The 96,740-nt window shown below is 52.1% G+C and carries 91 protein-coding genes, 1 rRNA gene and 1 other annotated feature (1 of these 93 only partly in view); of the genes, 36 read left to right on the forward strand and 56 right to left on the reverse strand.

Annotation, left to right across the window (positions count from 1 at the left end):
• Both dagR and OGV89_RS02790 read right to left on the reverse strand, forming a co-directional pair.
• Positions 1 to 1,349, reverse strand: partial view of a transcriptional regulator DagR gene (gene dagR, locus OGV89_RS02785; RefSeq protein WP_171862786.1) — the beginning only. Its footprint begins 1,450 nt before the window's first position; the window shows 1,349 of its 2,799 coding nt (coding positions 1-1,349); the start codon lies at positions 1,347 to 1,349; the stop codon falls past the left edge of the window.
• A 90-nt stretch (positions 1,350 to 1,439) separates the two neighbouring features.
• Positions 1,440 to 1,856 carry a GNAT family N-acetyltransferase gene (locus OGV89_RS02790; protein ID WP_003023951.1) on the reverse strand — a complete coding sequence of 139 codons (417 nt, stop codon included), beginning with the start codon at positions 1,854 to 1,856 and terminating at the stop codon, positions 1,440 to 1,442.
• 130 nt (positions 1,857 to 1,986) lie between these two features.
• On the opposite strand from OGV89_RS02790, the gene OGV89_RS02795 reads away from it, so the two are divergent.
• Both OGV89_RS02795 and gmuD read left to right on the forward strand, forming a co-directional pair.
• Positions 1,987 to 2,280 (forward strand): YicS family protein, encoded by a 294-nt coding sequence (locus OGV89_RS02795; RefSeq protein ID WP_008323809.1) that lies wholly within the window; start codon positions 1,987 to 1,989, stop codon positions 2,278 to 2,280.
• A 94-nt stretch (positions 2,281 to 2,374) separates the two neighbouring features.
• Positions 2,375 to 3,757, forward strand: coding sequence for a 6-phospho-beta-glucosidase GmuD (gene gmuD, locus OGV89_RS02800; protein ID WP_286558118.1), 1,383 nt, complete (start codon positions 2,375 to 2,377; stop codon positions 3,755 to 3,757).
• Between the two features lie 49 nt (positions 3,758 to 3,806).
• Here gmuD and nepI read toward each other — a convergent pair whose 3' ends face one another.
• Positions 3,807 to 5,000 (reverse strand): purine ribonucleoside efflux pump NepI, encoded by a 1,194-nt coding sequence (gene nepI, locus OGV89_RS02805; RefSeq protein WP_003840662.1) that lies wholly within the window; start codon positions 4,998 to 5,000, stop codon positions 3,807 to 3,809.
• A gap of 214 nt (positions 5,001 to 5,214) precedes the next feature.
• On the opposite strand from nepI, the gene OGV89_RS02810 reads away from it, so the two are divergent.
• Positions 5,215 to 5,574 carry a type II toxin-antitoxin system RelE/ParE family toxin gene (locus OGV89_RS02810; RefSeq protein WP_032937135.1) on the forward strand — a complete coding sequence of 120 codons (360 nt, stop codon included), beginning with the start codon at positions 5,215 to 5,217 and terminating at the stop codon, positions 5,572 to 5,574.
• Positions 5,558 to 5,881: a helix-turn-helix domain-containing protein gene (locus tag OGV89_RS02815; protein ID WP_003023937.1), complete on the forward strand. Its 324-nt coding sequence runs from the start codon at positions 5,558 to 5,560 to the stop codon at positions 5,879 to 5,881. Before OGV89_RS02810 ends, OGV89_RS02815 begins: the two co-directional genes overlap by 17 nt.
• 66 nt (positions 5,882 to 5,947) lie before the next feature.
• On the opposite strand, the gene OGV89_RS02820 is transcribed toward OGV89_RS02815, so the two are convergent.
• From OGV89_RS02820 to rbsK (OGV89_RS02855), 8 genes are all read right to left on the reverse strand, one after another.
• Positions 5,948 to 6,400, reverse strand: a complete 453-nt coding sequence (locus OGV89_RS02820; protein ID WP_003023933.1) for a DUF1198 family protein — start codon at positions 6,398 to 6,400, stop codon at positions 5,948 to 5,950.
• A 125-nt stretch (positions 6,401 to 6,525) separates the two neighbouring features.
• Entirely contained in the window at positions 6,526 to 7,917 is a 1,392-nt protein-coding gene (gene uhpT / locus OGV89_RS02825) for a hexose-6-phosphate:phosphate antiporter UhpT (protein ID WP_003023929.1), read from the reverse strand.
• A 142-nt stretch (positions 7,918 to 8,059) separates the two neighbouring features.
• Positions 8,060 to 9,388, reverse strand: a complete 1,329-nt coding sequence (locus OGV89_RS02830) for an MFS transporter (protein ID WP_003023927.1) — start codon at positions 9,386 to 9,388, stop codon at positions 8,060 to 8,062.
• A 9-nt stretch (positions 9,389 to 9,397) separates the two neighbouring features.
• Positions 9,398 to 10,900, reverse strand: coding sequence for a signal transduction histidine-protein kinase/phosphatase UhpB (gene uhpB, locus OGV89_RS02835; RefSeq protein ID WP_048233064.1), 1,503 nt, complete (start codon positions 10,898 to 10,900; stop codon positions 9,398 to 9,400).
• Positions 10,897 to 11,490 (reverse strand): response regulator transcription factor UhpA, encoded by a 594-nt coding sequence (uhpA, locus tag OGV89_RS02840; RefSeq protein WP_003023923.1) that lies wholly within the window; start codon positions 11,488 to 11,490, stop codon positions 10,897 to 10,899. The genes uhpB and uhpA overlap by 4 nt, the downstream gene beginning before the upstream one ends.
• Positions 11,491 to 11,643: 153 nt before the next feature.
• Positions 11,644 to 12,657: an aldose 1-epimerase family protein gene (locus OGV89_RS02845; protein ID WP_286558120.1), complete on the reverse strand. Its 1,014-nt coding sequence runs from the start codon at positions 12,655 to 12,657 to the stop codon at positions 11,644 to 11,646.
• A gap of 11 nt (positions 12,658 to 12,668) precedes the next feature.
• A complete protein-coding gene (gene fucP, locus OGV89_RS02850; RefSeq protein WP_003023919.1) occupies positions 12,669 to 13,985 on the reverse strand; it encodes an L-fucose:H+ symporter permease in 1,317 nt (438 codons plus the stop codon).
• Positions 13,986 to 14,012: 27 nt separating this feature from the next.
• A complete protein-coding gene (gene rbsK / locus OGV89_RS02855) occupies positions 14,013 to 14,933 on the reverse strand; it encodes a ribokinase (protein WP_003844463.1) in 921 nt (306 codons plus the stop codon).
• 324 nt (positions 14,934 to 15,257) lie between these two features.
• Here rbsK (OGV89_RS02855) and OGV89_RS02860 point away from each other — a divergent pair, with 324 nt between their 5' ends.
• Complete coding sequence (locus tag OGV89_RS02860; RefSeq protein ID WP_003844461.1) at positions 15,258 to 16,043, forward strand: DeoR family transcriptional regulator; 786 nt, start codon at positions 15,258 to 15,260, stop codon at positions 16,041 to 16,043.
• Between the two features lies 1 nt (position 16,044).
• Here OGV89_RS02860 and ilvN read toward each other — a convergent pair whose 3' ends face one another.
• The 3 genes from ilvN to ivbL form a co-directional block, all read right to left on the reverse strand.
• On the reverse strand, positions 16,045 to 16,335 hold the full coding sequence (gene ilvN, locus OGV89_RS02865) for an acetolactate synthase small subunit (protein WP_003023914.1): 291 nt from the start codon (positions 16,333 to 16,335) through the stop codon (positions 16,045 to 16,047).
• Between the two features lie 3 nt (positions 16,336 to 16,338).
• The gene (gene ilvB / locus OGV89_RS02870) at positions 16,339 to 18,027 is read right to left on the reverse strand and encodes an acetolactate synthase large subunit (RefSeq protein WP_003840646.1); all 1,689 of its coding nucleotides are present in this window, start codon (positions 18,025 to 18,027) and stop codon (positions 16,339 to 16,341) included.
• 107 nt (positions 18,028 to 18,134) lie between these two features.
• On the reverse strand, positions 18,135 to 18,233 hold the full coding sequence (ivbL, locus tag OGV89_RS02875; protein WP_193339293.1) for an ilvB operon leader peptide IvbL: 99 nt from the start codon (positions 18,231 to 18,233) through the stop codon (positions 18,135 to 18,137).
• 521 nt (positions 18,234 to 18,754) lie between these two features.
• On the opposite strand from ivbL, the gene tisB reads away from it, so the two are divergent.
• The 3 genes from tisB to emrD all read left to right on the forward strand — a co-directional run bounded on the left by tisB (position 18,755) and on the right by emrD (position 21,179).
• A complete protein-coding gene (tisB, locus tag OGV89_RS02880) occupies positions 18,755 to 18,844 on the forward strand; it encodes a type I toxin-antitoxin system toxin TisB (RefSeq protein WP_003840643.1) in 90 nt (29 codons plus the stop codon).
• 123 nt (positions 18,845 to 18,967) lie between these two features.
• Positions 18,968 to 19,801: an EamA family transporter gene (locus tag OGV89_RS02885; protein ID WP_032937131.1), complete on the forward strand. Its 834-nt coding sequence runs from the start codon at positions 18,968 to 18,970 to the stop codon at positions 19,799 to 19,801.
• A gap of 193 nt (positions 19,802 to 19,994) precedes the next feature.
• Positions 19,995 to 21,179, forward strand: a complete 1,185-nt coding sequence (emrD, locus tag OGV89_RS02890; protein ID WP_003023905.1) for a multidrug efflux MFS transporter EmrD — start codon at positions 19,995 to 19,997, stop codon at positions 21,177 to 21,179.
• Here the strand turns inward: emrD and OGV89_RS02895 are convergent.
• Positions 21,106 to 22,188 (reverse strand): cellulase family glycosylhydrolase, encoded by a 1,083-nt coding sequence (locus OGV89_RS02895; protein WP_061549967.1) that lies wholly within the window; start codon positions 22,186 to 22,188, stop codon positions 21,106 to 21,108. The two genes, emrD and OGV89_RS02895, sit on opposite strands and share 74 nt — an antisense overlap.
• 78 nt (positions 22,189 to 22,266) lie before the next feature.
• Positions 22,267 to 23,193, reverse strand: a complete 927-nt coding sequence (dsdC, locus tag OGV89_RS02900; protein ID WP_106902617.1) for a DNA-binding transcriptional regulator DsdC — start codon at positions 23,191 to 23,193, stop codon at positions 22,267 to 22,269.
• A gap of 229 nt (positions 23,194 to 23,422) precedes the next feature.
• On the opposite strand from dsdC, the gene dsdX reads away from it, so the two are divergent.
• Both dsdX and dsdA read left to right on the forward strand, forming a co-directional pair.
• Positions 23,423 to 24,760 carry a D-serine transporter DsdX gene (gene dsdX / locus OGV89_RS02905; protein ID WP_003844455.1) on the forward strand — a complete coding sequence of 446 codons (1,338 nt, stop codon included), beginning with the start codon at positions 23,423 to 23,425 and terminating at the stop codon, positions 24,758 to 24,760.
• A 17-nt stretch (positions 24,761 to 24,777) separates the two neighbouring features.
• Entirely contained in the window at positions 24,778 to 26,100 is a 1,323-nt protein-coding gene (gene dsdA / locus OGV89_RS02910) for a D-serine ammonia-lyase (protein ID WP_200058642.1), read from the forward strand.
• Between the two features lie 2 nt (positions 26,101 to 26,102).
• Here dsdA and OGV89_RS02915 read toward each other — a convergent pair whose 3' ends face one another.
• From OGV89_RS02915 to OGV89_RS02935, 5 genes are all read right to left on the reverse strand, one after another.
• The gene (locus OGV89_RS02915) at positions 26,103 to 27,215 is read right to left on the reverse strand and encodes an anaerobic sulfatase maturase (RefSeq protein WP_157844753.1); all 1,113 of its coding nucleotides are present in this window, start codon (positions 27,213 to 27,215) and stop codon (positions 26,103 to 26,105) included.
• Positions 27,212 to 27,574 carry a DUF202 domain-containing protein gene (locus tag OGV89_RS02920; RefSeq protein WP_003840628.1) on the reverse strand — a complete coding sequence of 121 codons (363 nt, stop codon included), beginning with the start codon at positions 27,572 to 27,574 and terminating at the stop codon, positions 27,212 to 27,214. Before OGV89_RS02920 ends, OGV89_RS02915 begins: the two co-directional genes overlap by 4 nt.
• The gene (locus OGV89_RS02925) at positions 27,564 to 27,911 is read right to left on the reverse strand and encodes a YidH family protein (RefSeq protein WP_003840625.1); all 348 of its coding nucleotides are present in this window, start codon (positions 27,909 to 27,911) and stop codon (positions 27,564 to 27,566) included. Before OGV89_RS02925 ends, OGV89_RS02920 begins: the two co-directional genes overlap by 11 nt.
• 98 nt (positions 27,912 to 28,009) lie before the next feature.
• Positions 28,010 to 29,503, reverse strand: coding sequence for a sulfatase-like hydrolase/transferase (locus OGV89_RS02930; RefSeq protein ID WP_061549947.1), 1,494 nt, complete (start codon positions 29,501 to 29,503; stop codon positions 28,010 to 28,012).
• Positions 29,500 to 31,215 (reverse strand): solute:sodium symporter family transporter, encoded by a 1,716-nt coding sequence (locus OGV89_RS02935; protein ID WP_071687122.1) that lies wholly within the window; start codon positions 31,213 to 31,215, stop codon positions 29,500 to 29,502. Before OGV89_RS02935 ends, OGV89_RS02930 begins: the two co-directional genes overlap by 4 nt.
• Before the next feature lie 168 nt (positions 31,216 to 31,383).
• Here OGV89_RS02935 and OGV89_RS02940 point away from each other — a divergent pair, with 168 nt between their 5' ends.
• Positions 31,384 to 32,247 (forward strand): AraC family transcriptional regulator, encoded by an 864-nt coding sequence (locus OGV89_RS02940; protein ID WP_048217033.1) that lies wholly within the window; start codon positions 31,384 to 31,386, stop codon positions 32,245 to 32,247.
• Between the two features lie 88 nt (positions 32,248 to 32,335).
• Here OGV89_RS02940 and OGV89_RS02945 read toward each other — a convergent pair whose 3' ends face one another.
• Entirely contained in the window at positions 32,336 to 33,751 is a 1,416-nt protein-coding gene (locus OGV89_RS02945; protein WP_003844444.1) for an aryl-sulfate sulfotransferase, read from the reverse strand.
• Between the two features lie 460 nt (positions 33,752 to 34,211).
• Between OGV89_RS02945 and OGV89_RS02950 the strand changes: the two genes are divergently transcribed.
• Genes OGV89_RS02950 through OGV89_RS02960 form a run of 3 tightly spaced genes read left to right on the forward strand, consistent with a single transcriptional unit; the run spans position 34,212 to position 37,388 of the window.
• Positions 34,212 to 35,537, forward strand: coding sequence for a PTS sugar transporter subunit IIC (locus tag OGV89_RS02950; protein WP_003844442.1), 1,326 nt, complete (start codon positions 34,212 to 34,214; stop codon positions 35,535 to 35,537).
• Positions 35,538 to 35,564: 27 nt separating this feature from the next.
• Positions 35,565 to 35,894 carry a PTS sugar transporter subunit IIB gene (locus OGV89_RS02955; RefSeq protein ID WP_286558127.1) on the forward strand — a complete coding sequence of 110 codons (330 nt, stop codon included), beginning with the start codon at positions 35,565 to 35,567 and terminating at the stop codon, positions 35,892 to 35,894.
• Positions 35,895 to 35,903: 9 nt separating this feature from the next.
• A complete protein-coding gene (locus tag OGV89_RS02960; protein WP_071685674.1) occupies positions 35,904 to 37,388 on the forward strand; it encodes a sulfatase in 1,485 nt (494 codons plus the stop codon).
• Here OGV89_RS02960 and OGV89_RS02965 read toward each other — a convergent pair.
• From OGV89_RS02965 to ibpA, 3 genes are all read right to left on the reverse strand, one after another.
• On the reverse strand, positions 37,385 to 39,046 hold the full coding sequence (locus OGV89_RS02965) for a putative transporter (RefSeq protein WP_044714262.1): 1,662 nt from the start codon (positions 39,044 to 39,046) through the stop codon (positions 37,385 to 37,387). The genes OGV89_RS02960 and OGV89_RS02965 overlap by 4 nt on opposite strands.
• A gap of 124 nt (positions 39,047 to 39,170) precedes the next feature.
• Positions 39,171 to 39,599, reverse strand: a complete 429-nt coding sequence (ibpB, locus tag OGV89_RS02970; protein ID WP_003840609.1) for a small heat shock chaperone IbpB — start codon at positions 39,597 to 39,599, stop codon at positions 39,171 to 39,173.
• Positions 39,600 to 39,691: 92 nt separating this feature from the next.
• Positions 39,692 to 40,105, reverse strand: coding sequence for a small heat shock chaperone IbpA (ibpA, locus tag OGV89_RS02975; protein WP_003023882.1), 414 nt, complete (start codon positions 40,103 to 40,105; stop codon positions 39,692 to 39,694).
• Positions 40,099 to 40,171: a sequence feature (ROSE (Repression Of Heat Shock gene Expression) occurs in the 5'-region of heat shock genes and acts as an RNA thermometer to modulate expression.), on the reverse strand. It overlaps the preceding gene by 7 nt.
• 238 nt (positions 40,172 to 40,409) lie before the next feature.
• Here ibpA and OGV89_RS02980 point away from each other — a divergent pair.
• Positions 40,410 to 40,742, forward strand: coding sequence for a YceK/YidQ family lipoprotein (locus tag OGV89_RS02980; protein WP_003840607.1), 333 nt, complete (start codon positions 40,410 to 40,412; stop codon positions 40,740 to 40,742).
• A 1-nt stretch (position 40,743) separates the two neighbouring features.
• Here OGV89_RS02980 and OGV89_RS02985 read toward each other — a convergent pair whose 3' ends face one another.
• Positions 40,744 to 41,970, reverse strand: a complete 1,227-nt coding sequence (locus OGV89_RS02985) for a YidR family protein (RefSeq protein WP_286558131.1) — start codon at positions 41,968 to 41,970, stop codon at positions 40,744 to 40,746.
• A gap of 99 nt (positions 41,971 to 42,069) precedes the next feature.
• Here OGV89_RS02985 and cbrA point away from each other — a divergent pair, with 99 nt between their 5' ends.
• Positions 42,070 to 43,188, forward strand: a complete 1,119-nt coding sequence (gene cbrA / locus OGV89_RS02990; RefSeq protein WP_087879407.1) for a colicin M resistance lipid reductase CbrA — start codon at positions 42,070 to 42,072, stop codon at positions 43,186 to 43,188.
• Positions 43,189 to 43,192: 4 nt separating this feature from the next.
• Here the strand turns inward: cbrA and yidA are convergent, their stop codons facing one another.
• From yidA to dnaA, 5 genes are all read right to left on the reverse strand, one after another.
• Positions 43,193 to 44,005, reverse strand: coding sequence for a sugar-phosphatase (gene yidA, locus OGV89_RS02995; protein WP_003840602.1), 813 nt, complete (start codon positions 44,003 to 44,005; stop codon positions 43,193 to 43,195).
• Positions 44,006 to 44,211: 206 nt separating this feature from the next.
• Positions 44,212 to 46,626, reverse strand: coding sequence for a DNA topoisomerase (ATP-hydrolyzing) subunit B (gyrB, locus tag OGV89_RS03000; RefSeq protein ID WP_003844435.1), 2,415 nt, complete (start codon positions 46,624 to 46,626; stop codon positions 44,212 to 44,214).
• A gap of 28 nt (positions 46,627 to 46,654) precedes the next feature.
• Positions 46,655 to 47,728, reverse strand: coding sequence for a DNA replication/repair protein RecF (recF, locus tag OGV89_RS03005; RefSeq protein ID WP_121540575.1), 1,074 nt, complete (start codon positions 47,726 to 47,728; stop codon positions 46,655 to 46,657).
• Positions 47,729 to 47,866: 138 nt separating this feature from the next.
• Entirely contained in the window at positions 47,867 to 48,967 is a 1,101-nt protein-coding gene (gene dnaN, locus OGV89_RS03010) for a DNA polymerase III subunit beta (RefSeq protein ID WP_003023863.1), read from the reverse strand.
• Positions 48,968 to 48,971: 4 nt separating this feature from the next.
• Entirely contained in the window at positions 48,972 to 50,375 is a 1,404-nt protein-coding gene (gene dnaA / locus OGV89_RS03015) for a chromosomal replication initiator protein DnaA (RefSeq protein WP_286558132.1), read from the reverse strand.
• Positions 50,376 to 50,672: 297 nt separating this feature from the next.
• Here dnaA and OGV89_RS22970 point away from each other — a divergent pair, with 297 nt between their 5' ends.
• The 10 genes from OGV89_RS22970 (at position 50,673) to OGV89_RS03060 (ending at position 58,641) form a co-directional block, all read left to right on the forward strand.
• Entirely contained in the window at positions 50,673 to 50,753 is an 81-nt protein-coding gene (locus OGV89_RS22970) for a hypothetical protein (protein ID WP_418222139.1), read from the forward strand.
• 228 nt (positions 50,754 to 50,981) lie between these two features.
• Entirely contained in the window at positions 50,982 to 51,122 is a 141-nt protein-coding gene (gene rpmH / locus OGV89_RS03020) for a 50S ribosomal protein L34 (protein ID WP_003023858.1), read from the forward strand.
• Between the two features lie 17 nt (positions 51,123 to 51,139).
• The gene (gene rnpA, locus OGV89_RS03025; RefSeq protein ID WP_003844432.1) at positions 51,140 to 51,499 is read left to right on the forward strand and encodes a ribonuclease P protein component; all 360 of its coding nucleotides are present in this window, start codon (positions 51,140 to 51,142) and stop codon (positions 51,497 to 51,499) included.
• The gene (yidD, locus tag OGV89_RS03030; RefSeq protein ID WP_003023846.1) at positions 51,463 to 51,720 is read left to right on the forward strand and encodes a membrane protein insertion efficiency factor YidD; all 258 of its coding nucleotides are present in this window, start codon (positions 51,463 to 51,465) and stop codon (positions 51,718 to 51,720) included. The genes rnpA and yidD overlap by 37 nt, the downstream gene beginning before the upstream one ends.
• A gap of 2 nt (positions 51,721 to 51,722) precedes the next feature.
• Positions 51,723 to 53,369, forward strand: a complete 1,647-nt coding sequence (gene yidC / locus OGV89_RS03035; protein ID WP_003023844.1) for a membrane protein insertase YidC — start codon at positions 51,723 to 51,725, stop codon at positions 53,367 to 53,369.
• Positions 53,370 to 53,474: 105 nt separating this feature from the next.
• Complete coding sequence (mnmE, locus tag OGV89_RS03040; protein WP_003840593.1) at positions 53,475 to 54,839, forward strand: tRNA uridine-5-carboxymethylaminomethyl(34) synthesis GTPase MnmE; 1,365 nt, start codon at positions 53,475 to 53,477, stop codon at positions 54,837 to 54,839.
• 182 nt (positions 54,840 to 55,021) lie between these two features.
• Positions 55,022 to 56,203: an MFS transporter gene (locus tag OGV89_RS03045; RefSeq protein ID WP_003844430.1), complete on the forward strand. Its 1,182-nt coding sequence runs from the start codon at positions 55,022 to 55,024 to the stop codon at positions 56,201 to 56,203.
• A complete protein-coding gene (gene yidZ, locus OGV89_RS03050; protein ID WP_003023837.1) occupies positions 56,172 to 57,131 on the forward strand; it encodes an HTH-type transcriptional regulator YidZ in 960 nt (319 codons plus the stop codon). The genes OGV89_RS03045 and yidZ overlap by 32 nt, the downstream gene beginning before the upstream one ends.
• 166 nt (positions 57,132 to 57,297) lie before the next feature.
• Positions 57,298 to 58,044 carry a 4'-phosphopantetheinyl transferase family protein gene (locus OGV89_RS03055; protein WP_003840588.1) on the forward strand — a complete coding sequence of 249 codons (747 nt, stop codon included), beginning with the start codon at positions 57,298 to 57,300 and terminating at the stop codon, positions 58,042 to 58,044.
• A gap of 30 nt (positions 58,045 to 58,074) precedes the next feature.
• A complete protein-coding gene (locus OGV89_RS03060) occupies positions 58,075 to 58,641 on the forward strand; it encodes an NADPH-dependent FMN reductase (RefSeq protein WP_003023832.1) in 567 nt (188 codons plus the stop codon).
• A gap of 54 nt (positions 58,642 to 58,695) precedes the next feature.
• Here OGV89_RS03060 and adeP read toward each other — a convergent pair whose 3' ends face one another.
• On the reverse strand, positions 58,696 to 60,033 hold the full coding sequence (gene adeP, locus OGV89_RS03065; protein WP_003023830.1) for an adenine permease AdeP: 1,338 nt from the start codon (positions 60,031 to 60,033) through the stop codon (positions 58,696 to 58,698).
• Between the two features lie 167 nt (positions 60,034 to 60,200).
• On the opposite strand from adeP, the gene yieH reads away from it, so the two are divergent.
• The gene (gene yieH, locus OGV89_RS03070; RefSeq protein WP_003844428.1) at positions 60,201 to 60,866 is read left to right on the forward strand and encodes a 6-phosphogluconate phosphatase; all 666 of its coding nucleotides are present in this window, start codon (positions 60,201 to 60,203) and stop codon (positions 60,864 to 60,866) included.
• 84 nt (positions 60,867 to 60,950) lie between these two features.
• On the opposite strand, the gene phoU is transcribed toward yieH, so the two are convergent.
• The 20 genes from phoU to asnC form a co-directional block, all read right to left on the reverse strand.
• On the reverse strand, positions 60,951 to 61,676 hold the full coding sequence (gene phoU / locus OGV89_RS03075) for a phosphate signaling complex protein PhoU (RefSeq protein ID WP_003023824.1): 726 nt from the start codon (positions 61,674 to 61,676) through the stop codon (positions 60,951 to 60,953).
• A gap of 14 nt (positions 61,677 to 61,690) precedes the next feature.
• Complete coding sequence (gene pstB, locus OGV89_RS03080; protein WP_003023821.1) at positions 61,691 to 62,464, reverse strand: phosphate ABC transporter ATP-binding protein PstB; 774 nt, start codon at positions 62,462 to 62,464, stop codon at positions 61,691 to 61,693.
• 46 nt (positions 62,465 to 62,510) lie between these two features.
• The gene (gene pstA / locus OGV89_RS03085) at positions 62,511 to 63,401 is read right to left on the reverse strand and encodes a phosphate ABC transporter permease PstA (protein WP_003023819.1); all 891 of its coding nucleotides are present in this window, start codon (positions 63,399 to 63,401) and stop codon (positions 62,511 to 62,513) included.
• Positions 63,401 to 64,360: a phosphate ABC transporter permease PstC gene (gene pstC, locus OGV89_RS03090; RefSeq protein ID WP_003023817.1), complete on the reverse strand. Its 960-nt coding sequence runs from the start codon at positions 64,358 to 64,360 to the stop codon at positions 63,401 to 63,403. The genes pstA and pstC overlap by 1 nt, the downstream gene beginning before the upstream one ends.
• Before the next feature lie 144 nt (positions 64,361 to 64,504).
• The gene (pstS, locus tag OGV89_RS03095) at positions 64,505 to 65,545 is read right to left on the reverse strand and encodes a phosphate ABC transporter substrate-binding protein PstS (protein WP_286558134.1); all 1,041 of its coding nucleotides are present in this window, start codon (positions 65,543 to 65,545) and stop codon (positions 64,505 to 64,507) included.
• Positions 65,546 to 65,879: 334 nt separating this feature from the next.
• Complete coding sequence (glmS, locus tag OGV89_RS03100; RefSeq protein WP_003023813.1) at positions 65,880 to 67,709, reverse strand: glutamine--fructose-6-phosphate transaminase (isomerizing); 1,830 nt, start codon at positions 67,707 to 67,709, stop codon at positions 65,880 to 65,882.
• 224 nt (positions 67,710 to 67,933) lie between these two features.
• Positions 67,934 to 69,304, reverse strand: coding sequence for a bifunctional UDP-N-acetylglucosamine diphosphorylase/glucosamine-1-phosphate N-acetyltransferase GlmU (gene glmU / locus OGV89_RS03105; protein WP_048217016.1), 1,371 nt, complete (start codon positions 69,302 to 69,304; stop codon positions 67,934 to 67,936).
• A 648-nt stretch (positions 69,305 to 69,952) separates the two neighbouring features.
• Complete coding sequence (locus OGV89_RS03110) at positions 69,953 to 70,372, reverse strand: F0F1 ATP synthase subunit epsilon (RefSeq protein ID WP_003023809.1); 420 nt, start codon at positions 70,370 to 70,372, stop codon at positions 69,953 to 69,955.
• A 20-nt stretch (positions 70,373 to 70,392) separates the two neighbouring features.
• A complete protein-coding gene (gene atpD / locus OGV89_RS03115; protein WP_003023806.1) occupies positions 70,393 to 71,775 on the reverse strand; it encodes a F0F1 ATP synthase subunit beta in 1,383 nt (460 codons plus the stop codon).
• Between the two features lie 26 nt (positions 71,776 to 71,801).
• Positions 71,802 to 72,665: a F0F1 ATP synthase subunit gamma gene (gene atpG / locus OGV89_RS03120; protein WP_003023804.1), complete on the reverse strand. Its 864-nt coding sequence runs from the start codon at positions 72,663 to 72,665 to the stop codon at positions 71,802 to 71,804.
• 50 nt (positions 72,666 to 72,715) lie between these two features.
• Complete coding sequence (gene atpA / locus OGV89_RS03125; protein WP_003023802.1) at positions 72,716 to 74,257, reverse strand: F0F1 ATP synthase subunit alpha; 1,542 nt, start codon at positions 74,255 to 74,257, stop codon at positions 72,716 to 72,718.
• 12 nt (positions 74,258 to 74,269) lie between these two features.
• Entirely contained in the window at positions 74,270 to 74,803 is a 534-nt protein-coding gene (gene atpH / locus OGV89_RS03130; protein ID WP_003023799.1) for a F0F1 ATP synthase subunit delta, read from the reverse strand.
• A 14-nt stretch (positions 74,804 to 74,817) separates the two neighbouring features.
• Entirely contained in the window at positions 74,818 to 75,288 is a 471-nt protein-coding gene (gene atpF / locus OGV89_RS03135; RefSeq protein WP_003023796.1) for a F0F1 ATP synthase subunit B, read from the reverse strand.
• Positions 75,289 to 75,347: 59 nt separating this feature from the next.
• Complete coding sequence (gene atpE / locus OGV89_RS03140; RefSeq protein ID WP_003023794.1) at positions 75,348 to 75,587, reverse strand: F0F1 ATP synthase subunit C; 240 nt, start codon at positions 75,585 to 75,587, stop codon at positions 75,348 to 75,350.
• 46 nt (positions 75,588 to 75,633) lie between these two features.
• Positions 75,634 to 76,449, reverse strand: a complete 816-nt coding sequence (atpB, locus tag OGV89_RS03145; RefSeq protein ID WP_003023792.1) for a F0F1 ATP synthase subunit A — start codon at positions 76,447 to 76,449, stop codon at positions 75,634 to 75,636.
• 7 nt (positions 76,450 to 76,456) lie between these two features.
• Positions 76,457 to 76,837 (reverse strand): F0F1 ATP synthase subunit I, encoded by a 381-nt coding sequence (atpI, locus tag OGV89_RS03150; protein ID WP_003023790.1) that lies wholly within the window; start codon positions 76,835 to 76,837, stop codon positions 76,457 to 76,459.
• A gap of 614 nt (positions 76,838 to 77,451) precedes the next feature.
• Positions 77,452 to 78,075 carry a 16S rRNA (guanine(527)-N(7))-methyltransferase RsmG gene (gene rsmG, locus OGV89_RS03155; protein WP_003023788.1) on the reverse strand — a complete coding sequence of 208 codons (624 nt, stop codon included), beginning with the start codon at positions 78,073 to 78,075 and terminating at the stop codon, positions 77,452 to 77,454.
• Between the two features lie 101 nt (positions 78,076 to 78,176).
• Positions 78,177 to 80,066, reverse strand: a complete 1,890-nt coding sequence (gene mnmG, locus OGV89_RS03160; RefSeq protein ID WP_003023784.1) for a tRNA uridine-5-carboxymethylaminomethyl(34) synthesis enzyme MnmG — start codon at positions 80,064 to 80,066, stop codon at positions 78,177 to 78,179.
• 372 nt (positions 80,067 to 80,438) lie between these two features.
• The gene (gene mioC, locus OGV89_RS03165) at positions 80,439 to 80,888 is read right to left on the reverse strand and encodes an FMN-binding protein MioC (protein WP_003023782.1); all 450 of its coding nucleotides are present in this window, start codon (positions 80,886 to 80,888) and stop codon (positions 80,439 to 80,441) included.
• A gap of 88 nt (positions 80,889 to 80,976) precedes the next feature.
• On the reverse strand, positions 80,977 to 81,435 hold the full coding sequence (gene asnC / locus OGV89_RS03170) for a transcriptional regulator AsnC (RefSeq protein ID WP_003023780.1): 459 nt from the start codon (positions 81,433 to 81,435) through the stop codon (positions 80,977 to 80,979).
• Between the two features lie 151 nt (positions 81,436 to 81,586).
• On the opposite strand from asnC, the gene asnA reads away from it, so the two are divergent.
• Positions 81,587 to 82,579 (forward strand): aspartate--ammonia ligase, encoded by a 993-nt coding sequence (asnA, locus tag OGV89_RS03175; RefSeq protein WP_003827009.1) that lies wholly within the window; start codon positions 81,587 to 81,589, stop codon positions 82,577 to 82,579.
• Positions 82,580 to 82,582: 3 nt separating this feature from the next.
• On the opposite strand, the gene viaA is transcribed toward asnA, so the two are convergent.
• On the reverse strand, positions 82,583 to 84,034 hold the full coding sequence (gene viaA / locus OGV89_RS03180; RefSeq protein ID WP_003023773.1) for an ATPase RavA stimulator ViaA: 1,452 nt from the start codon (positions 84,032 to 84,034) through the stop codon (positions 82,583 to 82,585).
• Positions 84,028 to 85,524: an ATPase RavA gene (gene ravA, locus OGV89_RS03185; protein ID WP_286558136.1), complete on the reverse strand. Its 1,497-nt coding sequence runs from the start codon at positions 85,522 to 85,524 to the stop codon at positions 84,028 to 84,030. Before ravA ends, viaA begins: the two co-directional genes overlap by 7 nt.
• A gap of 329 nt (positions 85,525 to 85,853) precedes the next feature.
• Here ravA and kup point away from each other — a divergent pair, with 329 nt between their 5' ends.
• From kup to rbsR, 7 genes are all read left to right on the forward strand, one after another.
• Positions 85,854 to 87,722, forward strand: coding sequence for a low affinity potassium transporter Kup (gene kup, locus OGV89_RS03190; RefSeq protein ID WP_003023768.1), 1,869 nt, complete (start codon positions 85,854 to 85,856; stop codon positions 87,720 to 87,722).
• A 192-nt stretch (positions 87,723 to 87,914) separates the two neighbouring features.
• The gene (rbsD, locus tag OGV89_RS03195; protein WP_003023766.1) at positions 87,915 to 88,334 is read left to right on the forward strand and encodes a D-ribose pyranase; all 420 of its coding nucleotides are present in this window, start codon (positions 87,915 to 87,917) and stop codon (positions 88,332 to 88,334) included.
• Between the two features lie 7 nt (positions 88,335 to 88,341).
• The gene (gene rbsA, locus OGV89_RS03200; RefSeq protein ID WP_003023764.1) at positions 88,342 to 89,847 is read left to right on the forward strand and encodes a ribose ABC transporter ATP-binding protein RbsA; all 1,506 of its coding nucleotides are present in this window, start codon (positions 88,342 to 88,344) and stop codon (positions 89,845 to 89,847) included.
• A 5-nt stretch (positions 89,848 to 89,852) separates the two neighbouring features.
• A complete protein-coding gene (gene rbsC / locus OGV89_RS03205) occupies positions 89,853 to 90,818 on the forward strand; it encodes a ribose ABC transporter permease (RefSeq protein ID WP_003023762.1) in 966 nt (321 codons plus the stop codon).
• Between the two features lie 24 nt (positions 90,819 to 90,842).
• Positions 90,843 to 91,733 (forward strand): ribose ABC transporter substrate-binding protein RbsB, encoded by an 891-nt coding sequence (gene rbsB / locus OGV89_RS03210; RefSeq protein WP_003023760.1) that lies wholly within the window; start codon positions 90,843 to 90,845, stop codon positions 91,731 to 91,733.
• Between the two features lie 141 nt (positions 91,734 to 91,874).
• Entirely contained in the window at positions 91,875 to 92,804 is a 930-nt protein-coding gene (rbsK, locus tag OGV89_RS03215) for a ribokinase (protein WP_003023758.1), read from the forward strand.
• A 3-nt stretch (positions 92,805 to 92,807) separates the two neighbouring features.
• A complete protein-coding gene (gene rbsR / locus OGV89_RS03220) occupies positions 92,808 to 93,800 on the forward strand; it encodes a ribose operon transcriptional repressor RbsR (protein WP_003023757.1) in 993 nt (330 codons plus the stop codon).
• On the opposite strand, the gene mdtD is transcribed toward rbsR, so the two are convergent.
• Both mdtD and OGV89_RS03230 read right to left on the reverse strand, forming a co-directional pair.
• Complete coding sequence (mdtD, locus tag OGV89_RS03225; protein WP_003840564.1) at positions 93,766 to 95,193, reverse strand: multidrug transporter subunit MdtD; 1,428 nt, start codon at positions 95,191 to 95,193, stop codon at positions 93,766 to 93,768. The two genes, rbsR and mdtD, sit on opposite strands and share 35 nt — an antisense overlap.
• A 1-nt stretch (position 95,194) precedes the next feature.
• Positions 95,195 to 95,899: a FadR/GntR family transcriptional regulator gene (locus OGV89_RS03230; RefSeq protein ID WP_003023753.1), complete on the reverse strand. Its 705-nt coding sequence runs from the start codon at positions 95,897 to 95,899 to the stop codon at positions 95,195 to 95,197.
• A 478-nt stretch (positions 95,900 to 96,377) separates the two neighbouring features.
• Between OGV89_RS03230 and OGV89_RS03235 the strand changes: the two genes are divergently transcribed.
• Positions 96,378 to 96,740: ribosomal RNA gene (locus tag OGV89_RS03235) — 16S ribosomal RNA — on the forward strand; the annotation flags it as partial.

Here is a 96,740-nt window from a genome sequence, read left to right on the forward strand (position 1 = left end):
CCATATTCAAATATCGAACTGAGCTTGTTTTTGAGGATTGCCAGCGTTTCGGCTGGCGGCACGTTGCTGTTACGCAGGTTGATATATTCGCGGGTCAGGAAGCTGTAGAAAAGATCGCTCTCTTCAATTTCGGCTCCGGTGGCCAGCGAATTTTTCAGCGCGGGCAGCGTGCGGGCATCGATGCTCAGGTGTTCTTTGCCTTCGAACAGCGCTCCAACCAACAGACGTTGTTCCGGCGTGGCGTTAAAGGGGATCTCGGTCAGACGTTTATCCAGTTGTAGCGTGTCGCTGTGCTCGGTCATCCCCGAGGCCCAGGCCTGGGCGCAGAGAAACTGAATGTCGCTCTTAAGCTGACCAATGTTGCCTTCCAGCGGCTTGTTCAGCAGCCAGAGCAGCAGGGTACGGTCGATGCTTATCGTACGCTCGATTTTGCGGCTCTCACGCTGTAAGAAGCCAACGATCAGTTCAACCTGCTCTTCCACCGAACGCTGGCGGATGCCGGGCAAATCGATACACACCTGAATACGTCGCTGGAAGGTACGCAGCAATGCCGAACTCACCGGTTCGGTGGTCGCACAAATCAGGCGAACCGAGATTGAACGCGCCACGGCGCTTGAACCCAGCGGCCGATATTCGCCCTTATCAAGAATTGAGAACAGCTTTTCCTGCCCTTCATACGGCAGGCGATGCACTTCATCGAGCAGCAGATAGCCGCCGTCGGCCTGCTCGACCAGACCCGGTTTATTTTCGTTTGCACCGGTAAACGCTCCCTGTCGATGACCAAACAGGTGCGAAGAAAGCAGCTCCGGGTTATGGGCGTATTCCGCGCAGTTGAAATAGACCAGCGGCGGGGGCGTTCCCGCTGCACGTTCGCAGGCGAAACGGTGCATCAATTCGGCAAAAAAGGTTTTGCCGACGCCGGAGGGACCGGTCAGCAGAACGTGCAGCCCGTGGGGATACAGCACCGCCGCGCGGCCTTTTTCCACCGCGTCGCGCAGGCTGCGATCGTAACCAATCAGGCCAGAAAAGGGATCGTCTGTCGCCTGGTTTTCCTGAACAGGCAACAGGTCGGCAACGGTTTGCACTTCACGCTCGGACTCATCCAGTTTGCGCCCCAGCAGCGTTTCAATCGCCTGACGATGCAGAAAGAATACAGGGCGTCCGCGGCTTTTAATCGCCAGGCCGTCGTTCCAGAGCTGATTGAGATCTTTACTGACCGAGTTGCGCGCCAGTCCGAGGTTAAAGCCGATAGCTTCCGCTGTGAACGCTGTTTCCTGCGCCAGATGGGCAAGATTCAGTCCTCGCGTCAGCCGTTCCAGCTCCCCCAGTATTATCTCAATCCGTCTCATCTCTTTACCGCTTAAGAAATAAATGATTGTTCAGAACATACACTATTCTGCTGCGCAAGAAAGTGAGGCGGCGTCCAGAGCTTCCGGTCATCAAAACGTTTTCGACAAATAATGCCGCGCGGAGCCGGTTTCCGGAAAGTTATCGAGGGTCATTTGCAGCTGATAGCCGTTTTTCTGATAAAACGGCAGCGCCTGGAAACTCATGGTATCCACCAGCGCATGCAGGCATCCTCTCTCACGCGCTGTCTGTTCGGCAGCCTGCATCAATTTTGTGCCGTAACCGCCTTTGCGCAGCGAATCATGCATCCACAGAAAATCAATACACAGCCATTCGCCTTTGATTTTGCCAATCAGCCCGCCCAGAATTTCATTGCTTTCATCGCGCCAGTACACCGCCAGGTCGCCAAAATTGGTGGTTCTCAGGAACTGGCGGTTGTAGGCGCGCAACCCGGCAAGCAGGGCATTTTGATCATCTTCAGTAATGGTATCTGTAATCTGTATTTGCATCCTATCCTCCTGAAAAACTACAACTTCTGGCTGATTATTTGTTTAGAAATTAACACAGGCTGATGAGTGAGGCGCATGCCGTCTACACTTACTCTTGAGATGATGCGCATCGACAACAAGGATTATTATCATGAAACGAGCCGCTTTACCGCTTATTGCCATTCTTTTCACGCTGTCGGGTTTAGCGCAGGCCGATTCGGCTTACGGCTCTCTACAGTCCGTTCATGAAAAAAATACTGTATTGAAGGACTTACGTAAGATTTGCACCCCACAGGGGTCGCCATCCGATGACGTGTGGGAAAAAACGATTATGTCTGATACACGTAATCAGCAGCATATCCGCGAGGCTATTCTGGCAATACAAAGAAATAACCAGAACAACTACTGGGAAGCACTTGGCAAAGTTGAATGCCCGGATTTATAAACATCTTGTTGTAAAATGAGCACTGTAACCGGTTTCTGTGTCGCAAAAAAACGTATTGTTGCCAGAACGTATAAATAGCAATGGAGCAATAACAATGCGATACCGTTTTCCAGAAAACTTCTGGTGGGGCAGTGCCTGCTCGGCACTGCAAACCGAAGGGGATAGCCTGAACGGCGGCAAAAGCCAGACCACGTGGGACGAGTGGTTCGACCGCCAGCCAGGTCGTTTCCATCAGGGGGTTGGTCCGGCGGACACCTCAACGTTTTATCAGCACTGGAAACAGGATATTGCACTGCTCAAACAGCTGAAGCACAACAGCTTCCGTACGTCGCTGAGCTGGTCACGCCTGATCCCGGACGGTACCGGCGATGTTAATCCGGAAGCCGTCGAATTCTATAACAACGTCATCGACGAGCTGCTGGCGCAAGGCATTACGCCATTTATCACCCTGTTCCACTTTGACATGCCAATGGTGATGCAGGAGAAAGGCGGCTGGGAAAACCGTGAGGTGGTTGAGGCGTTTGGCCGCTACGCGCAGACGTGTTTTACATTGTTCGGCAACCGGGTGAAGCACTGGTTCACCTTTAACGAGCCTATTGTCCCGGTGGAAGGCGGCTATCTGTATGACTTCCATTACCCAAACGTGGTGGATTTCAAACGCGCGGCCACCGTGGCATATCACACTGTACTGGCGCATTCCACGGCGGTGCGGGCGTATCGCGCCGGAAACTACGGCGGTGAGATCGGTGTGATCCTAAATCTGACACCCTCTTATCCACGCTCTCAGCACCCGGCGGATGTGAAAGCCGCGCACCATGCGGACCTGCTGTTTAACCGCAGCTTCCTTGACCCGGTACTAAAAGGGGAATATCCGGCGGATCTGGTCGAATTGCTGAAAGAGTACGATCAGCTACCAACCTGTCAGCCAGGCGACAGTCAGCTCATCGTCGAGGGGAAAATCGACCTGCTCGGTATCAATTATTATCAGCCGCGTCGCGTGAAATGTCGTGATACTGCGGTCAATCCAAACGCGCCGTTTATGCCGGAGTGGCTGTTTGATTATTACGAAATGCCGGGGCGTAAAATGAACCCTTACCGTGGCTGGGAAATTTATGAGCCTGGTATTTACGATATTATTACTAATCTTCGTGATAATTACGGCAACCCACGCTGCTTTATTTCTGAAAACGGTATGGGTGTGGAAAATGAGCAGCGTTTCGTTGAGCATGACCAGATCAACGACAGCTACCGCATTGAATTTGTTTCTGAGCATCTTAAATGGCTACATAAAGGCATCAGCGAAGGTTGTAATTGTCTTGGCTACCATATGTGGACTTTTATTGATAACTGGTCCTGGCTCAACGGATATAAAAACCGCTACGGTTTTGTCCAGTTAGATTTAGAAACGCAAAAACGTACGGTGAAAAAGAGCGGCGAATGGTTTGCCCATACTGCCGAAAACAATGGTTTTAATTAAAAAAAATAACCAGGATGCCGGATAGCGATCCGGCATACCGAGCTTTAGTTTATTGCATACCCTTTATGCGAACTTTTGCTGCCACCAGAAGCGCCGTCAGCAGCATCAGGCTGCCGGAAAGCATCAGGGGCGACAGCAGTCCGAGAGTATCGAGCGCATAGCCTCCCACCGCAGCCCCACAGGTATTGGCAAGCTGGATCACGGCGACCTGCACCGATCCGGCTTTTTCTGCCTGATCGGCAAGCGAGCGCGTGATCCACGTCGACCAGCCGACCGGTACCAGCGCAAACAACAGTCCCCAGATAATCGCAATACCCGCCGCCACCACTTTGTCACTGCCCCACAGAATCAGGACCAGTGCACTGAGCGCCAGCACCAGTGGCGCACCGGCTAACGCCAGTTTGACCGAACGCTTCAAAATCATCGACGAAAGCGACGTACCAACAAAGCTGGCAATACCGAAGCTCAGCAGCACCAGCGTCAGGCCATCAACGTCAAAGCCCGCCAGATTCATATAGATCGGGCGAATATAGGTAAAGAAGGCGAACTGCCCGGCAAAGGACATGAAGATGGCAATCATCCCGGCCATCACCCCCGGTCTCTGCAACAGGCTGAACATGTTTTGTTTCTGATGCGAAGGCTCGCCAGGCAGCGAAGGCAACGCTCTCACCACCCAAATTGTGCACAGCACGCCCATCACCGCCGCCGCATTAAACACATTACGCCAGCCGATAATGCCGCCTAAAAAGCTCCCCAACGGCGCGGCAATCACCAGCGCGATGGAGACTGCGCCAAAAATAACCGACAGCGCTTTCGGTACCGTACGTGCGGGAACCAGACGCATGGTCAGCGACGCCGACATCGCCCAGAAACCGCCAAGTGCCAGACCGAGGCAGGCGCGGCCAACGAGCAGCAGCGAAAAAGAATTGGCAAAGGAAACCAGCAGACAGGAGAGCGTTAGCAGCACCGAAAACAGGATCACCACATAGCGACGATCGGTCGCCTGAATAATTTGCGTCACAAACAGGCTGGCGAACATGGCGACAAATGCCGTCACGGTCACCGATTGCCCCGCCACACCTTCAGAAATCCCCAGATCCTGCGCCATCGGCGTTAACAGGCTAACGGGCAGAAACTCAACGGTTATCAGGCAGGCAACACAGAACGCCACGGCAAATACCGCCGACCAGTTAGGTCGGGAATTTGCCTCAGCGCGGGATTTTTGTTCAACAGCTTCACTCATTTTGTTACCTGCGTGGGGTTATTGTAGAAAAGTTACGCAGTGTAACATTAAATTTGTGACGTATTTAACGTTTCAGCAACTCTACCGTTTTGCATTGTCACTTGCGTAGAGGCTCGCACATTCCGAACGTGGCTGATTTTTCCCCTTTTTACAGCTAACTAAATGCATAGTATATCACCAGGTGCTATATTTATGGTTACAGGATGTCAACCCGATGCGAGTGTTCAAAACCAAATGGTTTACCAGGGAAGCGAAATCTCATGCGATTAATGACAATGAATTATGTGAAGCAATAGCCGCCACTCTTCAGGGAAGAGCAGACAATCTCGGCGGAGGAGTTTATAAAAAGCGGCTTAATCAAAACCGCGATCGCGCCATCATCCTTGCGAAAGGCGGAGAGCATTGGTTTTATACGTTCTTGTACGCCAAGCAGAACATAGCAAATATTAACAGTAGCGAGTTAAGCGGCTTTCGTGAATTGGCGAAGCATTATGCAAGCCTCGGTGATATGAAAATAGCAGCACTGATTCAGAGTAAAGAACTGGTAGAGGTCTGTCATGACAGCAAAGAATAAATTCAAAAGCCCTGCCTTTGAAGCCATCCATAGCGCAGCTTCTGGATTATTTAGCGTTGGTGCAATTCCACAGGAAACGATGCGCGATTTTGACAAAGCCAGTCTTAGTCACGTGGAAGATCTTCAACCGACTGAGATTAAAGCATTGCGTGAAAAGCTAAATGTAAGCCAACCCGTTTTTGCCCGTTATCTGAACACCAGCGTATCGACAGTGCAAAAATGGGAGAGCGGAGCTAAACGACCTGGTGGGATGTCATTAAAACTACTCAGCATCGTGCAAAAACATGGCCTGGACGTTCTGATGTAATTAGCCACAGCCAGATAGCGACACGTTTTGTCGACCTGAGAACCGTAACGCCATCAGGCATGACTATCAATGCAACCAATGCACACCATCTTCGGGCTGGAAAAAGGCGTTATAGCGCATTTGAAACGCATTAAGCTCCTGCATGTCCGGCTCCATTTCGCGCAAAAAACCGAGCGCCAGACGCACCTGCGCGTCGGTAATCGGCGCGGCCAGCCGAGCTTTTTGCAGCCAACGGTGCCACTGCAGCAGATTCGGCTCACTGCCGTCGACAATCACGATTTGCCAGATCAACAGCACCTGGGCCGCATTTTGCAGATGTGATTCATCAGGGCGGTGGAGGTACTGTAAAAAAGCCTCACCCTGTACTTTTCCCATCTGATCGATCATCGATTCTACTGGCACGACATCAATGTTCAGTCGCTCGCTCAGACGGCGAATTGCCCGCCGTGAACCGGACGTCAGCACCCGAAATCCCACCACAAAAACAACCACCAGGGTGGCCAACATTATCCAAATCATGCGCACATCCATTACCAGACAGGATGCCCATCATAGCGGCAAATTTATCGCTGTCGATGGATGAACGCCACGGCATAAAAAAGCCCGCCATTAAGGCGGGCAAAAGTTACCAATGCACACTTAACTTAAGCGACTTTCAATTGTTGAATCTTTTTCTCGCGGCGAATTTTACGTTCTTCAAACACGGCCACGATGGCCATCAGACAGATACAACCGATGGCGGCGGTGTCCAGCGCGGCGAAGGTTCCTGCCCAGCCGGTGAGGCCGAAAATCGGCGTGCCGTCGGCAATCATCCCCAGACCAAGCTTGGCGAAGCTGTCACCAATCAGATAAGCAAAGGTGCCTTTAATCCCATCGGCTGCGCCGATCGCTTTTTTCGGTACAAATCCGACTGCCGCAACGCCGATTAACAGCTGCGGACCAAACACCAGGAAGCCCAGCGCAAACAGCGAAGCCAGATAAACGTACTGGTTGCTGGCGTGCTGATAAACGCCCAGGGTGGCGATAATCAACGCCAGCGCCACGCAGGCCACCAGCGCACGGCGGCCATTCGCCAGGTCAGAGAGCCAGCCCCACAGCAGCGTGCCGACCAGCGCGCCCACTTCAAACAGGGTAAAGCCCTGAATCGCCACTTCTTTGGAGAGCTTTAGCTCCTGGAAAGCGTAGACGGTGGACCACTGGTCAATACCGATACGCACTACGTACAGGAAGATGTTCGAGAAACATAACAACCAGATCACTTTGTTTTTCAGCACGTACTCAACAAAGATCTGCCATTTCGTCATCTCGTTTTCTTCGGTCTCTTTGTCTTCTTCGCTGATCTCCTCGCCAAACAACTCTTCAGCTTTACCAAGACCATAAGATTCCGGGGAGTCACTGCCGTAGCGCAGGCCGATAAAACCAACAATCAGCGCGATAATCGACGGGAAGATAAACATCCCGATGACGTGACCGTCGAACAGATAGTTAGCGCCAAACAGCGCCACGCCTGCCGCACCCGCACCGCCGAGGTTGTGGGAGATGTTCCACATACCGAGGTAAGAACCCCGCTTGCGACGCGGCGTCCATTTGGTGATGGTGGAATAGCTACACGAGCCGCCGGTACTCTGGAAGAAACCACTCAGCGCATAGAAGGCAATCATCAGGAACAGGCTGGTTGAACCCGCGCCCATGCTGGCGCTGAAGCCGAGCATACAGATGGCAGAGAGGATCAGCATAAACGGCAGGAACTGCTTGGTGTTTTTGCCGTCCGCGTAGTAGGAAACCAGCGTTTTTCCCACGCCGTAGGTGATGGAGAAGCCCAGGCCAATCATCCCCAGTTGCGTCATGCTCAGCCCGTAGGTGGAGATCATGTCGTTCTGCGCGATGTTGAAGTTTTTGCGGATCAGGTACATGGTCAGGTAGCCGATAAAGACCACCAGATAGGACTGCATGAACGGTTTGAACCACATTTTGCGCCGCACATCGAGCGGCAGATCCAGGGTCGGCTTGCGCACCTGGTTGAGAAAGGCCAGCATTTGACACTCCCGAGCTAATTTTTATACCTGCGAATAGCAGGCATTGTAAAAATCAGCCGGGAGACGTGCCTGAGACAGCGTCCAGGTGAAACCGGGAAAATTTCTTAGTTTTGCCCCACTCAGGGCAAAAAGGTGAGGTGCATCACGCTTCGTTGAGATCGCGCGGAGCCTGGGCGTTTAAAAACGGCAGCAGCAGCAGCGCGGAAATCCCCGCCGCAATGGCGATCACCACAAAAAACCCGGTCCAGTGCCAGACCTCCATCACCTTCGCCAGCGGCCAGCCGGAGAGCGATGCCCCCAGATAGGCAAACAGACCAACAAAACCGGTTGCTGCACCTGCCGCCTCTTTGTGCGAACACTCCGCTGCCGCCATGCCGATCAGCATCTGCGGGCCGAAGACGAAGAATCCGGTCGTGAAGAAGCACGCTGCCTGCATCACGTAGCTGGCGAACGGCATCAGCCACAGCGAACCAACGGAGAGCAAAATTCCGGCGGCAAAAATCAGGTTCATTGGACCGCGGTTGCCGTTAAACAGCTTGTCCGAGCCCCACCCCGCCACCAGCGCACCGACAAATCCACCCAGTTCGAACATGGTCACGGCGGTATTGGCAGTCACCAGATCCACGCCGAGCGTCTCAGACATGTACAGATTGCCCCAGTCATTAATCGCTGCACGGACCACGTACACCAGCACATAACACAATGACAGCAGCCAGATATAAGGATTCAGCAGCACATAGCGGGTGAGGATCTCTTTGCGGCTCAGCCCTGCACCTTCCTGCTGCTGAGCAATTTCCAGCTCATCATGTCGCCAGTCGCCAATCGGCGGCAGACCAATCGCCTGCGGTCTGTCGCGCAGCCGCCAGCAGAGGAAAACCCCCACCACAATAGCCAGCAGCCCAGCGATCATCATCCCGGCGCGCCAGCCGTAGTGCAGCGCTGTCGCCGCCATCACGATAGGGATCAGCGCCCCGCCGACGTTGTGCGCGGTATTCCACAGCGCCCACCAGCCGCCTCGCTCGGTACGCGAATACCACGCGGTCAATAAACGCGCGCAGACCGGCGACCCCCAGCCCTGGAAAAAGGCGTTCAGCGCCCACAGCACCGCAAAGGCCCACAGTGAGGTAGAGAATCCAAACAGAATGTTCACCACGCCGGTGGCGATCAGCCCGATTCCCATAAAATAGCGGGCGTTGGAGCGGTCGCTGACGATACCGGAAACAAACTTCGACAGGCCGTAGGTGATGTAAAACAGCGTCGCCAGTAGCCCAATATCGCTGCGGGTCAGCACGCCGCTGGTGAGGATATCCGGTACGGCGGCATTGAAGCTTTTGCGTGTGAAATAGAACAGTGCGTAGCCGAGCCAGATAGTGGTCAGAATATGCCGCCGCCAATAGCGATAGCGGGCATCCACTTCCTGCTTGTCGGTGATGAGCGGCGCATTGGCCGGGGCTTTTAAAAACGCAAACATGGCCGCTCCTTACACATAACGTTGAGGCAGTGACACGCTGACCCGCGTGCCGTGCGTACAGGAAATCGACAGCGATCCTCCGAGGGCGCTAATCCGTTCACGCATCCCGGTGAGGCCAAATCCATGCTGACTCGACCCCGGCGGCAGGCCGCTGCCGTCGTCCTCAATCACCAGCATCAGCCGTTCATCCTGTTGCCAGCCCTGAAGCGTCACCGCGCTGGCGTCGGCGTGCTTAACGATGTTGTTCAGTCCTTCCTGACAGACGCGAAACAACGTCACCCGCTGGCTTTCGCTGAGTGCAGATTCGTCAATTCGCCAGTCGAGATGGCTGACGATGCCGCGGCTTTCCAGCTCCATTTCGCGCATCAATGAGCGGATGGCCTGCTCCAGCGTGAGATCGTCCAACTGGCGTGGTCGTAGGCGGCCTAACAGGCGACGCACCGAATCGTACACGCCGAGAGAAAGTTGTTCGATGTGTGCCCCGCTAAGCTTCACCCCTGCGTTTTCCGGCGCCAGGCGCTGGACAATACCCGCCTGGGTACGAATGGCGGTGATGGTTTGGCCGATATCATCATGCAGTTCGCGCGCCACGTCCCGACGCACGCTCTCTTCGGTCTCCAGCAGGCGTTCAGCCAGACGATGGTTGCGCGCTAATTCGTTTTGCAGCGACTGGTTAAGCTCACGCAGACGCTGAATGCCCGCGCCGAGCAGCAGCCCGGTCAGGCTTTGCACCAGCAGCGAGAGCAACAGGTCGACGGGATGATCGTGCCAGGTCTGGCTGGCAATCAGCGCGATGGCGTTCATCAGCGTCGCAATCAGCGCCCCCTGCCAGCCGTAGTGCCAGGCCAGCGCAATGATCGGCAACGCGAGGCAAAACGGCGTGAAGCGCGAAAGCTCGGCGGGTAAACCGAGCTGTAGCCACAGGCTGACGCTAAACAGCAGCAGGTACCAGACCAGATGCCGCCCGCGCCAGTTCACCGGCTGCGACACCACCGCAGGGCCCAGCGGCAGCCAGGTGGTGCTGGTCAGATAGTGCCAGAACACCAGGCAGATCGGCGCCAGCGTTAATCCGCCGGTGAGCGTCAGCAGCAGCGCGTTCCATGCCTCTTCACCCTGCCCAAGCCAGGGCAGCGATTGCAGCAATGCCGCCGCCGTAAGCGCCGCGCCCTGCAACAGCAGCGTACGCCAGTCACGCTGATGGCGGTATCGCGATATCAGCATCACCGGGAGTAACGTGAGGAAGCTGCCGATCATCAAAAGTGGCAAATGGGCCAGCACCACTTCCTGTGCCAACCAGAAAAGAAGCAGCCATTCCGCGCCCAACAGCACCGGCCAGTAGTCACGTGGACATTGCAGCATCAGCCCCAGACGCAGGCCAAACGGAAACAACAGTACCGCCAGCTCCGGGCGCTCAACCAGATGCAGGCTGATGCTCCACAGGCAAAACCACGCGGCAGAGAAGATAAAGAAGCAGGCAACAACGGTGATTAACCGGGAACAGAGCGTGTTCATTGCCAGCCGTCAAACATCCGGCGGGCCAGTTCGACGTCGTTGCTGACGCCCAGCTTTTCCATCAGGTTGGCGCGATGCACGTGCACCGTTTTCGGCGACAGACCCAGTTCAGCAGCAATCTCTTTGACCGCCATACCTTGTGCCAGTTTTTCCGCTACCTGACGTTCGCGTTTGGTGAGCGGATCCTGACGACCAGCCGCCAGTTTGACGGCGATGTCCGGCGTCAGGTAACAGCCGCCGGTCGCAACGGTATGCACCGCTGCGATCAGCTCATCCGGGCTACAGCGTTTAGAAAGGAAACCACGCGCGCCCGCGTTGAGCGCCTGCTCCACCAGCGCCGGGCTGTCGTGGACGGAGAGCATGATAATCGCCATTCCTTTTGGCAACTGGCTTAACAGTTCAAGACCGGAGATATCTGGCATTGAGATATCACAGATACAGACCTGCACGCCGCGCCCCGGTAATCCCGCCAGCGCCTCACTGCCTGAGCCAAACTCAGCCACCACCTGCAAATCAGGTTCCAGCCCCAGCAGTTGGGCAAAGCCGGAGCGGACGATAAGGTGGTCGTCAATAAGGGCAACGGTAATCATGGGTTCATCCTGGCGCTAAGACATGCCTGATGGCGCTGCGCTTATCAGGCCTACGGGCGGGTGCCGTTGTAGGCCGGATAAGGCATTAATACCGTCATCCAGCAAAAGCGCTTACCTTAACGATAAGCGCGTTGCTGTTCAAGCCTTGAGCGATCATGCTATGCCCGTTGTGACGGTAAATGTGCGGGTGTGTTTCGGTTCTATCTGAATCAACGTCCCGTTTCGCTCCGCTGCCAGGAAGCCTTCAGGGCGACAAGTCGCGGGTAGGGCGAAGGCTGCCACCTGCTGATCGCCGTTATAGAGGATCCAACGGGTGACATAATTCAGCTCCGCGCTGGAGAAACGCGTCACGAACGTGGTGCCATCAGGTGCGATCATGCTAAATTCAGGCTTATCTGTGTATCTATCCAGTTGGTCAGCGAAGAAAACGATTTCCGGATCGTAAAAATCGGGTTCATTAAGGCGCATCAGCGAAGCCTCACCCTGAATAATCCGCTGATTAAACGCCAGCCACTGCTCGGTAGGCTTAACATGTGCGGGTACCGATTCACGCAGCGTTATGGCTTCATCCGGGATATTCTGGCTGAAGGTCGCTTCCGGGACGTAGGCATAGTTCATATGGCACATGTACTGCAAAGGCATTACCACTGAAGCGAGGTTAGTGACCGACATCTGAATATCAAACAGCGCGCTCGCCTTGCGCATGACCACCGCAGGATACGCCTGATAATGATGACCGAACCCCATCACATACTCGTAGCGTCCGCTCACGCGCAAATTCTCGCCTTCCAGCTCCAGCCAGGCCTCATCCATCGCAGCACAGGCCATTTCACCATGCAGCGGGTGAGAGTCTTCCGGCGACGGGCAGCCATTAGCCAATAGCCCCGAGTGGAAAGCAAAGCAGCCGTAGGTCGCGACCACTTCTGCAGCCGGTTTTGGCTGACTGAACATGTTGCGCATGGTCAGATCATGTCCGTCAAACTGCGCATCCCAGATCATCTGCCCCATCCAGGGCAGAATAACCAGATGTCCACGACTGTTTTCTATCTTCAGCCCTTCCACTCCGCTGGCGTAACGAAACGCGGTAACCGTGAAATCGCTATTTTTCAGTAAGATTCGCGGATGCTCTGCAAAGAGTTCCCGCCACAGCGTGATACGTGTTGTCATGATCGTTCTCCTCAGGAAACCGTCGCTTCAGCCAGATTGTTGCGTACTTTGCTCTCACGCCAGAAGTAGATTCCGACGTACACGAAGCACAACATAGAAACCAGGAACGAAAGTTGCAGCGAGTGGAACATATCAGCCACATAGCCCTGAATTGCCGGAACCACCGCCGCACCGACAATCGCCATGACAATGACAGCTCCCGCCATTTCAGTATGCTCGTTATCCACGGTATCCAGCGTACCGGCGTAGATTGTCGCCCAGCAGGGTCCAAACAGGACGCTCACCAGCACGGCGACGTACACGGCGCTGAAGCTTGGCGCCAGCGCAACATAGACGAGGAACAGCGCGCCAATGATGGAGTATAGGATCAGCACTTTTTCCGGATTGAAGCGCGTCATCAATATGTTGGCGATAAACTTCCCGATAAAGAAGCAGGCAAAGCTATAGACCATGAAGGTTGAGGCATCACGCTCGTTGATATCACCCAATTCCAGTGCCAGACGGATAGTGAATGACCACACCGCAACCTGCATCCCCACATACAGGAACTGCGCAACAATCCCACGGCGGAAACGGGCATTGCTGGCCAGATAACGCAGCGTATCCATCGCTGACGGACGCTTATGACTCGCCGTTTGCGCGACTTTGCAGGTCGGGAAGCGGGTCAGCAGGAACAACACCATCACCACAACCAGTACCATAATCATGTACTTGTAAGGCTCAAGGGTATTTTCCAGCATCAACACTTTAAAGTTGTGGATCTGTTCCGCGTTCATCCCAGCCATCTGTTTTTCCAGACTCTCACCTTCAGAGAAGACCAGATATTTGCCCAGCAGAATACCGGCGGCGGCGCCAATGGGGTAAAAGGTCTGGCTGATGTTCAGGCGTAAAGTGGCATACGCTTTTGGGCCGATCATGGAGCTGTAGGTATTAGCTGCCGTTTCCAGGAAGCTCAGGCCAATCGCAATCGCAAAAATTGCCGCGAGGAACATGGTGTAGGTGGCCATGTGCGATGCCGGGAAAAAGAGCGTACAGCCAACAATATATAGCGTCAGCCCCATTAAGATGGCAATTTTATAGCTGGTCTTTTTAATCACCAAAGATGCAGGAATCGCAATTAAAAAATATCCGCCATAAAAGGCACTCTGCACTAATGCCGAGGCAAAGTTGCTGAGTGAAAATACGCTTTTGAATTGCGTAATCAGAATATCATTTAATGCGGCTGCGCATCCCCATAATGGGAATAAACAGGATAACAAAATAAACTGGAACAGAGGCGTCTTATTCAGATAGCCGTCGGGCATCTGAATGATGTTTTTATCGTTCATAGTGCTACCTTTTACAATGCAGGAGTATTATTCGTTTAAGGTAAGAAACTCATTAAATTGTTCGATGCTTGGATAAGATGATTGAGTGCCTTTCCCGGTAACGCTAAATGCAGCGAAGAGAACGGCTTTTTTCATGGCGGCTTCGACATCACCGCTTTGAACGTAATAATGGGCAAAACAACCGATGAAAGCGTCGCCTGCGCCACTGGTATCGACAGCGTTCACTTTAAACGCCGGAACATGGACTTCCTGGTCACGCGTCATCCACAACGCACCTTTCTCACCCATGGTGACGATAATATTGTTCAAACCTTTATCAACCAGAGAACGTGCCGCTGCGCGAATATGGTCATAAGTATCCACTGGCATACCGGTTAATATTTCCAGCTCGGTTTCATTCGGCACAAAAAAATCACATTTACAGGCATAAGACATATCTAATTCCCGTAATGCAGGAGCGGGATTTAGTAACACTTCAATACCGTGTTTTTTGCCAAATTCAATCGCGTGATAAACAGTTTCCAGCTGCACTTCCAGTTGCAGGACAATAAGCTGACATTTTTTCAGATCTTCCGCCGCACGATCGATATCTTCCGGGGAGAGAAATTTGTTCGCTCCTTTAATAATCAGAATACTGTTGCTGGAGTTCGCATTAACAAAGATCGGTGCGACACCGCTGCTGGTGCAGGGTACCTTTTCGACATAGGTGGTATTAATCCCCCAGGATTCGAGATTGCGAATAGTGTTATCCGCAAAAATATCATCACCGACTTTTGTCAGCATCAGTACTTTGGAATTGAGCTTAGCGGCTGCAACGGCCTGATTTGCCCCTTTACCGCCACAACCAATTTTGAACGCCGGCGCTTCCAGCGTTTCCCCTTCTTTGGGCATCTGGTTGATGTAGGTGATGAGATCCACCATGTTGGAGCCAATAACCGCGATATCCATTTTACTACCTCTCAGAAACAATCACACCACAATGATATTAAAATAACATTATCATGTTACTTTCGTATCATTTGTGACTAGGATCGCGATTGGAAGATCATTTTATTGTTTATTTATTACGCTAAATGTTGCGACCCCATCACACTACAAATAATGAAGTTGCTTACAATTGACTGAAAGTTAACTGGATATAATCAATAAAACGTGAAAAAACACGCTTTTATTTCCGAATAGTCAGACGTATAGTAATGCGGCAATGCCATGTTCTCAGAAACACAAAAATGTTACTGAAGGAACATGGGAACATGATTCGTGGAGAAGCACATGGAAACTAAGCAAAAAGAACGTATTCGACGTCTGATGGAATTGTTGAAGAAGACCGACCGAATCCATCTGAAAGAGGCGGCACGAATGCTGGAAGTTTCCGTGATGACTATTCGTCGGGATCTCAGTCAGGATGACGAGCCGTTACCGCTTACGCTGCTCGGTGGTTACATTGTGATGGTGAACAAGCCCGCCGCCATCGTTAATGCCCCAGTGCCTGCGCAAAAACAGTATCACCGCGACGATTTACCGGTTGCCATTCTGGCCGCGGGACTGGTAAGTGAAAATGATCTGGTCTTTTTTGATAATGGTGCGGAAATGCCGTTGGTGGTCAGCATGATCCCGGATGATATTTCCTTTACCGGAATTTGCTACTCGCACCGGGTATTCGTGGCGCTAAATGAAAAACCCAACGCCACGGTGATTCTTTGCGGAGGCACCTATCGGGCGAAAAGTGACGCCTTTTACGATACCAGCACCCCCTCTCCGCTGGATGCGCTCAACCCACGAAAAGTATTCATCTCCGCCAGCGGCGTCCATGAGCATTTCGGCGTTAGCTGGTTCAATCCGGACGATCTAGCCACAAAACGCAAAGCAATGGAACGCGGATTACGCAAAATTCTGCTGACGCGCCGCGCCCTGTTCGATGAGGTCGCCCCCGCCAGCATTGGTCCACTCTCCACCTTTGACGTACTGATAAGCGACCGTCCGTTACCGGCAGATTACGCAACCCACTGCCGGAACGGCTCTGTCAAAGTGATCACCCCGGATTCAGACGGCGACTAACTCACTCAAAGAACACGGTGATTTTGTTAAACATCGACGGATCGGACTGATTGCGGGCCACTTTCACCACATCTTCAAGCTTGTCGATCTGGCTTATCATCTGCTCAAGACGTTGATCGTCGTTGACCAGTAGCCAGATGCGGCTCTTATCGCTGTCCTGAATCGGTAGACAGAGGATGCCTTCTACGTTGAACGCACGACGGGCGAACAGGCCGCAAACGTGAGTCATTACGCCCGGATGGTTACGTACGGTGAGTTCCAGGATTACGTTGTCATGAGTCTGCTGTTGCATGGCTTATTCCCCCACCATTTCTGTGTTTGCCGCACCCGGCGGCACCATCGGGTACACTTTTTCTTCGGCATCGATGCGCACGTGGATCAGCGCAGGTCCAGGGCGATTAATAATCTCCTGCAACGCTGCCTGTGGGTCCGCTTCGTTATTCAGATCGCAGGTTTCGAGACCAAACCCGGCAGCTATCTGCATAAAGTTAATCATCCCCGGATAGGTCGCGGCAAAAACACCCTGCTTATAGAACAGACTCTGCTGTTGATATACAAGACCTAACGCTTCGTTATTCATCAGAATGATTTTAATATCCAGCTGATTTTCGCTGGCGGTCGCCATTTCCTGAATATTCATCATCAGGCTGCCATCGCCGGAGAAGCACAGCACTTTTTTGTCTGGGTTAGCCAGGGCCGCACCAATCGCCGCAGGCAGGCCAAAGCCCATGGTTCCCAGACCGCCGGAGGTCAGCCACTGGCGTGGACGATTCAGCGGGTAAGCCTGTGCCGCCCACATCTGATGCTGGCCTACGTCGGTGGTGATAATGGCGCTGTCGTCTACGCAGGCAGCCACGGCGTTGATCAATCCATAGTGGCTGAGCGGATTTTTTTCCTGGGGGATCGTGCACGGAAATTCTTGCTGCAGGTCAGACACCAGTTGATGCCACTCTTCACGCGGCTGCGCTTCAATCTGCGGGAGCAATTGTGCCAGAACCTCATCGACATCTGCCTGGATCGCCACATGCGGCTGTTTGATTTTACCCAGCTCCGCGCGGTCAATATCCACGTGGATGATTTTGGCATTCGGGCAGAACTGTTCGGTTTTACCAATCGCCCGGTCATCAAAACGTGCGCCCAGAACAATCAGTAAATCCGCTTCTTGCAGAATAAAGTTGGTGCTGCGTGCGCCATGCATGCCCAGCATGCCTAACGACAGCGGATGCGCTTTTGGCAGCATACCGAGCGCCATCAACGTCATGGTGGTAGGCAGTTTTGCTTTTTCGGCCAGCTCACGAACACGTTCCGGCGCGTTAATTACGCCGCCGCCGAGGTAAAGCACCGGGCGTTTGGCGGCGTTAATCATAGCTGCAGCATCGCGAATGCTGTCCTGGCTGAACGCTGGTGCCGCCATTTTCTGCGCGGGTTCCGGCATCTCTTCAATTTCAAAAACGGCGGTTTGAATATCCTTAGGAATGTCTATCCACACCGGGCCTGGACGTCCGGACTGCGCAATGCGGAACGCATCGCTCATGACCTGCGGTAATTCACTGATATGGCGGACCAGATAGTTGTGCTTAGTGATGGGGATAGAGATGCCGTAGGTGTCGACTTCCTGGAAAGCGTCGGTGCCGATCATTGAGGCCGGAACCTGCCCGGTGATACACACCAGCGGGATGGAATCCAGACGCGCATCGGCAATGGCGGTTACCAGGTTGGTTGCGCCCGGTCCGCTACAGGCCATACAGACAGCGGGTTTGCCATCGGTTCTCGCCATTCCCTGCGCGATAAACCCCGCGCCCTGCTCGTGGCGCGCCAGGATATGACGGATTTGTGTGCTTTGGCTTAAGGCGTCATAGACGGGAAGAATCGAGCCGCCTGGAATACCGGTGACGACCTGAATACCCTGACGTTCCAGGAAATGAACGATAAATTCTGCGCCCGTAAAACGCGTACGCTTGGATGTTATGCCCGAACTTGCCATGCTCCAGTCCTTTTATTCTGGGCCTTTGCTCCGGGCAGGTCTCTGAAACGAAAAACCCCGCCCGGTTTGCGCCGGCGGGGTTTTGGAATCGTGTGTTGATTCGGACCCTACGGCGCATTGCCGACGACCACCACCACACGCACGACGACCGCTGCGCGAGATGGCGCAGTTTTTAGTAGGGTCGCAGTCAGCATGAAAGGGTTCATTAGGGACCTGTCTGTTTGTTGATTAACTGGATTTATACAAACACAGGTTTTTCAGCGTGACAATGGAAAAATTTTCATCTGCACAAAAATGCTTCAACGATCACATTTAATTGTATGTCGTGCAAAAACAAAAAACCCCGCCGGAGCGAGGTTTTTTCAGCGTTGTGCGGTTGGTAGCCGCCGAACACACTGTGTTATGTCAACGAAAAAAGTATACGCGTTCTACGAAGAACACGCAATTTCGGCACGAATTTTGATGTTTTTGAGTATGGAACATGAATAGCGTAACGTCCATAAAATACTGTTAATTTATACAGTATTTATCTATAATGTCTCGGTACGCAATGTGTTATGCGGGGGCCGCATCGTAAACCGGCGCATCAAAGTCCTGGCTGAAACGGGTGGTGCCGTCAGCGCCTTAACCCCCGCGTGAGCACACTGTGTTATGTCAACAAAGGTGCTGGCAACAGGCAGCGGCGAGGTACGTCAGCACCGTGCTCCTTGTACCAAAAGGAGAGCGTATGAGCCTCGTGGATATCGCTATTCTTATCCTCAAACTCATTGTTGCAGCACTGCAACTCCTTGATGCCGTTCTGAAATACATTAAGTAATTCAGATTCAAGTCGCACCTAAGGGGGGCGGATAACACTCCGCTCCCCTTTCACCTTCTCCCTGGTGCTTGTATCGCGTCAATATGTTACGTTTTTATGACATCCTCAGGGAAGAATTCCGCCATGACGCTTTCTGTTTTCTGCATTTTGCTGTTCGCCGCACTGCTGCATGCCAGCTGGAATGCCATCGTAAAAGCGGGAAACGACAAGCTGTACTCGGCGATCAGCGTCAGCGGAACCGCTGCGATTATGGCGCTGATTTGTTTACCCTTTGCGCCGCAACCCTCTGCCGCCAGCCTGCCGTTTTTGGCTGTCTCAACCGCATTACAGGTGGTCTATACCGTCCTGGTCGCTAAAACCTATCAGGTTTCGGATATGAGCCAGACCTATCCTCTGATGCGCGGCACAGCGCCACTGCTGGTCGCGATTATCAGCGTCCTGTTTCTTGGCGATAGCCTTTCGCTACTCGCCTGGGTGGGGATTGCCACCATCTGTCTGGCTATTCTCGGGATGGCATTTAACGGACGCAGCGGTTCGCAACGCGGGATTATCCTGGCGCTCATTAACGCCTGCTTTATCGCCGGTTATACGCTGGTTGATGGCACCGGCGTACGTTTATCAGAAACCACGCTGGGCTACACGCTGTGGACCTTCTTTCTGAACGGCTCCTGCCTGCTGGGCTGGGCGATGATCGCCAGACGGCGGGAAGCGTCGCGCTATCTGGTACAGCAGTGGAAGAAAGGTATTCTTGGCGGCATTGGCACAATGGGTTCTTACGGCCTGGCGCTGTGGGCCATGACCCAGGCTCCGTTGGCGGTAGTCGCGGCACTGCGTGAAACCTCTATCCTGTTTGGCGCGCTGCTCGCGTGGCTGCTACTGAAAGAGAAGGTTGCCGGAATACGTCTTGTCGCGGCTGCAGGTATTGCCGTAGGCGCAGTTTTACTACGCTTATCATGATCGCGTTGTAAACCCGATGCAATCCGGCAACATTTGTTGCCGCTTTTTGTTTACATTTCCTGCCGTCCATCACATAAACATTCCAGCCCACTATCTGGCCTTCTTTTTCTGTTGTGGTAGATTCCACGCGCATTTACGGGAAAGTGCAGCACCTTATTCTTCTTTTTTCTCTTTTTTAAAAGTAATCAGCGAAATGAAAAGGCATAGAAGCGTCAATTTGTTGTTGATGTTGGTATTACTGGTGGCGGTAGGTCAGATGGCGCAAACCATTTATATCCCCGCGATTGCTGATATGGCGCGTGAACTGAACGTTCGCGAAGGGGCGGTGCAAAGCGTAATGGCCGCCTATCTGTTGACCTATGGTCTATCACAACTGGTTTATGGTCCCCTTTCAGACCGCGTTGGCCGCCGCCCGGTTATCCTCGCCGGGATGTCTATTTTTATGCTGGCCACGCTGGTCGCGATTACCACGCATAGTCTGACGGTACTGATTATCGCCAGTGCCATCCAGGGGATGGGAACGGGCGTCGGCGGTGTGATGGCGCGAACGTTACCGCGCGATCTGTACGAAGGCACGCAACTACGCCACGCCAATAGTCTGTTAAATATGGGGATTCTGGTCAGTCCGCTGTTAGCTCCGCTGATTGGCGGTGTGCTGGATACAGTGTGGAACTGGCGCGCCTGCTATATTTTTCTGTTGATTCTGTGTGCGGGCGTGACGTTTAGCATGGCACGCTGGATGCCGGAAACGCGCCCTGCAGGTGCGCCGCGTCCACGGCTGATCGCCAGCTACAAAACCCTGTTTGGTAATAGCGCTTTCACCTGTTACGTACTGATGTTGATCGGTGGTCTGGCGGGTGTTGCGGTCTTTGAGGCCTGCTCCGGAGTATTATTGGGCGCACGTCTCGGTCTAAGCAGCATGGTGGTCAGTATCCTGTTTATCCTGCCCATCCCGGCGGCGTTTTTCGGCGCATGGTTCGCCGGTCGCCCGAATAAACGTTTCTCGACGCTAATGTGGCAGTCGGTGACCTGCTGTCTGGTAGCGGGTTTAATGATGTGGATCCCAGGGCTGTTTGACGTGATGAACGTCTGGACGCTGCTGGTTCCTGCCGCACTGTTTTTCTTCGGCGCCGGAATGTTGTTTCCGCTGGCAACCAGCGGTGCAATGGAGCCTTTCCCGTTCCTGGCAGGCACGGCCGGCGCGCTGGTTGGGGGATTACAGAACATTGGTTCCGGCGTGCTGGCGTGGTTCTCTGCCATGCTGCCGCAGACCGGGCAAGCCAGTCTGGGCCTGCTGATGACCCTTATGGGGCTGTTGATTTTTGTTTGCTGGCTTCCGCTGGCATCACGCGTGTCGCATCAGGGACAGGCGGTTTAAGCGTATGATGGCCCGGCTTATCGCCGGGCTTTTCGCATTCTGGCGCGATAATCGTCGTCAGTAACGGTTCCAGCGCCGGACGCCAGGCCCCCTCCTCACCATCATAGAACTGCGTATCCGCATTGATAGCATAGGGAATTTTCGCTTTTTTCAGCTCGCACGCCATAAAGCGGGCAAACGCCATTTGCGAGGCAGAAGGCGCGTTTCTGATGGTTTCTCCCGGCGACCAGCCCCCTACCCAACTGACATGCCCGGTTTTCTGCTGCCAATGAATGGCGGTATTGATACGGGCGCGAATGGCGGCCTTTTCTGCCGCAGTCCCTGAGGTCCACGGATATTTGCCGTTATTTTTCAGCGGTCCCCACGGAAAAATATGCCATTGGGCCAGCACCGTATTCTGACTTTGTGGCGGCAGCTTTAGGTTGGCCAAATCTTCCGGAGCGGCATGCAGTTTCGGCGCGATAAAAATCATTCGCTGTGGATCGATGGCATGGATGGTTCGAATGGTTTTGTCATACACGCGATTGAGCGACGCCTGATTATGGTTGAGCTTATCAGAGGGGTCGTAGATCAGGTCGAACCCCAGCAACGGCGAGCGTTGACCAAAGTAATGCGCCACCGCCACCCACCAGTTAACCACCTCTTTTTCGTTCCCGGCGCTGGGGTCTTTTTTATATTCGTCTGCCTGATAGGCAATGATCGGGATCACGCCATACTGCTCGCAGGCTTCCACCAGCTTGCGCAGATGAATCAGCCGCGCCTCCGTAGGCTCTCCCGCTACGCGAATGCGTACGTGGGCCAACCCTTTCGCCTTGTAGTCCCGCACTACCAGCGGATCGAATTCACGGATACCCCGATCGGTGCGCGCCCAATCTACGTCCATCCCAACGCCAAGCTGCTGCGCATACTGCGCCGCCGTCAGCGCAGGTTGCGCGGCACACACGGTGGCGCTGGCCAACAGTAAGAGGGAAACAATCGGCTTTAACACGGTCGTCCTTACGCAAATCATCAGGAGTGATATCACGTATTTAGCACGCTTTTTCACTTTCCGTGTAGAGAGAAAGCGTAAAAAATATTCGCGGTCCGCTTATTTTACCTGCTCCTGAAGCCAGCTAATAAACGCCTCGATTTTCGGCCACTGCCTGCCGGGCAGCGTGGTGATGTAGTAATGCTGATGGCATTTCAGCGCCATATCGCCAAAAGGCGCGACCAGTTCTCCGCTGTCGAGACGTTTTTGCACCAGACGCTTTCGGCCCATCGCCACGCCGATATGGTTCATGGCGGCAATTACCGCTAAATCAGAACGATCGAAACCAATCCCCGATGATGTCGGCAAATTCGCCGTAAAATGCTGCGCCCAGCTGTGCCATTCATCGGTTCCTGAGTCGTTACTCCATGCCTGTCTGTCGTGCAGCAAGGTGCAGTGCGGCAAATTCACTAACGAACCGGTAAGGTCATGGCGGCGAGCGTAGTCCGGGCTGCATACCGGCAGGATCTCTTCATCCATCAGGAAGTGGTGCGTAAGCTGCGCGGAGGGCGCATCGTCAAAATAGATAGCCAGATCGACCCCGGCACGCTGCAGATTGACGTTGTCGTTGCCGGTCAGGATGGTCAGTGAAATTGACGGGTAGCGACGGGTAAAGTCACCGAGCGCCGGAACCAGCCAGCACTGGGCGATAGAAGGTCGAGAGTAGACGGTGAGCGTCCCGGACAACTCCTGATTTTTAATATCGAGGATTTCCTGATTCAGCGTATCCAGCGACGATTTCAGCGCCCAGAACACCCGCTTACCCTCGTGGGTGAGTTCCACTTTACGGTGCGAACGGACAAACAACTGAATGCCCAGTTCCTCTTCCAACTGATTAATGCGATGGCTAACGGCGCTGGGGCTTAACGATAACTCATCTGCCGCCAACGCAAACGATTGATGCCGGGCCGCCACTTCAAAAGTATACAGCTTTGACAGCTGCCAGCCATTGAGCAGCCGGTTTCTGACCTCGCGTAGGGGATCCAAACTCACCTCCTGTCCTCCTGATTCATTCGCCGGAGTGTAAAAAACTTCGCTGCAAAAATCAGCATAAAGATGAATCAAGGTGAACCATATCGCATAAACATAGCGTAATTAGACGTAAATCACTCACTTGATGCAATCTGGCTCATGTGAAAGGAGATTTATATCGTTTGTCAGACGGTGCCTTATTTTTGTCCAATAACCTTATATTAATCACAGGGCAAGGTGAGCTATGCACTCTCAAATCTGGGTTGTGAGCACGCTGCTGATAAGCATCGTGTTAATCGTTTTGACCATCGTGAAGTTCAAATTCCACCCGTTTCTGGCGCTGCTGTTAGCCAGTTTCTTCGTGGGTACGATGATGGGGATGGGGCCGCTGGATATGGTCAATGCCATTGAGAGCGGCATCGGCGGTACGCTGGGCTTCCTCGCGGCGGTTATCGGCCTTGGGACCATTCTGGGCAAAATGATGGAAGTGTCCGGCGCGGCCGAACGCATCGGTCTGACGCTGCAGCGCTGCCGCTGGCTTTCAGCGGATGTCATTATGGTGCTGGTCGGGCTGATTTGCGGGATCACGCTGTTCGTTGAGGTCGGCGTGGTGCTGTTGATTCCACTGGCCTTTTCGATTGCTAAAAAAACCAATACCTCATTACTGAAGCTGGCGATTCCGCTGTGTACGGCGCTGATGGCGGTACACTGCGTCGTACCTCCGCATCCGGCCGCCCTGTTCGTGGCGAATAAGCTGGGCGCGGACATTGGCACCGTGATTGTCTACGGCTTACTGGTGGGTTTAATGGCCTCGCTTGTCGGTGGGCCGCTGTACCTGAAATTCCTCGGTAACCGTCTGCCATTTAAACCGGTACCGGCTGAGTTTTCCGACCTGAAAGTGCGCGACGAAAGCACGCTGCCATCGCTGGGCGCGACGCTGTTTACCGTACTGCTGCCGATTGGCCTGATGCTGGTCAAAACCGTCGCTGAGCTGAACATGGCGAAAGGCAGTACGCTGTATACGCTGTTGGAGTTTATTGGTAACCCGATCACCGCGATGTTTATCGCCGTTTTCGTAGCCTATTACATTCTCGGCCTGCGTCAGCACATCGGTATGGGTGCGCTGCTGACCCACACCGAAAACGGTTTTGGCTCGATTGCTAACATTTTGCTGATTATCGGCGCAGGCGGCGCATTCAACGCTATTCTCAAGAGCAGCGGGCTGGCGGATACTCTGGCGCTGATCCTCTCAAACATGCATATGCACCCGATTCTGCTGGCGTGGCTAGTCGCACTGATTCTTCATGCGGCGGTAGGTTCTGCCACGGTGGCTATGATGGGCGCGACGGCAATCGTTGCCCCGATGCTACCGCTGTACCCCAACGTTAGCCCGGAAATTATCGCCATTGCCATCGGTTCCGGCGCTATTGGCTGCACGATCGTCACCGATTCCCTGTTCTGGCTGGTGAAGCAGTATTGCGGCGCCACCCTGAATGAAACGTTCAAATACTATACGACCGCGACATTTATCGCGTCCGTTATTGCACTGGCTTGCACATTCCTGCTTTCCTTTATTATCTAAGCGCGAAGAGACTGACTATGGAAAACATTCAAACACTTATCGCCCAGCATCCTTTAGTGGAAGATCTGGTGGCTCTGAAAGAGACAACCTGGTTTAACCCTGGCACCACCTCTCTTGCGGAAGGTTTACCGTATGTTGGCCTGACAGCACACGACGTTGAGGACGCCCACGCGCGTCTGACGCGCTTCGCACCGTATCTGGCGCAGGCCTTCCCGGAAACCGCCGCCACCGGGGGCATTATCGAATCTGAGCTGGCCGCAATCCCTGCCATGCAAAAACGGTTGGAAAAAGAGTTCGGGCAGCACATTAACGGCGAACTCCTGCTGAAGAAAGACAGTCACTTGCCTATTTCAGGCTCGATTAAAGCCCGCGGTGGCATTTATGAAGTACTGACCCATGCGGAAAAACTGGCGCTGGAAGCCGGTCTGCTAAGCACCAAAGACGATTACCGCGTTCTGCTTTCGCCTGAATTTAAACAGTTCTTCAGCCAGTACAGCATCGCGGTTGGCTCCACCGGCAACCTCGGCATGTCGATTGGTATCATGAGTGCCCGCATCGGCTTTAACGTTACGGTGCATATGTCTGCCGACGCCCGCGCGTGGAAAAAAGCCAAGCTGCGCAGCCACGGCGTGACGGTGGTGGAGTACGAAGAAGATTATGGCGTGGCGGTTGAACAAGGTCGTAAGGCGGCAGAGTCCGATCCGAACTGCTTCTTTATCGATGATGAAAATTCCCGCACGCTGTTCTTAGGCTATGCGGTCGCCGGTCAGCGTCTGAAAGCGCAGTTTGCCCAGCAGGGGCGCGTGGTGGATGCCGATCATCCTCTGTTTGTCTACCTACCGTGCGGCGTCGGTGGCGGCCCTGGCGGCGTGGCGTTTGGCCTGAAGCTGGCATTCGGCGATAACGTGCACTGCTTCTTCGCTGAACCGACTCATTCACCGTGTATGCTGCTGGGGATTTACACCGGGCTGCACGATACCATTTCCGTACAGGATATCGGCATCGATAACCTGACGGCGGCGGATGGGCTGGCGGTGGGTCGCGCATCGGGCTTTGTTGGCCGGGCGATGGAACGTCTGCTCGACGGTCTGTACACCCTGGACGATCAAACCCTGTACGACATGCTGGGCTGGCTGGCGCAGGAAGAAGGGATTCGTCTTGAACCATCGGCGCTGGCGGGCATGGCTGGCCCTCAGCACGTTTGCGCCTCTACGGATTACCAGCAGATGCATGGCTTCAGCGCGGATCAGCTCAATAACGCCACCCATCTGGTGTGGGCAACCGGCGGCGGCATGGTTCCGGAAACCGAGATGGCGCAATACCTGGCGAAAGGGCGCTAATCTCAGCGCAGCATCGCCATCAGCTCCATCGGTGAGCGGTGCTGCTTAATGAGATCGCGCATAACTCGCATATGCGGCGCGGTATGATTGAAAAAAGCGCTGTATCCACCGCAAATCGCACTCTTTCCATTTCTGCCACGGTGCTTAGGACAGTCGCCGTGGCAAAAACGCAGCAGTGAACACGCCTGACATTCCGCGCTCAGCGTGGTTCTCTTGGACTGACCAAATTCCCCTGCCCGAGGGCTGGCATTGAGCTCACCCAGCGATGTGTGATGAATATTACCCAAGCGATAATCAGGGTAAACATAGTGATCGCACTGATACAAATCGCCATTCGCTTCCAGGGCAAAAGCATGCCCACAGGTAGAGCTTAGCGAACACATCTGCGCCGGATGCCCGCACCATACCCCGAGGGTTGAATCGAATAACTGGACGAATACACGGCCAATATCTTCTCTGACCCAGATATCAAAGACGGAATTCAGAAAGGTTCCCCATGCCTGCGGCGGGACCGAGTCGGCGGTAAGCTCGCCTTTTTCATCATATTCAACCAGCGGAATGAACTGCAAAAACGGCGTGCCGCACTGGCGAAGGTAACGATACATTTGTCCGGGCTGCTGGCTGTTCAGGCGGTTAATCACTACCAACAGATTGAACTCCACCTGATACTCACGAAGTCTGGCAATGGCCTCCACCACCTTATGGTGCGTCGGTTTTCCGCTGCGGTTAACGCGATAAGCATCATGCAACTCGGCCGGGCCATCCAGGGAAATCCCAACCAGCCAGCCGTTATCGCGTAAAAACTGACACCATTCGTCATTGAGCAAAATTCCGTTGGTCTGGAAAGCGTTATGGATTTGCTTCCCTTCCCCGTACTGTTTTTGCAACGCCACCACGCGGCGAAAAAAGTCGATCCCACAAAGAGTCGGCTCACCGCCCTGCCAAGCGAACATCACTTCGGACCCCGGCTGCGCGGCGATATGCTGGCGAATAAACGTCTCTAAGGTAGCGTCATCCATTGTGGGTTGAGTGGGTTTCTCAATGTAAAAACAGTAGCGACAATCGAGGTTACAACGAGAGCTGGCCGGCTTGGCCATGACCTGACATCCTGTCATGCTAAATTCCCGATAAATGCCATAAGTTGGCGGACATGCGCTACAGCAAACAGTATTGCGAGGGATAACACCGCGAGGGAGATCATAAATTTGTCACGCACCGCATGAGATTCAGAAAAATCGCTATGACTGACATCCATCAGGTTGCGGCTACGGGTATAACGCCAGAGAACGATTGCCACCAGCGCCAGCACTACAATTGAAACCCAAAACAGGAACCCCGTCTGATGCCAGTTGTGCTTTAGCGCCAGCGCCATTAACGCGCCATAGCCCAACAACGTGCGAAACCAGGCCAGCGAGGTACGTTCCGGTTGTAACCCTGGATCGGCGATCCGTCGCGATTTACGGCTATCCGGCATACAGTACCAGTCCCATGACAATCACCGCGACGATCATCAAAATCAGGCTGATGATTAACAGGCTATGGGTGTACGGCAAGTCCTCTTTCAGACGCATTGCCTTTTCATTGCGCAGCCAGCGCAGGTAACCATAAATCGCCAGGCCACCGGCAAACAGGCACAACAACAGCGCCAGCAGTTCACGAATTACCGGCGTGGCAAAATCCGGGGCCAGTTGGTCAAGACCCACACCCGCCGCCAGAAACCCCAGCGAGGTGCGGATCCACGCCAGAAAAGTACGTTCATTTGCCAACGAGAAGCGGTAATCCGGCGCTTCACCAAGGCGGGAAATCTTCATCCAAACTCCTCTGGTTGTCATTGCCGGATGGTGGCTCGCGCCTTATCCGGCCTACAAGTAAGTGCAAATAAGGATATTTGCGCCAACTGGCATTGTAGTCAGAACTTCTGCTTTTTCTCTTCCACTTTTACGCCCCGGGTCGGTAAACCGGTGTCGTAATCGCGTACTACCGGAGAATAGCCGTCTTCAGGGCGCGGGCGAAAAGCGCCCATCCAGCGCGGTGCGGCATCAGGTCGCCACGGACGCAAACTCCATTGATAAGTGCGGAACGGATCGCGGATTTTATCCATGTAGTCCAGCAGCGCGTCGTGCATCTGGCAACGAACGTCGGCCAATTGTGGCGAATCAATCAGATTGTGTAGCTCATCAGGATCGTTACGCCTGTCGTAAAGCTCATCGCTGGTAAACAGATTTAATACCAGTTTCCAGTCGTCCGTCACCCAGCAGCGTACCGGAATAAATCCGCCAAAACTGTCATGTTCAATCTCATAACGGTTGAACTCCACCATCACACCGCGCGGCTTTTCAACGGCAAGAATGTTTTCACCCGGCAGGATTTGCGGCTTCTCAATACCCGCCAGCGCCATCATCGTCGGCAGCAGATCGATATGGCTGACCGGCGTGTCTACCTGCATAGACTCTCCCTGCGGCGGGCGCATAATCAGTGGAATTCGTGTGATATCGTCATACATCGCGGCCCCTTTACTGATGAGCTTATGCGCCCCCATCATCTCACCATGATCGGAGGTATAAATGACCCAGGTATTCTCTCGCTGTTGCGGCGTTAAGGCATTGATCACCCTACCTATCTGATCATCAACAAAGTCGTTGCAGGCAAAATAGAGCGGATGGTGGTAGCGCCCGTCATCGCTAACCGGGGATGGCATGGCTTGCGACCACAGACGATGGTGCTCGGGCTTATCGAGCAAAGAGTCATGCGCTTTCGCACCGAGATCGTAATAAAAGTCCTGATATTTCTGCAGATACTCGACCGGACAGGTAAACGGATGGTGCGGCTCGTCATAGGAAACCACCATCAGAAACGGTTCCTCGGCACGCGCAGGCTGATGGAGAAAATCGACCGCCCGGTTACTGATTCGGTGCGCCCAGGTAAAGGTTTCATCGATATTATTGACCAACAGATCCTCCACGCTATTGAGGCCGTTACGCCACAAACCGATCTCTGCGTCAGTCAGTTCCGCGAGGTAATTGGCTCCGTCATACCAGTAATCAACATCCCACTCGGGCGGACATTCGCCGGTCCCAAAGTAGTCATGTCCGTCGAGATGCCACTTGCCGATGTAGCACGTGTGATAGCCCGCATCTTTAAAATAGCGCCCCATGGTGGAGATATTTTTCCCCGGCGCGACATTATTGGTCCACGGCCCGGACTGGTTGGCATAAATCCCGGTAAACAGCCCCGCGCGGGCCGGCGTACACACCGGTGAACAGGTATAGGCCGAGTTAAAGCGAATACCTTCCGCTGCCAGACTATCAATATTATTGGTGTTCAGCGGTTTACCGCTGTAGCAGCCGACCATATTGGTCGCCTGGGTATCGGTCATAATGAACAGAAAATTGGGCCGGGTCATGCTTCATCCTTAGCGTCATGGACACATTGTGCAGTCACGTTACGCCGCGTCTGCCAACTGCTGTAAATCAAATAAATTGCGACTGCCACCGTAATGGCGTAGCTGAGGATCGTCAGCCAGCGAGAGTTGTAGCCACCAAACTGCGCCAGACCGGAATAAACGCCAATCATCGCAAACAGGACGCCAACAGAGGCGATTTTCACGTTTTTCCACGGTTTCATGTCTACCGCGAAGGCGTCATGGAATTTAAACGGCGTGGCACGCGGCTTGATGGCACCGATAACCAGCATGACCGCCACATTGATGCAGAAAGTGCAGGCCAGTACGTAGAGGAAGTGAAAGTCGAATTTCACCAAATAGTTGATGGTGATATAGCTGACGATACCCAGCCCCATCGCCACCTTCGCAGCCAGCGCGGGAATGCGCGGAAAGAAAAATCCCATGATCACGATGGTTACCAGCGGAACGTTGTAGATCCCGTTGAGCTGCTTCATCCAGCTGTAAAGCCCCTGCGGCGCATAAGCAATCCACGGCGCGACCAGCACAGAGATCACCGCGACGATAAACCCAAAGCGGCGGCCAATGCTGACCAACTTGTCGGGACTGGCCTGCTCGTTAATCAACCGACGATAAATGCCGAGACTGAACAGCGTCGAAGCGCTGTTGAGGAAACCGCAAAATGCGCTGATGATCGCACCGAACAGCACCGCGCTGAAAAAACCGATCAGCGGCAACGGCATCACTTTGTTTACCAGCGCTGGGTAAGCCATATCTGCTTTTGGCAGATCCTGGAAAAGGTGAAAGGCGATAACGCCCGGCAATACCAGAATCAACGGATCCAGCATCTTCAGCACTGCCGTTAATAATGCTCCTTTTTGTCCTTCCGACAGACTTTTTGACGCCAAAGTACGTTGAACAATCCCCTGATTGGTACACCAGTAGAAAGTATTCACCAGAATAAGCCCGGTCAGCGCCGCGCCGATAGGTACCGGGTCGTGACTTCCGCCAATCGAGTTCAGCATCTGGCTGTGATCTTGGGTTAAACGCGTAATGCCTTCGCTCAGACTGCCTTTACCCATTGCCATTAAACCGAACAGCGGTACCATCAGACCGCCAATCACCAAACCAATACCGTTGATGACATCCGCAATGGCAATCGCCCGCATTCCGCCGACCACGGCGTACAAAATGCCACTTATCCCCAGAACCACCGCCATCAGCCAAATTGCCGTATGCTGGGAAATACCAAAAGTTTCAGTGACATGAAACATACTGTTAAAGGCGAGTGCACCGGAGTACAAAATGATCGGCAGGAAACAAATCCCTGTGGCGATCAAAAAACAGCAGTCGATGATGATGCGGGTGGTTTTGTCATAGCGCTCTTCAATAAAATCCGGGATGGTAGCGATGCCGCGTTGCAGATAACGCGGTAAAAAAATCAGCGCCAGAAAAATAAGTGGGATCGCTGAAATCACTTCCCAGGCCATTACCGACATTCCGCTGCGGTAAGCCTGGCCGGTAAGTCCTACCAGTTGTTCCGTGGAGAGATTGGTTAGCATCAGCGATGCGGCAATCACCGGCGCTTTTAACGAACGTCCCGCCAGAAAATATCCCTGCTGCGAACCGGTATCCGCTTTGCGTAACTTCCACCAGGTGATTACCGCCACCAGCAGCGTAAAGCCCACAAAGCTTAAAATTTGTAGCGTATTCATCTCATAGCCCTTTTTTTTCATTATGTCCCGGTAGCTGTAGGGTGTAACAGGAGGTATTGCGCACCGGGTCAGGCAGTCAGATTTCTTAAAATAAAAACGTCATATCCCTGAACGGATTTTTTCTGTTAAGTTCAGGTTGTGGGCATAATTCTCCGGCGGGAAATTAAAATGAATGGAAAGATGCAAAGTTCGCATGTAAAAAACGAAACTACGTACAATATTCCCCTGTTGATTAACGAAAATGTGATCTCAAGCGGAATTTCATTGATCTCGCTGTGGCATACCTATGCCGACGAACATTACCGGGTTATTTGGCCGCGCGATAAGAAAAAGCCACTGATAGCTAATTCATGGGTTGCTGTCTATACCGTCCAGGGTTGTGGAAAAATCCTGCTAAAAGGTGGCGAACACATTACTCTCACCGGAAACTGTATAATCTTTTTAAAACCAACCGATATACAGTCTTATCATTGCGAAGGGTTGGTATGGGAACAATACTGGATGGAGTTCACGCCAACCAGCGTAATGGATATTCCGCTACGCCAACAAAGCATTATTTATAATGGTGATATTTATAATCAGGAGCTGGCTGAAGTTTCACGATTAATTACTTCCTCAGACTCAATGATAAATAATTTGGCCGTCGCCTTTCTCACAAAAATAATTTATCAATGGATTTGTCTTATTTACGCTGAAGGTAAAAAAGACCCACAACGGATGCAAATTGAAAAACTGATTGCCACTCTGCATGCCAGCCTGCAAAAACGCTGGAGCGTAGCGGATATGGCAGCCACCATTCCCTGTAGCGAAGCCTGGCTACGCCGTCTGTTTTTACGTTATACCGGAAAAACGCCAAAAGAATACTATCTCGATGCCCGGCTGGAACTGGCGCTGTCACTGCTAAAACAGGAGGGAAATACGGTCGGACAGGTGGCAGATATGCTTAACTTTTTTGACTCGTTTCATTTCAGCAAAGCTTTTAAACACAAATTTGGCTATGCGCCGTCGGCTGTGCTGAAACATGCAAAGTGAAATGACAACCCCATAGATGTAAGGTGGACAACCTTTTTTGGTACATCCACCTGAAAGGTGCAGAATAATGTAGGAAAAGATGAAATCGTTAGATCAGTGAGCGTAATTCCTCATACGAAAAGATGCGGCCGCGATAGCCTAATCCCGTATCAATATTGTAAATAGAGAGGCCAATATTGTTATTTGTATCAAAGACGAAGAAGGATTGTTCTGCGCCAAAATAGACATTGTAATAGTCATTACCTACATCAAAGACCGACGATGTAAGCTCACTACGTTGCCCTGGAAAACTAAACTGATCCAATTGCTCTACCGTTGCAGCGGTTAAATCGACAGCAAGAATGGTAGGTAGGGAATCAAGCGCGGCTGAAGTATAAGAGACGGGATCAGATTCAATGATGCGAACCAACTCATTCCCACTCTCATCCGCACAGGAATTATTGTTAAAGAGAGAAAGGACAAACTTATTTTCACCCCGCCAGGCTTGATACTTGCTGTTTTGAGTAATAAAAACCGCATGCTCTCCGTTGGGATAGTTAAAATCGTCGATATTCACCACACTCAAATTGAGTGGGCTATTCAACACCGGAAAATCCGGATTATCAATAATCCACTCAGGATCGCCTGAGTCAATGTTCAGGCCAATAATAGTGCAGCTTGAACGTGAGTTGACGATTAACTGATTGGTTTCTTTTACATATTCGAGGCTATTAAAATGTACATCGTTGGTATCAGTATTATCCAGTACCGTGGCTCCCAAAAACTCCTGAGAGTAATCGCGCTGCCAGAGTAACCCCCCACTGGCGATGTCATATTTATAAATTACACACTCCAGTTTTTGCTCATCATTCCAGTTATCCAGCAACGAACCCAACAACCAAAGATTACCTTTCTCATCCGTAGTGATGTCGTGATGAAAACCATAGCCAGTAGGTGCGGTATAGGTTTGCGAGACGTTACCCGCCAGGTTAAAACGATACAAAGTGGGGGCAAATGCATGCTTATCAGGATCATACGTTTCACTGGCCAACGCTGACCACAACGCATTGTCTATAATCTTCAGGTTACCGTACATCCAGGGGAAGAGACCGGTAATGCGCAGATCGCCATTAATGTCATAACCATTCCAGGCACTGGTGACAAACCAGCCCTGTCCCAAGGTGCTTTCCGCCATCTCGCTGTCGTCAATATTGATTGTCAGCGCCAGAGGCACATCACCGTAGTCCTGACCCTCTGTTGAAATTGTTACCGTGAAGGTGGTGGTTTCATTGTCCGCCGTGTAAGTATTGATCTCGACAGTATTCAAATAGTCAGCATACAAGCCAACAACGATGACCTGTGTGTGAGAAGTATATTCGTCAGTACTGTAATAGAAGTCTGTATTTGATGTTTTACCATGAACAGTATAATCAAACCTTACCGCTTCTATATTTTCCAATGAAATTAATGCACAAAGTTTGTTTTGATTGTAAGGATTTATTTTCACTGTATACGTTGCTCTCATTTTCTATTCCTTTTTATAAAAAAACAGAATGTAATGACTTTCGCAAAAACAAACCTACATCTCATGTTGGTTTTTTTATGTGGATAAGTGCACAAAATGAAACAACCAATATAAAACCACACTATTAATTCAATAAAAATAAATGCCACAAATAATTAAAGCATAAATATTCAATTATGAAATATAAATAAAATACATGACTACGCAAGTTTTATTTAAAAGTAAAACATAAATACAAATTAAATATATTTAAAACAATTAAATAAATGATGGTTATGATCATGGTATTTTTGCAAATTAAATCACAAAAAATCACAAACAATCTTTTAATGAGCAATTTTGATTATTAGAGTGATTTTAGATTCATAAAAATATGTCACAGAAACAAATAGTCGTCCGTTACTGAATGAGTATCACCAACTTTGATCTGGAAGCGAATATCATGGAGGTTGACTGAACTATGTTTTCTGAATTTATCGATGTAATACAATCTTTTCTAACAGAACCCGCCATTCTAATAGGATTGTTAGTCGGTTTGGGGTATGCCCTTGATAAAAAACCGCTAATTAAAATTATTACTGGTATGGTCAGCGCGATGGTTGGGTTGATGATGGTGTTATTTGGCGGCTTCCAATTTTCAGCCACCTTTAAGCCTGTCGCTGATGCAGTCAGTAAATCTTACGGTATTCATGGTTATTTAATGGATTCGTATGCCATGAAAGCCGCCACCCAAATTGCTCTCGGGGATAACTTTGGTTATGTGGGCTACGTTTTCGTGTTGGCCTTTTTCACAAACCTTTTGCTGGTATTATTTGGCCGCTATACACGTGTAAAAGGGATCTTCTTAACCGGTAACACCGGAGTTTCCCACTCGCAGGCCGTACTCTGGTTGATCGTATTCTGGTTAGGTTTTGGTTGGGTACAGTCAATCATCATTGCTGGTGTTTTAACGGGTATTTTCTGGGCCTTTGCCACAACGTTAATCGCTAAACCCGTTGCGAAAATCACCAATAATGCCGGTTTTACTATCGCCCATAATCAGATGCTCGGGATCTGGTTTTTTTCAAAATTTGCCCACCTGTTTGGCGATGCCGAAAAACAGGATGCAGAAAACATGAAGCTGCCAGGTTGGCTGGCAATTTTTAACCATAACGTTACCGCCATTGCGATTGTGATGACCCTGTTCGTCGGCGGATTTCTGCTGTCGACCGGTATTGAAAATGTTCAATTGATGGCAAAAGGTAAACCCTGGTATATCTATATTATCAACCTCGGACTGCAGTTTTCCATGTATATGGTCATTCTCCTGCAGGGTGTGAGAATGATGGTTGGGGAAATAAATGCCTCCTTTAAAGGCTGGCAAGATCGTTTAATTCCCGATGCAATTCCGGCAGTAGATGTTGCCGCTTTATTACCTTTTTCACCAAATGCAGCCACGCTTGGATTCATCTTCTGCACCTTCGGCACCATATTTTCGATGGGCATCCTGCTGATTACCAAAAGCCCTATTATGGTATTACCTGGTTTTGTGCCCCTTTTCTTCTCTGGCGGTCCTATTGGTGTTTTAGCCAACCGGATGGGAGGTTATCGCTCCGTTATCATTTGTACATTCCTGCTGGGGATAATTCAAACCTTCGGCACAGTATGGGCAATTCCCTTAACAGGTCTGGCAGCAGAAGGGGTTGGCTGGACCGGAATATTTGACTGGGCGACATTATGGCCTGCCATTTGCGAATTACTAAAACTGATCGCCACTGTATTCAATCTGGGCCCTTACGCGGGCTAACTAACTTTGCATAAAAAGGATATCGTCATGAAAGACAAAATTAACCTTCTGTTTGTTTGCGGCTATGGTGTCGGGAGTAGCGTAATGTTACAGACGGTCGTCAAAAAAGCGTTGGCTAAATATGATTTCCAGCTCGAATTTGCGATGGAACATACAGCAGCAGGCGAAGTAGGTGGATTTACTGAATGGGCTGATATCTATGCCATTTCAAAAAAACTGATTGATGTCGTCAGTCTGGATCCGCGCCATGGTCAATACCTTATACCCATCGAAAATATTATGGACGGAGAAACCATTGGTAAGCAGATTTACGCGGTGATTGAGGCGCATTTCCCACACTTGTTATCTGCCCGGTAAGGAGCAGTGATGAAAGCGATTATCCTGCTATTCGACAGCCTGAATAAACATTATCTGCCACCTTATGGCGATATGATCACCCAGGCTCCCAACTTCCAACGCCTGGCCGCACACTGTACGACGTTCAACAACAGTTATGTTGGCAGCATGCCCTGTATGCCAGCCCGTCGAGAATTGCACACAGGTCGACATAACTTTTTGCACAGGGAGTGGGGACCACTGGAGCCATTTGACGACTCAATGCCAGAGTTACTGAAAAAAGCGGGGGTCTACACACATCTAATCAGTGACCATCTGCATTATTGGGAGGACGGCGGTGGTAACTATCATAACCGCTACAACTCTTGGGAAATCATTCGTGGTCAGGAAGGCGATCACTGGAAAGCCAGTGTTGCAGATCCCGCTATTCCTGAGGTGTTACGCGTGCCCCAGAAACAGACCGGTGGAGGTGTTTCAGGGTTATGGCGACATGACTGGGTAAACCGAAATTACATACAGCAGGAAGCAGACTTCCCGCAAACCTGCGTCTTTACCGCGGGATGTGAATTCCTCGAAAAAAACGCTAAACAGGACAACTGGTTGTTGCAGGTCGAAACCTTCGATCCGCATGAACCTTTTTATACAACCGAAGAGTATCTCTCCTTGTATCAGGATCCCTGGGATGGCCCACATTACGACTGGCCCAGGGGCAAGGTTGAAGAAAGCGCAGAGGCGGTAGAGCATATTCGCTGCCGATATCGGGCCCTTGTGTCAATGTGCGATCGCAATCTGGGACGTATTCTCGACCTGATGGACCGTTTTGACATGTGGAACGACACGATGCTCATTGTCGGTACCGACCATGGTTTCCTACTTGGAGAGCATGGGTGGTGGGCAAAAAATCAGATGCCGTACTACAACGAAGTGGCAAACAATCCTTTATTTATCTGGGACCCACGTGGTGGTCAGCGGGGTGTTCAACGTAACGCTCTGGTTCAGATGATTGACTGGGCGCCGACACTATTGGAGTTCTTTAACCAACCAATCCCTGCTGATGTGCAGGGTCATCCACTGGCGAAAATCCTTGCGGATGACACTCCAGTCCGTGATGCGGCCCTGTTTGGCGTTTTCAGTGGGCATGTCAATGTCACCGATGGCCGCTATGTCTATATGCGCGCGGCGCTACCCGGACGTGAGAATGACATTGCGAACTACACCCTGATGCCAATCAAGATGAATACTCGCTTTGATGTGGCGGAATTACAGTCGTTAACACTGTCCCCTCCATTTAGCTTTACCAAAGGGGTTAAAACGTTGCGTATTCCGTCCCGAGAGAAATACCCAGGAATCAATCGCACGGGCCATTTGTTGTTCGATTTGCACACCGACCCGCAACAGCTTACGCCAATCGATGATAAAGAGGTGGAGGAGCGGATGATTGCCCTGTTGGTACGTCTACTAAAAGAGAGCGACGCTCCAGCAGAGCAATTTATTAGACTGGGTTTAACGCTTTAACCCATTCCCCAGAAGATCACCGCCAACAGTTGCGGGGTGATAATCCTCAGGAACATAACCAGCGGATAAACGGTGGCGTAGGAGAGCGCTGCCGCCCCGCTGGTGGCATGCAGGTTGTTAGCAAACGCCAGCGCAGGAGGATCGGTCATTGAGCCGGCCAGCATGCCGCACAGCGTCAGATAGTTCATTTTGGCGAATATCCGCGCCAGCAAGCCCACGGTAATGAGCGGAATCGCGGTAATGAAAATACCGTAGCCCACCCAGCTCAGACCATCGCCCTGCGTCAGGGTATGAACAAAATCACCGCCTGACTTCAGACCAACCACCGCGAGAAACAGTACGATACCCAACTCTCGCAGCGCCAGGTTAGCGCTGGGAGGCATAAACCAGTACAGCTTACCGATGCTGCCAATACGTCCAAGAATCAAAGCCATAATCAGCGGCCCACCAGCCAGCCCCAGCTTCAACGCCACCGGGAAACCCGGGATAAACAGCGGGATTGACCCCAGCAGAACACCCAGTCCGATACCGATAAATACCGGCAGCATCTGCACCTGCTGCAGTTTTTGCTGCGCGTTACCAACAACATTGGCAACGGCGTCAATCGACGAAGGGCGCCCAACCAGATTGAGGATGTCCCCGAATTGCAGGCTGGCGTCGCTGCTGGCTACCAGCTCAACCCCCGCACGGTTCAGGCGGGAGATCACCACGTCGTAACGTTCTTTAAAGTGCAGATCGCGGATACGTTTACCCAGCACTTGTTCGTTGGTCACCACCACGCGCTCAACGCGTAAATCAGTCCCGCGTGTCGACAACGATGTGTCCACCTCCTGACCAATCACCACCTGCGCGTTGTGCAGATCGGCTGGCTGCCCGACCAGGTGTAACAGGTCGCCCATCTGGATAACCGTTCCCGGCGATGGCACCATCAATGTCTCGTCACGTTTCAGACGCGAGCAGATGATTTTGTCGCTGTTCAGGATCGGAACATCCTGAATTGCCATATTGTTGATGTTTGGGTTTTCCACACGGATGTTCATCGTCTGAATCAGTGCGTGCCCGTTGGTTAGCGTGGATTCATGCTGCTGGGCTTCAGCATCGACGTTAACGCGGAAAATAAGGCGCATCAGCCACATGGTGAGTAAAATTCCGCAAATGCCGAAAGGATAAGCCATGGCATAGCTCATCCCCATCTGGTCTACCACATCGCCAGGGGTACCCAGATCGCGCAGAATTTGCTGCCCGGCACCCAACGCCGGGGTATTGGTGACCGCCCCGGAGAATATACCCAGTACCACAGGAAGAGGAATGGCAAAAAGCTTATGCAGAATCGCGGTGACCAGGCCACCCATGATGACAATCAGCACGGCAAACAGATTCAGCCGCAGGCCCGAAACGCGCAATGACGCAAAAAAGCCCGGTCCGACCTGGATACCGATGGTGTAGACGAACAGGATCAGGCCAAATTCCTGAATAAAATGCAGCATATCGCCGCTCAGGGTCATCCCTGCCTGATCGACAAAATGCCCGACAATAATACCGCCGAACAGTACACCTCCGATGCCAAAACCCACACCACGTATTTTTACGTTGCCGATCCATAATCCGACAACCGCCACTAATGCCAGAACGCTGACCGTCAATGCTATATCACTCATTATCTTGTTCCCTGTGAATAACATCATTAAGTAAATGGATTCTCGCAGAGTACAGTCGCAATGTATGGGTGGTAAAGCACAAAAAAGCCCCGTCATTTCTGGCGGGGCAAAGGCATGGAGCTATTTAACTATTTAATGCGGGACGTTCGCTGATAGCGATACGTTGTGGAGCAATGGCTTCAGGTTCATTCCGGGTCAAATCGATATGCAGCAAGCCGTTAGTGAAGCTTGCGCCGGAGACCTCCATATTTTCAGCCAGCGTAAAGCTCAGGCTGAACGGCTGAATGACCAGCCCCTGGTGCAACCATTTGGTCTCTTTTTCCGGCTGCTGCGGCGTACCTTTCACGGTCAGGCGCGTACCTTCCAGTTGAATATCCAAATCTTCCTGGCGGAAACCGGCTAACGCAAGGGTAATGCGGTAGTGGTTATCATCGCTCTTTTCGATGTTATAAGGCGGGAAGCTCTGGCTTTCACCGGTGTTTTGCAAAGCATTGGCCAGTTTGTCAAAACCGATCCATTGACGCAGCAGTGGGGATAAATCGTAGTTACGCATAATAATCTCCTTCTAAGAAGCGAGTAGGTACCTTTCGGCTCCCTGACGGCAAGCCGATGACTTAGCAAGGCCGCCTGAAGCGGCCTATAGAATTAGTTGATTTCGATGCGGCGCGGCTTATTCGCTTCAGGAATCACGCGCTCAAGATCGATATACAGCAGACCATTTACCAGGTTTGCGCCGCGAACATGAATGTTCTCCGCTAACTGGAACTTACGTTCGAAGTTGCGCTCGGCAATACCCTGATACAGGTAAGTACGTTCTTTTTGATCGTCCGCATGGGCGCCTTTCACCACCAGCAGATTATCCTGGGCAGTAATTTCCAGTTCGCTTTCAGCAAAACCGGCAACGGCAATTGCAATGCGGTAATGGTTTTCGTCTACCAGCTCAACGTTGTACGGAGGGTAGCCGCCATTGCTTTGGCCCTGATTGTTTTCCAGCAGGTTAAACAGACGGTCAAAACCAATAGCAGAACGGTACAGCGGGGATAAATCAAAGTTACGCATAATTAATAGCTCCTGAAATCAGCGAGAATAATTGACCTTCCATCATGGACAGGTCAGGTAGCCAGGACACCCATCAGGCATGCCCTTCATTTGTCTACACTCTAAAAATGGGTCTTAATACAAACTTTTCAAGCGTATTCATCTGACTTTTTTTGCAGTTTGTTGTCTATTGCATACACTGGGGGGAGCAGTTGTTCTCGTTAAATCGCGATGGCCGCCACAGTGCGACGAAATGGTGATGTTATTTTCGCAACGGATCGCTTTAACTCACCATGCAAACACGATAAATACAGATGAATAAATGATGATTAAAAAAATGTTGGTAACACTGACGATGTGTAGTGGGATAGCGTTTGTAAGCGGCTGTTCTAGCATCATGTCGCATACCGGTGGCAAAGAAGGGACATATCCTGGCACGCGAGCCAGTGCCACAATGATTAGCGAAAGTGATACGAACTGGGGAACCAAGTCGCTGGCAATTCTGGATATGCCTTTCACCGCGGTGCTCGATACGGTATTGCTACCGTGGGATCTCTTTCGCAAAGACAACTCGGTGAGATCCCGCGTAGAAAAGAGCGAGGAGAGAACCCAGGCCACGAACGCCGTTATTCCCCCGGCAGAAATGTCCGCTCCATAAGTTAACGCCCGGTTTCAGTCACCCACAGCTGGCGGAAACCCTCGACGTCTTCCATCCACGCAACCTGTCGACCATCAGGGGAGAAGACGATCGCATCGGCCGACGGCGGGTTACCATGACGTTCCGTTAAAAAATCAATCTTGCCCGTTTGAACATCACAACAAGCAATTCTGTTCTCCAGTACAAATCCCAGCCATTTCCCCGATGGGTGCCAGTTAAAGGCTGACTGAATATTCGTAGAGCATTGGGTAAGCTGACGCGGTGCACCCCCCTGTGGGGAAATCAGCCATAGCTGCACAATACCGCTGTCATCACGCATTAAAAACGCAATCTCAGACGCCTTTGGATTACTGCGTACCCAATGGCGAGGTTGATTCACCAGCCCCGGGAAGGCGCGCTCATGGGTAAACGTCAGGCGACGTTGGCAAATACCGGATGGCGGCGCAGGCATGGTCATGTCAGTCCCCTCCAGAGGCGCGTCCCCCGGCTGTTTCCAGCCACTTTCATCCAGTGGCAAATCGACAATAAACAATTCCGGTACTTTTTCGCCATTCACTGACAACGTATCGCCGATAAACGCCAGCCTGTTTTCTCCTACCCAGCCCTCTTCATAGGCACGGTTAATCTCATCGCTACCCGGTTTTGGCGTTGGTGTCGTCTGGCTCACCAGCACGCACCAATGGCTGCCACTGTATTCACGCAGATGCTGCGCGGAGACTTTCACCGGCCCATACGGTGCAGCCACGCCGACGTTGCGTAAATCCAGCGCCGCCGAGCGCTCATGCAAAACATGGTCGTTATAGGTGAAACTGACAAACTCACCGTTTGGGCTAAAGACATGCACATGACTCCCGCCACGCAGCGCGCCTGGCGTGTACGGCGCGGTAATATCCATCGCATCCAGATTCTCCACCCCAGCCTGCGTAACAATCATCCCACGACGATGATGGAAGTCGTAATGCCATGTTTCATCAGGATTTTCAGGCCCATGAATGAATACATATTTTTCCGACTTTGGATGAACGGTCACCACGCCAACGTGCGCTCCCTGAGTAACCCGGTAAATCACCTCCAGTTCGCCAGTATGGATATTGACGCGCTCAATTGTTTCACCGGTAAAGGAGGCGCCAGAAGGACGCACATCAAAGACCAGCCACTGGCTGTCCGGTGTCCAGGTGTTAATATTGGTAAGCTGATGATTACGCGGCGTAAAGGTGATTTGCTTCATGGGATGCCCTGATACAAGACGATTAAAGCAATCATACTTCACAAGCACTTCACTTTCAGGCTTTAGCGTATCGCCATCTTCATTTTTGCGGACAGAAAGATGGAACATTTTGACGTGGCGATTATCGGATTAGGTCCGGCAGGCGCAGCGCTGGCGCGGCAGTTGAGCGGAAAAATGCGCGTGATTGCGTTGGATAAAAAACGCCAATGCGGCAACGAAGGTTTCACTAAACCCTGCGGCGGTCTGCTGGCCCCGGACGCCCAGCGTTCGTTTATCCGCGATGGTATAACCTTACCCGTTGATGTCATCGCCAACCCGCAGATTTTTAGCGTTAAAACGGTTGATGTTGCCGCTTCTTTGACGCGTAACTACCAGCGCAGCTACATTAATATCAACCGCCATGCTTTTGATTTATGGCTTAAATCTCTCATCCCTGACGATGTACAGGTGTATCACGACAGCCTGTGTCGGAAAATCTGGCGCGAGGGCGATAAATGGCATGTTATCTTCCGCGCCGACGGTTGGGAGCAGCAGATCACCGCGCGTTATCTGGTGGGGGCAGACGGTGCGAATTCACTGGTGCGCCGTCATCTCTATCCCCAGCACCAAATCCGTAAATATGTCGCTATTCAACAATGGTTTGCGGAGAAACATCCTGTGCCGTTCTATTCCTGTATTTTTGATAACGATGCAACTGATTGTTATTCATGGAGTATCAGCAAAGATGGCTATTTTATCTTTGGTGGCGCCTACCCCATGAAGGACGGACAGGCACGCTTTGACGCGCTGAAGGAGAAGCTGAAAGCGTTCCATTTCCAGTTCGGCAAACCGGTGAAAAGTGAAAAATGTACGGTTCTGTTCCCCTCACGCTGGAAAGACTTTGTCTGCGGAGAGGACAACGCATTTTTGATTGGTGAAGCGGCCGGTTTTATCAGCGCCAGCTCGCTGGAAGGGATTAGCTATGCGCTGGACAGCGCGGAGATCCTCAAATCGGTACTGCTGCGGGATACGCCAGATATGAATCACGCTTACCGTAAAGCTACCCGTAAAATACGTCTCAAACTGTATGGCAAAATCCTGAAAAGCCGGGCACTCACATCAGCATTTTCGCGGAAATGGATAATGCGCAGCGGCGTGGCGCATATTCCCCAGGGAGACCATTCAGCACCACAAATCATGGCTGAAACAGGGCAAATGAAACAAGGCACTTGCCCATAATTTCTTAATTCAGCGCAAACTTCTCAATGGCATACGCGACGCCATCTTCGAGGTTGGATTTGGTCACGAAGTTGGCGATTTCTTTGACTGATGGAATAGCGTTGTCCATGGCAACACCCACGCCTGCGTATTCAATCATCGCGATGTCGTTTTCCTGATCGCCTATCGCCATCACCTCTTCGGCTTTAATACCTAACGCATCGGCCAGCGATTTTACGCCCGTCCCTTTATTGACGCGTTTATCGAGGATTTCGAGGAAATACGGCGCACTTTTCAATACGGTGTACTTCTCTTTTACTTCTGCTGGGATGCGCGAGATGGCTTTATCGAGGATCTCCGGTTCATCAATCATCATCACTTTCAGGAACTGGGTTTCTGGATCCATTTTCTCGGCTTCACAGAACACCAGCGGGATGGTCGCGACAAACGATTCGTGCACCGTGTAGTAGCTGATATCACGGTTCGCGGTATACAGCGTGTTGCGATCGAGCGCGTGGAAATGCGAGCCAACTTCCCGGGAGAGCTGCTCCAGGTAGCGATAATCATCATAGCTCAGCGCGGTTTGCGCAACGGTACTGCCATCGCCTGCTTTCTGCACCAGCGCACCGTTGTAGGTAATGCAGTAGTCACCGGGCTGTTCCATATGTAGTTCTTTCAGATAGCTGTGAACGCCGGCATACGGGCGTCCCGTGGTCAGCACCACATTCACGCCACGCGCGCGCGCTGCGGCAATCGCCGTTTTGACCGCAGGTGAAATGGTGTGATCGGGCAGCAGAAGTGTGCCATCCATGTCGATAGCAATAAGTTTGATAGCCATGAGTTCCCCGGATTAAATGAGTCCGTCCTCATGCTAACGCGATTCCGCTCAAAAAACAGCTACGAAAAGGGGGATAGAAAGGGGAATCGAGATTCCCCTTTTGACAATCGATGGTAGGCCGGATAAGGCCTGAGCCGGCAAACGTAGACGAACTGACTGATGGCGCTTCGCTTATCAGGCCTACAGGAGCAGGCCTGAGGTACATGTTAGATATCGATGTTCGCCGCTTTCAGGGCATTCTCTTCGATAAATGCGCGACGCGGTTCAACGGCATCACCCATCAGCGTGGTGAACAGCTGGTCGGCAGCAATCGCATCCTTCACGGTAACGCGCAGCATACGACGGCTTTCCGGATCCATGGTGGTTTCCCACAGCTGTTCCGGGTTCATCTCGCCCAGACCTTTATAACGCTGGATAGCGAGGCCGCGACGTGACTCTTTCTGCAGCCATTCCAGCGCCTGCTCGAAGCTGGCAACCGGCTGGCGACGCTCGCCACGTTCGATAAACGCATCGTCCTCGATCAGTCCACGCAGCTTCTCGCCGAGCGTACAAATACGACGATATTCGCCACCGGTCACAAATTCATGCTCCAGCGGATAATCGGTATCGACGCCGTGGGTACGCACGCGGATCACCGGCTCGAACAGGTTCAGTTCAGCGTCTTTACGCACAAAGCTGTTCCAGGTGCTGCCGTGAACTTCGTTTTCATTCAGCACGTTAACCAGCTGGGACACCCAGGCAGTGACTTTCGCTTCATCAGCCAGATCGGCTTCAGCCAGCGTCGGCTGATAAACCAGTTCTTTCAGCAGCGCTTTCGGGAAACGACGTTCCATACGGCCAATCATTTTCTGCGTCGCGTTGTATTCAGAAACCAGTTTTTCTAACGCTTCACCCGCCAGAGCTGGTGCGCTGGCGTTGGTGTGCAGCGTGGCGCCATCAAGGGCGATAGAGATCTGGTACTGATCCATCGCTTCATCGTCTTTGATGTACTGTTCCTGCTTGCCTTTCTTCACTTTGTACAGCGGCGGCTGTGCAATGTAAACGTGGCCGCGCTCAACGATTTCCGGCATCTGACGATAGAAGAAGGTCAACAGCAGCGTACGGATGTGCGAGCCGTCGACGTCCGCATCGGTCATGATGATGATGCTGTGATAACGCAGTTTGTCCGGGTTGTACTCGTCGCGACCGATGCCGCAGCCCAGCGCGGTGATCAGCGTCGCCACTTCCTGAGAAGAGAGCATCTTGTCGAAACGCGCCTTCTCAACGTTAAGAATTTTACCCTTGAGCGGCAGAATCGCCTGGTTCTTACGGTTACGTCCCTGCTTCGCAGAGCCGCCCGCTGAGTCCCCTTCCACCAGGTACAGTTCAGAGTGAGCCGGGTCGCGTTCCTGACAGTCCGCCAGTTTGCCCGGCAGACCCGCTAAGTCCAGCGCGCCTTTACGACGGGTCATTTCACGCGCGCGACGTGCAGCTTCACGAGCACGCGCAGCATCAATGATTTTGCCGACGACGATTTTCGCGTCAGACGGGTTTTCCAGCAGGTATTCGCTCAGCAGTTCGTTCATCTGCTGTTCTACCGCCGATTTCACCTCAGAAGAGACCAGCTTGTCTTTGGTCTGGGAGGAGAATTTCGGGTCCGGCACTTTCACGGAAACCACGGCAATCAGGCCTTCACGGGCATCGTCACCGGTGGCACTGACTTTGGCTTTTTTGCTGTAGCCTTCTTTGTCCATGTAGGCGTTCAGGGTACGGGTCATCGCCGCACGGAAGCCTGCAAGGTGAGTACCGCCGTCACGCTGCGGAATGTTGTTGGTGAAGCAGTAGATGTTTTCCTGGAAACCATCGTTCCACTGCAGCGCAACTTCAACGCCGATACCGTCTTTTTCGGTGGAGAAGTAGAAGATATTCGGGTGGATCGGCGTTTTGTTTTTGTTGAGGTATTCAACAAACGCCTTGATGCCACCTTCGTAGTGGAAATGGTCTTCTTTGCCGTCGCGCTTGTCGCGCAGACGAATAGAGACGCCGGAGTTCAGGAATGACAGCTCACGCAGACGCTTCGCCAGAATGTCGTATTCGAACTCAACGACGTTGGTAAAGGTTTCGTGGCTTGGCCAGAAACGGACCTGAGTCCCCGTCATTTCTGTTTCGCCAGTTACTGCCAGCGGCGCCTGCGGCACACCGTGCACGTAAGTTTGCTGATGCACTTTGCCTTCACGACGAATCACCAGTTCCAGCTTCTGTGACAGGGCGTTAACGACGGAAACACCCACACCGTGCAGACCACCGGAAACTTTATAGGAGTTATCATCGAATTTACCGCCTGCGTGCAAAACGGTCATGATAACTTCCGCTGCCGAAACGCCCTCTTCCGGGTGAATACCGGTTGGGATACCACGGCCATCATCGGTAACGGACACGGAGTTGTCAGCGTGAATCGTTACCACGATATCTTTACAGTGACCCGCGAGCGCTTCGTCGATAGCGTTATCTACCACCTCGAATACCATGTGGTGCAGACCGGTGCCGTCATCCGTGTCGCCGATATACATACCCGGGCGCTTACGCACCGCATCCAGTCCTTTCAGGACTTTGATACTGGAGGAGTCATAAGAATTCGACATCAACGTTTCTCGCTCATTTTATCTTGGGTTAATCCGTTATTTTACCCTTTTCCACGGTAAACATCTTCGAATTTTCATCGGACATGTCTATAACGTGTTCAGCGCTGATTGCGCTGACAAAGACCTGAGATTGCGTGGCTTTTAAGCGGCTGGCCAGCAGTCCGCGACGCGCGTCATCCAGTTCAGAGGCAAAATCATCTATCAGGTACAGGCAGCGCCGCCCGCTTTCACGGGTAAGGAACTCCCCTTGCGCCAGACGTAAGGCGCACATCAGCAGCTTTAGCTGCCCACGCGACAACGTATCTTCCACCGGCGCACCGTTGGCGCGAATGCGGAAATCCGCCTTATGCGGACCGTGCGCGGTGTAGGTCAACATTCGATCGCGTTCAAAACTACGTTCCAGCACTTCGGCGTAATCTGTCTCTTTCTCCCAGCCGCGCTGGAAAGAGAAGGAGAGAGAAAACTCGGGAAGAAACTGCTGGCAGGTATCCGCCATATCCTGCGCGATACCAGCGCTGTACTCCGCGCGCCAGGTGCTGATTTGTTCCGCCAGTGGGATCAGTTCTTTATCCCACGGGCGCAGTTGCTCATAACGACTCACCTGGCGCAGCGCTGCATTGCGCTGCTTGAGCAGTCGCTTCAGGTTGCTCCAGGCGGTGAAAAATCCGGCTTCATTGTGAAAGCATCCCCAGTCAAGGAATGCTCTTCTGTATTTGGGGCCGCCATTGAGTAAAGTAAACCCCTCAGGCGTGATCAACTGCATCGGCATCAGGTGCGCCAGTTCCGCGACCTTGTGCCCGTCAGTGCCGTCAATGCGCACTTTGCTGTCACCCAGTTTGTCTTTCGTCAGGCCAATCGACGTCTCACGTTCTTCACCCTGCAAACGCCCGTGTAAAACAAACGACTCCTGCTCGTGGCGAATCACGCGGCCAATCTGCAAACTGCGAAACGCCCGACCATGGCCGAGCGTATAGATGGCTTCCAGCACGCTGGTTTTACCGCTGCCGTTAGCGCCAACCAGAAAGTTAAAGCCGGGAGATAAAGCGAGATCCGCATTTTCAATATTGCGGAAATCTTTAATCAGGAGTCGGGATAGCGACATATCAACTCATAACCAGGGCGTTATCGTCGCAGTTAGTCTGGTTACGGCCAGCGCACAGCAACCGGAGCGTACTGAAGTACGTGAGGATTGCGAGCACTGCCCGGAGCCAGAATAACAAGTAAGATAGCCCGATATTCTTTACAAGCGCATAGGCATGACGACATAGGCTGCAGATTGTGACGCTGCATCTTCAATCTGTACGCTCGATACGGAATCGGTCAGCAGAATACGTACGTTCTCGCACTTCAGCGCGTTAAGAACGTCAAGCACGTAGCTAACGTTAAAGCCGATTTCCAATTCAGTACCAGGATAGGAAACATCCAGAATTTCTTCTGCTTCTTCCTGCTCCGGGTTGTTGGCAGTGATTTTGAGCTGGTTTTCGCTGACATACAGACGCACGCCACGGAATTTCTCGTTGGAGAGAATCGCCGCACGCGCAAACGCCTGTTTGAGGATATCGCAACCGGCTTCCAGATGTTTGTCCGGATTCTTCGGTAATACGCGGCGATAATCCGGGAAACGACCGTCAACCAGCTTGGAAGTAAAGATGAAGTCACCAACGTGCGCACGAATATTGTTGCTGCCAATCTGCACGCGCAGCGGGTTATCGCCGCCGTCGAGCATACGCATCAGTTCAATCACACCTTTACGCGGTACGATCACCGAATGGCTAGGCAACGGCTGACCGACAGGCATTGAACAGACCGCCAGGCGGTGACCGTCGGTCGCCACGGTACGCAACTCTTCCCCTTCGGTTTCAAACAGCATGCCGTTTAAGTAGTAACGCACGTCCTGATGCGCCATCGAAAACTGCGTGGCTTCAATCAGGCGCTTCATTGTCGCCTGTGGCAGGGTGAATTCGACTTCGCTCTGCCAGTCGTCCAGATTCGGGAAGTCGGCGGCAGGCAGCGTAGACAGCGAGAAACGGCTGCGGCCAGAACGCACCAGCATACGGTCGCCTTCCAGTTGAACGGCAATTTCCGCCCCTTCTGGTAATCCACGGCAAATATCGAAGAATTTACGCGCCGGAACGGTGGTCGCACCAGGTTCATGAGGCTGGATCAGCGCCACGCGCGCCACCATCTCCATTTCGAGATCGGTACCGGTAAGCGAAAGGGTGCCGTCAGCAACCTGCAGCAGCAGGTTTCCGAGGATCGGCAGTGTAGGACGTCCACCCAGCGGGCCGCTGACCTGCTGAAGCGGTTTTAATAAATGTTCACGTTCAACGGTAAATTTCATAGCGTCACGAAGATAATGTTCTGATTAAATTGGAGAAATCTTCTTTAATATCATGGCTTTCTTCACGCAACTGCTCAATCTTGCGGCAGGCATGAAGCACGGTAGTATGGTCACGCCCACCAAACGCGTCGCCAATTTCCGGCAGACTGTGGTTAGTGAGCTCTTTTGCCAGCGCCATCGCCATCTGGCGCGGACGAGCTACCGAGCGAGATCGACGCTTAGAAAGCAGATCCGCAATTTTGATTTTGTAATACTCCGCCACCGTCTTCTGGATATTGTCGATGGTGACCAGCTTTTCCTGCAAAGCCAGCAGATCGCGCAGCGCTTCACGCACGAAATCGATAGTAATCGCCCGGCCGGTAAAATTGGCGTTGGCGATCACGCGGTTCAGTGCGCCTTCCAGCTCACGTACGTTAGAGCGTAGACGCTTGGCAATAAAGAACGCTACTTCACCCGGCAGACGAATGTCGTTTTCGTCGGCTTTTTTCATCAGGATCGCAACACGCGTTTCCAGTTCAGGCGGTTCGATCGCGACAGTCAGTCCCCAGCCAAAACGGGATTTCAGACGATCTTCAACGCCGTTGATCTCCTTCGGATAGCGATCCGAGGTCAGGATGATCTGCTGATTGCCTTCCAGCAGGGCGTTAAAGGTGTGGAAAAACTCTTCCTGCGATCGCTCTTTATTCGCGAAGAATTGGATATCGTCAATCAGCAGCGCGTCAACGGAACGGTAGTAACGTTTAAACTCTTCGATCGCGTTGTTTTGCAGGGCTTTGACCATGTCCTGCACAAAACGCTCGGAGTGCATATACACCACTTTGGCGTTTGGCTTACGCGCCATAATACCGTTACCGACAGCGTGCAGCAGGTGGGTTTTACCCAGACCCGTACCGCCATAAAGGAATAACGGATTGTAGGCGCCGCCAGGATTGTCCGCCACCTGACGTGCCGCCGCGCGCGCCAGTTGGTTAGATTTACCTTCAACGAAGTTATCAAACGTGTGTTTGACGTTGACGTTAGAACGATAGGTAGGTTCTACCGGAGCCGGGACGTTATCCCAGCCTGGACGCGCCGCCGGAGCAGCACGTTGTGGTTGCACTTGCTGAGTCACGTGGGCGGGCGCAACAACGTTGTTGACCGGCGTTTTCAGCGTTTGCGTGACGGGTTTAGTACCGACTTCAAAGCGCAGCTGCGGGGCATCCGCTCCACAGAAATTATTGAGTAATCCATTAATATTATTAAGGTATTTATCCCTTACCCAATCGAGCACGAAACGGTTTGGCGCGTACAAAGCCAGCGTGTTATCGCTCAGTTCCGCCTGCAACGGGCGTATCCACATACTGAACTCTGTGGCTGGTAACTCATCCTGCAATCGGGCAAGACACTGCTGCCAAAGCGAAAGTGACACGGCGGACTCCACTCGAACAAAAGTCGATAAATGACAAAGGCTGAAACATTCATGATTGTTGACGCACACCGACAAGACCCTATGCAAAGGGTGACGTGCGAATTGCTATCTGCAATTTTTACCCGATCAGGATCCATTGAAACGATCAGGACCGCGGATCATAGCGTAAACTGAGAAAGAGATCTTCTGTTTCTCACAGATTCTTCCCGATTTATCCACAGGATGATCCAGAATCGGCTAAGTGTAAACGATCCTGGAGAAGTGCTGCAGGTTTTAGCGCGCATATTGAAAAAATTAATGAGTAAAGATGCTTTACTGCTTAAACGATCTAATAAAGATCCCGAGCGATCCTTGCGCTTTATCCACCAGCCCGTATAATTCTTACCCCCAGCGAGTAACGGTCGCCTTACGGCGTCAACGCTGCCTGTTTTTTACGCGAAACCATGCGGAAAAAAGCGGGAAATAAGGAAAGAGAATTGACTCCGGAGTGTACAATTATTACAATCCGGCCTCTTTAATCACCCACACTGTGGCGTAAGTCGTTCGAAATTCGTTCGGGTATACGCAAAAGTCAGTGAATTTATTCAAGTTTAGGTAGAAATCGCCATGAAACGCACTTTTCAACCGTCTGTACTGAAGCGCAACCGTTCTCACGGCTTCCGTGCTCGTATGGCTAATAAAAATGGTCGTCAGGTTCTGGCACGTCGTCGTGCTAAAGGCCGTTCTCGTCTGACCGTTTCTAAGTAATAAAAGCTAGCCCCTGAGTGGTTAAGCTCGCATTTCCCAGGGAGTTACGTTTGTTAACTCCCACTCATTTCACATTCGTCTTCCAGCAGCCACAACGGGCTGGCACGCCGCAAATCACCATCCTCGGCCGCCTGAATTCGCTGGGGCATCCCCGTATCGGTCTTACAGTCGCCAAGAAAAATGTTAAACGTGCGCATGAACGCAATCGGATTAAACGTCTGACGCGTGAAAGCTTCCGTTTACGTCAGCACGAGCTTCCAGCAATGGATTTCGTGGTGGTGGCGAAAAAAGGGGTTGCTGACCTCGATAACCGTGCTCTCTCGGAAGCGTTGGAAAAATTATGGCGTCGCCATTGTCGCCTGGCTCGCGGGTCCTGATAGCCCTCATTCGGGTCTATCAACGCCTGATCAGTCCGCTGCTTGGGCCGCATTGCCGTTTCACTCCAACCTGTTCGAGCTACGGAATTGAGGCATTGCGCAGGTTTGGAGTGATAAAAGGCAGTTGGTTGACGGTGAAACGCGTATTAAAATGCCACCCTTTACACCCTGGTGGTGACGATCCCGTCCCGCCCGGACCATTTGATACCAGAGAACACTAACGATGGATTCGCAACGCAATCTTTTAGTCATCGCTTTGCTGTTCGTGTCTTTCATGATCTGGCAAGCCTGGGAGCAGGATAAAAACCCGCAACCTCAGGCCCAACAGACCACGCAGACAACGACCACCGCAGCGGGTAGCGCCGCAGACCAGGGCGTACCGGCCAGTGGCCAGGGGAAACTGATTACGGTTAAAACTGACGTGCTTGATCTGACCATCAACACCCGTGGTGGTGATGTGGAACAGGCTTCACTGCCAGCTTACCCGAAAGAACTCGGTTCTACCGAACCGTTCCAGTTACTGGAAACCACGCCACAGTTCATCTACCAGGCTCAGAGTGGCCTGACAGGTCGTGACGGCCCGGATAACCCGGCTAACGGCCCGCGTCCGCTGTACAACGTCGAGAAAGACGCGTTTGTACTGGCTGACGGTCAGAACGAACTGCAGATCCCGATGACCTATACTGACGCAGCGGGTAACACATTCACTAAAACGTTTGTACTCAAGCGTGGTGAATATGCTGTCAACGTTAACTACAGCGTGCAGAACGCCGGCGAAAAACCGCTGGAAGTCTCCACCTTTGGTCAGCTGAAGCAATCCATCAATCTGCCATCTCATCGCGATACCGGAAGCAGCAACTTTGCGCTGCACACCTTCCGCGGCGCGGCGTACTCCACGCCGGATGAGAAGTATGAGAAATACAAATTCGACACCATTGCTGAAAACGAAAACCTGAACGTCAATGCTAAAGACGGCTGGGTCGCAATGCTGCAACAGTATTTCGCAACGGCATGGGTTCCGCGTAACGACGGCACCAACAACTTCTATACCGCTAACCTGGGTAACGGCATTGCCGCTATCGGCTATAAGTCACAGCCGGTACTGGTACAGCCTGGCCAGACTGGCGCGATGACCAGTACCCTGTGGGTCGGCCCGGAAATTCAGGATAAAATGGCGGCCGTTGCACCGCACCTGGATCTGACCGTGGATTACGGCTGGTTGTGGTTCATTTCTCAGCCGCTGTTTAAACTGCTGAAGTGGATCCATAGCTTCCTGGGTAACTGGGGCTTCTCCATCATCGTTATCACCTTTATCGTTCGTGGCATCATGTACCCGCTGACCAAAGCGCAGTACACCTCCATGGCGAAGATGCGTATGCTGCAGCCGAAGATTCAGGCAATGCGTGAGCGTCTGGGCGATGACAAACAGCGTCAGAGTCAGGAAATGATGGCCCTGTACAAAGCTGAGAAGGTTAACCCGCTGGGCGGCTGCTTCCCGCTGATCATCCAGATGCCAATCTTCCTGGCGTTGTACTACATGCTGATGGGCTCCATTGAACTGCGTCATGCGCCGTTCGCTCTGTGGATCCATGACCTGTCTGCACAGGACCCGTACTACATTCTGCCGATTCTGATGGGCGTGACGATGTTCTTCATTCAGAAGATGTCTCCGACCACTGTAACCGACCCGATGCAGCAGAAGATCATGACCTTTATGCCGGTCATCTTCACCGTGTTCTTCCTGTGGTTCCCGTCAGGTCTGGTGCTGTACTATATCGTCAGCAACCTGGTAACCATTATTCAGCAGCAGCTGATTTACCGTGGTCTGGAGAAGCGTGGCCTGCATAGCCGCGAGAAGAAAAACTCCTGATTCGGTGTAGGCCGGATTAGGCGAAGCCGCCATCCGGCAAACGGAACATAAAGTAAAGGGCGGTCATTAGACCGCCTTTTTTATTGCATTAAGAAGAGACAAACCATGAGCCATAACGACACCATCGTCGCTCAGGCCACCCCACCGGGACGTGGTGGCGTGGGTATCCTGCGTATCTCCGGCCTGAAGGCGCGTGAGGTCGCAGAAACCGTACTGGGGAAACTACCCAAACCGCGTTATGCCGATTATCTGCCGTTTAAAGACGCGGATGGCAGCACGCTGGATCAGGGGATTGCCCTGTGGTTCCCCGGCCCGAACTCCTTTACCGGCGAAGACGTTTTAGAGCTTCAGGGTCACGGAGGTCCGGTGATTCTTGACCTGCTGCTCAAACGTATTCTGACCATTCCCGGGCTGCGCATTGCCAGACCGGGTGAATTCTCCGAGCGCGCGTTTCTCAATGATAAGCTCGATTTAGCCCAGGCAGAGGCGATTGCCGACCTGATCGATGCCAGCTCGGAGCAAGCCGCTCGCTCGGCGCTGAACTCGTTGCAGGGTGCATTTTCCGCACGGGTAAATCATCTTGTGGAAGCGCTCACTCACCTACGCATCTATGTGGAAGCGGCGATCGACTTCCCGGATGAAGAAATCGACTTCCTGTCTGACGGCAAGATTGAAGCGCAGCTCAATAACGTTATCAGCGATCTTGATGCCGTACGTGCCGAAGCGCGTCAGGGTAGCCTGCTGCGCGAAGGGATGAAGGTAGTCATTGCCGGTCGCCCTAACGCCGGGAAATCAAGCCTGCTGAACGCGCTGGCAGGCCGTGAGGCGGCTATTGTGACCGACATTGCGGGGACGACTCGCGACGTACTGCGTGAGCATATTCATATCGACGGTATGCCGCTGCACATCATCGATACTGCCGGTTTGCGCGATGCCAGTGATGAAGTTGAACGCATCGGTATCGAACGTGCCTGGCAGGAAATCGAACAAGCCGACCGTGTGCTGTTTATGGTGGATGGCACCACCACCGACGCCGTGGACCCGGCTGACATCTGGCCAGACTTTATTGCCCGTCTGCCAGCCAAACTGCCGATTACCGTGGTGCGTAACAAAGCGGATATTACCGGTGAGACGCTGGGCCTTAGCGAAGTAAATGGCCACTCACTGGTTCGTCTCTCCGCACGTACCGGTGAAGGTGTTGACGTACTGCGTAACCATCTCAAACAGAGCATGGGCTTTGAAACCAATATGGAAGGTGGCTTCCTGGCGCGTCGTCGTCACCTGCAGGCACTGGCAGAAGCGGCGGAGCATCTTGAGCAGGGTAAAGCCCAACTTCTCGGCGCATGGGCCGGAGAATTGCTGGCAGAGGAGCTACGTCTGGCGCAGCAGAACCTCAGTGAGATCACCGGGGAATTTACCTCCGACGATCTGCTGGGACGAATTTTCTCCAGTTTCTGTATTGGTAAGTAACGTTGTGTTGCCCGGTGGCGCGATGCTTGCCGGGCCTACAGGCCCTGTAGGCCGGATAAGGCGTTTACACCGCCATCCGGCAACAACAATTTCCCATGCGGAAATCACTGTTGTCCAAATGGCAACTCGTGCAGTTGACTCTCTGACCGTATGCTTAGCGCCACATTTCTCATGAGGTCGCTATGACACGCTTTCTAATCTGCAGTTTCGCCCTGGTTCTTCTTTATCCTGCCGGTATTGATATGTATCTGGTGGGGCTGCCCCGTATTGCGGCCGATCTACAGGCCAGCGAGGCGCAACTGCATATCGCGTTTTCAGTTTATCTGGCGGGAATGGCGACGGCGATGCTTTTCGCCGGAAAAGTTGCCGACCAGTCAGGACGTAAACCAGTCGCTATTGTCGGTGCACTCATCTTTATTTTCGCCTCTGCGCTGTGTTCATTTGCCGAGAGCGGTACGCCGTTCCTGGTTGGCCGCTTTATTCAGGGTGTGGGCGCCGGCTGCTGCTATGTGGTGGCTTTCGCTATTCTGCGCGATACGCTCGACGATCGTCGCCGGGCGAAGGTACTGTCGTTGTTGAACGGTATTACCTGTATCGTGCCGGTGCTGGCTCCGGTGATGGGGCATCTGATCATGCTCAAATACCCGTGGCAGAGCCTGTTCTACACGATGATGGGAATGGGTGTGGCTGTTTGCCTGCTGTCGGTATTTGTCCTGCGAGAATCGCGCCCAGCAACGTTTATGGCGACGATGGAAAAGAACCACACTACCGAATCACTGGTAAACCGCTTTTTCTTAAGCCGTCTGGCCATTACTACCCTTAGCGTGTCGGTGATCCTGACCTTCGTGAATACGTCTCCGGTGCTGCTGATGGAAGTGATGGGCTTCGACCGCGGCGAGTACGCCACTACCATGGCCATGACCGCTGGCATCAGTATGGCGGTCTCTTTCTCTACGCCATTCGCCCTGAGCGTGTTTAAGCCTCGCGTTATGATGCTAACCTCGCAGGTGCTGTTTCTGTGTGCTGGCGTGGTGTTAACCCTTGCTACTTCACACGCGGTAACGTTGTTCGGGTTAACCTTAATCTGCGCCGGATTCTCGGTCGGTTTCGGTGTTGCGATGAGCCAGGCGCTGGGACCGTTCTCGCTGCGCGCGGGCGTCGCCAGCTCGGCATTAGGTATTGCACAGGTTTGCGGTTCCTCGCTGTGGATTTGGCTGGCGGCTGTTCTTGGCCTTGATGCGCTGAATATGCTGATCGGGATTCTGATTGGCTGTAGCATAGTGAGTATCATGCTGATTATCACTGTTGCACCTAACCGGTCCGCGCCAACTCATGAAGAAATCCCTCAGCAGTCTCGATCTTAATTTATTGCTCTGCCTGCAGTTGTTGATGCAGGAACGCAGCGTCACTAAAACCGCTAAACGGATGAACGTCACTCCGTCGGCGGTCAGTAAGTCGCTGTCGAAGCTGCGGGCCTGGTTTGACGATCCCTTGTTTGTGAACACCCCGCTGGGGCTATCGCCGACGCCGCTGATGGTCAGCATGGAGCAGAGCCTGGCTGAATGGATGCAGATGGGCAATCAGCTGCTCGATAAGCCGCACCATGAATCGCCGCGCGGGCTGAAGTTTGATCTGGTGGCCGAAACGCCGCTGGTGATGATCATGTTCAACGCGCTCTCCCGGCAGATTTACCAGCGCTATCCTCAGGCGACGATCAAAATACGCAACTGGGACTATGATTCGCTGGATGCCATTATTCGCGGTGAAGTGGATATTGGCTTTACCGGACGCGAAAGTCATCCGCGTTCGCGAGAACTGCTGAGTTTGTTGCCATTGTCGATCGACCATGAAGTGCTGTTTTCCGATCTGCCCTGCGTCTGGCTACGTGAAGATCATCCCGCACTGCAGGAAGAGTGGAATCTGGACACCTTTCTGCGCTATCCGCACATCAGCATTAGCTGGGAGCAAAGCGATACCTGGGCGCTGGATGAAGTCCTGCAAGAAATGGGGCGCGCACGCAATATCGCGTTATGTCTGCCTGGTTTTGAGCAATCGCTGTTTATGGCAGCGCAGCCGGATCACGCGCTGATTGCCACCGCACCGGTTTATTGCCAGCGTTATAACCAACTCCACCAGCTTCCACTCGTTGCGCGGCCGATGCCATTTGATACGGCGCAACTGGAAAAAATGCGCGTACCGTTTACTCTTCTTTGGCATAAACGCAACAGCCACAATCCTAAGATCGTCTGGCTAAAAGACACGATCAAGGCGCTTTATCGCGATATATCCTGACGATCCGTCATTTTGGTGTTTCAAAATCGACCATTCTGGCAACAGAAATGTAAATATCGCGTAATGTATCCCATTTCCGCTTACTTTTTGGGCAGCAAAGCCTGCCCGGAAGCCGTGTAAATGTTACTCTGGTGATAATCACGGACCATTAATCACGGAGCGAAAAATGGCGACACATTTTGCCAGAGGGATTCTTACGGAGGGACACCTGGTATCAGCTCGCCTCCCTTCTCCATGCCATATCGAAGCAAGAGATCTGCCCGCTCATCGCCGAACACGCTTCCTGGCCTCCCGAAGTCTTCTCGCCGAACTGATGTTCATGCTTTACGGCACCAGCACGTTGCCTGAGATTGTTACTGAGGCGAAAGGTAAGCCCGTTTTTCGCGATAAGAATCTACCGGGATTTTCGATCTCTTATGCCGGGAATATCGTCGGCGTTGTGCTAACGACTGAAGGAACGTGCGGCCTGGATATGGAACTTCAGCGGGCAACCCGCGGGTTTAACAATCCAAATTCAGCGGAAACGTGGCGCTTCTCCAGTAACGAAAACCTGTGGATCAATAATCAAAACGACCCCAATGAAGCACGCGCGCAGCTCATTACATTGCGCCAGAGCGTACTCAAACTCACTGGCGATGTATGCAATGACGATCCGCGCGAACTCCAGCTTTTACCCGGCGCAGGACGCCTGAAATGTGCCCATGTTGCGCAGATTGAAGCCATTTGCGATGCGGAAGATGTGCTGGTGTGGTCGGTTGCGGTTTCGCCAGCCATTGAAAAACTCAAGGTTTGGGAGTTTGATGGTCAGCAGGACTGGAAAAGTTTGCCTGATATCCAGACTCGCGCCAATGAGCCAACGGGTCGTCTGATCCGGTTCTCTCAATTATGCGCAGCGAAAAGCCATACGCTTTGATTTAACCTTTATGATGAAACAGGAGTCACCATGTCTGAAACATTGAATGTTGTTACGTTACTGGGAAGTCTGCGCAAAGGTTCGTTTAATGGAATGGTTGCCCGTACACTGCCCAAGATTGCTCCCGCAGGAATGGAAGTGAGCGCGTTACCGTCGATTGGTGATATCCCACTGTACGATGCCGATCTCCAGCAGGAAGAAGGTTTTCCGGCCAGCGTAGAAGCACTGGCTGAGCAAATCAGAAAGGCTGACGGTGTCGTCATCGTCACACCTGAATATAACTATTCTGTTCCGGGCGGACTGAAGAACGCCATCGACTGGCTGTCTCGCCTGCCCGATCAGCCATTATCCGGCAAACCGGTGCTGATCCAGACCAGCTCCATGGGTGCCATTGGCGGCGCGCGCTGCCAGTACCATCTGCGTCAAATCCTGGTGTTCCTCGACGCCATGGTAATGAACAAGCCGGAATTTATGGGCGGGGTCATTCAAAACAAGGTGGATCCGCAGACGGGTGAAGTGATTGACCAAAGCACGCTGGACCATCTGACCGGCCAGTTGACCGCATTTGGCGACTACATCCAACGCGTGAAAGCCTAAAAGAAAAAGCCCGCCAGCAACGATGCCTGGCGGGCAGTTGTCCAGACCGATATTTTAATGCGCGTCGATAAACACAATCTTCAGCACAAACAGCAGCGCGACAACGATGACGCACGGGCTGAGATCGCGGAAACGTCCAGTACCGATTTTCATCACGCAGTAAGAGATAAAGCCCAGCGCAATACCTTCGGTAATTGAGAAGCTAAACGGCATCATCACGGCGGTAATAAACGCCGGAACCGCTTCAGTCAGATCATCCCACTTCACGCGTGACAGGCTTGATGTCATCAGGACACCAACGTAAATCAGCGCACCTGCAGCTGCATAGCCCGGTACCATTCCCGCCAGCGGCGACAGGAAGATAACCAGCAGGAACAGCAGGCCAACGACGACTGCAGTCAGGCCGGTACGGCCACCAACCGACACCCCGGAAGAGGATTCAATATAGGCGGTAACGGAAGAAGTCCCGATAAACGCCCCGGTAACCGACGACACGCTATCCACATACAGCGCCTGCTTCATGCGTGGGAACTTGCCCTTCGCGTCCGCCAGACCGGCTTTATCCGTCACGCCAATCAGCGTACCGGAGGAGTCAAACAGGTTGACCAGCATGAACGAGAAAATCACACCCGCCAGGCCAATGTTAAACGAACCGGCCAGATCGACATGTCCGATAACGGACATCACGCTCGGCGGCGCAGAAACGATACCGTTGTAATGGACATCGCCCAGCATCCAGCCCAGCAGCGTGGTTACAATGATGGAAATCAGCACCGCAGCATGAATATTACGTGACGCCAGAATCGCGATGATAAAGAAGCCCAGAATACCGAGAAGTACGCTGTGGGACGTCAGGTTACCGATAGACACCAGCGTGTCTTTGTTGGCGACGATAACACCTGCGTTTTTCAGCCCCATCATGCCGATGAACAGACCGATACCACTGGTGATCCCCACTCGCAGGCTCACCGGGATATTGGCAATCATCCAGTAACGTACGCGGAAAATGGTCAGCAGCAGCAGACCTACCGCGCCCCAGAAGATAGCCCCCATACCGATCTGCCATGACAGGCCCATCGCGCCGACGACCACGAAAGCGAAAAATGCATTCAGGCCCATAGCAGGCGCAAGTGCGACCGGCAGGTTAGCAAATAGCCCCATCAGGATGCTACCAAAGGCAGCAATAAGGCAGGTGGTAACAAAGACGGCGCTGGTATCCATGCCAGCCACGCCAAGAATTTGCGGGTTAACAAAAACGATATACACCATCGTCAGGAAGGTGGTTAAACCGGCGATCACTTCGGTCCGTGCCGTCGTGCCATGTTCGCGCAGTTTGAACACGCGTTCCAGCATCCCCTGGCCAGAAGCCTGGGTTGTGTGTTGTTGACTCATTATCAATTTCCGAACAAGGAGGGAAAATTCGTCGCTATCCTATACCAAAATGCGACAATAGGGTTGGGTTATGAGCAACTTTTTTCATTGATTTTGCTTATACGGCAACGATTGCGTCGCCCAATAATGCATTACGAAAACGTTAAACTTGTTAAAACGGAAATGACATGTCCCAGATAGAAGCCGTATTTTTTGACTGTGACGGTACCCTTGTCGACAGTGAAGTGATTTGTTCTCGCGCGTATGTCAGCATGTTCCAGGCGTTTGGCATTACGCTCGATCTTGAAGAAATTTTCAAACGCTTCAAGGGGGTAAAGCTGTACGAGATCATCGACATTATCAACGAAGAGCACGGTGTCGAACTGGCAAAAGCCGATTTAGAACCGGTTTACCGCGCTGAGGTCGCACGTCTGTTCGATACCGAGCTGGAAGTCATTGCTGGTGCGAACACGCTGCTGGACAGCATGGCTGTGCCAATGTGCGTGGTGTCTAACGGTCCGGTCAGCAAAATGCAGCATTCGCTGGGTAAGCTGGGCATGTTGCACCATTTTCCTGATTTACTGTTCAGCGGCTACGATATCCAACGCTGGAAGCCCGATCCGACCCTAATGTTCCATGCGGCAAAAGCAATGGACGTTAATGTTGAGAACTGCATTCTGGTTGATGATTCCAGCGCAGGCGCGCAGGCGGGGATTGCGGCGGGGATGGAAGTGTTCTACTTCTGCGCCGATCCGCATAACAAACCGATCGATCATCCAAAAGTCACGACCTTTACCGATCTGACACAGTTGCCGGAATTGTGGAAGGCACGGGGTTGGGATATTACCCGGTAATTTTTTGTAGGCCCGGTAAGCTTGCGCCACCGGGCAATTGCCGGATGCCGCTAACGCTTATCCGGCCTACTTTCTACGTTTTTATCACTCTTTAGGATCTTTGCCCGCCAGCAGCTTATCCAGCTCATCGCCGCCCACGTGACGGAAGTCTTGTCCCTTCACGAAATAGAAGATGTATTCGCAGATATTCTGGCAGCGGTCACCGATACGTTCGATGGAACGTGCGCAGAACAGCGCGGTCAGCACGCTTGGAATGGTACGTGGGTCTTCCATCATATAAGTCATCAGCTGACGCACGATGCCTTCATACTCCTGGTCGACTTTCTTATCTTCGCGATAAATACGTACCGCTTCGTCGAGATCCATACGCGCAAACGCATCCAACACGTCGTGCAGCATCTGCACGGTGTGACGACCCAGCGACTCCAGACTTACCAGCAGCGGCTGGTGTTGTTGCGAGAACTTCTCCAGCGCGGTGCGGCAAATTTTATCTGCCACGTCGCCAATACGTTCCAGCTCAGCGATGGTTTTGATAATCGCCATCACCAGACGCAGGTCGCTCGCTGTCGGTTGACGCTTGGCGATGATACGCACGCAGGCTTCGTCGATCGCCACCTCCATCATATTGACGTTCTTATCGCCTTCAATGACGCGCTTCGCCAGCTCGCTGTCCTGGTTGTGCATCGCCGTGATTGCATCAGAAAGCTGTTGCTCGACCATGCCGCCCATGGTCATCACCTGGGTACGGATGCTTTCCAGCTCTGCATTGAACTGGCCGGAAATATGTTTATTAAGGTTAAGGTTATCCACAACAAGCTCCTGAATCAGCCGTAACGACCGGTGATGTAATCTTCAGTTTGTTTCTTCGCGGGCTTGGTGAACAGATCGTCCGTGTTACTGAACTCAATCAACTCGCCCAGGTACATAAATGCCGTGTGATCGGAACAACGCGCAGCCTGCTGCATGTTGTGGGTAACGATAACGACGGTGTAATCCTCTTTCAGCTCAGTGATCAGCTCTTCGATACGCCCGGTAGAAATAGGGTCGAGCGCTGAACATGGCTCATCAAGCAGAAGCACTTCCGGGCGAATGGCGATGCCACGCGCAATACACAATCGCTGCTGCTGACCACCCGAGAGAGAGTACCCGCTCTGGTGTAATTTATCTTTGGTTTCATTCCACAATGCGGCCTTGGTCAATGCCCACTGCACGCGTTCGTCCATATCCGCACGCGAGAGTTTCTCAAACAGACGTACGCCAAAAGCGATGTTGTCGTAGATGGACATCGGGAACGGCGTGGGCTTCTGGAATACCATGCCCACTTTGGCACGCAGCAGAGCGATATCTTGGGTATTGGTGAGAATATTGTCGCCATCCAGCAGAATTTCACCTTCCGCACGTTGCTCCGGGTACAGTTCAAACATTTTGTTGAACGTACGCAGCAGCGTCGATTTACCACAGCCAGAAGGCCCGATAAACGCCGTTACCTGGTTTTTAGCAATATCCAGGTTGATGTTCTTCAGGGCATGGAATTTGCCATAGTAGAAGTTCAAATCACGAACCTGAATCTTACCTGGGGCAGTATCAACCATACTCATTTCAATCTTTTCCTCATCCGGCGCCGCATCAGCCACGCCGTAAAAATTAACCGTGTTTCTTCTTCGCGAAAATGACTCGCGCCAGAATGTTCAGCAGCAGTACGCACAGGGTAATAATCAGTACCCCGGCCCAGGCCAGTTGCTGCCACTCAGCAAACGGGCTCATCGCAAACTTAAAGATAGTGACCGGCAGGTTGGCGATAGGCTGCATCATGTCAGTGCTCCAGAACTGGTTGGAGAGCGACGTAAACAGCAGCGGAGCCGTTTCACCTGCGATACGAGCAATTGCTAACAGAACACCTGTAATGATCCCCGAGACAGATGCCTTCAGGGTGATCGCAGAAATCATCTTCCATTTCGGCGTACCCAGTGCATAGGCGGCTTCACGCAGGCTATCTGGCACCAGCTTGAGCATGTTCTCTGTGGTACGAATAACAATGGGCACCTGCAGCAGCGCCAGCGCGATCACGCCCGCCCAGCCAGAGAAATGCTCCATTTTTGCTACCACGATGGTGTAAACGAACAGACCGACCACGATGGATGGCGCAGAAAGCAGAATGTCATTGATAAAGCGGATGACCTCAGCCAGCCAGGACTTACGCCCATACTCCGCCAGGTAGATACCCGCCATAATGCCGAGCGGGGTACCAAACACGGTCGCCCACAGAATCAACAGACCGCTACCGGCCAGGGCATTCGCCAGACCACCACCCGCCGTATTCGGCGGCGGCGTCATTTCGGTGAACAGCGCCAGCGACATACCGTCAATACCGCGGGTGATCGTGGACATCAGGATCCAAATGAGCCAGAACAGACCGAACGCCATGGTCGCCATAGAGAGCGTCAGCGCGATGCGGTTTTTCAGACGACGACGCGCCTGCATTTTACGGCGGGATTCCGCAAGCTGAGCGGTGTTTTGCATTTCAAGCGTAGCCATTAGCGTGCCCCCTCGTTCTTCGCAAGGCGCATGATCATGAACTTAGACGCAGCCAGCACGATGAAGGTGATCACAAACAGAATCAGACCCAGCTCCATCAACGCGGCAACGTGCAGCCCAGATTCCGCTTCGGCAAATTCATTCGCCAGCGCAGAGGTAATACTGTTGCCCGGCATGTACAGCGAGGCACTGTCGAGCTGGTAGGTGTTACCGATGATAAAGGTCACCGCCATGGTTTCACCCAGTGCGCGGCCCAGCCCCAACATCACGCCGCCGATCACGCCATTTTTGGTGAACGGCAGGACGATGCGCCAGATAACTTCCCAGGTGGTACAGCCGATGCCGTAGGCTGACTCTTTCATCAGTACCGGCGTTTGTTCGAACACATCACGCATAACCGCCGCAATGTACGGGATGATCATGATGGCGAGGATCACGCCAGCCGCCAGAATACCGATACCAAAAGCCGGGCCGGAGAACAGTGCGCCAACAAACGGAATGTTGGAAAGGATGTTTCCGACCGGCTCCTGGAAATAAGTCGCAAACAGCGGGGCAAAGATAAACAGCCCCCACATGCCGTACACGATACTCGGAATTGCCGCCAGCAGTTCAATAGCGATGCCCAGCGGGCGACGCAGCCAGCCAGGTGCAAGTTCAGTCAGGAACAGCGCAATGCCGAAACTCACCGGAACGGCAATCAGCAGTGCAATAAGTGAGGTAACCAGCGTACCGTAAATCGGTACTAAAGCACCGTAGATATCGTTCGGCGCATCCCAGTCTTTGGTCCACAGAAAGGAGAAACCAAATTTCTGAATGCTTGGCCAGGAGGAGATAACCAGAGAGACAATAATGCCACCCAACATCAATAGCACAATCAGCGCAGCCAGTCTTACCAGCGCGCTGAAGATCATGTCACCCTTTTTACCCGGTGGGTTAAAAGCAGGCTTGGTTGCAGCCATAAATCACTCTTTAAGTTAAACGCGTTTACGAAGTTGCCCATGCCGGATGGCGCTACGCTTATCCGGCCTACAAAGCGGGCCTACAGTCGAAACCGTAGGGCGGATAAGCGTAGCGCCATCCGCCAACTCGTTAAAGATATTCTATTAGTACAGCGCTTTACCGCTGCTGTCTTTCACGTTGGTCTTCCATGCAGCACGAACCTGCTCAACCACGCTGTCCGGCAGGCTGGCGTAATCCAGGTCGTTAGCCTGTTTGCCGCCATTTTTGTACGCCCAGTCGAAGAACTTCAGCACTTCTGCGCTCTGCTCTGGTTTCTTCGACTCTTTATGGACCAGGATGAAGGTGGTGGAAGTGATTGGCCACGCGTCGTCACCTTTCTGGTTAGTCAGATCCTGAGCGAAAGTTTTGCTCCAGTCAGCGCCTTTTGCGGCGTTAGCAAAGCTCTCTTCTGTCGGGCTTACCGGTTTGCCATCAGCAGAGACCAGCTTGGTGTACGCCAGGTTGTTCTGCTTAGCGTAAGCGTACTCAACGTAACCGATAGAACCCGGCAGACGCTGTACGAACGCAGCGATACCGTCGTTACCTTTACCGCCCAGACCGGTCGGCCAGTTCACGGTAGAGCCGGAACCAATTCTAGATTTCCACTCTTCGTTTACTTTTGCCAGGTAGCTGGTGAAAACGAAGGAAGTACCGGAACCGTCAGCGCGACGCACAACGGCGATATTCTGTGAAGGCAGCTTCAGACCCGGGTTCAGTTTGGTGATGGCTTCATCATCCCACTTCTTAATTTTACCGAGGTAGATGTCACCCAGCGTTTTACCGTCCAGCACCAGCTCGCCGGATTTCAGGCCCGGGATATTCACAGCCAGCACTACGCCACCGATCACGGTCGGGAACTGGAACAGACCTTCTTGCGCCAGTTTTTCGTCAGACAGCGGTGCATCAGAAGCGCCGAAATCAACGGTATTGGCCGTAATTTGTTTTACACCACCGGAGGAGCCGATACCCTGGTAGTTTACTTTGCTACCGGTCTCTTTCTGATAGGTATCTGCCCATTTGGCATACACTGGCGCAGGGAAGGTTGCACCTGCACCTGTCAGGCTCGCTGCTGCAAACGCAGAGAACGCGCTCATGGATAAGGTCGCGGCGACAACAGTTGCGACAGTGGTACGCATAACTTTCATAATGTCTCCTGCACGGTTTTTGTAAATCGTTGTTTGAGTTGCTACTGTGAGCAAAATAGGACAAACAGGTGACAGTTAAATGTACGAAATATGACAGTTTTATGACAACGAAAAATACGGGAAGTTTTTTATCTAAAAACACATTCAAAACAAAAAGTTAGTCGCCATCATGACAATAACATTTCGTTAAAATTTTCTTTTTATGACACTGAAAACAGTAGTTGAAGATGACGGTTTGTCACATAAAACAGGCGGGATAATTGATTAAAAACAGAACAAGTTTAAAAAAATGCCCCGCTTGTAGCAGGGCATTTCCAGTTCAGTTAAGCACGGATTACTCTACGGTAACTGACTTCGCCAGGTTACGCGGCTGATCGACGTCGGTGCCTTTAATCAGTGCCACATGATACGCCAGCAGCTGCAGCGGAACGGTGTAGAAGATCGGTGCAATCACCTCTTCCACATGCGGCATCTCGATGATGTGCATGTTTTCGCTGCTGGTAAAGCCAGCATCCTGGTCAGCAAAGACGTACAGCTGACCGCCACGGGCGCGAACTTCTTCAATGTTGGATTTCAGTTTTTCCAACAGTTCGTTGTTCGGCGCAACCACGATAACCGGCATATCGGCATCAATCAGGGCCAGCGGACCGTGTTTCAGTTCACCTGCGGCATAAGCTTCAGCGTGAATATAAGAGATCTCTTTCAGCTTCAGCGCGCCTTCCAGCGCAATCGGATACTGATCGCCACGGCCAAGGAACAGCGCATGGTGTTTGTCAGAGAAACCTTCAGCCAGAGCGGCAATGCGTTTGTCCTGAGACAGCATCTGCTCAATACGGCTCGGCAGCGCCTGCAGACCGTGAACGATCTCCTGCTCAATAGACGCATCAAGGCCTTTCAGACGGGACAGTTTCGCCACCAGCATCAGCAGAACGGTCAGCTGAGTGGTAAATGCTTTCGTGGAGGCCACGCCGATTTCGGTACCGGCGTTGGTCATCATCGCCAGGTCGGATTCGCGCACCAGAGAAGATCCCGGTACGTTACAGATAGCCAGCGAGCCCAGATAGCCCAACTCTTTGGATAAGCGCAGCCCCGCCAGAGTATCCGCCGTTTCACCAGACTGAGAAAGGGTAATCATCAGGCTGTTACGACGCACGGCAGATTTGCGATAGCGGAATTCGGAAGCGATTTCGACATCACAAGGAATACCCGCCAGCGATTCAAACCAGTAACGGGACACCATACCGGAGTTGTACGACGTACCGCAGGCGATAATCTGGATATGCTCAACCTGAGACAGCAGCTCGTTGGCACGCGACCCCAGCTCGCTTAAATCCACTTCACCGTGGCTAATGCGCCCGGTCAGCGTATTTTTAATCGCGTTCGGCTGTTCGTAGATCTCTTTCTGCATGTAGTGGCGATAAATACCTTTTTCGCCCGCGTCATACTGCAGATTCGATTCGATATCCTGACGTTTCACTTCTGCGCCAGACTTGTCGAAAATAGAGACAGAACGACGAGTCACTTCCGCGATGTCACCCTCTTCCAGGAAGATGAAGCGACGGGTTACCGGCAGCAGCGCCAGCTGATCGGAAGCGATGAAGTTTTCGCCCATACCCAGACCAATCACCAGCGGGCTACCAGAACGGGCCGCCAGCAGGGTTTCCGGATTACGGGTATCCATGATCACCGTGCCGTAGGCACCGCGCAGCTGCGGAATAGTACGCAGCACGGCTTCACGCAGCGTTCCACCCTGTTCCAGTTCCCAGTGCACCAGGTGAGCAATCACTTCGGTGTCGGTTTCAGAAACAAAGGTATAGCCACGCGTTTTCAACAGCTCACGCAGTGGTTCATGGTTTTCAATGATGCCGTTATGCACCACAACAATGTGTTCAGAAACATGAGGATGCGCGTTCGCTTCTGAAGGTTCACCGTGTGTCGCCCAACGGGTATGAGCGATACCTGTACCACCATGCAACGGATGTTCTTCCGCAGCAGCAGTCAGCATCTGCACTTTACCCAGACGACGCAGACGGGTCATGTTACCTTCAGCATCGACGACGGCCAGACCAGCAGAGTCATAACCACGATATTCCAGACGACGTAAACCTTCGAGAAGGATTTCAGCTACATCACGCTGCGCGATAGCGCCAACAATTCCACACATATTTTTTGATTCCGAATTTAGGCATTATGCCTGTCGTTGTCGCTGACCTGTATTTGCCCTTTCCGGGCGCCCCGAGCCTTGTAGAGAGTGGGGTTATTTTTATGGTACTGCTTGTTGAGCGGAGGATTATGTTATCCCCTCATCTCTTGTCTGCCTGATGGCGCTTACGCTTATCAGGCCTACAGAACGTCACCGCACGTAGGCCGCCATCCGGAAAAAATCACTTACTTCTTCTTCACCGGACGCTGCCAGCCCTGTTTATGGACCTGAGGTACACGGCTTAATACCAGTTCGTTATCGGCGACATTACGCGTTACGGTGGTTCCAGCGGCGATGGTCGCACCGTTACCCACGGTGACAGGCGCCACCAGCTGAGTATCAGAACCCACAAACACATCATCACCAATAATGGTTTTAAACTTATTGGCGCCATCGTAATTGCAGGTAATCGTACCCGCGCCGATGTTCACGTTATCGCCAATTTCCGCATCACCCAGGTAGGTCAAATGACCGGCTTTGGAGCCTTTACCCAGACGCGCTTTTTTCATTTCGACAAAGTTACCCACGTGCGCGCCTTCCTGCAGCTCAGCACCCGGGCGCAGACGTGCGAATGGACCAATGGTGCAAGCGGCTTCCAGATGCGCATCTTCCACCACACTATATGGACTAAGCTCGCAACCCTCACCAATCACGCTGTTTTTGATGATGCAGCCGGCGCCAATCTTGACGCGATCCCCAACGGTTACGTTACCTTCAATGATAACGTTAGTATCAATTTCAACATCGCGCCCATGAATAAGCGTACCGCGAAGATCAAAACGTGCCGGATCGCGCAGCATCACGCCTGCCAGCAGCAGTTTTTCTGCCTGCTCGGACTGATAAACACGTTCCAGACGGGATAGCTGAAGACGGTTATTCACCCCTTCAGTTTCGCTAATGCGTGCCGGATGTACTGCAGCAATTTCACGTCCTTCCTGATACGCCATCGCGATGATATCGGTGATGTAGTATTCACCCTGCACGTTGTTGTTGGTCAGTTTAGACAGCCAACGCTTCATGTCAGCACCGTTGGCAATCAGGATACCAGTGTTTATTTCCTGGATTTGACGCTGCTCGTCGGTGGCATCTTTATGCTCAACGATACCCGTGACATTGCCGTTATCGCGGGTAATTCGGCCATAACCGGTTGGGTCATCAAGTTTTACCGTTAGCAAGCCAATCCCGCCCTGCGGTTTGGCTTCACGCAGGCGACGTAAGGTATCGGTAGAGATCAGCGGCACATCGCCATAGAGCATTAAAATGTCTTCATCATCACCAAAGAATGGCGCCGCCTGCTGCATTGCATGGCCGGTACCCAACTGTTCCGCCTGCAGAACCCAGTTCAGATTGCCATCTTTCAGCGTCTGCTTGAGCAAATCACCACCGTGCCCGTAGACCAGATGTACGTGAGTCGCACCTAATTCATTAGCAGCATCAATGACATGCTGAACCATCGGTTTTCCTGCGAGGGTATGCAGCACTTTAGGGAGATCGGAATACATACGCGTGCCTTTGCCTGCGGCAAGGATCACGACGCTCATAGCATTATTCAACATACACATCCTGACTGTAATTTGAGAACGAATTTATACCGTTTCACATTGAAAATACTACATTTTTTTCAGCGTGAAATGGACCGAAGATAAAACGTTCAACAGGGGTAATTCCCCATCTGATAACTCACTATTTTCGTCTAAATCAGTATCTTTTGTCTGCCAAAAACCTGGGGGCTGCTCTTATTAAAGCCTTAGGTTAATGTTTTTGCTATTTTTTCACCGCATGAATAAAGAGTTACACATGCAAAGCCCGATTTTATTTATGTGATTCAGTGAGAAACCGAAAATGCGTACGCGAAATAAAAAGTTGAGGGAGAAGAGTAGGGGAGGGGATTTATAACAACAAGTGGCGCTGACTGATAAACCATATCAAGCATCGCGCCACAGGACAGGCAGGTAAAGTCTAAAAGCTCATATTGCTGAACATGGCGATGATTTTATTGAGTAATTTCATGTTGGCATCTCTTTTTATCTGATTTTATTATGTGACACACATCACATAAAAAGAGTCTACGCCGCATTTTTTAGCCAATCAATATTTTTATGATCTAAATCACAAAACAGCTTTCAATTTAAATGTTCTTGCAGCAAAAGCAAAAAAAAGCCAGCCTGGAAACCAGACTGGCCTTTATGCTTTTCAAGCCGGTGTTACATCGCTTTTTTGGTCAACTCGATAACGCGCAGTTTCGCGATCGCTTTGGCCAGTTCCGCAGATGCCTGAGCGTAATCCACGTCACCATGAGAGCTCTTGATGTGCTCTTCAGCCTTACGCTTCGCTTCCAGGGCTCTCGCTTCATCGAGATCCTGTCCGCGAATCGCGGTATCAGCCAGAACGGTCACGCTGCCAGGCTGCACTTCGAGAATGCCGCCGGACAGGTAGATAAACTCTTCATGACCGAACTGTTTAACGATGCGGATCATACCAGGCTTAATGGCGGTGAGCAGCGGTGCGTGACCCGGGAAAATACCCAGTTCACCTTCACTACCCGTTACCTGGATTTTCTCGACCAGACCAGAGAACATTTGTTGCTCTGCGCTGACGACGTCCAGGTGGTAAGTCATTGCCATATCACCCTCCGATTAAGGCGTTAAAGTTTTTTGGCTTTTTCCACGGCTTCGTCGATAGAACCAACCATGTAGAACGCCTGCTCTGGCAGGTGGTCGTATTCGCCTTCCATGATGCCTTTAAAGCCACGGATGGTGTCTTTCAGGGAAACGTATTTGCCCGGAGAACCGGTGAATACTTCCGCAACGAAGAACGGCTGGGACAGGAAGCGCTGAATCTTACGTGCGCGTGCTACCACCAGTTTATCTTCTTCAGACAGTTCATCCATACCCAGGATGGCGATGATGTCTTTCAGTTCCTGATAACGCTGCAGCAGGGACTGTACGCCACGCGCGGTGTCGTAGTGTTCCTGACCAACAACCAGCGGATCCAGCTGACGGCTGGTGGAGTCCAGCGGGTCAACTGCCGGGTAGATACCCAGAGATGCGATCTGACGGCTCAGTACCACGGTTGCATCCAAGTGAGCAAAGGTGGTTGCTGGGGATGGGTCAGTCAAGTCATCCGCAGGTACGTATACCGCCTGAACGGAGGTGATAGAACCGGTTTTGGTGGAGGTGATTCGTTCCTGCAGAACACCCATCTCTTCCGCCAGGGTCGGCTGGTAGCCTACCGCTGATGGCATACGACCCAGCAGTGCAGATACTTCTGTACCGGCCAGGGTGTAACGATAGATGTTATCAACGAACAGCAGAACGTCACGACCTTCGTCACGGAACTTCTCAGCCATGGTCAGACCGGTCAGCGCAACACGCAGACGGTTTCCCGGCGGCTCGTTCATCTGGCCATATACCAGGGATACTTTGTCCAGAACGTTGGAGTCGGTCATTTCGTGGTAGAAGTCGTTACCCTCACGAGTACGTTCACCTACGCCCGCAAACACGGAGTAACCGGAGTGTTCGATCGCGATGTTACGGATCAGCTCCATCATGTTTACGGTTTTACCTACACCCGCACCACCGAACAGACCAACTTTACCGCCCTTAGCGAACGGACACATCAGGTCGATAACTTTGATACCGGTTTCCAGCAGTTCCTGAGAGCTTGACAGCTCTTCGTAGGAAGGTGCTGCACGGTGGATAGCCCAACGCTCTTCTTCACCGATATCGCCTTTCATGTCGATCGGGTGACCCAGGACGTTCATGATACGACCCAGCGTTGCTTTACCTACCGGGACTTCGATCGGGTGCTCGAGGTCTTTAACTTCCAGACCACGACGCAGACCGTCAGAAGAACCCATGGCGATGGTACGTACGATACCGCCGCCGAGCTGCTGCTGAACTTCCAGCACCAGGCTCTCTTTACCATTCATAACCTCAAGAGCATCGTACACGCGCGGTACGGCATCCTGAGGGAATTCGACGTCAACCACGGCGCCGATTACCTGGACAATTTTTCCAGTAGCCATCTTGAATCCTCTACGAATTAACCTGGTTATACCGCGGATGCACCACCGACGATTTCGGTGAGTTCCTGAGTAATGCTGGCCTGACGAGCTTTGTTGTATACCAACTGCAGCTCTTTAATCAGGCTGCCGCCATTGTCGGTCGCGGCTTTCATCGCCACCATACGTGCGGCCTGCTCGCTGGCCAGGTTTTCTACCACGCCCTGATAAACCTGAGACTCGACATAACGACGCAGCAGGGTATCCAGCAGCGCTTTCGGGTCTGGCTCATACAGGTAATCCCAGGATTTACGCTTCAATTCATCATCATCTGATGCCGGCAGAGGCAGCAGTTGGGTGATGGTTGGCGTCTGAGACATGGTGTTAATAAATTTGTTGCTGACAACGTACAGTCTGTCCAGGCGACCTTCATCGTAGGCCTGCAGCATCACTTTAACCGGACCGATCAGTTCGGACAGGGAAGGGTTATCCCCCATACCGGTTACCTGAGCAATCACATTACCGCCAACGGAGTTAAAGAAAGACACGCCCTTAGAGCCGATCATTGCGATATCGCACTGAACGCCTTTATCGGACCATGTTTTCATATCCGCCAGCAGCTTTTTGAACAGGTTAATGTTCAAGCCACCGCACAGACCACGGTCGGTCGACACCACCAGGTAGCCCACGCGTTTAACGTCGCGTTCTTCCAGGTAAGGGTGCTTATATTCCAGATTACCATTCGCAAGGTGACCAATCACTTTGCGCATGGTCTCTGCATAAGGACGGCTGGCCGCCATGCGATCCTGCGATTTACGCATTTTGGAAGCGGCGACCATCTCCATCGCTTTAGTGATCTTCTGCGTGTTCTGGACGCTTGCGATCTTACTACGTATCTCTTTTGCGCCGGCCATGAGCTTCTCCTCAATGCCTTGCGGTCCACCCTAAAGCAGACCGCCAGACGTTACCAGGACTGGGTTGCCTTGAAGGAATCGAGGATAGCTTTCAGCTTGCCTTCGATTTCATCGTTATAGCCACCGGACTGGTTGATCTCTTGCATCAGCGGAGCGTGGTCACGGTCAACGTAAGCCAGCAGAGCGGCTTCGAAGCTACCGATTTTCGCCAGTTCCACATCTTCGAGGTAACCGCGTTCAGCCGCGAACAGCACCACACCCTGCTGTGCAACAGACATTGGCGCATACTGTTTCTGCTTCAGCAGTTCAGTTACTTTCTGACCGTGGCTCAGCTGCTTACGAGTAGCTTCATCCAGGTCGGAAGCGAACTGAGAAAACGCTGCCAGTTCACGATACTGCGCCAGCGCGGTACGAATACCACCGGACAGTTTCTTGATGATCTTGGTCTGCGCTGCACCACCAACACGAGATACGGAGATACCCGGGTTAACTGCCGGACGAATACCGGAGTTAAACAGGTTGGTTTCCAGGAAGATCTGACCATCGGTAATAGAAATTACGTTGGTCGGAACGAACGCAGAAACGTCACCCGCCTGGGTTTCGATAATCGGCAGAGCGGTCAGGGAGCCGGTTTTACCTTTAACTTCACCATTGGTGAACTTCTCAACGTATTCCGCGTTTACGCGGGATGCGCGTTCCAGCAGACGGGAGTGGAGGTAAAATACGTCGCCCGGGAATGCTTCACGTCCTGGTGGACGACGCAGCAGCAGGGAAACCTGACGGTAAGCAACAGCCTGTTTAGACAGGTCATCGTAAACGATCAGTGCATCTTCACCGCGGTCACGGAAGTATTCGCCCATTGCGCAACCGGCATATGGTGCCAGGTATTGCAGTGCAGCAGATTCAGACGCGGTCGCCACAACAACGATGGTGTTGGACAGTGCGCCGTGTTCTTCCAGTTTACGAACCACGTTAGAAATGGTGGACGCTTTCTGGCCGATAGCCACGTACACACATTTGATGCCGGAATCACGCTGGTTGATGATGGCATCGATTGCCATCGCGGTTTTACCTGTCTGACGGTCACCGATGATCAGCTCACGCTGGCCACGACCGATTGGGATCATGGCATCAACAGATTTATAACCGGTCTGTACTGGCTGGTCGACGGACTGACGTTCGATTACGCCCGGTGCGATAACTTCGATTGGCGAGAAGCCATCGTTATCAACCGGACCTTTACCGTCAATCGGGGAACCCAGAGTGTTCACCACACGACCCAGCAGGCCACGGCCAACCGGAACTTCCAGAATACGACCCGTACACTTAACCTTCATGCCTTCGGCGAGGTCAGCGTATGGACCCATCACAACTGCACCTACGGAGTCGCGCTCCAGGTTCAGTGCGATAGCGTAACGGTTACCCGGCAGGGAAATCATCTCACCCTGCATACAATCGGCCAGGCCGTGAATGCGGATAACACCGTCACTTACAGAAACAATAGTACCTTCGTTGTGAGCTTCGCTCACAACATTGAACTGAGCAATGCGCTGCTTGATCAGTTCGCTGATTTCGGTGGAATTCAGTTGCATGCTCCAGTCCCCTTAAGACTGCAAGACGTCTGCAAGGCGTTCAAGACGGCCGCGTACGCTGCCATCAATGACCATATCACCCGCTCGGATGATTACGCCTGCCATTACAGACTTATCGATTTTGCAATTCAGCTTAACTTTGCGTGACAGACGTTTTTCCATCGCTGCGCTAATCTTCTTAAGCTGTTCATCACTCAGTGCATTGGCAGAAGTAACTTCTACCTCAGAGATAGCCTCACTGGCTGCACGCAGGTGAATAAACTGCTCAAGAACATCCGGGAGCGCATTCAGACGGTTATTTTCAGCCATTACCCGAATCAGGTTTTGGCCACTTTCGTCCAGTTGCTCACCGCATACGGCGATAAACGACTCAGCGAGCGTTTCCGGCGCCAGCGCGCCAGAGAGAAGCTCTGCCATTTGTTCGTTTTTTGTCACCTCAGCGGCAAACATCAGCATATCCTGCCAACGGTCAACGCTTTGGTGCTCAACGGCAAAGTCAAAAGCTGCTTTGGCGTAGGGGCGAGCTACCGTAACAAATTCAGACATCAGCCCCTCCCTCCTTACAGTTCAGCGACAAGTTTGTCCACGATGTCGCTATTAGCAGCTTCATCCACGGAACGTTCGATGATCTTCTCGGCGCCAGCAACAGCCAGGATAGCAACTTGCTTACGCAGCTCTTCGCGAGCACGTTTACGCTCGGCTTCAATTTCCGCCTGCGCCTGTGCCACGATTTTAGTACGTTCCTGCTCTGCTTCAGTTTTAGCTTCGTCCAGGATCTGAGCACGGCGTTTGTTCGCCTGCTCGATGATTACCTGAGCTTCCGCCTTCGCTTTTTTCAGCTGGTCGGTCGCGCTGGCCTTTGCAAGGTCAAGATCCTTATGTGCTCGTTCTGCAGAAGCAAGGCCGTCAGCAATTTCTTTTTGACGTTTTTCGATGGCAGCCATTAAAGGCGGCCATACGTACTTCATGCAGAACAGAACGAACAGGACAAACGCGATGGCCTGGCCGAGGATTGTTGCGTTAAGATTCACAGCACAATGCCTCTATCTAGTTAACGTTCTGATATTGCTCTTAATTCAAGCAACGCTTACTACGCGACAGCAAACATCACGTACAGACCCAGACCTACAGCGATCATTGGGATTGCATCCACCAGACCCATAACGATAAAGAACTGAGTACGCAGCAGAGGAATCAGATCCGGTTGACGCGCTGCGCCTTCCAGGAATTTACCCCCGAGGATGCCGATACCGATCGCAGCACCGATTGCCGCCAGACCCATCATCACAGCGGCAGCAATGTACAGCAGATCCATATTCAGGTTTTCCATGACAGTCTCCAGTTTGTTTCAGTTAAAACGTAGTAGTGTTGGTAAATTAATGCTCTTCAGATGCCATCGACAGATAGACAATCGTCAGAACCATAAATATGAAGGCTTGCAGCGTGATAATCAGTATGTGGAAAATGGCCCACGGCACATTCAGGATCCACTGTGACCACCACGGCAACAGACCAGCAATCAGAATGAAAATCAGCTCACCAGCGTACATGTTACCGAACAGTCGCAGACCAAGTGAGATTGGTTTGGACAGCAGGCTTACCCCTTCAAGGATTAAGTTGACAGGGATGAACGCCCAGTGATTGAACGGCTGCAGCGTCAACTCTTTCGCGAAGCCACCGATGCCTTTCATTTTGATGCTGTAGAACAGAATGAGGATAAATACGCCCAGCGCCATCGACAGGGTGATGTTCACGTCAGCAGACGGAACCACACGCAGAGCCGGTAGGCCAAATATATGCTCACCGATGTACGGCAGCAGGTCGATAGGCAGCAAATCCATCAAGTTCATCAGGAATACCCAGACGAAAATCGTCAGGGCCAGCGGAGCAATCAGCTTGCTTTTGCCATGGTACATGTCTTTCACGCTACCATGCACAAAGCCGATTACCAGCTCAATCGCAGTCTGAAATTTACCTGGTACGCCGCTGGTCGCCTTTTTGGCTACGCTACGGAACATAAGCAGGAACAACAGACCCAGAACCACCGAGAAGAAAATGGAGTCAATATTGAGCGTCCAGAAGGTGGCTGGGGGGTTGTGCGGATCCACCAGCGAGAATGTACGTAGGTCCAACTGAAGGTTATTCAGATGGTGTCCTATGTAATCCTGCGGCGTCATATTTTCTGAAGCCATGATGCCTTTACCCTTTGTTGTTAATTACAGCCGGCGCCAGTATCTGAACCACCAGCACCAAAACCCACGTAACGATCAGCGGCATGAATACCGCTTTCAAAACAGCCAACGCCACCACCAACAACACCAGCATAGCTAATACCTTGAAGGCTTCGCCGAAAGCGAACGTCCAGGCTACTCGGCCTTTAGCTGGTGTATGTGCCTGGTGACGCCAGGCAAATATCATAAACAACACATTAGGCAGTAACACTGCCAATCCACCGCACAATGCGGAGATGCCCCAGAAAGGGTCTTTGAGGCTAAATAGCAGTCCACTTGCTATTACCGCCAGAAACTGTGTGAGCAAAAGCTTACGAGCAACGTTTCGACTCAAGAGCGACATAGACATCACGTTTTTACTCCTGCTCCCTTCGAGGTATGCCGCGTGTCGTATAAAACGTTCTTTATGGCTTAGAGTCAAGCATCAAAAAGCGGTCAAATTATACGGTGCGCCTTCTCGATTTCAAACAATAAGTAGCTAAAAAGTGAATAAATGTTTAAATATTTTTCGCTACGCCACATTTATCACTTTTATGCAAACTGTGAACGATCATGCAAAACTGCAAAAGCCGCGTAAACACTGGCTGCAAAGCGTGCACCAGATCACATATTAAGCATATTCGCCCCGGCACTATTTATTTACTTGGCAAATGATGCCATTTCAACTTTTTGATATTTAAGCCTAAAATTCGTTACTGTTTTAAAAATAGCGAATAACAACAAAAAAACCACCCATTGACATTTATAATAAAAAATTAACACGAGCGGTGATTCTTTGATTCTATTTTTAGCAGGCTGATATTTTCACAGCTGACTTGTTTCACTTTTAACAAAAAACGGTACGTTATAGTTATGATGCAAAACCGTAAGGCATTAGTGAAATGTAACGACATTTAACCACACTATTCCTTATGACTTTTAACACCCGAAGAACCGTTTTTTTTCTATTTTTTTTGATAAAAATTAAATTTTGTTTGGCTTAATAACCACCAGATGACGTTCACCATCCAGTTGCGGAACGCGTAATTTTTCGACCGACTCGACGCTGAATTCTGCAGGCAACGAGGCAATTTCATCTTCAGGCAACTGCCCTTTTAGCGCATAAAAACGCCCTTCCTGACCAGGCAAATGATGGCACCAGCTCACCATATCATTGAGTGACGCGAAAGCACGGCTAATCACCCCATCAAACGGCGGCTCTGAAGGGAATTCTTCAACGCGACTTTGCACTGGAGTGATGTTAGTAAGCGCAAGCTCATGCTGCACCTGGCGCAAGAAACGAACGCGTTTTCCCAGGCTATCCAGCAGTGTGAAATGCGCTTCAGGACGTACGATGGAGAGAGGGATTCCCGGTAGGCCCGGACCAGTGCCGACATCGATAAAACGCTCGCCCTTCAGGTACGGCGCGACGACAATGCTGTCCAAAATATGGCGCACCAGCATTTCGTTGGGATCACGCACCGACGTCAGGTTGTACGCTTTGTTCCATTTATGCAGCATATCGACATACGCAATCAGCTGATTTTTCTGGTGATCGGTAAGAGAAATACCGGCATCAGCCAGCAGACGAGAGAGTTTGTTGAGCACGGTCATTACCTGTAAATAATCTATTGCCCGACGCGCTCTCGCTTATCGGGCCGACAAATTTGTAGGGCGGGCAAACGAAGCACTCCCGCCAAAAAGTGATATCAAGCGCTGCGACGCAGCATACCTTGTTTTTTCAGCCATACCAGCAGAATGGAGATGGCGGCAGGTGTTACGCCGGAAATACGCGATGCCTGGCCGATCGATACCGGTTTGTGATCGTTCAGTTTGGCAATGACCTCATTCGACAAGCCGGAGACCTGACGATAATCCAGCGTTGCAGGCAACAGGGTGTTCTCATTACGCTGTTGTCTCTCGATCTCTTCCTGCTGACGGGCGATATATCCTTCGTATTTCACCTGAATTTCAACCTGTTCTGCGGCCTGAGCATCATCAAGCGCAGGTGCAAACGCAGATAAAGAGGTCAACTGAGCATAGGTCATATCCGGGCGACGCAGCAGATCTTCACCGCTCGCTTCACGTGACAGAGGTGTCGCCAGGTGAGCATTCACTTCTGCTGCGGACTCCGCTAACGGATTCACCCAGGTTGATTTGAGACGCTGGCGTTCTTGTTCAATACGCTCCAGCTTCTCGTTGAAGCGAGCCCAACGCTCATCGTCCACCAGTCCCAGCTCACGGCCAATTTCGGTCAGACGCAGGTCGGCGTTATCTTCACGCAGCATCAAACGGTATTCCGCGCGTGAGGTGAACATGCGGTACGGTTCTTTGGTGCCCAGCGTACACAGATCGTCCACCAGCACACCAAGATAAGCCTGATCGCGGCGCGGCGCCCAGCCGTCTTTGTCAGCAGATAAGCGTGCGGCGTTCAGACCAGCCAGCATCCCTTGCGCGGCAGCTTCTTCATAACCGGTCGTACCGTTGATCTGACCAGCAAAGAACAGACCCTGGATGAATTTGCTTTCCAGAGTAGGTTTCAGGTCGCGCGGATCGAAGAAATCATACTCAATCGCGTAGCCAGGACGGACGATTCTGGCATTTTCCATCCCCTGCATGGAACGGACAATTTGCATCTGCACATCGAACGGCAGGCTGGTGGAGATGCCATTCGGGTAAATTTCGTTAGACGTCAGTCCTTCCGGTTCGAGGAAGATCTGATGTTGGTTACGATCGGCAAAGCGCATCACTTTGTCTTCGATCGACGGGCAATACCGTGGGCCGATACCTTCGATCACGCCTGCGTACATCGGGCTACGATCGAGGTTATTACGGATCACATCATGGGTTTTTTCATTGGTATGCGTGATGTAACACGGCATCTGGCGCGGATGTTGAGATGCATCGCCCAGAAATGAGAAGACCGGCATCGGGTTATCGCTGTTTTGCTGGCCGAGCACGCTGAAATCAATCGTGCGCGCATCGATTCGCGGCGGTGTACCGGTTTTCAGGCGACTGACGCGCAGCGGCAGTTCACGCAGACGACGTGACAGCGGAATAGACGGCGGATCGCCAGCGCGGCCACCGCTGTAGTTGTCCAGACCAATATGAATTTTTCCGTCGAGGAAAGTCCCCACGGTTAACACGACCGCTTTGGCACGGAACTTCAGTCCCATTTGGGTTACCGCGCCCACGACACGATCGTTTTCAACAATCAGATCTTCAACCGCCTGTTGGAAGATCATCAGGTTGGGTTGATTCTCCAGTGCGGTACGTACCGCCTGGCGATAGAGCACACGATCGGCCTGAGCGCGAGTAGCACGAACGGCAGGCCCTTTGCTGGCGTTTAGTATCCTAAACTGGATACCCGCATGGTCGATCGCTTTTGCCATCAACCCACCAAGCGCATCCACTTCTTTTACCAGGTGTCCCTTCCCAATACCGCCGATCGCCGGGTTGCAGCTCATCTGCCCCAGAGTGTCGATATTGTGTGTCAAAAGCAGAGTCTGTTGACCCATTCGCGCCGCGGCCATTGCGGCCTCGGTGCCTGCATGACCCCCGCCAATGATGATGACGTCAAAAGGATCCTGATAAAACATGGTGATTGCCTCGCATAACGCGGTGTGAAAATGGATTGAAGCCCGGGCCGTGGATTCTACTCAACTTTAGTCGATGGAGAAAGACCTGGGATCCTGGGTATTAAAAAGAAGATCTTTTTATTTAGAGATCTGTTTTATTGTGATCTCTTATTAGGATCGCACCTTTCTGTGGATAAGGGCGATCCTTTAAGTAAGATCAACAGGTTGCTGAGGATCATTAGCTGTGAATGATCGGTGATCCTGGTCCGTATAAGCTGGGATCAGAATGAAGGGTTATACACAACTCAAAAACTGAACAACGGTTGTTCTTGGGATAACTACCGGTTGATCCAAGCTTTTAACCAGAGTTATCCACATAAAAAAGTACGATCTTTACAAATCTCTGAGCAACGGATGCCACGATCCCAGCCAAATTTCAGCCGGATCTTCCGGAATTTCATGTTCCAGTACGTTGATCCTGAGCGTTTCGCCGATCTGTTTTGCCCCACAGGCCTTCAATTCGGCTTCCAGCTTGTCGATTGCGCCGCAAAAGGTGTCATATTCACGACTGCCGATCCCGATTGCACCAAAGTGCACTTGTGACAGGTTCGGTTTCTGCTCGCGTAAAGCATCATATAAAGGCTGCAGGTTGTCAGGAATGTCTCCTGCTCCGTGCGTGGAGCTGATAATCAGCCAGATCCCGTCAGTCGGAACCTCTTCAAGCATTGGCCCATGCAGTATTTCGCTGGAAAAACCGGCGTCGTCCAGCTTTTCAGCCAGATGCTCTGCTACATATTCCGCACTGCCAAGCGTACTACCGCTGATAAGAGTGATGTCTGCCATGATCGCCCACCTTTATAAAGAGGGCGTATTGTACGCTGTGTGCGAGCTGGGATCTACCTGTGGAAAAATAGGGGATTAAAAAAACCGATCATGGCTTGATGGTACGCATAATCGGGTTCTGCAAGACGATCAGGGTTTCAGTGGACTGAATTTCGTCAATTGTTTGGATCTTGTTGATAAGTACCTGCTGCAACGCGTCGATCGATTTGCACATTACCTTAATAAAGATGCTGTAGTGCCCGGTGGTGTAATACGCTTCGGTCACTTCATCGAGGCTTTCCAGTCTTGCAAGTGCTGACGGATAGTCTTTCGCACTTTTCAGAATGATGCCGATAAAGCAGCCGACGTCGTAACCCAATTGTTTGGGACTAACATCAATCCGCGCGCCGGTAATGATCCCGGCCTGCTTCATCTTTTCTACGCGAACGTGAATTGTTCCTGGGCTGACGCCGAACTGTTTGGCTAATTCTGCGTAGGCAGTACGGGCATTTTCCATCAGGGCATCAAGAATGCCGCGGTCCAGATTGTCGATCTGATAATTTTCCATAGGTTTTTCTTATGTAGATTAATGATTCCCTCTATTTTAGTCGTTAATTTTAACGAATCAAAATCGAAGTCGGCTTTTTGTTTGTTGATTATTGAATATTACCTCCATTCTGTTGCTTAATCATAGGCAACAGGACACAGGAGTACACATAATGAAAACCGCTTACATTGCCAAACAACGTCAAATTAGCTTCGTAAAATCTCATTTTTCTCGCCAGCTGGAAGAGCGTTTAGGTCTGATCGAAGTTCAGGCTCCGATCCTCAGCCGCGTTGGAGATGGCACGCAGGATAACTTGTCGGGCTGTGAAAAAGCGGTGCAGGTGAAGGTTAAAGCATTGCCAGACGCTCAATTCGAAGTGGTTCATTCACTGGCGAAGTGGAAGCGTCAAACGTTAGGACAACACGACTTTAGCGCAGGCGAGGGGCTGTACACGCACATGAAAGCCCTGCGTCCCGATGAAGATCGCCTCTCCCCGCTGCACTCAGTGTACGTTGACCAGTGGGACTGGGAGCGCGTGATGGGCGACGGTGAGCGTCAATTCTCCACTCTGAAAAGCACGGTAGAGGCTATCTGGGCGGGAATTAAGGCCACCGAAGCTGCGGTTAGCAAAGAGTTTGGTCTGGCACCGTTCCTGCCAGAGCAGATCCACTTTGTTCATAGCCAGGAGCTGCTATCTCGTTATCCGGATCTTGACGCAAAAGGTCGTGAACGTGCGATCGCTAAAGAGCTGGGCGCGGTATTCCTGGTGGGGATCGGCGGTAAACTCAGTGACGGTCACCGTCATGATGTACGCGCGCCGGATTATGATGACTGGAGTTCAGCGTCTGAGCTGGGTCATGCCGGTCTGAACGGTGATATTCTGGTCTGGAACCCGGTTCTGGAAGATGCGTTTGAGCTGTCTTCTATGGGGATCCGTGTGGATGCTGACGCTCTGAAACACCAGCTGTCTTTGACCGGTGATGAAGATCGCCTGAGTCTGGAATGGCACCAGGCGCTGCTGCGTGGTGAAATGCCGCAGACGATTGGTGGGGGGATTGGGCAGTCGCGTCTGACCATGCTGTTGCTGCAATTACCGCACATTGGCCAGGTTCAGTGTGGCGTATGGCCGGCCCAGGTACGTGAAAGCGTCGCTTCTCTGCTGTAACAATTAACGCCGCCAGCGTCTGAGCAGGCGGCTTCGCATCCCGGTATCAAAGCGCCAGATATGATCGAAAATGCGCATGATGCCGGGTTTGCCATGTGCTGACATCGCTACCGCATGAAAACGGTGCTGGTGCACCCGCTGTAATTCCCCCACTTTGCTGACGACTTCATCGGGTAATCGCTGAGCGATAAAATCTGAGATAACCACCGCATCGGCATCAAACCATTCCCGACCCTGCATGCGTTCAATAATGGCGCGAAAACAGCTGGCAATATCAGTGCCACCACGAAAGCGTTGACTTAAAAAGCGGATCGCCTGTTCGATGCCCTCCGGACCGGAAAGCTCATAGCGCACCACTTCTGTTGAAAACAGCATAATGAAACAACGCCGGTTATCGGCAAGGGCGACGCGCATTAGCGCCAGGCAAAAGGCTTTCGCACACTGCTCATTAAACCCGCCCATCGATCCTGATGTATCAACGCAGACGATAAAAGGTCCGCGCGGCTGCTCGTCAAAATCCTGATGCACCACCGGACGTTCTGTTACCTTCTCACGCCATGCTTCGCCGTGCAGGCGGTAGGTCAGCAGTTGCTTTTCCACCAGCCGTCGGTAGAACTCGTATTCCAGTTCGGTTATGCCCAACGTGGCCAGTTCTGGCGGTAGCAGGCGCAGGATATCGTCACTTTGCTGGATGCCATCCACCTGCTCCGGGACGGTTGCCGGTTCGCGCACCAGGGTACGGAAGGTTTCCATTGGCGCATCTTTACGCGGCACGGATTTCGCCTCTCTGGAACGACCTAACTGCTCGGCCAGCCGCTGGAGTTCGGGTTGTTGCGTCAGAAATTCGCCGTATTTCACCATCAACTGATAATCACCGCGCTTGATTTGGCCCGCGCTCATATCCCACAACCGGCCTGCAGCGTTGTCATTTTCCGCCAGAACGGGTTCCAGTTGTCCGCTAAGGGTCATCCGTTCCTGTACTTCACTGAGCAAATGCTCGCGCTCTTCTTCCAGCAGTTGCTGATTCAGCGTTGTGGTTTGCACCACCAGGCTCAGGCGCCAGCGCTGGAGAAAAAGCGTATGTAGGGCGGGCGTAAAGGTGCTGTTGTCATTGACCAGTTGCTGCGCTTGCCCAGCCCAGGGCGAATGGAGTCGGTGCAATAGCGATAATATTTGCGGTAGTTGAACGATAAACTGTGCATGAGAGAGGAGCTGGCTTTGTTGATAACAAATGACTTCTTCTGCCAACTCCGGCGGCACATGGGTATCTTTGAGGCGGCTACGCAAAGATTCGCGCCAGCGGGGAATATCGTCAGTGATCGCTTTTTTAAGGCGAGGAAATTTTTTAAAAAATACCACCATCTTTGGGGAAGCCAACAGGGCGACGATCATCTCTTCGATCATCGCCTCTTCGCTGACTGCCAGCATTATGTTGAGTGTATCAAGGGTCAGCATTGTTGCGCCTGGCGGATTTGCGCCCCGACATCCTGCAGGCTGGACTCAATGCGGCCTAACCAGTCGCTATGAATAAACAGGCATTTTTGCTGTTCGCTGAATGCGCTGTGCTGCTGATGCCACTCGTTATCGAGCGCTTCAAGCTCCTGCTTTATCTCTGCGGGCATACTCTCTTGCGAAGCCCCCGGCAGCGCCAGGCGAGAACCCTGTAAACTGACATCGCGCACAACCAGATGCTGTGCACTATCGACTTCCATATTCAGTGTTTGGGCAAAGCCGATCCCGTTTAATTTTCCGCGGATTTCACCGCCTTTTGTTAGCCACAGTTCCAGCGCACTGCGTTCGAAAGCAATATGGATAACTTCCATATCATGCAGCTTTAATGGCTTTTGTAGCAGTAATGTCACGACTGAGGACGTAGCTTCCGGTGGTAAATCATAATGAGGACGACGACTGAACATGCCACCCTGACGGATTACCGTGAACGCCGTTTTGTCGCTTTGTTGCTGCTGGAGTTGAATGCGGCGCTGCACAATACTGCCCAGGCGCGTCAGCATGGCTTGCTGCTGCCAGGCGTGTCCGGTCATCAATATTTCAAGCTGCTGTTGCATCAGATTCAGGCTTTGCGCGTCGTACCACAGACAATCTTTCAGCAGGATCAGGTCGATAGGTACTACCGCATCACGTCCGCTAAAGAAAGCGCTGGCCTGGAGTAAGCGGATCGCTTTTTTCCAGCGACGATCGGACACGTAGGGGGCATTCGGTAGCGTGTCCAACTGCTGGCGTAGGGTGAAAATAAGCTCAAACACGCGATCGGGAAGCTTGATGGCGCCAATGTCTTTTTGCCACTGGTGATACTCTTCATCCGTCACCTGCAATGATGCGGGGACCGGGTTGTCGCTTTCATCCTGCTGACTTAGCAGCATGGAGCGGAAATTGGCCTTGTCCTGAACTTTATCCAGCCACAGACGAATCAGCATACGGTCGTACAGCGCTTCCAGGCTGCTGTCGGCTTCAGGCAGTTCGTTGGATGCGGCCACCAGCAGACGCATCGGAATTTTTTCTTCATACGCGCCGTTGCGAAAGTGACGTTCGTTAATGGCGGTCAGCAGGGTGTTAAGAATTGCCGGGCCTGCTTTCCAGATTTCATCGAGAAAAACGATTTCAGCTTCAGGAAGATAGCCCACCGTTAAGCGTTCATAGCGACCTTCGTCTTTAAGGGCCTGAATGGACAGAGGGCCGAAAACTTCTTCCGGCGTAGAGAAGCGCGTCATCAGGTATTCAAAAGCGCGTGCATTTTGGAAGGCAAACTTCAGTCGGCGGGCAATTAAGCTCTTTGCGATCCCCGGGGGCCCTAATAAGAAAACGCTCTCGCCGCTGAGTGCTGCCAGCAGACACAGACGAATGGCGTGGCTACGTTCAAAAAGTCCCTTTTCCAGCGCATTGCTCAGACGGGAAATTCTTTCCGCTAATAAATGTGGGTGAGCCATAATGAAGTGGCGTCCTTTCGCCAAATGTACTGCATAAACTGCGAGTATAGATGCTTCACACCATTGCAGTAATAGACTGAAGGTGCGCTTATTTTTCTTTGAGCCAGATTAATCTGGTCTCATTTAGGGGTACGATTTTGTGATTAATCGTGCATACTGTGCGCCTTTTTGTGGGCCAAGGGACGACGCACACATTTCTTATATATACACCAAATCAATCAAGCTGCACCAAGGCGGCAATGGAGTTTTCTCCTGGGATGGGGGGAATAACGAATGCAGCCCACACGGAGTGGCTTGAAAGATGATGTGTATAAACGAAAGACGAGTCTATGAGCACTGATAATAAACAATCATTGTCTGCGATTACCCTTGCAGCCATTGGGGTTGTCTACGGTGATATTGGTACCAGCCCACTTTATACGCTTCGTGAATGTTTGTCCGGCCAGTTTGGTTTTGGCGTTGAACGTGATGCCGTATTTGGTTTTCTCTCGCTGATTTTCTGGCTGCTGATCTTTGTTGTCTCCATTAAATACCTGACGTTTGTCATGCGCGCAGATAACGCCGGAGAAGGCGGGATCCTGACGCTGATGTCATTGGCCGGGCGCAATACCTCGGCGCGAACAACCTCCATGCTGGTCATTATGGGATTGATAGGCGGCAGCTTCTTCTATGGTGAAGTGGTGATTACGCCAGCCATTTCGGTGATGTCTGCGATTGAAGGTCTGGAGATTATTGCCCCGCAACTTGATACCTGGATTGTTCCGCTCTCGATAATCGTACTGACCCTGCTGTTTTTGATTCAAAAACACGGTACCGGCATGGTCGGTAAGCTGTTTGCGCCGATTATGCTGCTGTGGTTCCTGACGCTGGCGGTTTTAGGCGTACGCAGTATTATTGGCAATCCGGAAGTACTGCAGGCGCTAAATCCGTATTGGGCGGTGCATTTCTTCCTCGAATTCAAAACGTTGTCTTTTATTGCACTGGGTGCGGTGGTGTTGTCGATTACCGGTGTTGAAGCGCTGTATGCGGATATGGGCCACTTCGGTAAGTTGCCGATTCGCCTGGCATGGTTCTCTGTGGTGTTGCCTTCACTGGTACTGAACTATTTTGGTCAGGGGGCGCTACTGTTAAAGCATCCTGAAGCGATCAAAAACCCGTTCTTCCTGTTGGCGCCAGACTGGGCGTTGATCCCGCTACTGATCCTCGCTGCGCTGGCGACGGTAATCGCTTCGCAGGCGGTTATCTCCGGTGTGTTCTCGCTGACGCGTCAGGCCGTGCGTTTGGGATATTTATCGCCAATGCGCATTATCCATACCTCGGAAATGGAGTCGGGCCAGATCTACATTCCTTTCGTTAACTGGATGCTCTATTTTGCGGTGGTTATTGTGATTGTGAGTTTTGAACACTCCAGTAATCTGGCCGCGGCGTACGGGATTGCGGTAACGGGGACGATGGTGCTGACCTCTATTTTGTCGACCACCGTGGCGCGCAAAAACTGGCACTGGAATAAATACTTCGTCTTCCTGATCCTGGTGGCATTCCTGTGCGTCGATGTTCCGCTGTTCTCCGCGAACCTCGATAAACTGATTTCCGGCGGTTGGCTGCCTCTGACGCTGGGTCTGGTGATGTTCACCATCATGACCACCTGGAAAAGTGAACGCTTCCGTCTGCTGCGTCGTATGCATGAGCACGGTAACTCTCTGGAGGCGATGATTGCTTCTCTGGAGAAATCACCACCGGTACGCGTGCCGGGAACGGCTGTATATATGTCCCGCGCACTGAACGTCATCCCGTTTGCGCTTCTGCATAACCTCAAACATAACAAGGTGCTGCATGAGCGCGTTATTCTGCTGACGCTGCGCACGGAAGATGCGCCCTATGTTCACAACGTGCGTAGGGTGCAGATTGAGCAGTTATCGCCCACCTTCTGGCGCGTGGTTGCCAGCTACGGTTGGCGCGAAACGCCGAACGTGGAGGAAGTGTTCCATCGCTGCGGTCTGGAAGGCTTAAGCTGCCGGATGATGGAAACCTCCTTCTTCATGTCGCACGAGTCGCTGATTGTCGGCAAACGACCATGGTACTTGCGTCTGCGCGGTAAGCTGTATCTGCTGTTACAGCGCAATGCGCTGCGTGCGCCGGACCAGTTTGAAATCCCACCGAACCGGGTTATTGAGCTCGGTACTCAGGTCGAGATTTAATCTCATCGACGCCCTCTTTCATCGTGAAAAGGGGCGTTTTGTTTTGTCCCTCCCAGTTTTCATTTCATCTAATGATAATCCTTGCGAAACGTTTCGATGGCGATCACATTTTCGTAACGTCGCGGTGGTTTTCTGTCCACTCTTCGCACTACACTTATCTCCAGCGAAACGTTTCGCTAGTGGGGAAAGAAAATGAAGAAAGGCACGGTACTCAACTCTGAAATTTCATCGGTGATCTCCCGTCTGGGGCATACCGATACGCTGGTGGTGTGTGATGCAGGTTTACCCATCCCGAACAGCACAACGCGTATCGATATGGCATTAACCCAGGGCGTACCTTCTTTTATGCAGGTACTGGATGTGGTCACACGTGAAATGCAGGTCGAGGCGGCCATTCTCGCGTCGGAAATTAAACAACATAATCCGCAACTCCACGAAACGTTGCTCAGCCACATTGAGCAACTGCAACAACACCAGGGAAACACCATAGAAATTCGTTACACCACGCATGAACAATTCAAAAAACAAACCGCAGACAGTCAGGCGGTAATTCGCAGCGGAGAGTGTTCTCCGTATGCGAATATCATTCTCTGTGCTGGCGTCACGTTCTGAGGCCATCATGAACGCATTACTGCAACTCAAAGGGATCGATAAAGCGTTCCCGGGCGTAAAAGCGCTATCCGGCGCCGCGCTGAATGTCTACCCAGGCCGCGTAATGGCGCTGGTGGGCGAAAACGGCGCGGGTAAATCCACCATGATGAAGGTGCTGACCGGAATCTACACCCGTGATGCCGGTTCCTTATTGTGGCTGGGGAAAGAGACCACCTTTAACGGTCCGAAATCCTCCCAGGAAGCCGGAATCGGTATCATCCACCAGGAGCTGAACCTGATCCCGCAACTCACTATCGCTGAAAACATTTTTCTCGGTCGTGAGTTTGTGAATCGCTTTGGCAAAATTGACTGGAAGAAGATGTACGCCGAAGCCGATCTGCTGCTCGCCAAACTCAATCTGCGCTTTAAAAGCGACAGGCTGGTCGGTGAGCTGTCGATTGGCGATCAGCAGATGGTCGAAATTGCCAAAGTGCTGAGCTTTGAATCGAAGGTCATCATTATGGATGAACCGACGGATGCCCTCACCGACACCGAAACCGAATCCCTGTTCCGCGTCATTCGCGAACTGAAATCCCAGGGACGCGGCATTGTCTATATTTCTCACCGCATGAAAGAGATCTTCGAGATTTGCGACGACGTAACCGTCTTCCGCGACGGGCAGTTTATTGCCGAGCGTGAAGTCGCATCGCTTACCGAAGACTCGCTGATTGAAATGATGGTGGGACGTAAGTTGGAAGATCAGTACCCGCGTCTGGAAAAAGCGCCGGGTGATATTCGCCTGAAGGTCGATAATCTGTGCGGTCCTGGCGTAAACGATGTGTCATTCACGCTGCGTAAAGGCGAGATCCTTGGCGTATCGGGGCTGATGGGGGCTGGGCGTACCGAGCTGATGAAAGTGTTGTACGGCGCATTGCCGCGTACCAGCGGCTACGTCACGCTTGATGGCCATGAAGTGGTTACCCGTTCGCCGCAGGATGGACTGGCTAACGGCATCGTCTATATTTCTGAAGACCGTAAACGCGATGGTTTAGTGCTCGGCATGTCGGTGAAAGAGAATATGTCACTGACCGCGCTGCGCTATTTCAGCCGTGCAGGCGGAAGCCTTAAACATAAAGATGAGCAGCAGGCGGTGGGTGATTTTATTCGCCTGTTCAATGTTAAAACGCCATCGATGGAACAGGCTATCGGCCTTCTTTCCGGTGGTAACCAGCAGAAAGTGGCGATTGCGCGCGGTCTGATGACCCGGCCAAAAGTGCTGATCCTTGATGAACCAACGCGCGGTGTTGACGTTGGGGCCAAGAAAGAAATCTATCAGCTTATCAACCAGTTTAAGGCCGATGGGCTGAGTATCATTCTGGTCTCTTCTGAGATGCCAGAAGTATTGGGCATGAGCGATCGAATTATCGTTATGCATGAAGGGCATCTCGGCGGTGAATTCACTCGCGAGCAGGCCACTCAGGAAGTATTAATGGCTGCCGCTGTGGGCAAGCTTAATCGCGTGAATCAGGAGTAAAAAAGATGACTACCCAGGCTGTTTCTGGTCGCCGTTATTTCACTAAAGCATGGCTTCTGGAGCAAAAGTCGCTCATCGCTCTGTTAGTGCTGATCGCGATTGTTTCCACCATGAGCCCTAACTTTTTTACCGTTAATAACCTGTTCAACATTCTTCAGCAAACGTCGGTGAACGCCATCATGGCGGTTGGCATGACGCTGGTTATCCTGACGTCGGGTATCGATCTGTCCGTCGGTTCCTTGCTGGCGCTGACCGGTGCGGTTGCGGCTTCGATTGTAGGGATTGAAGTCAATGCGCTGGTGGCTGTTGCTGCGGCCCTGGCGCTCGGCGCTGCCATTGGCGCGGTAACCGGGGTGATTGTCGCGAAAGGTCGCGTGCAGGCGTTTATCGCGACTCTGGTTATGATGCTGCTGCTGCGCGGTGTGACCATGGTCTACACCAACGGCAGTCCGGTAAACACCGGGTTTACTGACAATGCCGATCTGTTTGGCTGGTTCGGGATTGGTCGTCCGTTAGGCGTCCCTACGCCGGTGTGGATCATGGGGATTGTCTTCCTCGCGGCGTGGTACATGCTGCACCACACGCGTCTGGGGCGTTATATCTACGCGCTGGGCGGTAACGAAGCGGCAACGCGTCTGTCCGGTATCAGCGTCAGTAAAATCAAAATTATCGTTTACTCACTGTGCGGTCTGCTGGCATCGCTGGCGGGCATCATTGAAGTAGCACGCCTCTCCTCTGCGCAACCAACGGCAGGCACTGGCTATGAGCTGGATGCTATCGCAGCGGTAGTATTAGGCGGTACTAGCCTGGCGGGTGGTAAAGGACGAATTGTTGGGACGCTGATCGGCGCATTGATTCTTGGTTTCCTCAATAATGGGTTGAATTTGTTAGGTGTATCCTCCTATTACCAGATGATCGTCAAAGCGGTGGTGATTTTGCTGGCGGTACTGGTAGACAACAAAAAGCAGTAACAACGATTACAGGACATCTTAAATATGAATATGAAAAAACTGGCTACCCTGGTTTCTGCTGTTGCGCTGAGCGCCACCGTGAGCGCGAATGCGATGGCTAAAGATACTATTGCGCTGGTGGTCTCCACCCTCAATAACCCGTTCTTTGTTTCTCTGAAGGATGGGGCGCAAAAAGAGGCGGATAAGCTGGGTTACAACCTGGTGATTCTGGACTCGCAGAACAACCCGGCGAAAGAGCTGGCTAACGTTCAGGACTTAACGGTTCGTGGAACTAAAATTCTGCTGATCAACCCAACCGACTCTGATGCCGTTGGTAATGCTGTGAAGATGGCTAACCAGGCAAAAATTCCGGTTATTACCCTTGACCGTGTTGCCTCCAAAGGCGAAGTGGTAAGCCACATTGCGTCTGATAACGTGTTGGGCGGCAAAATTGCGGGTGATTACATCGCGAAGAAAGCAGGTGAAGGCGCGAAAGTTATCGAACTGCAGGGGATTGCCGGAACTTCAGCGGCGCGTGAGCGTGGCGAAGGTTTCCAGCAGGCCGTTGCGGCACACAAATTTAACGTACTGGCCAGCCAGCCGGCAGACTTCGACCGCACTAAAGGTTTGAACGTCATGCAGAACCTGCTGACCGCGCATCCTGATGTGCAGGCCGTATTTGCTCAGAACGATGAAATGGCGCTGGGTGCGCTGCGCGCACTGCAAACCGCGGGTAAATCTGATGTGATGGTGGTTGGATTTGACGGCACTCCAGATGGCGAAAAAGCAGTAAATGATGGCAAACTGGCTGCGACCATTGCTCAGTTGCCGGATCAGATCGGTGCGAAAGGCGTTGAGACTGCGGATAAAGTCCTGAAAGGCGAGAAGGTTCAGGCTAAATATCCGGTTGACCTGAAGCTGGTCATCAAGCAGTAATACCGATTCAGGTCGCTCGCGGCCTGATGGAGACATAAATACGCCATCCCCGTATCTGGTTTTGGGGATGAAAGCGTAAAAAGAAAAGCAGGGCACGCGCCACCCTAACCCGGTGGCGCACTTTGACTTGGAACACCAAATATGAAAACCGCAGGCAACCTCGTTGTTCTTGGCAGTATCAATGCCGATCACATCCTTAACCTTAACTCTTTCCCGACACCTGGTGAAACCGTAACCGGTAGTCATTATCAGGTCGCATTTGGCGGTAAAGGCGCGAATCAGGCTGTTGCTGCGGGTCGTAGTGGCGCGAATATCGCATTCATTGCCTGTACGGGCGATGATGATATTGGCGAAAGTGTGCGTAAACAGTTAGCCAAAGACAACATTGATATTGCGCCGATTAGCGTAATTTCGGGGGAATCGACCGGTGTTGCGTTGATTTTTGTGAATGGTGAAGGTGAGAACGTTATCGGCATTCATGCTGGAGCTAACGCAGCTCTTTCGCCAGCGCTGGTGGAAGCACAGCATGAGCGTATCGCGCAGGCGTCTGCTTTACTGATGCAGTTAGAGTCGCCGATCGAAAGCGTTCTGGCTGCGGCAAAGATTGCACATCAAAATAAGACCATGGTCGCCCTAAACCCGGCTCCGGCACGTGAACTTTCTGACGAGCTGTTGGCGCTGGTAGATATTATTACCCCGAATGAAACCGAGGCTGAAAAGCTGACGGGGATCCGGGTTGAAAATGATGAAGACGCGGCCAAAGCGGCGCAGGCATTGCATGCTAAAGGAATCCATACTGTACTGATTACCTTAGGGAGTCGCGGTGTGTGGGCCAGCGTGAATGGCGAAGGTCAGCGAGTACCCGGTTTTAAAGTGGAAGCCGTTGATACTATTGCCGCCGGAGACACCTTTAATGGCGCGTTAATTACAGCGTTACTGGAAGAGACTCCACTGCCTGAAGCGATCCGTTTTGCGCATGCCGCTGCGGCGATTGCGGTTACCCGTAAAGGCGCACAGCCTTCCGTTCCGTGGCGCGAAGAAATAGAAGCGTTTTTAAGTCAACAGAGGTAACGCTTGGCTACAATGAAGGACGTCGCCCGCCTGGCGGGTGTTTCCACGTCGACGGTTTCTCACGTCATTAATAAAGATCGCTTTGTCAGTGAGTCTGTCACTGACAAAGTAGAAGCTGCGATTAAAGCGCTTAACTACGCTCCCTCCGCGCTGGCGCGTAGCCTCAAGTTAAACCAGACCCGCACCATTGGCATGTTAATCACTGCCAGTACCAATCCCTTCTATTCTGAACTGGTGCGCGGCGTTGAACGTAGCTGTTTTGAGCGCGGCTACAGCCTGGTGCTGTGCAATACCGAAGGCGATGAACAGCGCATGAACCGTAATCTGGAAACGCTAATGCAAAAACGCGTGGATGGCTTGCTGCTGCTCTGTACGGAAACACATCAGCCTTCCAGAGAGATAATGCAGCGTTATCCTTCTATACCGACCGTGATGATGGACTGGTCGCCCTTTGATGGTGAAAGCGATCTGATTCAGGATAACTCCCTGCTGGGCGGGGATTTAGCCACGCAACATCTTATCGAAAAAGGTTTTACGCGCATTGCCTGCATCACCGGGCCGCTGGATAAAACCCCGGCGCGTTTGCGTCTGGAAGGATATCGGGCGGCAATGAAGCGGGCGGGCTTGCCTGTCCCGGAAGGCTACGAGATTACCGGTGACTTTGAGTTTGGTGGCGGCTTTGAAGCTATGCAAACGTTGCTGTCGCATAAACAGCGACCGCAGGCCGTTTTTACCGGCAATGATGCAATGGCAGTTGGCGCGTATCAGGCTCTGTACCAGTCGGGATTGCGCATTCCGCAGGATATGGCGGTGGTGGGTTATGATGATATCGAGTTGGCGCGCTATATGACGCCTCCGCTGACGACCATACATCAACCAAAAGATGAATTGGGCGAACTGGCCATCGATGTATTAATCCATCGGATGGCCCAGCCCGCATTACAACAACAGCGTTTGCAGCTTACTCCTGTTTTGATGGAGCGGGGGTCGGTTTAGGTTTGTGCCGATCTTTGATCAGGTTACGTCCATCTTTGGCTTTTAGCAGCATGAACATCAGCGCGGATATTACCGTGATAGCGCCCATCGTCATAAAGGTGTAATGGAACTGCTCGACCGTATTGGTTCCTTCCATACCTTCATAGATACGCAGAACGGCGGCGCTGATGGCAACCCCTAAACTGATTGATAACTGCTGAGTAACGGCCAATACGCTGTTGCCGCTGCTGGCGTTTTCATCGGTCAGATCCGCCAGAGTGATAGTATTCATTGAGGTAAACTGGGTGGACATCGCCATACCTAAAATGAACAGCGGCAGGATCAGCATCCAGACCGGCATGGCAGGAGATTGCAAAGCGAACTGCGCAATCATCAGGCCGATAAAAACCGTAACACCCACCAATGTGGTCCTGTAGCCGAGTTTGCGCAGAACCTGCGTCACCATGGATTTTGCCAGAATTGAACCCAACGCCGTTGGCGCCATCATACAACCGGCTATCAGAGCCGGATATCCAAAGCCTACCTGCAACATCAGCGGCATTAAGAAGGGCACGCAGCCTGTGCCCAGGCGAGTGGCGAGGTTGCCGGCGATCCCAACAGAAAAGGTTCGAGTCTTAAATATCGGAAGAGATATAAGTGGCGTTGGGTGACGACGAGCATGGCGAATATAGGCGAGTAGTAACAACACACTGGCAAGAATAATACCGAGTGCGACCCAGGTAGCGACAAGCTTCTCACCGAACAATTCAACGCCGCTAGAAAACAACACCAGGCTCAAACCAAACAGAAAGAAACCGGTCATATCAAAACCGCGGCGTGGGGTGGTGAAGTTCGGCATATATTTGCGAGCGTAGAAGATACCGGCAATGCCAATTGGAATATTAATCAGGAAGATCCAGTGCCAACTGGCCCATGTAACCAGTACACCGCCCAATACCGGACCTAAAATCGGCCCCACAAGTCCAGGCATGGTGACGAAGTTAAGCACGGGAAGCAGTTCACTGCGAGGGTAGGCACGCAATAACGCCAGACGGGCAACGGGCATCATCATGGCGCCACCGATCCCCTGAATGACACGGAAAATCACCAGCTCGCTTAGGGAGCTGGACAGCGCACAGGCCAGCGATCCCAACGTAAACAGGCTAACAGCAATCATAAAGACGCGTCGGGTACCAAATCGGTCTGCCAACCAACCACTTACCGGGATAAGCATCGCGACCGTCAGGGTATAGCTGATAATGGCCGACTGCATGGCGAGCGGAGAGCGGTTAAGACTATGTGCTATTGCGGGTAGGGCGGTATTGAGGATAGTGGCGTCTAGTGCCTGCATAAAAAAGGCCATGGCTGCTATCCACGGTAGCCCGGCCATACTACGTGATTTCTTTTCTGACATATTATTTATCCGGTAGCACGTTCGGTGCTATCAGCAATGCCTGACAAGCAGCAAAGGCGCGATCGCCATCGTTATCATCTATTGCATCGACAATGGCCTGGTGCAAATCCAGTTTCACCACATCGTTATAGGTAATAGAGGTAAAGTAGGTCTGGTAAACCGAATGGAACAGAGATGCAAAGGAAATAAGGAACGGATTCGCACTCATTTCATAGATGTGTTCATGCCAGGCGATATCAACCTCAATCCAGCGTTCGCGTCTGAAGTTTCTTTTCAGCTCGACCATCTCTTCCATCAGCGTGTTGAGGTGCGCTTTCTGTTCAGCCGTACCAATGGTCGCCGCCAGTAAACACGCCTGAGGCTCCAGGCTGATACGCATCACCAGAAAATGTTTAATGACCTGCGGGAAATTATCTTCCGTCATCCACCAGGTGAGCAGCTCCTGGTCGAGGAAGTTCCAGTTTGCTTGCGGCATGACGCGTGTGCCGATACGTGGGCGTGGTAATACCATACCTTTTGCCGTTAACGTTTTTACCGCCTCTCTTACCGCGGTGCGACTCACACCAAACTGATCACCCAGCTCTATTTCGCCAGGCAATATAGCGCCCGGCGCGTATTCACCTTTTAATATTCGCTGAGCCAGCTTTTCGGCCAGAACGTAGGACAAGTTTTTCTGTGCGGCTAGCTGTTGGGCATTTAACGGCATGAATGTTCTTCCTTACTCTTTTTCTTATTCATTAGTATGCCACCTGGAAGTGTGATTGCGGCTGCAAAAACGGCAATTTGCTTATTTTATGGCATGTTAATGGTTGTTTTGGTGAAAAAACACGCACTCAGAAAGTTATTTTAAATTTCCCCTTGTCAGCCTGAAATAACTCCCTATAATGCGCCTCCACTGACACGGAACAACGGATTACAAGCCGCCGGGTCAGCGGGGTTCCACTGAGAACTCCGGCGAAGAAAGCGAAATTAAATGCTTGACTTCGCAGCGGGATGGCGTAATATGCACACCCCGCGCCGCTGAGAAAAAGCGAAGCGGCACTGCTCTTTAACAATTTATCAGACAATCTGTGTGGGCACTCGAAGATACGGATTCTTAACGTCGCAAGACGAAAAATGAATACCAAGTCTCTGAGTGAACATACGTAATTCATTACGAAGTTTAATTCACGAGCATCAAACTTAAATTGAAGAGTTTGATCATGGCTCAGATTGAACGCTGGCGGCAGGCCTAACACATGCAAGTCGAACGGTAGCACAGAGGAGCTTGCTCCTTGGGTGACGAGTGGCGGACGGGTGAGTAATGTCTGGGAAACTGCCCGATGGAGGGGGATAACTACTGGAAACGGTAGCTAATACCGCATAACGTCGCAAGACCAAAGAGGGGGACCTTCGGGCCTCTTGCCATCGGATGTGCCCAGATGGGATTAGCTAGTAGGTGGGGTAACGGCTCACCTAGGCGACGATCCCTAGCTGGTCTGAGAGGATGACCAGCCACACTGGAACTGAGACACGGTCCAGACTCCTACGGGAGGCAGCAGTGGGGA

The sequence above is a fragment of the Citrobacter sp. Cf125 genome (assembly GCF_030333935.1).
GTDB classification, from domain to species: Bacteria; Pseudomonadota; Gammaproteobacteria; order Enterobacterales; family Enterobacteriaceae; genus Citrobacter; species Citrobacter freundii.

Excerpts from the sequence above, each read along its gene's own strand:
- OGV89_RS02790 (WP_003023951.1), bottom strand. The coding sequence starts at position 1,856 with ATGCAAATACAGATTACAGATACCATTACTGAAGATGATCAAAATGCC.
- OGV89_RS02795 (WP_008323809.1), top strand. The coding sequence starts at position 1,987 with ATGAAACGAGCCGCTTTACCGCTTATTGCCATTCTTTTCACGCTGTCG.
- gmuD (WP_286558118.1), top strand. The coding sequence starts at position 2,375 with ATGCGATACCGTTTTCCAGAAAACTTCTGGTGGGGCAGTGCCTGCTCG.
- nepI (WP_003840662.1), bottom strand. The coding sequence starts at position 5,000 with ATGAGTGAAGCTGTTGAACAAAAATCCCGCGCTGAGGCAAATTCCCGA.
- OGV89_RS02810 (WP_032937135.1), top strand. The coding sequence starts at position 5,215 with ATGCGAGTGTTCAAAACCAAATGGTTTACCAGGGAAGCGAAATCTCAT.
- OGV89_RS02815 (WP_003023937.1), top strand. The coding sequence starts at position 5,558 with ATGACAGCAAAGAATAAATTCAAAAGCCCTGCCTTTGAAGCCATCCAT.
- OGV89_RS02820 (WP_003023933.1), bottom strand. The coding sequence starts at position 6,400 with ATGATTTGGATAATGTTGGCCACCCTGGTGGTTGTTTTTGTGGTGGGA.
- uhpT (WP_003023929.1), bottom strand. The coding sequence starts at position 7,917 with ATGCTGGCCTTTCTCAACCAGGTGCGCAAGCCGACCCTGGATCTGCCG.
- OGV89_RS02830 (WP_003023927.1), bottom strand. The coding sequence starts at position 9,388 with ATGTTTGCGTTTTTAAAAGCCCCGGCCAATGCGCCGCTCATCACCGAC.
- uhpB (WP_048233064.1), bottom strand. The coding sequence starts at position 10,900 with ATGAACACGCTCTGTTCCCGGTTAATCACCGTTGTTGCCTGCTTCTTT.
- uhpA (WP_003023923.1), bottom strand. The coding sequence starts at position 11,490 with ATGATTACCGTTGCCCTTATTGACGACCACCTTATCGTCCGCTCCGGC.
- OGV89_RS02845 (WP_286558120.1), bottom strand. The coding sequence starts at position 12,657 with ATGACAACACGTATCACGCTGTGGCGGGAACTCTTTGCAGAGCATCCG.
- fucP (WP_003023919.1), bottom strand. The coding sequence starts at position 13,985 with ATGAACGATAAAAACATCATTCAGATGCCCGACGGCTATCTGAATAAG.
- rbsK (WP_003844463.1), bottom strand. The coding sequence starts at position 14,933 with ATGGATATCGCGGTTATTGGCTCCAACATGGTGGATCTCATCACCTAC.
- OGV89_RS02860 (WP_003844461.1), top strand. The coding sequence starts at position 15,258 with ATGGAAACTAAGCAAAAAGAACGTATTCGACGTCTGATGGAATTGTTG.
- ilvN (WP_003023914.1), bottom strand. The coding sequence starts at position 16,335 with ATGCAACAGCAGACTCATGACAACGTAATCCTGGAACTCACCGTACGT.
- ilvB (WP_003840646.1), bottom strand. The coding sequence starts at position 18,027 with ATGGCAAGTTCGGGCATAACATCCAAGCGTACGCGTTTTACGGGCGCA.
- ivbL (WP_193339293.1), bottom strand. The coding sequence starts at position 18,233 with ATGAACCCTTTCATGCTGACTGCGACCCTACTAAAAACTGCGCCATCT.
- tisB (WP_003840643.1), top strand. The coding sequence starts at position 18,755 with ATGAGCCTCGTGGATATCGCTATTCTTATCCTCAAACTCATTGTTGCA.
- OGV89_RS02885 (WP_032937131.1), top strand. The coding sequence starts at position 18,968 with ATGACGCTTTCTGTTTTCTGCATTTTGCTGTTCGCCGCACTGCTGCAT.
- emrD (WP_003023905.1), top strand. The coding sequence starts at position 19,995 with ATGAAAAGGCATAGAAGCGTCAATTTGTTGTTGATGTTGGTATTACTG.
- OGV89_RS02895 (WP_061549967.1), bottom strand. The coding sequence starts at position 22,188 with ATGATTTGCGTAAGGACGACCGTGTTAAAGCCGATTGTTTCCCTCTTA.
- dsdX (WP_003844455.1), top strand. The coding sequence starts at position 23,423 with ATGCACTCTCAAATCTGGGTTGTGAGCACGCTGCTGATAAGCATCGTG.
- dsdA (WP_200058642.1), top strand. The coding sequence starts at position 24,778 with ATGGAAAACATTCAAACACTTATCGCCCAGCATCCTTTAGTGGAAGAT.
- OGV89_RS02915 (WP_157844753.1), bottom strand. The coding sequence starts at position 27,215 with ATGACAGGATGTCAGGTCATGGCCAAGCCGGCCAGCTCTCGTTGTAAC.
- OGV89_RS02920 (WP_003840628.1), bottom strand. The coding sequence starts at position 27,574 with ATGCCGGATAGCCGTAAATCGCGACGGATCGCCGATCCAGGGTTACAA.
- OGV89_RS02925 (WP_003840625.1), bottom strand. The coding sequence starts at position 27,911 with ATGAAGATTTCCCGCCTTGGTGAAGCGCCGGATTACCGCTTCTCGTTG.
- OGV89_RS02930 (WP_061549947.1), bottom strand. The coding sequence starts at position 29,503 with ATGACCCGGCCCAATTTTCTGTTCATTATGACCGATACCCAGGCGACC.
- OGV89_RS02935 (WP_071687122.1), bottom strand. The coding sequence starts at position 31,215 with ATGAATACGCTACAAATTTTAAGCTTTGTGGGCTTTACGCTGCTGGTG.
- OGV89_RS02940 (WP_048217033.1), top strand. The coding sequence starts at position 31,384 with ATGAATGGAAAGATGCAAAGTTCGCATGTAAAAAACGAAACTACGTAC.
- OGV89_RS02945 (WP_003844444.1), bottom strand. The coding sequence starts at position 33,751 with ATGAGAGCAACGTATACAGTGAAAATAAATCCTTACAATCAAAACAAA.
- OGV89_RS02950 (WP_003844442.1), top strand. The coding sequence starts at position 34,212 with ATGTTTTCTGAATTTATCGATGTAATACAATCTTTTCTAACAGAACCC.
- OGV89_RS02955 (WP_286558127.1), top strand. The coding sequence starts at position 35,565 with ATGAAAGACAAAATTAACCTTCTGTTTGTTTGCGGCTATGGTGTCGGG.
- OGV89_RS02960 (WP_071685674.1), top strand. The coding sequence starts at position 35,904 with ATGAAAGCGATTATCCTGCTATTCGACAGCCTGAATAAACATTATCTG.
- OGV89_RS02965 (WP_044714262.1), bottom strand. The coding sequence starts at position 39,046 with ATGAGTGATATAGCATTGACGGTCAGCGTTCTGGCATTAGTGGCGGTT.
- ibpB (WP_003840609.1), bottom strand. The coding sequence starts at position 39,599 with ATGCGTAACTACGATTTATCCCCACTGCTGCGTCAATGGATCGGTTTT.
- ibpA (WP_003023882.1), bottom strand. The coding sequence starts at position 40,105 with ATGCGTAACTTTGATTTATCCCCGCTGTACCGTTCTGCTATTGGTTTT.
- OGV89_RS02980 (WP_003840607.1), top strand. The coding sequence starts at position 40,410 with ATGATTAAAAAAATGTTGGTAACACTGACGATGTGTAGTGGGATAGCG.
- OGV89_RS02985 (WP_286558131.1), bottom strand. The coding sequence starts at position 41,970 with ATGAAGCAAATCACCTTTACGCCGCGTAATCATCAGCTTACCAATATT.
- cbrA (WP_087879407.1), top strand. The coding sequence starts at position 42,070 with ATGGAACATTTTGACGTGGCGATTATCGGATTAGGTCCGGCAGGCGCA.
- yidA (WP_003840602.1), bottom strand. The coding sequence starts at position 44,005 with ATGGCTATCAAACTTATTGCTATCGACATGGATGGCACACTTCTGCTG.
- gyrB (WP_003844435.1), bottom strand. The coding sequence starts at position 46,626 with ATGTCGAATTCTTATGACTCCTCCAGTATCAAAGTCCTGAAAGGACTG.
- recF (WP_121540575.1), bottom strand. The coding sequence starts at position 47,728 with ATGTCGCTATCCCGACTCCTGATTAAAGATTTCCGCAATATTGAAAAT.
- dnaN (WP_003023863.1), bottom strand. The coding sequence starts at position 48,967 with ATGAAATTTACCGTTGAACGTGAACATTTATTAAAACCGCTTCAGCAG.
- OGV89_RS22970 (WP_418222139.1), top strand. The coding sequence starts at position 50,673 with ATGAGTAAAGATGCTTTACTGCTTAAACGATCTAATAAAGATCCCGAG.
- rpmH (WP_003023858.1), top strand. The coding sequence starts at position 50,982 with ATGAAACGCACTTTTCAACCGTCTGTACTGAAGCGCAACCGTTCTCAC.
- yidD (WP_003023846.1), top strand. The coding sequence starts at position 51,463 with ATGGCGTCGCCATTGTCGCCTGGCTCGCGGGTCCTGATAGCCCTCATT.
- yidC (WP_003023844.1), top strand. The coding sequence starts at position 51,723 with ATGGATTCGCAACGCAATCTTTTAGTCATCGCTTTGCTGTTCGTGTCT.
- mnmE (WP_003840593.1), top strand. The coding sequence starts at position 53,475 with ATGAGCCATAACGACACCATCGTCGCTCAGGCCACCCCACCGGGACGT.
- OGV89_RS03045 (WP_003844430.1), top strand. The coding sequence starts at position 55,022 with ATGACACGCTTTCTAATCTGCAGTTTCGCCCTGGTTCTTCTTTATCCT.
- yidZ (WP_003023837.1), top strand. The coding sequence starts at position 56,172 with ATGAAGAAATCCCTCAGCAGTCTCGATCTTAATTTATTGCTCTGCCTG.
- OGV89_RS03055 (WP_003840588.1), top strand. The coding sequence starts at position 57,298 with ATGGCGACACATTTTGCCAGAGGGATTCTTACGGAGGGACACCTGGTA.
- OGV89_RS03060 (WP_003023832.1), top strand. The coding sequence starts at position 58,075 with ATGTCTGAAACATTGAATGTTGTTACGTTACTGGGAAGTCTGCGCAAA.
- adeP (WP_003023830.1), bottom strand. The coding sequence starts at position 60,033 with ATGAGTCAACAACACACAACCCAGGCTTCTGGCCAGGGGATGCTGGAA.
- yieH (WP_003844428.1), top strand. The coding sequence starts at position 60,201 with ATGTCCCAGATAGAAGCCGTATTTTTTGACTGTGACGGTACCCTTGTC.
- pstB (WP_003023821.1), bottom strand. The coding sequence starts at position 62,464 with ATGAGTATGGTTGATACTGCCCCAGGTAAGATTCAGGTTCGTGATTTG.
- pstA (WP_003023819.1), bottom strand. The coding sequence starts at position 63,401 with ATGGCTACGCTTGAAATGCAAAACACCGCTCAGCTTGCGGAATCCCGC.
- pstC (WP_003023817.1), bottom strand. The coding sequence starts at position 64,360 with ATGGCTGCAACCAAGCCTGCTTTTAACCCACCGGGTAAAAAGGGTGAC.
- pstS (WP_286558134.1), bottom strand. The coding sequence starts at position 65,545 with ATGAAAGTTATGCGTACCACTGTCGCAACTGTTGTCGCCGCGACCTTA.
- glmS (WP_003023813.1), bottom strand. The coding sequence starts at position 67,709 with ATGTGTGGAATTGTTGGCGCTATCGCGCAGCGTGATGTAGCTGAAATC.
- glmU (WP_048217016.1), bottom strand. The coding sequence starts at position 69,304 with ATGTTGAATAATGCTATGAGCGTCGTGATCCTTGCCGCAGGCAAAGGC.
- OGV89_RS03110 (WP_003023809.1), bottom strand. The coding sequence starts at position 70,372 with ATGGCAATGACTTACCACCTGGACGTCGTCAGCGCAGAGCAACAAATG.
- atpD (WP_003023806.1), bottom strand. The coding sequence starts at position 71,775 with ATGGCTACTGGAAAAATTGTCCAGGTAATCGGCGCCGTGGTTGACGTC.
- atpG (WP_003023804.1), bottom strand. The coding sequence starts at position 72,665 with ATGGCCGGCGCAAAAGAGATACGTAGTAAGATCGCAAGCGTCCAGAAC.
- atpA (WP_003023802.1), bottom strand. The coding sequence starts at position 74,257 with ATGCAACTGAATTCCACCGAAATCAGCGAACTGATCAAGCAGCGCATT.
- atpH (WP_003023799.1), bottom strand. The coding sequence starts at position 74,803 with ATGTCTGAATTTGTTACGGTAGCTCGCCCCTACGCCAAAGCAGCTTTT.
- atpE (WP_003023794.1), bottom strand. The coding sequence starts at position 75,587 with ATGGAAAACCTGAATATGGATCTGCTGTACATTGCTGCCGCTGTGATG.
- atpB (WP_003023792.1), bottom strand. The coding sequence starts at position 76,449 with ATGGCTTCAGAAAATATGACGCCGCAGGATTACATAGGACACCATCTG.
- atpI (WP_003023790.1), bottom strand. The coding sequence starts at position 76,837 with ATGTCTATGTCGCTCTTGAGTCGAAACGTTGCTCGTAAGCTTTTGCTC.
- mnmG (WP_003023784.1), bottom strand. The coding sequence starts at position 80,066 with ATGTTTTATCAGGATCCTTTTGACGTCATCATCATTGGCGGGGGTCAT.
- mioC (WP_003023782.1), bottom strand. The coding sequence starts at position 80,888 with ATGGCAGACATCACTCTTATCAGCGGTAGTACGCTTGGCAGTGCGGAA.
- asnC (WP_003023780.1), bottom strand. The coding sequence starts at position 81,435 with ATGGAAAATTATCAGATCGACAATCTGGACCGCGGCATTCTTGATGCC.
- asnA (WP_003827009.1), top strand. The coding sequence starts at position 81,587 with ATGAAAACCGCTTACATTGCCAAACAACGTCAAATTAGCTTCGTAAAA.
- viaA (WP_003023773.1), bottom strand. The coding sequence starts at position 84,034 with ATGCTGACCCTTGATACACTCAACATAATGCTGGCAGTCAGCGAAGAG.
- ravA (WP_286558136.1), bottom strand. The coding sequence starts at position 85,524 with ATGGCTCACCCACATTTATTAGCGGAAAGAATTTCCCGTCTGAGCAAT.
- kup (WP_003023768.1), top strand. The coding sequence starts at position 85,854 with ATGAGCACTGATAATAAACAATCATTGTCTGCGATTACCCTTGCAGCC.
- rbsD (WP_003023766.1), top strand. The coding sequence starts at position 87,915 with ATGAAGAAAGGCACGGTACTCAACTCTGAAATTTCATCGGTGATCTCC.
- rbsA (WP_003023764.1), top strand. The coding sequence starts at position 88,342 with ATGAACGCATTACTGCAACTCAAAGGGATCGATAAAGCGTTCCCGGGC.
- rbsC (WP_003023762.1), top strand. The coding sequence starts at position 89,853 with ATGACTACCCAGGCTGTTTCTGGTCGCCGTTATTTCACTAAAGCATGG.
- rbsB (WP_003023760.1), top strand. The coding sequence starts at position 90,843 with ATGAATATGAAAAAACTGGCTACCCTGGTTTCTGCTGTTGCGCTGAGC.
- rbsK (WP_003023758.1), top strand. The coding sequence starts at position 91,875 with ATGAAAACCGCAGGCAACCTCGTTGTTCTTGGCAGTATCAATGCCGAT.
- mdtD (WP_003840564.1), bottom strand. The coding sequence starts at position 95,193 with ATGTCAGAAAAGAAATCACGTAGTATGGCCGGGCTACCGTGGATAGCA.
- OGV89_RS03230 (WP_003023753.1), bottom strand. The coding sequence starts at position 95,899 with ATGCCGTTAAATGCCCAACAGCTAGCCGCACAGAAAAACTTGTCCTAC.